98 protein-coding genes and 1 tRNA gene are annotated in these 111,429 nt (G+C 41.7%); 85 read left to right on the top strand and 14 right to left on the bottom strand.

The genetic code is table 11. From position 1 onward, the window contains the following. The first annotated feature begins 3 nt into the window (after window positions 1-3). Both G399_RS20445 and G399_RS0108975 read left to right on the top strand, forming a co-directional pair. Window positions 4-345 (top strand): RNA-guided endonuclease InsQ/TnpB family protein, encoded by a 342-nt coding sequence (locus G399_RS20445; protein ID WP_280512679.1) that lies wholly within the window; start codon window positions 4-6, stop codon window positions 343-345. Window positions 346-860: 515 nt separating this feature from the next. Further along, window positions 861-1,724, top strand: a complete 864-nt coding sequence (locus G399_RS0108975; protein WP_006008561.1) for a DMT family transporter — start codon at window positions 861-863, stop codon at window positions 1,722-1,724. Window positions 1,725-1,855: 131 nt separating this feature from the next. Here G399_RS0108975 and G399_RS20440 read toward each other — a convergent pair whose 3' ends face one another. Beyond that, window positions 1,856-2,569, bottom strand: a complete 714-nt coding sequence (locus tag G399_RS20440) for an HD domain-containing protein (protein ID WP_211229860.1) — start codon at window positions 2,567-2,569, stop codon at window positions 1,856-1,858. Window positions 2,570-2,659: 90 nt separating this feature from the next. On the opposite strand from G399_RS20440, the gene G399_RS0108965 reads away from it, so the two are divergent. From G399_RS0108965 to G399_RS0108955, 3 genes are all read left to right on the top strand, one after another. Further along, window positions 2,660-3,253: a TetR/AcrR family transcriptional regulator gene (locus tag G399_RS0108965; protein WP_006008558.1), complete on the top strand. Its 594-nt coding sequence runs from the start codon at window positions 2,660-2,662 to the stop codon at window positions 3,251-3,253. 289 nt (window positions 3,254-3,542) lie between these two features. Continuing rightward, window positions 3,543-5,300 carry a lipid A export permease/ATP-binding protein MsbA gene (gene msbA, locus G399_RS0108960; RefSeq protein WP_006008557.1) on the top strand — a complete coding sequence of 586 codons (1,758 nt, stop codon included), beginning with the start codon at window positions 3,543-3,545 and terminating at the stop codon, window positions 5,298-5,300. A gap of 93 nt (window positions 5,301-5,393) precedes the next feature. Next, window positions 5,394-6,272, top strand: a complete 879-nt coding sequence (locus G399_RS0108955; RefSeq protein WP_006008556.1) for a sterol desaturase family protein — start codon at window positions 5,394-5,396, stop codon at window positions 6,270-6,272. Window positions 6,273-6,594: 322 nt separating this feature from the next. Here G399_RS0108955 and G399_RS0108950 read toward each other — a convergent pair whose 3' ends face one another. Then, window positions 6,595-7,122, bottom strand: a complete 528-nt coding sequence (locus G399_RS0108950) for a hypothetical protein (protein WP_006008555.1) — start codon at window positions 7,120-7,122, stop codon at window positions 6,595-6,597. A gap of 273 nt (window positions 7,123-7,395) precedes the next feature. Between G399_RS0108950 and G399_RS0108945 the strand changes: the two genes are divergently transcribed. From G399_RS0108945 to G399_RS0108920, 6 genes are all read left to right on the top strand, one after another. Next, complete coding sequence (locus tag G399_RS0108945) at window positions 7,396-7,641, top strand: acyl carrier protein (protein ID WP_006008554.1); 246 nt, start codon at window positions 7,396-7,398, stop codon at window positions 7,639-7,641. Continuing rightward, a complete protein-coding gene (locus tag G399_RS20435) occupies window positions 7,638-8,486 on the top strand; it encodes a lysophospholipid acyltransferase family protein (protein ID WP_081585707.1) in 849 nt (282 codons plus the stop codon). Before G399_RS0108945 ends, G399_RS20435 begins: the two co-directional genes overlap by 4 nt. 81 nt (window positions 8,487-8,567) lie before the next feature. After that, window positions 8,568-10,169: an acyl-CoA ligase (AMP-forming), exosortase A system-associated gene (locus G399_RS0108935; RefSeq protein WP_006008551.1), complete on the top strand. Its 1,602-nt coding sequence runs from the start codon at window positions 8,568-8,570 to the stop codon at window positions 10,167-10,169. Further along, the gene (locus tag G399_RS0108930) at window positions 10,170-11,375 is read left to right on the top strand and encodes a pyridoxal-dependent decarboxylase, exosortase A system-associated (protein WP_006008550.1); all 1,206 of its coding nucleotides are present in this window, start codon (window positions 10,170-10,172) and stop codon (window positions 11,373-11,375) included. A 154-nt stretch (window positions 11,376-11,529) separates the two neighbouring features. Next, window positions 11,530-12,195: a response regulator transcription factor gene (locus G399_RS0108925; protein ID WP_006008548.1), complete on the top strand. Its 666-nt coding sequence runs from the start codon at window positions 11,530-11,532 to the stop codon at window positions 12,193-12,195. Window positions 12,196-12,328: 133 nt separating this feature from the next. Beyond that, the gene (locus G399_RS0108920) at window positions 12,329-13,447 is read left to right on the top strand and encodes a sensor histidine kinase (protein WP_006008547.1); all 1,119 of its coding nucleotides are present in this window, start codon (window positions 12,329-12,331) and stop codon (window positions 13,445-13,447) included. A 116-nt stretch (window positions 13,448-13,563) separates the two neighbouring features. Here G399_RS0108920 and G399_RS0108915 read toward each other — a convergent pair whose 3' ends face one another. Together G399_RS0108915 and G399_RS0108910 are read right to left on the bottom strand one after the other, a co-directional pair. Beyond that, window positions 13,564-14,388, bottom strand: coding sequence for a hypothetical protein (locus G399_RS0108915; protein WP_006008546.1), 825 nt, complete (start codon window positions 14,386-14,388; stop codon window positions 13,564-13,566). Window positions 14,389-14,499: 111 nt separating this feature from the next. Next, complete coding sequence (locus G399_RS0108910) at window positions 14,500-15,579, bottom strand: DUF418 domain-containing protein (protein ID WP_006008545.1); 1,080 nt, start codon at window positions 15,577-15,579, stop codon at window positions 14,500-14,502. 567 nt (window positions 15,580-16,146) lie between these two features. On the opposite strand from G399_RS0108910, the gene G399_RS21595 reads away from it, so the two are divergent. Beyond that, window positions 16,147-16,587, top strand: coding sequence for a winged helix-turn-helix domain-containing protein (locus G399_RS21595; protein WP_006008544.1), 441 nt, complete (start codon window positions 16,147-16,149; stop codon window positions 16,585-16,587). 355 nt (window positions 16,588-16,942) lie between these two features. Here the strand turns inward: G399_RS21595 and G399_RS0108900 are convergent, their stop codons facing one another. Both G399_RS0108900 and G399_RS0108895 read right to left on the bottom strand, forming a co-directional pair. Next, window positions 16,943-18,577: an acyl-CoA synthetase gene (locus tag G399_RS0108900; RefSeq protein WP_006008543.1), complete on the bottom strand. Its 1,635-nt coding sequence runs from the start codon at window positions 18,575-18,577 to the stop codon at window positions 16,943-16,945. A 127-nt stretch (window positions 18,578-18,704) separates the two neighbouring features. Next, the gene (locus G399_RS0108895) at window positions 18,705-19,751 is read right to left on the bottom strand and encodes a CaiB/BaiF CoA transferase family protein (protein ID WP_006008542.1); all 1,047 of its coding nucleotides are present in this window, start codon (window positions 19,749-19,751) and stop codon (window positions 18,705-18,707) included. A gap of 356 nt (window positions 19,752-20,107) precedes the next feature. On the opposite strand from G399_RS0108895, the gene G399_RS0108890 reads away from it, so the two are divergent. From G399_RS0108890 to G399_RS0108865, 6 genes are all read left to right on the top strand, one after another. Then, window positions 20,108-21,292: an iron-containing alcohol dehydrogenase gene (locus G399_RS0108890; protein ID WP_006008541.1), complete on the top strand. Its 1,185-nt coding sequence runs from the start codon at window positions 20,108-20,110 to the stop codon at window positions 21,290-21,292. A 5-nt stretch (window positions 21,293-21,297) separates the two neighbouring features. Continuing rightward, window positions 21,298-21,996 carry a TetR/AcrR family transcriptional regulator gene (locus G399_RS0108885; RefSeq protein WP_006008540.1) on the top strand — a complete coding sequence of 233 codons (699 nt, stop codon included), beginning with the start codon at window positions 21,298-21,300 and terminating at the stop codon, window positions 21,994-21,996. Between the two features lie 41 nt (window positions 21,997-22,037). Continuing rightward, window positions 22,038-23,663 (top strand): AMP-binding protein, encoded by a 1,626-nt coding sequence (locus G399_RS0108880; protein ID WP_006008539.1) that lies wholly within the window; start codon window positions 22,038-22,040, stop codon window positions 23,661-23,663. Between the two features lie 47 nt (window positions 23,664-23,710). Further along, the gene (locus G399_RS0108875) at window positions 23,711-25,951 is read left to right on the top strand and encodes a TonB-dependent receptor (protein ID WP_006008538.1); all 2,241 of its coding nucleotides are present in this window, start codon (window positions 23,711-23,713) and stop codon (window positions 25,949-25,951) included. Between the two features lie 68 nt (window positions 25,952-26,019). After that, complete coding sequence (locus tag G399_RS0108870) at window positions 26,020-27,969, top strand: flavin-containing monooxygenase (protein ID WP_006008537.1); 1,950 nt, start codon at window positions 26,020-26,022, stop codon at window positions 27,967-27,969. A gap of 251 nt (window positions 27,970-28,220) precedes the next feature. Next, the gene (locus tag G399_RS0108865; protein ID WP_006008536.1) at window positions 28,221-28,364 is read left to right on the top strand and encodes a transposase domain-containing protein; all 144 of its coding nucleotides are present in this window, start codon (window positions 28,221-28,223) and stop codon (window positions 28,362-28,364) included. A 209-nt stretch (window positions 28,365-28,573) separates the two neighbouring features. Here the strand turns inward: G399_RS0108865 and G399_RS0108860 are convergent, their stop codons facing one another. Both G399_RS0108860 and G399_RS20425 read right to left on the bottom strand, forming a co-directional pair. Next, window positions 28,574-29,377 (bottom strand): alpha/beta fold hydrolase, encoded by an 804-nt coding sequence (locus G399_RS0108860; RefSeq protein ID WP_006008535.1) that lies wholly within the window; start codon window positions 29,375-29,377, stop codon window positions 28,574-28,576. 124 nt (window positions 29,378-29,501) lie between these two features. After that, window positions 29,502-30,896, bottom strand: a complete 1,395-nt coding sequence (locus G399_RS20425) for an FAD-binding oxidoreductase (RefSeq protein ID WP_051288518.1) — start codon at window positions 30,894-30,896, stop codon at window positions 29,502-29,504. A 179-nt stretch (window positions 30,897-31,075) separates the two neighbouring features. Between G399_RS20425 and G399_RS0108850 the strand changes: the two genes are divergently transcribed. Then, window positions 31,076-31,975, top strand: a complete 900-nt coding sequence (locus tag G399_RS0108850; protein ID WP_026843599.1) for an MBL fold metallo-hydrolase — start codon at window positions 31,076-31,078, stop codon at window positions 31,973-31,975. Window positions 31,976-31,992: 17 nt separating this feature from the next. On the opposite strand, the gene G399_RS0108845 is transcribed toward G399_RS0108850, so the two are convergent. Together G399_RS0108845 and G399_RS0108840 are read right to left on the bottom strand one after the other, a co-directional pair. Beyond that, window positions 31,993-32,067: transfer RNA gene (locus G399_RS0108845), tRNA-Arg, on the bottom strand. 142 nt (window positions 32,068-32,209) lie between these two features. Further along, the gene (locus tag G399_RS0108840) at window positions 32,210-33,367 is read right to left on the bottom strand and encodes a flagellar assembly protein FlgT (protein ID WP_006008532.1); all 1,158 of its coding nucleotides are present in this window, start codon (window positions 33,365-33,367) and stop codon (window positions 32,210-32,212) included. A gap of 248 nt (window positions 33,368-33,615) precedes the next feature. Here G399_RS0108840 and G399_RS0108835 point away from each other — a divergent pair, with 248 nt between their 5' ends. Next, window positions 33,616-34,098: an LPP20 family lipoprotein gene (locus tag G399_RS0108835; RefSeq protein WP_006008530.1), complete on the top strand. Its 483-nt coding sequence runs from the start codon at window positions 33,616-33,618 to the stop codon at window positions 34,096-34,098. Between the two features lie 418 nt (window positions 34,099-34,516). Here G399_RS0108835 and G399_RS0108830 read toward each other — a convergent pair whose 3' ends face one another. From G399_RS0108830 to flgA, 3 genes are all read right to left on the bottom strand, one after another. Continuing rightward, window positions 34,517-34,948: a flagella synthesis protein FlgN gene (locus G399_RS0108830; protein WP_006008529.1), complete on the bottom strand. Its 432-nt coding sequence runs from the start codon at window positions 34,946-34,948 to the stop codon at window positions 34,517-34,519. Window positions 34,949-34,955: 7 nt separating this feature from the next. Then, a complete protein-coding gene (flgM, locus tag G399_RS0108825; RefSeq protein WP_006008528.1) occupies window positions 34,956-35,288 on the bottom strand; it encodes a flagellar biosynthesis anti-sigma factor FlgM in 333 nt (110 codons plus the stop codon). Between the two features lie 164 nt (window positions 35,289-35,452). Next, a complete protein-coding gene (gene flgA, locus G399_RS0108820) occupies window positions 35,453-36,160 on the bottom strand; it encodes a flagellar basal body P-ring formation chaperone FlgA (protein ID WP_006008527.1) in 708 nt (235 codons plus the stop codon). A 226-nt stretch (window positions 36,161-36,386) separates the two neighbouring features. On the opposite strand from flgA, the gene G399_RS0108815 reads away from it, so the two are divergent. The 13 genes from G399_RS0108815 to flgL all read left to right on the top strand — a co-directional run bounded on the left by G399_RS0108815 (window position 36,387) and on the right by flgL (window position 49,343). Continuing rightward, window positions 36,387-37,322 (top strand): chemotaxis protein CheV, encoded by a 936-nt coding sequence (locus G399_RS0108815; protein WP_006008526.1) that lies wholly within the window; start codon window positions 36,387-36,389, stop codon window positions 37,320-37,322. Between the two features lie 6 nt (window positions 37,323-37,328). Continuing rightward, window positions 37,329-38,156 carry a CheR family methyltransferase gene (locus tag G399_RS0108810; RefSeq protein ID WP_006008525.1) on the top strand — a complete coding sequence of 276 codons (828 nt, stop codon included), beginning with the start codon at window positions 37,329-37,331 and terminating at the stop codon, window positions 38,154-38,156. A gap of 103 nt (window positions 38,157-38,259) precedes the next feature. Beyond that, entirely contained in the window at window positions 38,260-38,658 is a 399-nt protein-coding gene (gene flgB / locus G399_RS0108805) for a flagellar basal body rod protein FlgB (RefSeq protein WP_006008524.1), read from the top strand. Next, window positions 38,658-39,080, top strand: a complete 423-nt coding sequence (flgC, locus tag G399_RS0108800) for a flagellar basal body rod protein FlgC (protein WP_026843596.1) — start codon at window positions 38,658-38,660, stop codon at window positions 39,078-39,080. The genes flgB and flgC overlap by 1 nt, the downstream gene beginning before the upstream one ends. Before the next feature lie 39 nt (window positions 39,081-39,119). Continuing rightward, window positions 39,120-39,812: a flagellar hook assembly protein FlgD gene (locus G399_RS0108795; protein WP_006008522.1), complete on the top strand. Its 693-nt coding sequence runs from the start codon at window positions 39,120-39,122 to the stop codon at window positions 39,810-39,812. Between the two features lie 15 nt (window positions 39,813-39,827). Further along, window positions 39,828-41,213 (top strand): flagellar hook protein FlgE, encoded by a 1,386-nt coding sequence (flgE, locus tag G399_RS0108790; RefSeq protein ID WP_006008521.1) that lies wholly within the window; start codon window positions 39,828-39,830, stop codon window positions 41,211-41,213. 383 nt (window positions 41,214-41,596) lie between these two features. Next, window positions 41,597-42,340 (top strand): flagellar basal-body rod protein FlgF, encoded by a 744-nt coding sequence (flgF, locus tag G399_RS0108780; protein ID WP_006008519.1) that lies wholly within the window; start codon window positions 41,597-41,599, stop codon window positions 42,338-42,340. 41 nt (window positions 42,341-42,381) lie between these two features. Then, window positions 42,382-43,170 carry a flagellar basal-body rod protein FlgG gene (gene flgG / locus G399_RS0108775; RefSeq protein WP_006008518.1) on the top strand — a complete coding sequence of 263 codons (789 nt, stop codon included), beginning with the start codon at window positions 42,382-42,384 and terminating at the stop codon, window positions 43,168-43,170. Between the two features lie 10 nt (window positions 43,171-43,180). Then, window positions 43,181-43,873: a flagellar basal body L-ring protein FlgH gene (gene flgH, locus G399_RS0108770; RefSeq protein WP_006008517.1), complete on the top strand. Its 693-nt coding sequence runs from the start codon at window positions 43,181-43,183 to the stop codon at window positions 43,871-43,873. 45 nt (window positions 43,874-43,918) lie between these two features. Then, window positions 43,919-45,007 (top strand): flagellar basal body P-ring protein FlgI, encoded by a 1,089-nt coding sequence (locus tag G399_RS0108765; protein WP_425304076.1) that lies wholly within the window; start codon window positions 43,919-43,921, stop codon window positions 45,005-45,007. Then, window positions 45,007-45,960, top strand: coding sequence for a flagellar assembly peptidoglycan hydrolase FlgJ (flgJ, locus tag G399_RS0108760; protein ID WP_006008515.1), 954 nt, complete (start codon window positions 45,007-45,009; stop codon window positions 45,958-45,960). The genes G399_RS0108765 and flgJ overlap by 1 nt, the downstream gene beginning before the upstream one ends. Further along, a complete protein-coding gene (flgK, locus tag G399_RS0108755; protein ID WP_006008514.1) occupies window positions 45,957-48,107 on the top strand; it encodes a flagellar hook-associated protein FlgK in 2,151 nt (716 codons plus the stop codon). Before flgJ ends, flgK begins: the two co-directional genes overlap by 4 nt. Window positions 48,108-48,113: 6 nt before the next feature. Continuing rightward, a complete protein-coding gene (gene flgL, locus G399_RS0108750) occupies window positions 48,114-49,343 on the top strand; it encodes a flagellar hook-associated protein FlgL (protein ID WP_006008511.1) in 1,230 nt (409 codons plus the stop codon). On the opposite strand, the gene G399_RS0108745 is transcribed toward flgL, so the two are convergent. Beyond that, window positions 49,336-50,088, bottom strand: a complete 753-nt coding sequence (locus G399_RS0108745; RefSeq protein ID WP_006008509.1) for a class II aldolase/adducin family protein — start codon at window positions 50,086-50,088, stop codon at window positions 49,336-49,338. The two genes, flgL and G399_RS0108745, sit on opposite strands and share 8 nt — an antisense overlap. A gap of 46 nt (window positions 50,089-50,134) precedes the next feature. Here G399_RS0108745 and G399_RS20420 point away from each other — a divergent pair, with 46 nt between their 5' ends. The 52 genes from G399_RS20420 (at window position 50,135) to G399_RS0108475 (ending at window position 111,203) form a co-directional block, all read left to right on the top strand. Further along, on the top strand, window positions 50,135-50,548 hold the full coding sequence (locus G399_RS20420) for a Crp/Fnr family transcriptional regulator (RefSeq protein ID WP_006008507.1): 414 nt from the start codon (window positions 50,135-50,137) through the stop codon (window positions 50,546-50,548). A gap of 657 nt (window positions 50,549-51,205) precedes the next feature. Beyond that, window positions 51,206-52,045, top strand: a complete 840-nt coding sequence (locus tag G399_RS0108735; protein ID WP_006008504.1) for a flagellin N-terminal helical domain-containing protein — start codon at window positions 51,206-51,208, stop codon at window positions 52,043-52,045. 1,149 nt (window positions 52,046-53,194) lie between these two features. Next, window positions 53,195-54,025 carry a flagellin N-terminal helical domain-containing protein gene (locus tag G399_RS0108730; RefSeq protein ID WP_006008502.1) on the top strand — a complete coding sequence of 277 codons (831 nt, stop codon included), beginning with the start codon at window positions 53,195-53,197 and terminating at the stop codon, window positions 54,023-54,025. Between the two features lie 1,201 nt (window positions 54,026-55,226). Beyond that, window positions 55,227-56,066, top strand: coding sequence for a flagellin N-terminal helical domain-containing protein (locus tag G399_RS0108720; protein ID WP_006008499.1), 840 nt, complete (start codon window positions 55,227-55,229; stop codon window positions 56,064-56,066). 121 nt (window positions 56,067-56,187) lie between these two features. Next, a complete protein-coding gene (locus G399_RS0108715; RefSeq protein WP_006008496.1) occupies window positions 56,188-56,667 on the top strand; it encodes a flagellar protein FlaG in 480 nt (159 codons plus the stop codon). Between the two features lie 15 nt (window positions 56,668-56,682). After that, entirely contained in the window at window positions 56,683-58,128 is a 1,446-nt protein-coding gene (gene fliD, locus G399_RS0108710; RefSeq protein ID WP_006008494.1) for a flagellar filament capping protein FliD, read from the top strand. Window positions 58,129-58,222: 94 nt separating this feature from the next. Beyond that, complete coding sequence (fliS, locus tag G399_RS0108705; protein ID WP_006008492.1) at window positions 58,223-58,651, top strand: flagellar export chaperone FliS; 429 nt, start codon at window positions 58,223-58,225, stop codon at window positions 58,649-58,651. After that, the gene (locus G399_RS0108700; protein ID WP_006008490.1) at window positions 58,648-58,959 is read left to right on the top strand and encodes a hypothetical protein; all 312 of its coding nucleotides are present in this window, start codon (window positions 58,648-58,650) and stop codon (window positions 58,957-58,959) included. Before fliS ends, G399_RS0108700 begins: the two co-directional genes overlap by 4 nt. Window positions 58,960-58,971: 12 nt before the next feature. Next, entirely contained in the window at window positions 58,972-62,886 is a 3,915-nt protein-coding gene (locus G399_RS0108695; protein ID WP_026843593.1) for a motility associated factor glycosyltransferase family protein, read from the top strand. A 2-nt stretch (window positions 62,887-62,888) separates the two neighbouring features. After that, complete coding sequence (gene pseB / locus G399_RS0108690; RefSeq protein ID WP_006008486.1) at window positions 62,889-63,887, top strand: UDP-N-acetylglucosamine 4,6-dehydratase (inverting); 999 nt, start codon at window positions 62,889-62,891, stop codon at window positions 63,885-63,887. After that, the gene (gene pseC, locus G399_RS0108685; RefSeq protein ID WP_006008484.1) at window positions 63,884-65,071 is read left to right on the top strand and encodes a UDP-4-amino-4,6-dideoxy-N-acetyl-beta-L-altrosamine transaminase; all 1,188 of its coding nucleotides are present in this window, start codon (window positions 63,884-63,886) and stop codon (window positions 65,069-65,071) included. Before pseB ends, pseC begins: the two co-directional genes overlap by 4 nt. Next, complete coding sequence (gene pseF, locus G399_RS0108680) at window positions 65,068-65,775, top strand: pseudaminic acid cytidylyltransferase (RefSeq protein ID WP_006008482.1); 708 nt, start codon at window positions 65,068-65,070, stop codon at window positions 65,773-65,775. The genes pseC and pseF overlap by 4 nt, the downstream gene beginning before the upstream one ends. A gap of 5 nt (window positions 65,776-65,780) precedes the next feature. Beyond that, the gene (locus G399_RS0108675; protein ID WP_006008481.1) at window positions 65,781-66,803 is read left to right on the top strand and encodes a glycosyltransferase family 9 protein; all 1,023 of its coding nucleotides are present in this window, start codon (window positions 65,781-65,783) and stop codon (window positions 66,801-66,803) included. Between the two features lie 61 nt (window positions 66,804-66,864). Further along, entirely contained in the window at window positions 66,865-67,947 is a 1,083-nt protein-coding gene (gene pseI / locus G399_RS0108670) for a pseudaminic acid synthase (protein ID WP_006008478.1), read from the top strand. 9 nt (window positions 67,948-67,956) lie between these two features. Beyond that, entirely contained in the window at window positions 67,957-69,102 is a 1,146-nt protein-coding gene (gene pseG / locus G399_RS0108665) for a UDP-2,4-diacetamido-2,4,6-trideoxy-beta-L-altropyranose hydrolase (RefSeq protein ID WP_006008476.1), read from the top strand. Window positions 69,103-69,215: 113 nt separating this feature from the next. Beyond that, window positions 69,216-69,683, top strand: coding sequence for a GNAT family N-acetyltransferase (locus G399_RS0108660; RefSeq protein ID WP_006008473.1), 468 nt, complete (start codon window positions 69,216-69,218; stop codon window positions 69,681-69,683). A gap of 381 nt (window positions 69,684-70,064) precedes the next feature. Beyond that, window positions 70,065-70,865 (top strand): flagellin, encoded by an 801-nt coding sequence (locus tag G399_RS0108655; RefSeq protein WP_006008471.1) that lies wholly within the window; start codon window positions 70,065-70,067, stop codon window positions 70,863-70,865. Between the two features lie 234 nt (window positions 70,866-71,099). Next, the gene (locus tag G399_RS0108650; RefSeq protein WP_006008469.1) at window positions 71,100-72,533 is read left to right on the top strand and encodes a sigma-54 dependent transcriptional regulator; all 1,434 of its coding nucleotides are present in this window, start codon (window positions 71,100-71,102) and stop codon (window positions 72,531-72,533) included. 148 nt (window positions 72,534-72,681) lie between these two features. Further along, entirely contained in the window at window positions 72,682-73,914 is a 1,233-nt protein-coding gene (locus G399_RS0108645; RefSeq protein WP_006008465.1) for a sensor histidine kinase, read from the top strand. Continuing rightward, complete coding sequence (locus G399_RS0108640; RefSeq protein WP_006008463.1) at window positions 73,911-75,302, top strand: sigma-54-dependent transcriptional regulator; 1,392 nt, start codon at window positions 73,911-73,913, stop codon at window positions 75,300-75,302. Before G399_RS0108645 ends, G399_RS0108640 begins: the two co-directional genes overlap by 4 nt. Window positions 75,303-75,625: 323 nt before the next feature. Further along, window positions 75,626-75,952, top strand: a complete 327-nt coding sequence (gene fliE / locus G399_RS0108635) for a flagellar hook-basal body complex protein FliE (RefSeq protein ID WP_006008460.1) — start codon at window positions 75,626-75,628, stop codon at window positions 75,950-75,952. 11 nt (window positions 75,953-75,963) lie between these two features. Continuing rightward, complete coding sequence (gene fliF / locus G399_RS0108630; protein ID WP_006008458.1) at window positions 75,964-77,658, top strand: flagellar basal-body MS-ring/collar protein FliF; 1,695 nt, start codon at window positions 75,964-75,966, stop codon at window positions 77,656-77,658. Between the two features lie 12 nt (window positions 77,659-77,670). After that, window positions 77,671-78,714 carry a flagellar motor switch protein FliG gene (fliG, locus tag G399_RS0108625; RefSeq protein WP_006008456.1) on the top strand — a complete coding sequence of 348 codons (1,044 nt, stop codon included), beginning with the start codon at window positions 77,671-77,673 and terminating at the stop codon, window positions 78,712-78,714. Next, window positions 78,714-79,526 carry a flagellar assembly protein FliH gene (gene fliH, locus G399_RS0108620; RefSeq protein ID WP_006008454.1) on the top strand — a complete coding sequence of 271 codons (813 nt, stop codon included), beginning with the start codon at window positions 78,714-78,716 and terminating at the stop codon, window positions 79,524-79,526. Before fliG ends, fliH begins: the two co-directional genes overlap by 1 nt. Further along, complete coding sequence (gene fliI, locus G399_RS0108615; RefSeq protein ID WP_006008452.1) at window positions 79,507-80,874, top strand: flagellar protein export ATPase FliI; 1,368 nt, start codon at window positions 79,507-79,509, stop codon at window positions 80,872-80,874. Before fliH ends, fliI begins: the two co-directional genes overlap by 20 nt. 25 nt (window positions 80,875-80,899) lie before the next feature. Beyond that, window positions 80,900-81,352 (top strand): flagellar export protein FliJ, encoded by a 453-nt coding sequence (gene fliJ, locus G399_RS0108610; protein WP_006008450.1) that lies wholly within the window; start codon window positions 80,900-80,902, stop codon window positions 81,350-81,352. Window positions 81,353-81,469: 117 nt separating this feature from the next. Continuing rightward, complete coding sequence (locus G399_RS0108605; RefSeq protein ID WP_006008448.1) at window positions 81,470-83,755, top strand: flagellar hook-length control protein FliK; 2,286 nt, start codon at window positions 81,470-81,472, stop codon at window positions 83,753-83,755. A 172-nt stretch (window positions 83,756-83,927) separates the two neighbouring features. Beyond that, a complete protein-coding gene (gene fliL, locus G399_RS0108600; RefSeq protein ID WP_006008445.1) occupies window positions 83,928-84,449 on the top strand; it encodes a flagellar basal body-associated protein FliL in 522 nt (173 codons plus the stop codon). A gap of 123 nt (window positions 84,450-84,572) precedes the next feature. Next, window positions 84,573-85,631: a flagellar motor switch protein FliM gene (fliM, locus tag G399_RS0108595; RefSeq protein ID WP_006008443.1), complete on the top strand. Its 1,059-nt coding sequence runs from the start codon at window positions 84,573-84,575 to the stop codon at window positions 85,629-85,631. 16 nt (window positions 85,632-85,647) lie between these two features. Next, entirely contained in the window at window positions 85,648-86,106 is a 459-nt protein-coding gene (gene fliN, locus G399_RS0108590; protein ID WP_006008441.1) for a flagellar motor switch protein FliN, read from the top strand. Further along, a complete protein-coding gene (gene fliO / locus G399_RS0108585) occupies window positions 86,066-86,569 on the top strand; it encodes a flagellar biosynthetic protein FliO (protein WP_006008438.1) in 504 nt (167 codons plus the stop codon). Before fliN ends, fliO begins: the two co-directional genes overlap by 41 nt. Further along, the gene (fliP, locus tag G399_RS0108580; RefSeq protein ID WP_006008436.1) at window positions 86,562-87,341 is read left to right on the top strand and encodes a flagellar type III secretion system pore protein FliP; all 780 of its coding nucleotides are present in this window, start codon (window positions 86,562-86,564) and stop codon (window positions 87,339-87,341) included. Before fliO ends, fliP begins: the two co-directional genes overlap by 8 nt. A gap of 4 nt (window positions 87,342-87,345) precedes the next feature. Next, entirely contained in the window at window positions 87,346-87,615 is a 270-nt protein-coding gene (gene fliQ / locus G399_RS0108575; RefSeq protein ID WP_006008434.1) for a flagellar biosynthesis protein FliQ, read from the top strand. Between the two features lie 4 nt (window positions 87,616-87,619). After that, complete coding sequence (gene fliR, locus G399_RS0108570; protein WP_026843590.1) at window positions 87,620-88,396, top strand: flagellar biosynthetic protein FliR; 777 nt, start codon at window positions 87,620-87,622, stop codon at window positions 88,394-88,396. A 21-nt stretch (window positions 88,397-88,417) separates the two neighbouring features. Beyond that, window positions 88,418-89,545 (top strand): flagellar biosynthesis protein FlhB, encoded by a 1,128-nt coding sequence (gene flhB, locus G399_RS0108565; RefSeq protein WP_006008428.1) that lies wholly within the window; start codon window positions 88,418-88,420, stop codon window positions 89,543-89,545. 210 nt (window positions 89,546-89,755) lie between these two features. Beyond that, window positions 89,756-92,746 (top strand): ligand-binding sensor domain-containing protein, encoded by a 2,991-nt coding sequence (locus G399_RS0108560; RefSeq protein WP_006008427.1) that lies wholly within the window; start codon window positions 89,756-89,758, stop codon window positions 92,744-92,746. A gap of 81 nt (window positions 92,747-92,827) precedes the next feature. Next, window positions 92,828-94,927: a flagellar biosynthesis protein FlhA gene (gene flhA, locus G399_RS0108555; protein ID WP_006008424.1), complete on the top strand. Its 2,100-nt coding sequence runs from the start codon at window positions 92,828-92,830 to the stop codon at window positions 94,925-94,927. A 32-nt stretch (window positions 94,928-94,959) separates the two neighbouring features. Then, on the top strand, window positions 94,960-96,459 hold the full coding sequence (flhF, locus tag G399_RS0108550) for a flagellar biosynthesis GTPase FlhF (RefSeq protein ID WP_006008422.1): 1,500 nt from the start codon (window positions 94,960-94,962) through the stop codon (window positions 96,457-96,459). Further along, on the top strand, window positions 96,456-97,307 hold the full coding sequence (locus G399_RS0108545; RefSeq protein WP_006008420.1) for a MinD/ParA family ATP-binding protein: 852 nt from the start codon (window positions 96,456-96,458) through the stop codon (window positions 97,305-97,307). Before flhF ends, G399_RS0108545 begins: the two co-directional genes overlap by 4 nt. A gap of 11 nt (window positions 97,308-97,318) precedes the next feature. Next, complete coding sequence (locus G399_RS0108540) at window positions 97,319-98,047, top strand: RNA polymerase sigma factor FliA (RefSeq protein WP_006008418.1); 729 nt, start codon at window positions 97,319-97,321, stop codon at window positions 98,045-98,047. Window positions 98,048-98,094: 47 nt separating this feature from the next. Continuing rightward, complete coding sequence (cheY, locus tag G399_RS0108535; RefSeq protein WP_006008416.1) at window positions 98,095-98,478, top strand: chemotaxis response regulator CheY; 384 nt, start codon at window positions 98,095-98,097, stop codon at window positions 98,476-98,478. A 30-nt stretch (window positions 98,479-98,508) separates the two neighbouring features. Beyond that, window positions 98,509-99,267, top strand: coding sequence for a protein phosphatase CheZ (locus tag G399_RS0108530; RefSeq protein ID WP_006008415.1), 759 nt, complete (start codon window positions 98,509-98,511; stop codon window positions 99,265-99,267). Between the two features lie 12 nt (window positions 99,268-99,279). After that, window positions 99,280-101,433 carry a chemotaxis protein CheA gene (locus G399_RS0108525; protein ID WP_006008413.1) on the top strand — a complete coding sequence of 718 codons (2,154 nt, stop codon included), beginning with the start codon at window positions 99,280-99,282 and terminating at the stop codon, window positions 101,431-101,433. Window positions 101,434-101,494: 61 nt separating this feature from the next. Beyond that, window positions 101,495-102,622 carry a protein-glutamate methylesterase/protein-glutamine glutaminase gene (locus G399_RS0108520; protein ID WP_006008411.1) on the top strand — a complete coding sequence of 376 codons (1,128 nt, stop codon included), beginning with the start codon at window positions 101,495-101,497 and terminating at the stop codon, window positions 102,620-102,622. Window positions 102,623-102,653: 31 nt separating this feature from the next. Then, complete coding sequence (locus tag G399_RS0108515; protein WP_026843589.1) at window positions 102,654-103,424, top strand: ParA family protein; 771 nt, start codon at window positions 102,654-102,656, stop codon at window positions 103,422-103,424. Continuing rightward, the gene (locus G399_RS0108510; RefSeq protein WP_006008407.1) at window positions 103,414-104,217 is read left to right on the top strand and encodes a chemotaxis protein CheW; all 804 of its coding nucleotides are present in this window, start codon (window positions 103,414-103,416) and stop codon (window positions 104,215-104,217) included. Before G399_RS0108515 ends, G399_RS0108510 begins: the two co-directional genes overlap by 11 nt. A gap of 44 nt (window positions 104,218-104,261) precedes the next feature. Then, window positions 104,262-104,753, top strand: coding sequence for a chemotaxis protein CheW (locus tag G399_RS0108505; protein ID WP_006008405.1), 492 nt, complete (start codon window positions 104,262-104,264; stop codon window positions 104,751-104,753). Window positions 104,754-104,896: 143 nt separating this feature from the next. Then, window positions 104,897-105,391 carry a DUF2802 domain-containing protein gene (locus G399_RS0108500; protein WP_006008401.1) on the top strand — a complete coding sequence of 165 codons (495 nt, stop codon included), beginning with the start codon at window positions 104,897-104,899 and terminating at the stop codon, window positions 105,389-105,391. 326 nt (window positions 105,392-105,717) lie between these two features. Continuing rightward, entirely contained in the window at window positions 105,718-106,647 is a 930-nt protein-coding gene (locus G399_RS0108490) for a homoserine O-succinyltransferase (protein WP_006008398.1), read from the top strand. Between the two features lie 61 nt (window positions 106,648-106,708). Further along, window positions 106,709-107,770 (top strand): homocysteine S-methyltransferase family protein, encoded by a 1,062-nt coding sequence (locus G399_RS0108485; protein WP_006008397.1) that lies wholly within the window; start codon window positions 106,709-106,711, stop codon window positions 107,768-107,770. Between the two features lie 8 nt (window positions 107,771-107,778). Beyond that, a complete protein-coding gene (metH, locus tag G399_RS0108480; RefSeq protein WP_006008396.1) occupies window positions 107,779-110,448 on the top strand; it encodes a methionine synthase in 2,670 nt (889 codons plus the stop codon). 149 nt (window positions 110,449-110,597) lie between these two features. Then, on the top strand, window positions 110,598-111,203 hold the full coding sequence (locus tag G399_RS0108475) for a DUF938 domain-containing protein (protein WP_006008395.1): 606 nt from the start codon (window positions 110,598-110,600) through the stop codon (window positions 111,201-111,203). The last annotated feature ends 226 nt before the right edge of the window (window positions 111,204-111,429 follow it).

The raw sequence follows: 111,429 nt of genomic DNA, 5'->3' as shown, positions 1-111,429 counted from the left end.
GCCATACTCGATCAGGGCTGGGGAGAATTCAGGCGGCAGCTGGACTACAAGGTGGCATGGAACGGTGGTATGCTGCTTGCGGTGCCGCCGCACCACACCAGCCAAACATGCCCGTGCTGCGGGCATGTCAGTAAAGACAATCGACTCACGCAAGCACAGTTCCTGTGCGTCGATTGTGGTTATGCAAATAATGCCGATGTGGTCGGCGCGATCAATGTTTTAGAGCGAGGATATCGCTTGTTAGCCTGTGGAGAGTCGGCGCAGTCAGGCCGCTCTGTGAAGCAGGAACCCACCGAAGGTAGGGCGCAGAAGTTGCGTTCACCCGCAGGGATCCCCGCCCTTTAGAGCGGGGAGGATGTCAAACTTCTATTCAGGCTTAGACATCGCAATATACCCAAAAGTTGGTTTCTAAACAATGACATTGATATCGAACCATTTAAGTTCGGGATCTATCAGCAAAGCCATCTGATTTGTGATAAAAAGAATCAAATGGTCTATAACTCTTGCTGCATGTCTCGGGTACTCTCTCATGCGCCCAAACTACTGACTTAAATATTTATGGCTAAGGGGCGGGTGATATGCCAATTATCAGTTGTCAAAGGATTAACCAAGGTTCAGCGAATTGTAGACATTGGTAACATGCCTTTTATCCTAGCCACAAAGTCGCCTGTTGAATAGAACAAGAACATCGTTTACTCTTCCAGCATTCTCGCTAATACTTCTATCGCGGATATATTTTGGAATGGCTTTGACTGTCAATTTGCAATGAAAATACAAGCGCATCAGGTGTACTGCATGGCGTCTCTATTAATCGAGAGTACCCACCCCTTTGTCTGCCAAAATAATATAGAACGTATGTCATGAATAAGACAATGCAAGCCGCTTTATGGATGCTTGGGGCGATATTCAGTTTTACCACTATGGCTATTGCAGGGCGTGAACTTGGTGCTGGTTTTGATACGTTCGAGATCATGTTATACCGTTCTGCTATAGGTTTAATGATCGTGCTGGTACTTGTTTATGCTACGGGAACGTTCCGCCAGATAGGTGTCCGCGAGTGGCGCACTCATCTCATTCGGAACGTGTTTCATTTCACTGGCCAGAATCTTTGGTTCTATGCGGTGACCGTGATCCCGTTGGCACAGGTTTTTGCGCTAGAATTTACCTCGCCATTATGGGTTATTTTGCTGTCGCCGTTTTTGTTGGGGGAACGCCTCACATTGATACGCGTCATCGCAGCGCTAATGGGATTCATCGGTATTCTGATTGTGGCTCGTCCTGATATAGGTAGTTTGCATCCTGGCATTCTAGCGGCGGCATCTTGTGCACTATTTTTTGCGCTTACGTACGTGTTCACTAAGCGCCTGACTCGGACCGAGAGCATTGCAGCTATCATGCTCTATCTGTCTGGGCTGCAACTGATTTTTGGTTTGATTTCAGCGGGATACGATGGGGATATCGCACTGCCCAATATTACCGATCTGCCTCTGTTAGGACTGGTTGCCGCTTGTGGATTACTGGCACATTTCTGTATCACCAAGGCGCTGACGATAGCGCCGGCAACAATTGTAGCGCCCCTTGATTTTGTGCGTTTACCGATCATCGCCATTGCCGCAATGATTATCTATAACGAGGCCATTGATATATGGGTTTTCGTTGGCGCCAGCATTATATTTGCGGGCAATTACCTGAATATTTGGGTCGAGACGCGCAAACGTGCATAAGCATACTCACGTTATAGTTTATGCTAACCTCGTCTTCTTGTTGGCAATGATGGGAGTGAAATAGACTTTTTCTCGCTGGACTCATTTGTAAAACCGCCATTAGCATTTTCCTTTTTGTCTCACCTTTTGGTTTAGAAAGGCACGTTTTCAATTTTTTTTAAAAAACCTAATTGCATCAGTGGTTTCATAAAATTTTGTGATTTTCTGCTGGCTTGGTCCAATAACAGCGTTGACATTCCTTGTTTGAAACCCAATCGCGGAAACGCAGTTAGTACTTCTGATAGTGTTTTCGTGTGAATATCATGAAGCCAAAGGCCTGCCACGTCTGCGCCTGCGCCAAAATGTAGCAGCGCAATTTCTGGATCTAATTTGTGAGCAACGCCAACAGAGTTATGATGAACAATCATTTCATGAACCAAGTCAGCTTTCTGAGTGCTTAACTCATGCCCTATACAAAATCTCCTTGCGGCCGTTGCACCATCTAGTTCAAATGTATTTCCTTTATCAAACGTGTGCAATAATCCAATGTCGTGCATTATTGCTCCTAGAAAAAATACTTCTTTATCAAATGGTTGTTTGACTCTATGTGCCATGGCTAAACCAAACGCGTAGCTTCGCAGGCAATGATTAACCAGATAATCGGGACTATGTTGAATCACCATGTCCAACGCTTTTTTGCAATTGCTAGAATCCGGTATCTGATAGATCTCTTTTGCAACGTACTGGATGTGATCACCCGAAACAAATCTGCGGACTCGCCGAAAAGCACTGTTGATATCCGATGATACAAAACTGCACAATAAGCAGGTTTTGGAAGGTAATGGTTTGATTTTTGTTAGTTTCATGAATAATACTCATATTTTTGTACTGGTTCGCATATTAATGTATGATTAATAATAATTGATGTCAATTATTTTTATGCGAATGAGTACAAAATGATAAAAAAACGTGGCCGCCCACAAAAATACAATTCCGATGAAGCCTTGGATAAAGCTATTTTGGTTTTTTGGTCAAAAGGATTTACAGCAACATCCTTAGATGATCTAGCTAATGCAATGAATATGAATAGGCCAAGTATCTACAATGCATTTGGCGATAAAGAGTCAGTTTATCGTCAGGCTTTTTCACGCTTTTTTACTCAGCTTGGTTCACAGTCGACCCTAATATTGTTCGATGAACCGGATATAAAAAGAGCAATGAAACTATTTTATAACACTGCCTTGGATACTTATTTTAGTGGCGACCAAGCGCTGGGTTGCTTTGTAACCTGCACAGCAACAGTGGAGGCAGCGACTCATTCTGAAATTAGAAAAGATTTAAATGTTGCTATAAATAGCATTGATGTGGTTATTGAGAAGCGGCTACTCAGAGCGCAGCAAGAGGGTAACTGGCCCCGAGATAGAGATCTAAAAACGGTTGCTAAATTATTGCATGCCACTTTGCAGAGCCTAGCGGTGAGAGCTCGAAGTGGTGAGGCGCGAGGATCATTAGATGCCATGTACACTGGCGTTGTAGATATGCTTTGTTAAAAACTGAATAGAGTATCCCGCGTTGAGCATTCTGCCCAACAACAAGAACACACCCCTCTGCGAATAGTTATATCAGTACTAGATCCTCCTTTAGTTAGCTTGAAATGCGCCTCACTGAGCGAACTAACATCATTTTTAGACTGCCGTTGACAATTAACTCATTGTTAACTTTCTGCTGTATATCATGCGTTCAGAATTTGACTCAAGGCGATTGATTAACAATAGCGTTGGATCAGCCAATGTCATTTTTGATGTTAACTACCATACATAGGTTCGAATTAGGGAAATTATGTTTTTTGAAAACTCAGCCAGTGAAAATCAAACCTTGCTTAGGCTAGTGACGTATTTTGCACCGCATAAGGCAATGCTATGTGTTGCTATTGTTGGTCTTATTTGTTTTAGCGTTGTTGATGCTGGAATGATTTATTTTATTCAACCGCTAATAGACGATGGATTAGCTAAATCTGACGGAAAAGTGCTTAAGATTGGGGCGCTATTGGTCATCGTTATTTTTATACTTCGCGGTGTTGCTAGTTTTTTATCTAACTATTGTATGGCTTATATCGGAAGTAAAATTACGTTTACTATTAGGCGAGAGGCATTTAGTCACCTGCAATATTTACCCTTGGATTTTTTCCAAAAACACAATGCTGGAAAGTTGATATCAAAAATAACCTATGACGCTGAGCAAATTTCCAAAGCGACGTCGGAAGTCTTCATTGTTTGCATTAGAGAAAGTTTAATCGTTCTGGTTTTACTGGGCATAATGTTGCACTCAAGCTGGCAATTATCATTGATATTTTTGATTGTTGGTCCGGTAATAGGATTAGTAATTAATTTTGTATCGAAGCGTTTTAAACACATCAGTTTAAATATGCAAAATGCAATGGGAGAAGTAACCCGTCATACGGAACGCGCCATAAGTAGTCATAGAGAAGTGTTAGCATTTGCTACACAGAGCCTTGAAAGTTCGCGATTTAGTCAAGCTAATAACATTAATCGCCGACAATATATGAAGCTTGCAACAACTTCAGCGATAAGTAATCCTGCTATTCAACTCATAGCATCTATAGCGATAGCTGGTGTGCTTTGGTTGGCAAGTCTTGATGGTGTAATTGGACAAATTAGTGCAGGAGAGTTCACCACTACCTTAGTCGCCATGGGTTCTTTGCTTAGACCGTTAAAGCAACTGACCAATATCAATCAATCTTTACAACGAGGTTTAGTCGCCGCTAGCAGTCTTTTTGGTGTGCTTGATGAGCCCGTTGAAATTGATTCTGCAAAGCAAGAGATTACGTCTTTCAGTAAACATATAAAAGTGCGCAATCTCAATTTTTGTTATCCAAGTAATAGCCAGTTAGTACTAAAAAATGTGAATTTCACTTTAATTAAAGGTCAAACAATCGCATTAGTAGGGGAGTCTGGCAGCGGAAAATCGAGTATAGCAAACCTACTGATGAGATTTTATATTGCTCAAGATCCGCAGATTAGCATTGACGATATTCCCTTAAATCAATTGTCATTGAATAATCTAAGGCAACAATTTTCGCTAGTGTCTCAGCAAGTTGTTTTGTTTAACGACACCATCGCTTCGAATATTGCATATGGATGTAATCGTGCGGTCACCACTGGCGAGATTGAAGAGGCAGCAAGAGTTTCAGATGTATGGGGTTTTGCTGAAAAGTTACCTGAAGGATTAGACAGTTACATCGGAGAGAATGGCGGCCAATTATCGGGTGGACAAAGACAACGGATCGCGATTGCCAGAGCGATCCTTAGGGATGCCCCAATACTCATCCTGGATGAAGCAACTTCAGCATTAGACACTAAGTCAGAACATATGATCCAACAAACACTTTCCAAATTACAGCAACACAAAACCACAATCGTGATTGCCCACCGGCTAAGCACGATAAAGAATGCGGACCAGATCCTAGTAATGGAGAATGGGTGTGTTTGTGAACAAGGAACTCATCGAGAATTATTATTAATGAAAGGCGCTTATTATCATTTATATCAGCGACAGTTTCATGACCAAGCTAGTTAGCAAAGCACTAAAACGATTAGCACTAAAACGATTAGCAGGAAAACTCATTAGCTCCTCTAACCATCAAATTAAATTATAGAACCGGAACCACTTATGAATGAAATTGACGCTCGAATATTACAATACAATGATTTTTTCACCGCTGTAGTCATCATCGGAATTATCTTTTACGTACTTACAATTATTGAAACAATCTTCGATATTTCAACAAAGCGGCGGCTAGGATGGAAGGAAACTATGGCGAATGTTGCCATCGAAATTGGTAATCGTATTCTAGACAGTACGGTGATTGGCGCCGTCTTCATCATCGGTTTTTTGTTTGTTGAGGAGTTTGCCGTCGCAAAGATTGCCGTGACTTGGTGGAGCTGGCTACTCGCAATTATCGCTGTCGATTTCACTTATTACTGGATGCATAGAATTGAACATGAACGACGGATCCTCTGGGCTGTCCATAGTGTCCACCATTCTTCTCAAGAGTATAATTTGACCACCGCACTTCGTCTATCTTGGCTTGAGAGTTTATATGAATGGCTGTTTTTTATTCCCTTGCTTCTTATCGGGTTCGACGCAGTACAAATTTTAGCATCATTATTCGCTGTGGTTCTCTATCAAACATGGATCCACACAGAAAAGGTAGGCAAGCTCGGTTGGCTCGACGGCATTCTTAACACGCCATCAGTGCATCGTGTTCACCATGCCACAAATGCGGACTATATCGACAAGAATTATGGCGGTATTTTAATAATCTGGGACAGGCTGTTTGGAACGTATCAAGCTGAAAATGAAAAACCCATTTATGGTCTCACCACTCAACTTGAATCCTCGAACCCCTTAACTATCAATTTTGGAGAATTACGAACAATATATAAGGACGTAATTCACGCTGAAAGTTTATCGCATAAAGCCAGTTATGCATTTGGGCGCACGGGTTGGCAGCCGCGCAAGTGTGCAAAACAAACTGTCGATGAATAGCATTACGGCTATACACAATCGCCGCAATATGCACTTGTACTTGTTTTGGCATCCATGAAGATGCCATTCGTCAAGGCCGAGTCAGTCCAATGTTGTAATGCCGAGATCTTGCGGGTCGATTAAAACACCCGCGATAAATGACTTAACAATTTTAACTTCATCAGTTTAAATGTTAAACGTTCATCTCTATCAAGGAAAACACACTTGGCTTGCACTACAACGCTATAAAATCATATATGGGCTTACCAATAACCACTAGGTCTGTGGCAAAGGTATGATCATGAAAGGTGTTTACAACTGTATTTGATAGGGGACGGGTAAGTTAGTTGGATGCTTTGGCATTAGCTGAGTTAGCTTTGTTGAGTAAAATGTGGGGGCTTACATTCCAAGGGCTATCTCTCAAAAAAGACTTAACATGGTAATGCGAACGTGTTTCAAATTTGTTCATGGGTGGATGAGCATTTTCTCTAGCTAACTGGAATAGCGCGCCTAATAGGGGTTGATCCTGTGCGAGATGGAGCTCAACGGGCAATCCGGCGGTATCTGTAAAACATGATACGGCCATGTGCGGTTCTTGCGTATTTTCAGTTGTATTATAAAAAGCTTTTGCAAATACGGAATACACTTTTTCATAACTAAAAGTGTTCTTGACCACCTTAATTCTAGCTAGGCCTGCGCCAAATCCATATGATCCGGAGCCATCATCATAGATGCTGACCCACCATCCTTCAGATGACTTTAAATGTATAGGTTCACAGTGTTTTATTAGAGACTTATCTTCTGATAATACCGGTAACGAAACACCCATTAAAAAAAACAGAAAAACAGGGACGAAAACTCTCTTTTGCATATTACGATCCTAACGCGCGGCTTAAGCGGTTTAATGTTATTGGCTTCATGAAATTGCTTTATTCTAAAAGTAAAGATACATAACAATCAGTTTGTAGAAGCCTACTTTGAAGTAGGTTAATGGGGGGTTAATGTTTTCATTTACTTGTATTTAGAATTGACCTGCCACTCAATTATTTCGATTAAAACAACTAGATTTAATTTTTATTGTTGTATTAACCAGTTATTAACTAACTCGTTTATAGAATGCAGTTAATCAAATAAGGAGTCCTCAGTGGAATATAATCAACAGTTAAAAAATGTGTTATCAGAAATTTTAAATATAGACACTTCAAATTTTATGCACAGTACGAAGTTATTGGGAGAATTAAGCGAGCTGGACTCAATGTCTATTGTTTTACTCTTAATAGAAATAGAAAAACGATTTTCATTAGAGATTGATATCGCAGATCTCGAAGCTAAACACTTTGAAACGTTTGGTAACTTAGCATCATTCATTAAAAACCCATTAACGGTATGAAAGGCTTAACCTTATCTCAACGAGTCGCAGCTAAGACGATATTAGTGATAATTTTCTTGTTCAAGTTACGAAATAGAGCAACAAGAAAGAAAATAGCGTTTGGCATTGCTCGAATAATTTTTGCTTTATCACCTAAAACAAGAAAACGTTCCATCAATAATCTGCGAATTGCGATGCCGGATCAAAAAAGTGATGACAGAATACGATATTTAGCAGTCACTGCTTATCAGTATATCGTTTTTGGCGTTTTAGAAAATTTTTGGTTTGAAGATATTGAATACACGTTCGAGATGGATGCAGCAACAAAAGCCTTAATCACATCAGGTGGTCCTCTTAGCATCGCGACTATGCATCTTAGTTGCTACGAAGCGGTTCCATTTGCATTGCAAAAGCTAACAGGAAGAGTTACTACCCTTTCCAGGGTCCCTAAATTCGCTGCTGGCCTGCATAGTGTTTATGCGAAAAACGGTGTCTGTTGTGTGGATAAATCTCAAGCGGGTGCATTCTTGGCTCTGGCAGGCAAAATGGGTTCAAACGGTGTTGTTTGTTTGCACTCAGACCACTTCGGAAGTGATACCGAGCTTGACTTCTTTCAGCTACAAACGGGTGCTCCCGCTGGCCCAGCTATGTTATCAGCCTATGCAAAAACGCCATTGCTTATTGCATACGCGGTGCTGCAAAAAGACAACACTTACATAATACATATTGAAACGGTTTCTGAATTTCCCATAGGACAATCACCAAAAGCCTTTCAGTTCGCAATGCAAGCAATATATCGACAGTTCGAAAGCATCATTCTGCAATACCCAGAACAATGGTGCTGGTTTTACAAAAGATGGCGATAGAGCTGCATACCTTTTGAGGTGGCAGCAACTCAAATTTATTCAATTACACACTTACAACACCATTAGTATATTAGGTTCTAAATGATAAAAACAATTCATCAGCTGGTAAAAGTTCAAGCCGAGATACGACCTTATTGCCCTGCAATAGGCGAGAAGAAACGATGGTTAACATATGCGCACTTAAATGAAGAAATAGAAACTCTCGCGCGTTCTTTCTTGTCGCTAGGTCTGAATCAATCAGAAAGAGTGGCTGTTTTCTTACCCAAATGCTTTGAAAGCGTGATCAGTATCTTTGCCACAAGCGCTGCTGGAGGAATATTTGTTCCTATCAACCCAGTGCTTAAATCACCGCAAGTAGGACATATTCTGTCTGATTGTTCAGCAACAATTCTTATAACAAGTAAGGCCCGATATGAAATCCTAAAGTCGGTTTTACCAGTAGCAATAAAATATATTGTGTTAACCGATGATACTGATGAATACGTCAGTTCCTCAACCGTTTTATCATGGTTCCAACTACACACACTCGCATTGCGTGATAGTTCTCTTCCAGACATTTTAGAAAGTGATACCGCTGCAATATTCTATACATCAGGAAGTTCAGGTCCAGCTAAAGGCGTTACCTTGACTCAGCGTAATTTAATTCTTGGTGCGCAAAGTGTTGCTCAATACCTAGATAGTTCTTCATCTGATCGCTTGTTACTTGCGCTACCAATTAGTTTTGACTATGGCTTTAGTCAATTGACTATTTCGTTTTTATCTGGCGGTAGCTGTTATTTATTTGACTATTTGTTTGCAGCAGAGTTGATTAGAGTCGTGCAACAAGAATTGATTACAGGGCTTGCTTTAGTGCCTACAGCGTGGAATCAACTTGCCAATCTGGAATGGCCTAAAGAAGCATCGCAAAATCTCCGATATATAACGAACTCTGGCGGCTCCTTATCAGAAGAAACTTTAAAAAAGCTTGTAAGGGAAATGCCAAACGTTAAGCCCTTTTTGATGTACGGGTTAACCGAATCTTTCCGTTCTTGTTTTCTTCCGCCAGAACAAGCATTGAAGCGTCCTAAGTCAATTGGTAAAGCAATACCAAATGCGAAAATTTTTATTATAAATGCCAATGGTGAAGAATGTGAGCCCTATGAGCAAGGAGAGTTAGTTCATGCTGGACCTCTCGTAGCCCAAGGATATTGGGCGAACCAAGAAATGACTGACTACAGATTTAAACCAAGCCCAAATAGAATCAATGAAGTACCTAGCGAGCAGTTAGCCGTGTGGTCAGGTGATATTGTTACCAAAGACAAAGAAGGCTTTATGTATTTTGTTGGACGTAATGACGACATGATCAAGACCACCGGGTATAGGGTGAGCCCGCAAGAAATTGAAAGCGTTATCGATAAACATGATTCGGTAGTAGATATCGTTGCATTTGGCGTACCACACACAAACTTAGGCCAGGGTATTGTTGCACTAATAGCAGTTAAACCTGGTTTGCAGGTTAACGATCTGTTGCTCTCTATTAGGCGTTTTTGCGGCTTACACTTACCTACTTATATGAGCCCACATTACATAGATTTTTGCATAGAAATACCCAGAAATCCTAATGGCAAACATAACAAGACAGCACTGAAAGAAAAGTATCAAAATATTTTTCAGGAGATATCTTCTAATTTGGAATTACAGTAAATGTTATCAATCGATAAAAAACACAATCAACTTATTTTTGCCGGTAAAACGCCCAGTGAACTAGAGCATATAGCGGGTGGTACTCCCTGCTATGTATATGATCGCAATAAAATTAAAAGTAATATTATAGCCCTAACAAACTTACTACCGAAAAAGATAAAGCTACATTATGCAATTAAAGCAAACCCGATGCCTAACTTAGTTGCACATGCCGCTAATTATCTCGATGGCTTAGATGTAGCCTCTCATCAAGAGTTGCTAACTGCACTAAGTACAGGCATAGATCCTCGTAAGATCAGCATTGCAGGGCCAGGGAAAACGCAAAAAAGTCTGCTGGCAGCAATTATTTCCGGCGCGGTTATAAACGTTGAATCAAAGACTGAATTGGTTCGGATCCAACAAATATGTACCTTACACAACAAAAAAGCAAACGTCGCATTCCGGATTAATCCTGATTTTGAACTTAAGGGAGCCGCCATGAAGATGTCTGGAGGCGCTAAACAATTTGGTATCGATGCTGAAGTATTTGCTGACGTTTTTTCGACGATGAATGAGCAATCAATAAATTTCGTCGGCTTTCATATTTTTAGTGGATCGCAAAATTTATCAGTTGATTCACTATTGGAGTCTTACCGAAAATCTTTGCAATTAGCCTTTGAATTATCTAAGCAAATAAACGTCATTCCCAAGCAAATTAATATAGGTGGTGGGATCGGCGTTAATTATCATAGTGGCCAAGTACCTGTGGATATTCAAAGTTTGTGCATGGGTTTACATAAAATAGTAGAGGAATTGGATGAACAGTTAATGGATACCGAGGTCCATTTGGAGTTAGGTCGGTTTTTAGTCGCAAATGCGGGTATGTATTTATGTAAAATAGTTGACATTAAAGAGTCAAGGGGCAAGACCTTTTGGGTATGTGACGGTGGAATGCATCATCATTTGGCCAACTCTGGTAACTTAGGACAGGTATTTAGAAAAAATTATCCAGTTCTGCTGGCCAATTGCATAGAATCAAAAGTAACCCACCATGTCGATATTGTGGGTCCTTTATGCACTCCACTAGATATTATTGCATCCAATATATCCCTCCCGATTGCTGAAATAGGAGGCTACGTGGCGGTCATGTTATCAGGGGCTTACGGCGCATCAGCAAGTCCGCAAGGATTTTTAAGCCAAGGAGAAGCATTGGAAGTGCTTCTCTAAAGCGCGTAAAAGTAGTATTAGTTGTATGTGGGTTAGTTTTACATTGCTGATGACAGAAAACAGAATAAGTAACAACAAAATCAAAGTGTCAGTCTTTTCTGTGATTCTTGCCAATACAGAGCAAGTAACATTAATATAAAAGGATGGTGATTATATGAATTTGAGAGTGCTTTTAGTTGAGGACAACATTGACTTAGCCAACAGTATTTTGGAGTTCTTTGCTCTCAAAAATATCATACATGACTTCGCTGGCAATGGTAATACCGGGCTTTCCTTGGCCAGCAGCAACGTGTACGACGTTTTGGTGTTAGATGTGAATTTACCGGGTATCAACGGTTTAAAGGTTTGTTCGCAATTAAGACTAAAGGGAATTGATGTACCCGTGCTCATGTTAACAGCAAGAGATACTCTGTCTGATAAACTGGACGGGTTTGATTCTGGCGCTGATGATTACTTAGTAAAACCATTCGCGTTAAGCGAATTATTAGCCAGAATATACTCGTTATCAAAACGAAAAAGTGGGCTAAGTAAGTTTTTCAAAGTTGATGATCTGGAAATGAACATCCAAAAAAAGACAGTTTCTCGAGGAGGTATAAAATTAGAACTGACGCCTATTTGTTGGACTATTTTAGAAGTATTAATGCGTAATTCACCGAACCTCGTTCCTAAAGAAGAATTGCTTTTTGCTATTTGGGGGGAAGAACAGCCCGATAGCGATAATTTAAAAGTTCATATGCATAAGCTTCGACATGTTTTAGGGCAGGGGCCAACGCTTATTCACACAATACGAGGGCATGGTTTTGCTATTAGAGAACAGTAACTGGAGTGTTAAAAATTACGTTTTATCCGTAAGCATAATAATCGTTTCGATATTATTGATTTTTTTTATTTGGAAAGGGGCTAAAATTTTCGATAAAGGCACCGACATTCCAATCATTTATATTATGGATTCAATGTCTGACCAATATCTTGCTGAATATCAGTTAGACCGCTCCAGTCCAATGCCCAAAGATGAAGATTTTTTGTTTTATGCTGACACCGAAAAAATGCCTCAAGACCTAGCTTTGTATATTAGCAAAAATAGTTCATGGACTGGTTTTAAGTCTATTGAGCTATCCAATCGTGTCTACTTAATTGGACGAAAAAAGCTAAACGCAGATGATTTTCTGACAATCGCTTATCTTAAAACCGATGATTCAGAACTGTCAATGTCAGTCAATTCCTATTTGAATGAGGCTTTTGAGCCCATTTTATGGGCGGTCATTGTCACGTTTATTCTATCTATTTTCATGATTGTCTATATGACGTTAAAATTCATTCGTCCTCTTAGAGATCTAAAAGAATGGACATCACAATTAAACGAAAATAATAAGATTATAAATATTCCGAATTTTAAATTTGAAGAGCTCAATGAACTTGCCAACACGTTAGCAGTGTCATTGAATGAAAATTTACGATTAATTGAGAAAGATAAGTTTTTTCTCAGAGCGGCTAGTCATGAATTAAGAACACCAATATCTGTTTCCTCAGTGAATGTTGAGCTAATGAATATGTATTTAGAAGTTCAACATGTTTCTCCAAAAATAACAGTACCACTTTTGAGAATAGAAAATGCAGTGAAGGACATGCAGCAGCTTTCAGAAACACTTCTGTGGTTAGATCACGATGGAGGCTCATCCATTGAAACAACGGAGTTTGATTTAAAGTCGACCATAAACTCAATTGTCTCTGATAGTCGTTATCTATTGACCAATAAAAATGTTGATATTGCGATCAATTGTGCTGATGCCAACATCACCTGCAACTTTCCCTCATTCAAGATAGTTTTGGGCAATATCGTACGAAATGCAATGCAGTACACAAACAATGGTCGAATTGAAATTAATTTGGATGAACGAGTGGCACTTATAAAAAATGTAGATATTAATGAAACTCCGATTAATGTGGATAATTCCGACTATGGTTATGGCTTAGGGTTAATACTGGTTGAAAAAATTTGTAATAAAGGAAGCTGGAAATATTCAACGAGCAACATTGTTGGCGGCAGAGAAGTTCAAATATTGTTTAAGTAAAATGTAAGGTCGAAGAAATTCGACCAAGTCATTCAGTTGTGGTTATAAGTGCGACGCTGGAGGCAAAAGGAATAATAACCAACAGTTGGTTTAGGTATTGCCTGATTATTTACTCATCATGGTTTACGTTTTATAATAAAGGGCCCTTTTTCATTATCTATTTGGAGTTCAAAAATATAAGGGACATCGTTTTCATCGACCGCAAGCCAGATATTAAGAGGAGCCCTGTTTTCTGAAGTTAGGGTGTAGTGATTGGTTGATACTTCATTGCCACCCAAAGTCTTGACTTTAAGCCCTAGGTATTCAGTTTTCATTTGAGTAATTGAGGTTGTTTCAATATCTAATAAGCGTATTTCGGCGGGCAACGTTTGTCGATGAATTGACCAGTATTTTGGTAAGTTGGCTAACGTGGTGTGATGTGAATTTTTAGGCAAGCGTATACTTGTTGGTACCGCTTTTGTATCGGCGAACAGAAGTTGCGAAAGTCCGAGAACTTCGCCTGCCTGGGGGATGAAATTACCTAAGACTGCAATGGAAAAACCAAGCAGTTCACTCTCTTCTTTTTCCGCGAAATTTTTTATTTCTGAAAAACTCATCCAAAGATCGGCACCAGAGCTATCTATTTTTGACCAGTAGGCTTTTGTGTGATCAAAGGTCTTTTTATCTGCGCTAATAAGTCTATTTTCAAGCGAATACAATTCATTTGCTGTTGATTTGAGGTTTATTTCATCCCAGTTACTGCTTTTTTGAATCGTGGTGCTCTCTAAAATTTGATACCCACCTTGTGGTTTTTTTATGATTTGAACCTGCATATCTCCGATGTTATCGCCTCCAGCAAAAATATCATAGCTAAATGTGGCGTGCGTTTTGTCTGCTGCTTCCAGCCCTTGGATTGATGTTGCAGCAATAAGTATTGCAGCAAAAATGGGTGGTCTAAACATGATGTATTCCTATTTGGTCATAATGTTTTTATTCAAACTGAATAAGAACTGGTTAAATTATAATGTTTTTTTTTGTTGCGACTACATCGCAGATTAAGATTACTATCTTTGTTATCTTGCCACCTTCCGAAAGATCCATTCTAATGGACCAACGTCAAAATATTTAAGCCAAACAACACTGAAAGCTATACCCCCTGTACAAAATATCAATGAGCTAAGCAGCGAGAAATCTATACTTTGATTTTCTAAGCGTCCAATAGACTCAAGGAAACCCATGCCAACAATAATGTGTGCAATATATAAGGTGAGAGATAGTTGCCCTGTTTGATAAAGATACTTGGTGATCTTTGTTTCACAGAATCGTTCTGATAAATACAGACATGCTATGAGCACTAAAACGGCAGAGCTACCAGCAGAAATAATATATTGGGGCATGGGAGGAATAATAGATGTGGAAAACAGGAATGTGATTTCTTCAGCCGTCATTATTGAGCCACCCGCGTCATTAAGTATGTTTCTTAAGTAATAAAAACTACATTCAGTGACAATTAACGTGATTAGAGCGCCCAAAAACAACTTTTTTCTTATCAACTTTAGGGAGAGGTCTTGTCTGCCCAGCCACATACCAAAAGTCAAAAAAGCGGCCCATGGAAAGACGGGATGAAAACCGTTAAAAAAGATATGCCTAATCATTCCATCAACAGACCAAAAGTTATTATACGTTAATGTGTCCCAATCCCAATTCTGTTCAAAATTAAACAGCAGCATCAACACTGGAAAAATCAACATGATAATTATCGATATCCACAATAAGGACTTTTCTTGGACCATAAAAATAGCTGCTGCAATTAAGAAATAAAACCCGTAAAAATGAAGAATGTCGGCTTCCCACATTGGGGTAAATATAAGGCCAATGACCACAAGTAATAAACCGCGTTTTACCAATGAGATCCGAGTTTTTAATACCAATGTTTTATCAACAGAATTTCTTGCTTTAGCGGTTAAAAATGTTACACCAACACCCGCAAGCACCACAAATAAAGCAGATGCTCGACCTTCAAGTAGCGTTGCAAAATTCATTAGAAATGCATGACCCGTTTCAGCACTCATTGCGACTTTAAAGTTAACAATAACCATGCCAAATAACGCTAAAGCTCTTGCGAGATCATATCCTGTCACTCTTTGCTTCATCGAAATACCTCTTAAATATAAAGTCTATTGATAGGGATAATAAATTAACTAGCTAACTAATCTTTGAAGCAGATAGAAAGTGGCTAACGAATTTGAAATTCCAAAGATGAAGAATAACTTCAATGCAAGCATGCTATATCGAGTCAAGTTAACAAGCGGTTAATTGGGTTTACAATTTTTACTGTAAGAAGAGTGACTTCAGTGATGCTGGCAAACAGCTTTTTAGTGTTAACCGATTATTAACCTTCTGTTAGGTATTCTCGCTTTGGTATTAGCGACAACAAAATTTGATTAAATTGTACGAATTGATATTCGACATGAAGGAGTAAAACTATCCGCTAAATTAGTGGAATTCGGGTAAGACCTAACATCTAGCATCTGCCCTATTTTTTAGACTACTAATTGTGACTATTCTAAATAAGCTAACCCGACATTAGCGAGTATAGAAAATCAGCAATTACAAAGGTTGATATTTTGCAATTTTGTACTAGGGTTAAGGGGACGACCAGCCTGGCAAAAAGGAATTAATGATAAGAACAGAGAAAAATATGAATAAAGGGAGAATAAATGTTCAATTCTGGCCCAGTGGCAGAATCTAAGAAATACAGTAAAAATCAGGTAATAAAACTTCATCAAACCACTAGAACCGTCGCAGCAAATGTGTGTGATGCGCACTGTGTCTTGTGCCCAAAGCAGCGCCATCCTATTTATATCGACAAAGGTGTGTTTATTGAACGACATGCGGTGTCAGTAAGAGGGACTAAATACAGAATATCCAATCCCATGTTCAGAATCCTTTGTGCTTTCCACGAGCATGAAGAAGAAGTAGTGAGCAGAGCGTTTTTATTAGCATATGGCTGGGGAAGACATAATAGAGTTAACAATAATGTCACTGTGGCGATTTCTGAACTACGCGCTTTATTGAAAAACAAATCTAATTTAGAAATAATCACAATCTATGGCAGAGGATATCAAATGTTTAATAAAAATAAAGGTATATTAAAGTGATAACAGTCTCTTCAATATCTATCAAAAAGCAAGATATATAATACCTCGTTTATCCCAGAGTTGAGTTGATGATGGTATTGATACACCATTGTCGACGGACTTGCAGTGATAACGAAAAAATAAAAAGCGCCGTAGACTACTCTTTATTACCCACGATTTATTACCCACGATTTATTACCCACGATTTATTACCCACGATTTATTACTCACGATTTATTACCCACGATTTATTACTCACGATTTATTACTCACGACGCAAGGCACTAGCGTATCAAGTCCACAAGATAAGCTACAATTTTGCTCAGCCAACAACTAATTTAATTGTCGTATTGATGTATCTTAGACCTTGGGGAACTCAGTCGTCATTATTGGCCATATCACGGAGTTCAAATTTTTTAATTTTACCAGTTGAGGTCTTTGGAAGCTCGGCAAACACCACCCTAGTAGGGGCCTTGAAACGCGGCATATGGTCGCGACAGAAATTAATAATTTCACGTGCAGTGGCCGATTGTCCCAGTTTTAACGTGACAAAGGCGCAGGGGGTTTCGCCCCATTTAACATGTTCCATGGCAACAACTGCAGCTTCCTGTATTGACGGATGGCGATAAAGTACATCTTCTATTTCGATACTGGAGATATTTTCCCCTCCAGATATGATGATATCTTTTGAACGGTCCTTAATCTCGATATAGCCATCCGCATGCCATACAGCCAAATCGCCAGAATGAAACCAACCTCCCTCAAATGCCTTGTTAGTGGTTGTAGGATTTTTCAGGTAACCCTTCATAACTAGGTTCCCCTGCATAAAAATTTCCCCCATAGTTAGGCCATCTTGGGGAACGGGTTTCAGGGTGACTGGATCGGCTACCATCAGGCCGTCGAGCATGGGTGCGCGCACCCCTTGACGTGATTTCAGCTGTGCTTGTTTTTCAAGTGGTAATTCGCTCCAATCATCATGCCATGCACAGACAACTGAGGGGCCGTAGGTTTCGGTCAAACCGTAAACATGAGTCACTTTAAACCCGAGACTTTCCATCCCCTGGATCACCGCGGCCGGCGGAGGCGCGCCAGCAGTCATGACGTTAACCTTGTGTTCGATACCTGATTTGACGGAATCATCCGCTAGTTTGAGCATATTCAATACGATTGGTGCGCCACAAAAATAACCTACCTTTTCCTGCTTGATTAAATCAAAGATGGTATCGGCTCGCACATGACGCAGGCAAACATTAACACCAGCCATTAGCGCAACGGTCCATGGAAAGCACCATCCGTTACAGTGAAACATCGGCAGCGTCCAGAGATAAATCGGGTGCTGATGCATCCCCCAAGACATTGCGTTGCTGATTGCATTGAGGTAAGCACCGCGATGATGGTAAACGACACCTTTGGGGTCACCGGTAGTGCCTGATGTATAATTCAGCGTAATTGCATCCCACTCATCCTGCGGTGGCTGCCAGTGATAACTGAGTTCACCGGTTGCTAAAAACGCTTCGTAATTGATGGAACCAATCAACTCGCCACCCTGCCAATAAAGATCGTCGATATCGATAACTAAATAATTATTGGGTATCATATCGAGCGCTTTTGCGACCATTTCACTGAACTCTCTATCGACAAACAGCACCTTGGCTTCGGCATGCTGCAGGATAAAGGCGAAGGTCTGCGAATCGAGTCGTGTATTGATAGAGTTGAGCACTGCGCCACACATAGGCACGGCAAAATGCAATTCAAAATGCTCTGGGATATTTGGGGCAATGAGCGATACAGTATGCCCCTTACCAATACCATATTTATTTAACGCACTAGCCATTTGCTGGCAGCGTTGGTAAGTTTGAGCCCAGTTTCTGCGAGTATCACCATGAACCACCGCGGTGCGATCCGGGTATACCTTAGCTGCTCGATCTATAAACGTCATCGGTGAAAGCGCCGTAAAATTTGCGCGTTGTTTGTCGAGATTTTCTTGGTAAGGGTTATTATTGTCGTTCATGGTGAAGCTCCTTTATGTATGTCCTACAACGAAATTTTCCTTTCTGAGTAGCCCTAGTTTGTGATGAACTTAACAAACTTTTTTCAACAAAAACACTTTTGAGTAAAGCGATCTTAAAACAAAATAATTAAAAAGGTTTGGGTTGTTTGGGCTTTTGTAATGGTGCATTTTGATATCTTGGCGATGGGGCCGGTTGCATAACTCCATTGACCGATATAAATGCACTTCTGGCCGAATTTTGCGGGTGTTCGACTGCCTGTTTGATGGAAAGAATGGGAGCAAAACAAGCGTCGATCCCTTCTAGACTTTTACACCATTCACTTTGAGTTTTAGTTCGGAAAATGTCAGTGAATAATTCGGATAATCTGGGCCAATGTTTTTGGTTTAGGTGATCATTCATGCATGGGTCATCAGCTAAGCCTAATTCTGTCATTAAGATGTGGAAAAACTCTTGTTCTAAAGCACCAATGGCAATATGTTCACCATCTAATGTTTCGTATGTGTCATAAAATGGCGCACCGGAATCTAGCAAATTTTTGCCTCTTTCCATTTCCCAGCCATATGTTTCTTGAAAGGCCCAAACCGTGCTCATCAAAAGAGAACTGCCTTCTACCATTGAGCAATCTATTATCTCTCCCGTACCGGTTTTTTCTGCCTTGAGCAGTGCAGCAGTCATTGCAAAAACTAACATCATTGCACCGCCCCCAAAATCACCAACGGTATTAACCGGAGGAGTGGGCTTTTCACCAGCTCTGCCAAATGCATGAAGTGCACCTGAAATAGCGATATAATTAATATCATGTCCTGCTGTTTGCGCTATAGGGCCATTTTGCCCCCAACCGGTCATTCGTCCAATGACCAGTTTCGGATTGCTTTGAATTAAATTACCGGGTGCTAAATCAAGGCGTTCAAGCACGCCAGGCCTAAACGCTTCAATTAAGCCATCCGCAGAATTAATGAGATCACGCACCATCTCTAAATCATCTTTATTTTTAAGATCTGCAGCCACGGTAAGGCGAGATCGATTTAAAGGGTCGCGCGGGTTCAGAGGTGCTCCTGGGCGGTGAACTGTAATCACTTCTGCGCCATGATCAGCGAACATCATAGCCGCAAAGGGTCCAGGCCCAATGCCGGCTAATTCCACTATACGTATTCCTTCTAATGGCCCTGACATGTTCTTTCCTTATTGAATAGTAAAATCGGAGCCTGTCGCTCATGCTATTAGCTTATATTGACGCGGCTGATCAGGATAATGTTAGTCGGCAGTGGAATTTGTCTATCCATAAATACTTAGGATCTCGCCTTAAACTTTTTTAGTTTATATGAAAGCATTTTTAAAGCCTCATATCAAAGTATATATATTTAAAAAATATACTCAATAGTATATTTAAATATTTCCGATATAATTTAATACCTTCAGTATAAAATAATAATAGCAGTATGTAAAAAATGGTAGTAGTATGTAAAAATTATGTTAGTAAAAAGAATGTATTTAGTAAATTTAAGTGATTTTTAATAGGGGAAATAGTTATGTCTGGATCGCATCAGGTAATTTTAGCTGCAACCGAACAGGTCATGTTCGGTCGCCCTGCTAGTGAATGTGTAAAAGAGTTAGTTCAGCAACATGATTTTAGGCGAGTTCTAATTTTGGCTAGTAGATCGCTCAAAAATAATACTTCTGCGATTGCTGATATAGAGTTAGCACTTGGAGAACGTCACGCAGTAACCATCGATGGCATAAAACCACACGCACCGAGAGTTGACGTTGTTAGGGTTGCAGATGCAGCCCGCAAAGTAAACGCTGACCTAATATTAACAGTTGGCGGCGGCTCGGTAACAGACGCAGGTAAAATTGCAGCCCTTTTGGTTAAGCATAATGTAACTGATATATCACAAATGGAGGCATTACGGATAAATGTCACCGATACGGGGGATTGGCTAAATCCACTTGATAATATGGCTGATGCGGGCCCTGATATTGCGACTATTTGTATTCCAACAACCTTGTCAGGCGGTGAGTTTAACCCATTATCTGGTGCCACTGATGAAGTAAGTGGCCATAAGCAAGCGTATATGCATCGAAATATGGCACCCAAAGCTATTATTCTGGATCCCGCGATAACTGTGCACACACCAGAGTGGCTATGGTTATCAACCGGAGTTCGGTCGGTTGACCATTGTGTTGAAACACTAGCTTCACATTTATCCAATGATTTTGCTGATGGCTTAGCATCAAATGCGCTGCAGATGCTGGCTAAGGGCTTGAAGCAAGTAAAAGAAAATCCTGAAGATCTTGATGCACGGTTAAAGTGTCAAATGGGCGCGTGGCAATCAATGGTGCCAATTATAGGAGGCGTACCAATGGGTGCTAGCCACGCTATTGGTCATATTTTGGGTGGCGCTTGTGATGTGCCTCATGGCTATACATCCTGTGTAATGTCCCCTTATGTATTGAAATGGAATGAGTCGCATAGTGCAAGCCGTCAGGTTCGAATATCAGAAGCTTTGGGCGCAGGAGAAAAAACGGCGTCACAGGCGCTTGATGAGCTAATCAGATTTCTTGGTATGCCTCGAACATTGGCTGAAGTTGGTGTTAGCGAGGATAAATTTGACATGGTTGCTAGTTTGACACTAGAAGATATTTGGGGACGAACAAACCCCCGACCTGTTGAAGGTGCACACAATATTAAAGAAATTCTTAGAATGGCGATGTAATAATTATGAGTTTAGAGACTGAAGTAAAATCAGGCAGTAGCAAGAAGCAAGGTGGCGACGCAAAAAATGTTAAGGGTCACCTTAAGCGTGAATTACTCACTCTTAAGCGAAACCGGATAATAGAAGAAGCGACGATACTTTTCTTTGATGAAGGATATGCGGGTACAACAATTGAGGCAATTGCGGATAAGCTGCAAGTAACCAAGCCCTTTATATATAGTTATTTCAAAAACAAAGAAGCAATATTGGCTGCTGTCTGTGAAACCGGTATCAGCGAAGCGTTAGAAGTGCTGCAAAGCGCATTATCAACTGATGGTACTTACCGCGATATTCTTATTCAGACTCTCTGGCAGGTAGGAGATATTGTTATAAAGCGCCAAGCATGTGTCGTGACTTACCTGCGAGAAATTAAAAAACTAAACCCTAAAGATGCTGCACGTATCTTGCAAAAACGTAAAGAATTTGACCATAAAATTGCTAAATTAATTGATGATGGTACGAGTGCTGGGGAGTTTGACCTTGGACCTCGTGCTATGGACGCTATCTGGATTGGGGGTCTTATAAGTTGGTTACCAGTTTGGTTTTCGGCAGCAGGAAAATTATCAAAAAATGATGTTCTATTTGGTTTAGTGAGTGCTGGATTAAAGTTAATTGGTGCAGCAAAAATGTCCGAAGTAGAGAAAAATAATATCACCGGACAATAGATCAAAATTAGACGTCGACTCAAAGCGGAGCTAAGAAGCAAATGAAAAAAAGTGACTTTTATGACCCAAGGATACCCGACCGCGATCAATGTGTAGTGCGGTATTTAATTAACCGCTGGGCACAGGAAACACCAGATAAAGTATATGTCCAATTTGAAGATGGCGATACTTGGACATATGCCGAATTAAAAGAGCGGGTTGTTAGGGCCGCTGTCGGTTTTCAGAAGCTGGGTGTGCAGCAAGGAGAAACTGTGGCTGTTTGGCTGCCTAATGGTCCGGATGCATTGCTTGCTTTTTATGCCCTAAATTATATTGGGGCTATATTTGTGCCTTTTAATACGGCGTTTTGCGGCAACATGTTGCATCACGTTATCGACAACTCTGACGCCAAGATTATTGTTGTCCACAAAGACTTGGTGCCACGACTGACCGAAATTGATTTGGCTAAGCTAAAGGTCCAGATACTTTGTGGTGGGACCTGTGATACCGATACTGGTTTAGAGAGCCATATTTTTGATGATTTAAAGACCTTCCCTGATGAGCTTATGCCACTCGTTCGGGCTATTGAGCCTTGGGATCCACAATCCATTATTTATACTTCAGGAACAACCGGTCCGTCAAAGGGAGTGCTGTCATCATATTTACACATGTACAGCAATGCGGGTCCCGAATCTTGGCCAATGGTTACTCGCGAAGACCGCTATTTAGTCGCCGCACCTTTTTTCCATATCGGTGGTATGGCGCCTCCATTTGTCATGTTAGTCAGAGGCGCATCATTTGCGCTGTTAAGTGGATTTTCCACTGATACGTTCTGGGCAGCGGCAAAACAATCACAAGCTACCGTTGTTTTCTTGTTGGGCGTAATGGCAACATTTTTAATGAAACAGCCACCAAGCTCAAACGATAAAGAGCACGGAGTAATGAAAGCATTTATGGTGCCATTGTCTGATGATGCACCTGCCTTTACTGAGCGTTTTGGCATCGATATTTATACGATTTTTAATATGACCGAAATTTCATCACCCATAGTTTCAGAGCCTAACCCGACCGTAAGAGGTACTTGCGGAAAGGTACGTCCTGGCGTTGACGTGCGATTGGTGGACGGCAATGACTGCGAAATTCCAGTAGGGCAGGTAGGTGAAATGATTATTCGCACCGATCGTCCATGGGGCATGAATAGTGGCTACTACAAAAATAGCGAAGCTACAGCCGAGGCTTGGCGAAATGGGTGGTTCCATACAGGAGATGCTTTCCGTCAGAACGAAGATGGATACTTTTATTTTGTTGATCGCATAAAAGATGCCATTCGTCGAAGAGGAGAGAATATCTCTTCGTTTGAAGTAGAAGTTGAGGTTTGTAGTCACCCCGCAATACGTGAAGCGGCTGCGATAGGCGTGCCTAGTGAGGCAACAGAAGACGATGTTATGGTCATAATTGCTCTTGTGGAACACGCAACTATCGAACTGACAGCACTGTGTGAATTTTTGGTCAAGCGGATGCCATATTATATGGTCCCGCGGTATATCAGGATAGTAGATGCATTGCCAAAAACACCAACCCAAAAAGTGCAGAAAGCTCAACTTCGGTCGGAAGGCGTGACAACGGATACCTGGGACCGAGACAAATCAGGTCTGAGGTTAAAGCGAGAAGTGTTGAAACAAAACTAAAAAGTATAAAAATTAAATATTTTGAGCAATATTAAAGGGGTTAAATCATGAAAATACAAAATAAATTTGTTGCGGGAGTCGCAATGGGTGCCGTCATATTGCCTTATCAAGTATGGGCGCAAGACAGTAGCGAAGAAGAGTTAAAGGACGTTGAGGTCATTATTGTTCAAGCAACAAGACGAAGCGCAGCCCTTGAGGATATAGCGGGATCATTAAACGTTATATCGGGTACTGAAATTGGCGCAGGAGGTATACAATCCTCGTCTGATCTAGCGCTTGAAATTCCTAATTTTTCGGTTGGTGAACAGTTTGGTGTAAACCGGGCTTTCATTCGAGGTATCGGCTTTAATAGCATCGACCTTGGTGCAGATGGAGCGGTTGCCTTTTTGCAAAATGGTGCGGTTATTACACGGCCTGCGGCCCAGCTAGCTGGCTTTTACGATCTATCTCAAGTGGAGGTACTTCGAGGTCCACAAGGCACATTATATGGACGCGGCGCAACAGCGGGTGTTGTCAATATGGTAACAACCCGACCTTCTGCTGAATTAGAAGGATATAGCCGCTTTACTTACGGAAACTACGATGCTCTGAGTTTTGAAGGCGCGGTGGGCGGTCCGATAAACGATAAATTGATGTTCCGTTTTGCTGGTGAGTACGAGAGCCGAGATGGCTATGGCGTTAACCGAGCGACAGGTAATCCTGTTGATGATCGGGATGCATACGCTGTGCGAGGGTCACTTTTATATGATGTGAGTGATAACTTGGAAGTATTAGTGGTTGCCGACTTTTTCCGTGAAGACGATTTCAACTATGCTTTCCATGATTTTGGCCCGTCTATTGTGCCTGCAGAATTAATGCCTGGCCCCGTTTTTGGAGGGAGTACGATCTTTGATCTGACAGATGATCCTGAAACACGCGACATTAACTCGGATCAAGATGCAGTCAATGACCGAAAGGGTTTGGGCTTACAAAGTATAATCACATGGCGCCCCGGCGATTTAACAGTTGAATCAACAACCTCTTATCGTCAGTTCGAGCGCTTTAATCGGAACGATCTTGATGTTACTGATGTTGATGCCTTTGGACAGAACAATTATACCGAGGATAGTGAAGCGTTCACACAGGATATTACCCTGAATTATGTTCAAGATGGATGGTCATTACTCGGCGGTGCTTCATATCTTTATGAAGAGCTCGATGGCGAAGTGCTGGTGGTCTTAAATAATCTCGGTCCTATCATTTTTGGTGCGCCTCCAGGGGTTATCCCAGACGGAATTTTCCGTCAAAATGGAACTGTAACAACCAATGCTTTGGGCCTATTTATTGAAGGCACATTAGAAATTTCGTCAGAATTTCGCGTGACTGCTGGTGCGCGTTACAATTATGAAAAACGCGAAGGGAAAGGTGATTTTACTTTCTCGGCGTTTGACACCTTTGTTAATACTGACAAGACAGAAAGTTGGAATGCCATTACCCCAAAAGTAATGTTGGAATACGATGTAAGCGACGACGTGATGCTTTATGCAGGCATTACGAGAGGCTTCAAGAGTGGTGTCATCAATATTGGTAGTGTCAATCCTATCATTGAACCAGAATTTATTTGGAGCTATGAAACAGGCTTTAACCTGCATGACAAAGCAAGCGGTTTCACCTTAAATGGCGCTGCGTTCTATTACGATTATTCTGACTTACAAGTCGGGTTCGTTAATGCGGCTAGCCTTGTCGAAACTATTAATGCGGCTTCAGCTAAAATATGGGGCATAGAACTTGATGCGTCTTATGATGTTACTGATCAATTTTCAATTCGTGCTTTTGCAACTTACCTCAATACGGAATTTACAGATTTTTGTAATGGCTATTATGCTAATGGACAAGCAGCAAGACGTCAGTTCCCGATATGCCCTTCGAACCCTGCAATTAGTGATCTGTCAGGTAATCAATTACCAAATGCGCCTGAATATACAGTAGCGATTTTTGCCGATTATTATGTAGACTTGGGTGATTCTGGTCAGATGGACTTTTCTATCGACGCCAATTATCAGGACGATGTGTATTTTACTGAGTTTAATAACCTCGACGCTTTTCAGGAAGGTTTTATTAATCTCAATGCAAATCTTACCTTTTCACCTAAAAGTGATGATTGGTCCATTTCTGTATGGGCACGTAATTTGACGGACGAATATATAGTGGCGAATAATATTACCGCAGCCCCGTTGTATAGCTTTGCGCGTGTAGGTTCGCTGCGCCCACCAAGAACATTCGGTATTACTTATAATATGACCTTTTAACTTTTCGCCTGCTGCGGACTTATCGTCTGCAGCACACTATTTTTAAGAAATTAGTACAGGAATCTGCCATGTCAGACTGGATAAATACTCAAATCGATCCCGCACTAGAGGTTCGACTTCGCAAAGCAATCTGCACAGCCAATATTCCTACTTTGCTGATGGTGCTGGTTCAATTAACCGGTGATAAAGCTTGGCTTGCTGCGCCGTATATGCCAAACCGGGCTCGTGGTTTAGATGATAACGACAGTGGTGGTTTGCCAGAAGATATTCAAAGTGAAATTCGGATGGTTGCAGCTGATGCGATTATTGCATGGAAAAAGGGAAAACCCGTTGCCATTCCCGATCCCTCAGCCGACTTATTAACGCACATGATTAGTGTATCGACTGGGGAAAAAGTTCCCGAAAACTATGGTGAGATTATTGCCGCCGAACTATCACCATCTGTTCCGCAAAAAAATGCTCGCTCTTTCTCAGGGCAAGTTCCTGAGGACTTCAAGGCTATCATTATTGGCGGGGGTGTTTCCGGCATATGCGCTGGGATACGACTGCAGGAATATGGTATCGATTTTACTATAATCGAAAAAAATGCTGGTTTTGGGGGAACATGGAAAGACAATAAATACCCTGCAGCAGGAGTAGATACGCCCAATCATTTGTATTCTTTCTCCTTTGCACCTAACGATTGGAGCCGTTATTTTGCCCTTAGAGGCGAGATCATTGCTTATATAGAAGCGGTAGCTTTGGACTATGAATTATCGAAAAATACACATTTTGAAACAACAGTGGTGGATGCAAAATTTGAAACCGGGTCCAAGCAGTGGCATGTGCGAACACTGGGCCCCAATGGTCAGCAAGAAACGTTGATTGGTAACGTAATATTAAGCGCTGTTGGATTATTGAGTGTCCCTTTTGTCCCAGATATTGCAGGGCTTGATACCTTTACAGGAACGACCTGTCATACGGCTCAATGGCCAAGTGATTTGGACTTAACGGGCAAGAAGGTGGCTATCGTCGGCAATGGAGCCAGTGCCATGCAGGTTGCACCGGCAATAGTTGATAAAGTGGAAAGCTTGACGATTTTTGCGCGTTCAAAGCAATGGGCCGCACCTTTCCCTCAATTCCAGCAACAGGTTCCTGAACATATACGCTTTCTACTAAAAGAGGTGCCGCTCTATCAAAGCTGGTATCGTCAGCGTCTTGCCTGGACATTTAACGACCGCTTACATGGTGCTTTGCAGCGAGATCCAGAGTGGCCAGATAAAGCACGTTCCATTAATGCTACAAATGACCGTCATCGTAAAATTTTTCTCAGCTACATTGAAAGCGAATTGGGTGACAGACAAGACCTGCTTGAAGATCTTGTCCCCGATTATCCTCCTTATGGGAAAAGGATACTGCTTGATAATGGTTGGTATCGGACCGTAGCAAAGCCACATGTCAGGTTAGTTCCGGAGCGATTAAAAGAAGTTAAAGGGCCTACACTCGTCGCCGATAGTGGGAAGCGTTTTGATGCAGATATACTAATAATGGCGACAGGTTTTAAAAGTACGGAGATATTGTCTTCTCTTGATGTCATTGGATCTGGTGGCCAGCATTTGAAAGATGTATGGGATACGGATAATCCCAAAGCGTATATGGGCACATTGGTACCAGATTTCCCCAATATGTTCGTTTTACTTGGACCAAATACAGGTCTTGGTCATGGGGGCAGCATTATTCCGGTGGTGGAACGACAAATCAATTATGTATTATTGTTGCTTGAGAAAATGTTTGAAAATAAGAGCCGTACAATCGAAGTTCGCAAGGATATCTTCGAAGATTACAATGAAAAGGTAGATAGTGCGCACGCTAAAATGATCTGGACGCACGAAGGTACAACCAATTGGTACCGTAATAAAAGAGGTCGCGTCGTTGCAATTACACCGTGGCGTAATGATGATTTTTGGCGAATGACAAGGAAAATAGACGCGAAAGACTATATTTTCGAAGGTGAGACCTGCGCAACAAAATCAAGCTAAATTAAACAATGAAATAAAAGCTTCATGAGGCATTCCATATCTTCATTAAATAGTCACAGGTAGCTGCAAAGGTCTTGGTTAAGCCAGACCTTTGCAAGCACTGGTCAATGCAGGTTGGTAAGTGTGTGTATACGATCTGACCTGACCTGACCAAAGACAATAGCCAGAGACTTAGTATCGGTAGGTATTCACGTGAGTACAATTGCGCCAGAGGTGTCGGTACCCTTAGTGATGCAGGTCCAAACGCCGCGTTGAAATACTTGAAGCTTACTTATGCTTATCTCAACCATGTCATCAAAGCGCTGCCTTATGCGGAAACGCTTGAAGATATTGAAGCATTATTGCCTTGGAATGTTAAAGTGAATGAGGTGCTAGTTACCTCCGAGGTTAATTAGCCACTTACTTTGGAATGAAAATTGCTAAATAGTGGAAAACTACGTGTATTAGAAAAGTATAATGGAAATAATCAGAACTCCCTTTGCAGTTTGCGCTGTTATCGCAGCACCCTCGTATTAATTTTGCTGCTTTCGAGTTTACTTTCTTTCGTAGAATACAAATTTAGTCTCAATTCTGCCTTTATTTAAGCGACTTTTTAGCTCGATTATTATTTGATTTGTTGTATTGTTTTATTAAGAAAATTACTTATCGCATTGCTTGTGCCATTAGGATCAAGATAGGCTTCAAAATTAGACCCTCTTAATTCCACTGCACAAGCAGCAGGTCTCGCCTCTTTTGCTCGCAAATAACCTTGGTATAAGACGTCATCAGGTGCTGACATAAGCAGCATAGGACATTTTAATAATTCAAAAAAACCCTCAAACGGATAGTCCCAAACGCAACCATAAACCATACCTCGAGCTCTCCAAGAGCGCAATGATTGCCAGAATTCATCATGGAACATCTCCAAATTTACACCGGCCCCGTTAGTTTCCAAGTACTCCCATGTGGCTCTTAAATACTGCGCATCCTTGTCAGGTTTGGCAGAGCCTTTAAAATTGTCACGATACCACTGTTTTTCTTCGTTCGTTAACAGGAGAGGTCCGATCATCATTACTGAGCGCACACGTTCTGGTAAAAGCACACCAATTTCTGCGGCCATACCAGCACCAGTATGTTGCCCACATAAGTGAAATTCATCTATTTCTAGGGCATTAATGGCCTCTATGATCGGCAGTGTGAGCTGACTGATGGAGTCGAAATCAGGTGGATCATAACTCTCGCCAAACCCCGGCAAGTCAAAAGCGATAACATGGTGAATATTGCATAATTTTTCCATAGTGCGCTCGAACATTTTTGAAGAACTGGTGTTCTGATGCAAAAAAATTATAGGAATAGCGTCAGTAGGTCCGCCGTAACGAAAATGTATCTGCCCCAATAAGGTATCAACATATGCTTTTTTGATTGTCATAAAATTTTCCTTAGTTAAGTAAGTAAACTATTCCAAACCCAGAGAGCCAGGATTTACTTTTCTTTCTGGGTCTACAGCATCTTTGATTTTATTTAACAAGCTCCACAATGGTGTTCCCCGTCCCTCAAGCGCTTCTTTGTAAGGGTAGTATTTTCCACTTTTCCTGATATTCTTCTTCAAGAAATTCGGCACGAAAGTCACCAATTTTATCAGGCCAGTACATGGATGGCTCGATGAGAAACTCATGAGCTGAAGTACACATAAGATAAGAATACCTGATTTCATGTTTATCCATCCGTTCCTTGTTTTTAGCGTAATACTCTTCGATTTCCAGCGATACCTCTATTGCTTTCGATAAAGGGAACATTCCATGGATCGGAAACCAGCAAGCGCCGTCTGAACCTAAAATGTATTGTCTTACAGGCTGAAACGGCACGGCACGAATAAGAACAGGAATGCTGGGTGTCAATGACTTACCTTGGTATTTTCTGCAAATTTTTCTGGCAATTTTGAGCGATGCTGACGCTCCCTGTTTTGTATTGCTATCGATCGTAAGATGAATTGAGTATTTAACTCGCGCCAAAAATCCTTGTCCCCCGATGCCCACCTTTATGGCATTCCACAATCCAGCTTCCTTAATGATCTGTTTTCCAACTTCTTTTTTCTGGGATGGTGAAACCTCCATCTTGGAAAAGTTCATATTATAATATGGGTCGAAGCCGTAACACTCTCCAGCAATTCGCTGACGAGCTATCTCTTTCTGTGCACCGAGCATATCCTCTAGCTTTTCAAAACCATAAGAAGCAAATCCTGTTGCCTTTGGAAACGGAATTAAGCGAAGCGTCGCAGTAGCTTTGAACCCCATTGATCCGGTATCTGAAGTAAATATGCCGGTTAAATCTGGGCCAAAGTGTCGTGCAAAAGGCACTCCGTTCTGATGAGCTTCAGATCCTGTAACTAGAACGCTGCCGTCCGCCAATATAACATGCAAACCAATGACGCTATCTGCAGCACTGCCGTATAAGCCCGATCCCATAAAAACACTATTTTGCGATAGAGCTCCGCCAACGGTCGAGTATAGTCCGGATAAGGGCCCATAAAATGGAGTTCTGAGGCCCAACTTTTTAAGTGCTTCATAAATTACAGACCAGTTACAGCCGCACTCTACAGTCATATACATATCTTCTTCATTGATTTCAAGAATACGATTCATCCGACGCATATCAATAGTAATCGTGCGTTTGTGAGCAGGGGTGTAACCGAGCGAATAGGACATTCCGGCACCGCGAGGTACACAGTTAAAGCCGCCAGCTATTGCTGTCTTAACAACGGAAACTAATTCTTCACTCGAATTAGGGGCAACTGCCATTTCACATATCTCTACAGAAAGCCAGCTTAGGTCAGTCGAAACTAGCGTGCGGGGCTCCTCATTAATAGAAACATTGCCATTGCCAACAATTTTAAGGAGTGCCTCAATCATCGACTCCACGCTTTCTTTTTTTAAATTAAATTCTGTCATATTCCTTCCCCCCAAGTGTAGACTCTGCTTTGCGGTTAAATAATATTAATATACTGTTAAGTATATTAATATTATTTAACATTTATTTTATACTCTGTTAACATTATCTATACCATACATATTTTATATTGTATAGCGAGTATGTGATGGTTTTTAATTAATTAGTTCTTGAGGTGTTTATGGACAAATTTCAAATTGGAAATATTAGTGTAAGACGAATTGAAGAATGGCAAGGCGATTTTATGAGGCCAGCAGATTTTTTTGTTGGTTATGAAAAAGCGTTATTCGACACATATAGTGATGATTTTCCAGCGGATGTATATGATAAGGAAAGCGGTATGTTTTACGCTTTTTTGCAGAGCTGGCTCATCGAAATAGGTGATAAAAAAATAATTTACGACACAGGTGCAGGAAATAATAAAGAAAGGCCCGGTATACCTGTATTCGGTGGCTTACAAACTGACTTTATAGAGAGGCTTAAAGCGATTGGCATCGAGCCAGAAGACATCGATATTGTTATTTGTTCTCACCTGCACATTGATCATGTTGGCTGGAATACAACACTACAAGAACAACATTGGGTACCCACGTTTCCAAATGCACGATATCTATTTTCAGCTTCTGATATTGAATATTGGGACCCAGCAAACATCAAAAAATTTCCTAATAAAATTGGTGGAGAGGTCAATCAGGGGGTCTTTGAAGATAGTGTGCAGCCTATTATTGATGCCGGAAAGGTTGAGTCGATAACGGGCCGTTTCGAGGTTTTACCAGGAATAGTGCTTGAACCAGCTCCAGGACATACCCCTGGACATATGGTGCTGAAGGTAGAATCGTGTGGTGAACATGCAGTATTCGTAGGTGATATATTGCATCACCTCATTCAAATCTATTGCCCAAACTGGAACAGTATCTTTTGTGAAATGGCAGAGGATGCGCGCAATACGAGGCGAAATGTTCTGTCTTACGCAGCACAAAACAGTGCATTAATTTTTCCTGCACACTTCGGGGGTCAGCACGCAGTTTGGGTGACCGAAAAAGACAACCGTTTTGATATCGCCTATACCAAGCCGATATAATGTTTGATATGACGTTATGGTGTCCCCAGCTGGAATCGAACCAACATCTAAGCCTTAGGAGGGCCTCGTTTTATCCATTAAACTATGGGGACAACTTTAAATTTTAGTGCGCACTTAAAATGACACTTCTTAAGTGGCCCTGCTTGAAATTAAGGTCTGCAGGACGAGCGGTAGTGTGCGCGAAAATAAGAAGTAAAACAACAGTGACTTTTGCTGAAGTTAGCAAATTCAACCTTATTGTCGCGCAACATAGTCATTTGCTTGAATATTCCCCAGTAAACTGCGATCGCGGCTAGTCACCGTTGCTGTTTCGGCAAATACTTGAGTAACCACAAGTGCAGTAGGGTGCAATACAAATTGCTTATACTCTTGACCAAAAGAATCTCTAATTTGTTTTACGTTGAACAGGGTTAATGTATCGCCAGCTTTGACTTTTTGATTTTTGCCTAGGTTTATCTGTAATTGATTATCGGCGACCGCCAAAATTCTGCCCATTGTGGGTTCACAAATGGCAAACTCTTCTAAATCTATTGCTGAGGTTTGCATGCTTTTAAGTATAGCTCTGCCATAACGACTTCGCCAAAATTGGTCTGAATTAACGTCAATTTTACGCGTCATATCAAATTCCCAAGCCTCCGACACACGATATTGTTTAGTCATTAGCTCTTCGCCTGACGCGCCATTCAATAAGGTTAATGTGTAAGCAAAGTTGCGAATAGCTTGTTCACCTTGCCAAAATTTAAATGCATTTGCTCGATTACGTTCAACGCTAATATCATCTATAGTGACGGCAAGTACATATTGTACATCTGTTTTTTGAGCTAATTTAGTGGCTTGAATTTGTTGGTCAGTATTGTGCCAGTTAAGCGTGTAGGGCTCGACTTCACTGAGCGTTAATCCGGTGCTTATTTGCGAAAATATTTCTTGCAATTTTAGTGCTGCCGCAGCGCCTAATTTATGTATTTGTCCATCTGCTGCTTGCGAACCATAGCGAATAGGGAAATAGGTTGTAGCCAATCTTTTTGTATAGTCAGCGGCTGAACATTGAGTCTCTTGTGAAAAAATATCGGCGCGAATAGATACCGTAACATAGCCATCCGAATAGACCTCGTCTATGAGTTCTAGAGTGTTCACTTCTCCGCTTGAGCGAATTTCTAAATGATCATCCAATAACAAACCGTTAGTCATTTGTTGCACACTTCTCACTGATGCGCCTGCAAAAAGTAATGCTTGCTTGATAGCCTCTTCGGTAGCTTGTTGTTTTGCTGCTGTCTTATCACCATTTAAAATGGCAGCTTGACCTGTTGCTGAAAACCACGCCGCACTGGCTGATTGGCCCAACGTTAATGTGGTTAATAATAATGTGTAAGTTATATAGTGTACAAATTTCATTGGGCAATTCACTTTTTGGCTTGTATGGTACTAACTAGTGGCGCGCATCAACAACTCGTGTTTAGCGCGCAGGTGCTTTCTATACATAAAGCTATACAAGTTATGTGCCAGACTATTCAGTTTTCAGTACTGTTAAAAATGGTGCATATTTTGCATTGATCCTGCTATCGACAAACGTTGAGTAAACGCCCTGATTTATGGGGCACTTAACTAGCCGCATAATCAATAAAAATATGGATAGGTAGAAAATGCCAAAGATGAACAAAATACGCATCATTGTAGCTACTGTAGGAGCTATCACTTGTTTAGGCCTATCAGGCTGTAGTTCAATGTTTACTAAACATGTAGAATGGGAAACCATTGAGCCGGCAAGTTATCCTGTGCTAAGCGCCGTAGGATATGCGCCAATTTCAGCACAACTCGGCAGTGATGAGTCTACAAAAACACTAATGGCGATAAAAGCATCAAAATTAGATGCTTATCGAGAACTGGCTGAACAGGTTTTTGGCCAAAAAGTTGACGGTGAACAGGAGTTAGCAAACCTAATTTTAACCAACAACCAATTGAAAAGCTCAGTCGAAGGTGTAATACGCGGTGCAAGAGTGCTAAAAAGTTACCCCGTAGGTGAAGACACCTATGCAACTGAACTTGAGCTGGATATGTCTCGTGTTTTCGATATTTACCTGTCGACAGCAAAACCTAAGAAAATTAGAAAGGTGACCTATTATTAATACATACTAATTATAACAGTATGTGCAGCGCTAAAATTAGTTAACGTTATTAAGCCAGCATCGTTCGCTGGCTTTTTTATGCGTAAAAAATCTTGTTACTTGAATCTAAGCTTTGAAATAGCCGCAATAATATTGAGAAGTGGGCATGGTAGCGGGTAGCGGGCATAAAGGTGAGAAGCGGGCATAGTAGTGAGAAGCGGGCATAGTAGTGAGAAGTGGGCATAGTAGTGAGAAGTGGGCATAGTAGTGAGAAGTGGGCATAGTAGTGAGAAGTGGGCATAGTAGTGAGAAGTGGGCATAGTAGTGAGAAGCGGGCATAGTAGTGAGAAGCGAAAGTCAAAGTCAGGGCGTTAGATGGCTTTCTGATTATGCGATATGGCTATTCGCAGCAATTATTTATTACTGCTATTTACTACTGCTATGCAGTATATCCTTTCGACCCATTATCACCTGTTGTTTTGCCGCTTCGGTCATAAGTCATAGATTCGCGAGCGCGAAGTTCCATCATAAGGTTGCGAAGATGCGTCAGGCGCAATTGGCCTTGCTCAACCGACTTTGCATTTATTTGGGTTAGATATTTACATTCATGAATGATTTTGTTGCAACTGTCCATAGCTGCAAAGGCTTCTTCGATACTTTCACCACTCGCCCTTGCTTTCTCGAATAACGAAGATATCGAGTTATCTTGCTCTTCAATCAAGGTGAGCATTTCTTCTTTGTCTTTCAATAACCCCATCAAAGTTTCGGGCTCTCTTGAGCTGATCAAGTGAAGCTCATTTTCCAACAATGCCTTCAAAGCAGTTAATTGCTCGGTTTGTTTATCAATTGCACTTAATAAACTCGTCATCATTTAGACCCTAAGCTCCATTCCCGAAAATTTGAGATTCCAATTTGGCGATCTTCTGCGCCAATACGTCAGGGTTTATTTTATAATCACCATCAGTGATGGCTTTTTTAAGCTTATCAACTTTTTCTTGATTTACTGGCGCCTCAACGTCCTTTTTCTGCGCCTGTGAAAGCTGTTGTGCAGACGGCGTTAATGACACAGAGTCTTGACGTAACACAGATGACTGTGTAGCGACTTGTGCTGTTTTTGAATCCGCCGATTGACCCTGCATCTGCTGTTGTGCCAGTTTTTGCCCATCAATTTGCGGTTTATTTATATTGTTGTTTATATTATTAATAGTCATAATTTTTTCCAGAACCGATAACACCTCATTAGTGTTATCGACTTCTCATTGTCTAACTTTAGCAAAAAAGTGAAATAAAATCACATTTTCTGCAGCTTTTGCTCAAAATACTACGTCTAATTTTTATTCATAACGCCAAAGCGTCAAAATTTTATCTCTTTTTATTAGATTTGGATACTAACTTCGCTCGTACTAGACACCGTTGCAGATACTATTTTTTTAGATGAGGCGTTCTGCACTCTTATTGTGTCACCTAAGTTTCCGTCTTGTTGCGCAATACCTGATACTTTCAGACTTAAGCCAACAGAAACCGCCATTATCGTCACCTTATCACCTTTACAAACGAAACAAAGCATACCGTCGTTGATAATCTGACCTGGTCTCACTCGGCGCTTAAGTCTTGCTCCTACTAAGTTTTCGGTGCTGCTGTATGTCGACCCTCTGAGTCTATTAGTCGGTATATCGGCAATGTATAGATTTTTTTTAGTTAAAAGTGAGCCTGGACTCATTGTTTCTGATGTAACTACCACCGGTTTTGTTTGTTCTACCTGTACCGACGTAAAAAGATACCAATTTGTATTAGGGCAGGTCACTTTTACCGATACGTTTGATTGTTTAAGACTCGCAGCAGAGGATTCAAATTCAAATGGTGCCTTGCAGGCGGGTATGCGTATTCGACTGTCTACCTCGGCTGCTTGGATATTCACATCAGCACTATTGTCAATAATTGCATTTTGTTCGACATACAGCGCTGCTTGTTGCTGTATACTCTGATGCATAGATGCATTTGCGGCAGTCGCAAATATGATTAAAAAATAGGTCAAGCCAACGCCCAACGCTGTCGATAACGAGTTACTTGTGTTTGTTTGCATTTGTCTTTTACCTGTTTTTCTCTTGTTGGGATGAATAAAATTGCACGGCATAGATTGCACGGCACAGATTGCAATGCACAGATCGCAATGCACAGATTGCAATGCACAGATTGCAATGCACAGAGAGTGTCAAAAGTTCGGCACATTTAACGCTTAAACGTGCTTCTTTAATACGGTATATTAGATAAGGCAACAATCATGCCTAAACTGAAATTGGAGGTAATGAATGTCCAGTATTATGGATTCGGTTAATCAACGAACGCAGTTAGTGGGTCAAAACCGACTGGAACTTCTGTTGTTCAGACTCAATGGTAAACAGCGCTTTGGCATCAACGTATTTAAAGTGCGTGAAGTCTTGCAATGCCCCCCGTTAACGCAAATACCAAGACTTAACGCCTTGGTTCGCGGTATTGCGCACATCCGTGGCCAAACCATCTCTATTATTGATTTGAGCTTGGCAACTGGCGGTCGTAAGATTGAAAATTTGGAAAATGGGTTTATTATCATCGCGGAATATAACCGTTCCGTGCAAGGCTTTTTAGTCGGCTCAGTTGAACGCATTATCAATACTAATTGGGATGCTATTCTGCCACCACCGAAAGGAACGGGGAAAGCAAGCTACTTGACGGCAGTTACCGAAGTGGAAGATGAGCTTATCGAAATTCTTGACGTTGAAAAGATTTTAAATGAGATTTCGCCATTAAAAACTGATATTAGCCAGGACCTAGCGGCCACCTTAGATGTGAAGTCAAGTGCAGGCAAAATTATTTTCATTGCTGATGATTCTTCAGTAGCGAGAAATCAAGTCAAAAAAGCATTAACGGCATTAGGCTTAGAAATTGAAACGGCAAAAAATGGGCAAGAGGCGCTGACTCGGCTTAAAGAGCTCGCCAGTGAAACCGGCGATGTTACTGATAAAGTGGGTATTCTTGTGTCGGATATTGAAATGCCAGTAATGGATGGCTATACACTAACAGCCGAAATTAAAAATAACCCTGAATTAGCTAGATTGCGCGTTGTATTGCATACTTCATTGAGTGGTGTGTTTAATCAGGCAATGGTGAAGAAGGTGGGTGCAGACGATTTTATTGCAAAATTCCATCCAGATGAACTCGCCACTGCTGTTGAAAAATGGTTGGGCTCAGACTCAAAAGAGAAATAACACTGCGTGAATAAACAATTATCTCCGGTTTCTTATGAACGATTCGGTCACTTTTTACATTCAAAAAGTGGCATCGTATTAGGCGCAGCTAAACAGTATTTAGTGAGAAGCAGAATGGTGCCATTGATGCATCGTTTTGCCAGTGCTGACATCGACTCTCTCATTCAAAAAGTCATATCGCAACAAGACCCTGTGTTAACTCAAGCAGCCCTTGAGGCAATGACAACTAATGAAACTCTGTGGTTTAGAGACAAGTACCCTTTTGAAATTCTGTTCAGTAAGTTATTGCCGGAGCTGGCAAAAAAACAAGATAGAATAAGAATTTGGAGTGCGGCAAGTTCCACCGGGCAAGAAGCATATTCTATTGCTATGACGATTGCTGATTTTTTAAGGGTTAATAGAGGCGCTTTTAATCGGGGTATCGACATCATTGGTACTGACTTATCAAGCAAAGTAATAAAAACTGCTAGCGCTGGCACGTATGACACGTTGTCATTGAATCGGGGGTTAACTGACGACGTTAAACGTCGCTACTTTACCTTAAATCCAGATCAGAGCATGACCATAAACGCCGATATTAGACAGTGGGTTTCGTTCCGCCAGTTTAACTTAACCTCAAATTTTTCTACCCTTGGTAAATTTGATATCGTATTCTGCCGCAACGTACTCATTTATTTTGATGCGGAAAGAAAAACGGTAATACTGCAAGATATTTCCGCTTGTTTGCAGTCAGAAGGTACTTTACTACTTGGTGCATCCGAATCGTTAGGTAATGCTAGTAATAAATTTAAAATGATAACCCAGCCTACAGGCCTCTACTACCTTAAGGTCTAGTCTTTACACTTCGCAATAAAACCATTTCTTTTAGTTTCATTCTCTATATTGGCACATGACTTGCTCAACACTTGCAAGTAGGTTTGTAATTGAGCAAAAACACATGGCCATTAGTTTAGACCGATTAGTTGGATTTCATCAAAAAGCATTGTCTGTTCGCAGTGACAGGATGGAAGTGATCTCTGGTAATTTGGCGAACTCAAATACCCCAGGATACAAAGCGCGAGACATCGACTTTAATAAGGCGATGAAAAGTGCTCAGTATGACCAAGGAGGTTTAGTTAAAACTCACGATAAGCACCTTTCAGGTCGCTCACAAATGCAAGCAGAAATTGAATTTAGAGTACCTGATCAGGCGGATACCGGCGATGGCAACACCGTTGATGCTCAGGTCGAAAGAAACAACTTTCTAGAAAATGGTATGCGTTATCAAGCCGGCTTAATGATATTGACTGGCAAGATAAAAGGCATGAAAAAGGCACTAGGCGGAGGTCAAGGCTAATGAGCTTATTTAATATTATGAAGATAGCGAGTACTGGAATGGGCGCAGAAAGTGTCCGTTTGAACACGACGGCAAGTAATATAGCCAACGCGAACTCGGTTAGCAGTAGCTATGAAGAAACATACAAAGCGCGCCACCCAGTATTTGCCGCAGCGTTAGATCAAGCTAGCTCTGATATGACCAAAGGCGCTGGTGTCAAAGTACTCGGGATCGTCGAAAGCACCAAACCCTTGATGGTTGAATATGCTCCAGGCAATCCACTTGCCGACGCGAATGGTTACATATATAAGCCGAACGTAAATATTGTAGAGGAAATGGCAGATATGCTGTCCGCTTCCAAAGGTTATGAAACGAATGTACAAATTGCAGACACAACAAAACGTATCTTTAGACGAGTGTTGCAGTTAGGTCAAGGTCAATAGAGTTAGGTTAACGTTGTTAGTTATAGCGGAGATAATCAAGTGAATACATTAGACAGCAAACAAATTGGTTTAAATACAGACCTCTATTGGAAACCAGAGGCAGTAAAGATAGCGGATGGTACAGAGCAAAGCTTGAAACAAGAAGACTTCTTTGCCTTGCTAACCGAGCAGTTGGCTAATCAAGATCCAACAAAACCGGTTAACAATGACCAACTTGTTGCACAGATGACGTCATTTACAATGGCAGATGGCATTTCGCAGTTGAATACCAAATTTGGTGACTTTGCGGCTTCAATGACATCTAGCCAAGCGTTGCAAGCATCTAGTCTGATTGGGCAAAATGTACTGGTAACCGGCAACATCGGCCATATGTCCGAGCCTGGTCAAGGTGTGACTGGCGTTATTATTAACGAGGAAACATCGCAAGATACTAAAATTGCGATTCAAAATAGCCAAGGTGAAGTGGTACGTACGATGAATATCGGCACACTTGCAGCGGGCAATGTGCAGTTTAATTGGGATGGCACAGACCAAGACGGCAATCCATTGCCGGCAGGTGACTACGCCATTCAAGTTCAAGGCGATGTGCTTGGAGAACCAACATCTTTGCCAACAGCCATAAATCGACATGTTGATAGCGTTAGTCTTACTGGTGCTGGCCAAGGTGTTATTCTTAATTTAGATGGTGACGTTAGCATTAAGCTTGATGACGTTATCCAAATCGGTAATTAACAGGAGTTTTTCCCCATGTCATTTAATATTGCACTCAGTGGTGTCTCGGCCTCTCAAAAAGACTTAGACACAACAGCCAATAATATTGCAAACGTTAATACAGTTGGTTTTAAGGAGTCTCGTGCAGAATTCGGCGACGTTTATGCTGCCTCTTTGTTAGCGTCAGGTAAAACTAAAGTAGGTGACGGTGCTTTGACGCAAGAAGTTGCGCAGCAATTTTCTCAGGGTAGTTTAAGTTTCACCAACAACTCATTAGATTTAGCTATTACGGGCAACGGATTTTTCGCCACTATCCCAGAAATTACATCGCGTGACTTTTCCTTCACTCGCGCCGGTCAATTCAAATTAGACTCGAATAATTTTGTGGTTAACTCTTCTGGTGACAACTTGCTTGGTTTCCCTGTAAACAATGACGGAACATCTGCGTCTGTCGCCTTAAGTACAACGGTGCCTGTGCGCATTCCTGATTCATCGGGGTCACCACAGCAAACAACTGAAGTTGACGTTCGCTTTAACTTACCAGCAGGTGACCAAGCCAAAGTAGCCGCTGACTTTGACCCAACTGATCCATTAACATACAACGCGGCAACGTCGGTGACTATTTATGACTCGCTGGGCGATAGCCATGTTATGACTTACTACTTTATTAAGGACAACGATCCTGCGGTAGTCAACGAATGGTATGTTGCTACTGCAGTTGATGATCAATTGGTAGATGCAACAAACTCGGATGGTTCTGACTCTGACCCTACAACGGCGACAAATGCTGTTGGCGCGAATACGGGTAATGGTGTGTCAGCGGCTAAAATCTCATTTAGTGAAGGCGGTGACTTTATCGGTATTGAATCTGCGGATGGTTTAGCACAATTAAATTCTAAGTTTCAAACTGAAGCCTTAGGCGCAAACATCCTGAGCAACGGTTCTTCGCCGCTGCAACAGATTACGATCGATTTTAACCTCGATCGAAACAATGCAACACCCAATGAACCAACACAATTTGCGTCTGCATTTGAAGTAACGTCACTTGAGCAAGATGGTTTGCCAGTAGGGCGACTGACCGGCATCGATATTGGTGCTGATGGTTTAGTTCGTGCCACTTTCTCCAACGGAACATCAGAGCCTATTGTGCGTGTGGCACTGGTGCGCTTTTCAAATGAACAAGGCTTAACTCAACAAAGTGGAACGCAATGGAAAGAAAGTATTCTTTCTGGTGAAGCCCTAGCAGGTGAAGCAACAACGGGCACATTTGGTGACATTAACTCGTCGGCACTCGAACAAGCCAACGTTAACTTAACCACAGAACTGATTGACATGATCATCGCTCAGCGTAACTTCCAAGCCAACTCAAGAGCGCTTGAAGTCAACAACCAGCTCAACCAGACAATACTGAATATTCGATAAGCGCTAAACAAAACACCCAGCCGACATTACAGTCGGCTTTTTTGTGCGTGCGCGCAGCACGAGGCGCTTGGCTTGTGCATGTCGAGTTATTTTACAACTTTTAAGGTGAATTAGTGTTACATCAGACGGTACCTACACAGGCAGTTTTGGCTCAGGACTTATGTGGTCAGGCAAAGGAACATTTACATTTTCGAAAACGGCACCCTTAATTGATGTCCCGGTCCCGGCTACGATGTTCTTGTTCGCACCGGCACTACCAGGTCTATTCGCTTTACGTCGCAAAGCCCAAATAAACCTGTAATAAGTCACAAAAAAACCTTGGCATTGTCCTTGCAAACAAATTTGTATTCACATCTATTTACGTCAAAAAAGAGTCGAATACAATGGATAAAATGCTCTATATCGCTGCCAGTGGTGCCAAGCAAGACCTGCTAGCTACCGCGGTGCGCGCCAACAATTTGGCTAATGCCCAAACGAATGGCTTTAAAGCGCAGTTAGAACAAGCGCGAGCCATGCCTGCATACGGCGCTGGTTTGCCGTCTCGTGTGTTTAGCATGACCGAAAGCCCGACTAATAACTACGAAAGTGGACCGCTAATTACGACGGGTCGAGAACTTGACGTTGCCATCCAAGGCGAAGGTTGGTTTTCAGTGCAAACACCTAAGGGTGAAGAAGCTTATACGCGCAGTGGTAGTTTGACAATGACTGTCGATGGCGCGCTTCAAGACTCCAAAGGCAATTTGATTATGGGCGAAAACGGCCCCCTGTTTTTGCCGACGCCCGTGAGCAATATTACGGTCGGTAACGATGGTCGTATTACCGCTCGATTGCAAGGCGCGCCTGAAAATCAGATAGATGAAGTAGGGCGACTTAAACTCGTCAACCCGCCTATTGAAACAATGAAACAGCGCACAGACGGTTTGTTTGACCTTAAGGACGGCGGTATTGCGCCGCAAGATATTAGAGTGGGTGTGGGTTCTGGCATGGTCGAGGGCTCAAACGTAAATGCGGTAGAAGAGATGGTTAGTATGATCAGTTTGCAACGTCATTACGAAATGCAAGTCAAGTTGATGAAGAAAGCAGATCAAATGGTCACTAGCTCTAACACCTTACTCAGAATTCTTTAATAAATTAGTCAATAGGCGAAATATTTTTCGCGGAGATTTTTATGCACCCAGCACTATGGATAGCAAAGACAGGTTTAGATGCAGCACAAACTGATGTGTCTGTGGTTTCGAACAATTTGGCAAACGCCAGTACAATAGGCTTTAAGAAAGACCGTGCGGTTTTTGAAAGTTTGCTTTATCAAAACATTAATCAACCGGGCGGTCGCTCGTCAGCGGATACCGAATTACCTTCGGGTCTAATGTTAGGCGCAGGTTCAAAAGTAGTGGCTACCCAAAAAGCACATACTCAAGGTAATTTGCTGACCACCGAAAATGCATTGGACCTGTCTATTCAGGGTCGTGGTTTTTTTGAAATTCAACAACCTGACGGTAGCTTGGCTTATACACGTAATGGTCAATTTACCTTAAATGATCAGGGTAATATTGTGACGCCTGGTGCCGGTTTCGTGCTACAGCCTGTTATCACGCTTCCACAAGATGCACAGCAAGTGACTATTTCACAAGACGGTGAAGTGTCAGCGCAACTGCGGGGGCAAGCAACGCCACAAGTCTTAGGTCAGTTAAATCTTGCCGACTTTATCAACCCAGTGGGTTTGCAGCCCATCGGTCAAAACCTATATGTTGAAACCGCAGTTTCTGGGGCCCCTGTGCAAGGTGTACCTGGCTTAGAAGGGCTGGGTACATTGTCTCAAGGCACACTTGAAACCTCCAATGTGAATGTGACTGAAGAGCTTGTGAATCTAATTGAAAGCCAACGTTTGTATGAGATGAACTCAAAAGTTATTTCGTCAGTTGACCAAATGCTTGGTCAAGTCATACAGCAACTTTAGGAATATATTCATGAGATTATTTTCATCAATCGCACTCTGTATTACTGCCATTGTCAGCCTCACGGGTTGTGAGTCAACGGCGGTTAAACCGGTTACCGCGAATGACCCATATTATGCGCCGGCAGTGCCGACCATGACGCGAGATGAAATAGTTGAAGATGGCAGCTTATTCAATAAAGCCATGGCAAGTAGTTTGTATTCAGACGTCAAAGCGCGTCGTGTTGGCGACATTATTACCGTGCGATTAAGTGAAAACACCAATGCCTCAAAGTCAGCTGGAACAACCTCGAGTAAAGAATCGACGGTTGATATAAACCCGATTATTGGTTTAGGTGGCAACGTCATCAACATAGGTAAAGATAGTATCCAATTGGGCGTCGATTCTAGCAGTGACTTTTCAGGTGACGCACAAGCGAATCAGAGCAACAGTCTCACGGGTAATATTTCGGTGACAGTGGTTGAAGTGCTACCTAATCAAAATTTGATTATTCGTGGCGAAAAGTGGTTAACCCTTAATAACGGTGACGAATATATTCGCCTCACTGGTGTTATTCGCGCTGCTGATATATCGCCTACTAACCAAATTCAGTCAACCAAAATTGCTAATGCTCGCATTCAATATAGCGCCAAAGGCTCATTCTCTCAGTCTCAAGAAAAAGGCTGGTTAACTAAATTTTTCTCTTCAACGTGGTGGCCACTCTAGGATTTTATAATGAAGTTATTGTCTGTTTTTGTATCTGTTACAGTCATGCTAAGCCTGTTGTTGACGCCATTTAAATTGCAGGCGCAACGCATTAAAGATCTGGCGACCATTCAAGGCGTTCGCGCTAACCAATTGGTTGGCTATGGCTTAGTTGTTGGTCTTCCAGGAACGGGCGAAACGAGCCCTTTTACTGAGCAAAGTTTTAGAACCATGTTAGCTAATTTCGGTATTTCACTTGATGCGAATGTGAAACCCAAAATTAAGAACGTAGCGGCGGTAGTCGTGCATGCAACCTTGCCAGCATTCACAAAACCAGGGCAAACGATCGATGTGACCGTGTCCTCAGTTGGTGAAGCGTCGAGTTTGAATGGAGGCACTTTATTACGCACCTTTTTACGCGGCTTAGATGGCGAAATTTACTCCGTAGCTCAAGGCAGTTTGGTGGTCAGTGGGTTTGGAGCACAAGGTAATGATGGCTCAAGAATAGTGTCCAATACACCTACCGTAGGTCGTATAGCTAATGGTGCGATTGTGGAAAGAGCAATTCCCTCTGGCTTGATGCAAAATGATTACTTAACGCTTAATTTAAACACACCAGATTTCAGCACAGCTCAAGCATTAGCCGACGTTATTAATAGCCGCTTAGGTGCGGACGCATCAAGCGGCACAGCTATCGCGAAGCCAATGGATGCGGCATCTGTAAAAGTCATGGCTCCGCGTGACCGCAGTCAGCGAGTTGGTTTTTTAGCCACAATTGAAAATTTTGAGTTTCAACCGGCAGCTGCGCCAGCAAGAGTGGTTATTAACAGCCGAACAGGCACCATAGTTATTGGTCAAGACGTAAGGCTTTTGCCTGCTGCGATTACGCATGGCGGTCTGACGGTGACTATTTCTGAAAACATACAAGTCATTCAGCCCAATGCACTGGCAACTGGCAATACGGTCATTATCCCGCGATCTATCGTTGACGTGCAACTTGATGATAGTCGCATGTTTTTGTTTGACCCCGGCGTGAGTTTGGAAGAATTGGTGCGCGCAGTTAACGAAATTGGTGCTGCACCAGGTGACTTAATGGCAATACTTGAAGCGCTCCGACAAGCGGGTGCGTTACAAGGTGAATTGGTGATCATCTAATGGACTTAAGCTCTGTAACCAAGACTAAATTAGAGATGTCGCGCAACTATCATGATATGGGTAGTGTTAACAAATTGCGAGAAGCAGCTCAATCCGGCGATGAAGGCGCTTTGGAAGAGGCTGCCAAGCAGTTTGAGGCGATATTCGTACAAATGATGTTGAAGTCTATGCGTAAAGCACAAGATGCGCTGGCAGATAAAGACAGCCCTTTTAGCACGGAACAAGTTAAATTTTATCGTGAAATGCATGATAAACAAATCGCAACGGACTTAAGTGCGAATGGCAGCATAGGGCTTGCAGAAGTGATTATGCAACAGATGAATCCGGGTAACGGGGTTATGCCGGCAGGCGTGGTTCGCGCAGACGGCGATTTATCGGTACTCAATAGGCACAATGTTGCCGCAATTCAAAATGCACAAAACAGAGTCATGGGAAATAACAACGACAATGTCTCCCAAGGCGCATTCAAATCTGCTGCATTTGCCTCTCCAAAAGAATTTGTAGACGCCTTATATCCGCACGCGATTGAAGCAGCCAAAGCGCTCAATTTGGATCCTAAGGCGATGATTGCACAAGCAGCGGTTGAAACCGGATGGGGTAAAAGCCTGATCCATAAAAATGACGGTGAAAACAGTCACAACTTGTTTGGTATTAAAGCGGATAAACGTTGGGACGGAGAAAAAGCCACGGTTGATACCTTGGAGTTCGTTAACAACGTACCAGAAAAACAGCAGGCATCGTTTAGAAGCTATGGCTCGTTTACACACTCTATGGAGGATTATGTAGACTTTATTAAGTCAAACCCTCGTTACGAACAAGCGATCCAAAAAACCGAATCACCCAAAGACTATTTTAACGCTTTGCAGGAAGCGGGCTATGCAACCGATCCGCACTATGCTGAAAAAGTTATGGCGGTTCTCGATGGTAATATGTTGGGTGAGTTAATACCATGATCAAAACAGCAGACTTATTTTCAATAGCTAAAACGGGGGTTAATGCAAGTAGTCGCTTGCTAAACACAACCAGTAATAATATTGCCAATATCAATACCGAAGGCTATGTTCGCGAGCGCACGGAATTTAAAACCATGTCGACTGGCGGTGTTGATCAAGGCTTTACCGATCGCGTATTGAGCCAGTTTGCCATGAATCAGTTGCGCCGAGACACTACCAGTGTGGGCGAAGCTCAGGCGTTTTTTGAGGGTGCACGAAGTCTCGATAACGCATTAGCGAGTGAAGCCAACTCGATTTCGGGGGCGATCACGCGATTTTTCGCGTCAATTCAAACTGCAGCAGATGATCCGACCAATATAACCTCTCGCAGTTCTGTGTTAGGCCAAGCACAAGGTTTAGTTAATCGGGTTAATACCCTTGGTGATTTTATCTCGGTAAAAGAGAGTGAAGTTGAGCAGCAAATTAAAGACAGCGTGAACACATCAAATGCTTTAATTAAACAAATTGGTAACTTAAACAAAGCGATTCAAATTGTGGGTAACTCGAGTGATGTTGATACGCCATCAGCACTAATGAACGAGAGAGACTTAGCGATCCGTAAATTAGCTGAATATATGTCAGTTGAAACACGTCCAAGCCCAAATAGTGATTTAGGTCTAGTCGTAAATTTAACTTCTGGGGAATCGTTAGTATTAGCCGACGGCACATTTAACGTACTAGCAATTGGCGGCGAGCCTGATTTTACCAATTCCCAACTGAGATTGTCGACAAACTACGCACCACCAAAAAACAACACTACCTTGAATGTTCAAGAACAGAAACTAGGTGGCGCCTTAGGTGGCTTGTTTAGATATCGCGAAGAAATTTTAGAGCCTGCACAACGTGATTTAGGGAAACTGTCAGTTGCGTTAGCAGACTCGTTTAATGCCCAAAATCGACAAGGCATGGATCTTGATCAGCAATTGGGCGGTGATATTTTCAAAATCCCTGAATTTAGAGGTATTAATTACCCCGATAATGCTGATTTAAGTTTGGGTATTAAAGGGCGCTTCACGCCCGGTGCCGGTGGAGAAATAACAAATACTGACTATCGAGTTGAAGTGTTGAGCAGTCCATCCGGCTCACCACCAACATTCGATTTACAAGTGTCGGCATTAAATTCCGATGGCACGGCTCAGCTCGATGAAAGCGGTAATCCAATTATACAAACAACCACCGTTACAGCTGAGCAGGGAACTTATAATAAAATTATGGGTGGTATTGAAATTGAACTTTCTAGCGGCGCAGGTTACGCAGTCGGCGATGAATTTTTGTTTCAACCGTTGCGAACGGCAGCAAATGATCTACAACTTACCACCACGAGAGGTGAAGATTTAGCTTTCGCCAAGCCGCTGAGAGTTGACACTAATGCAGGTAATTTAGGTGATGCCACCATTCGTGCTGTCACGGTTAGCAATACCAATATTGATAATACATTGTCCAATTCGCAAGCGTCTGGGTTTAATGGTTCGGGCAATATCCAAAGTGCATCAGAATTACCTACAAGCGTTGGCGCTCCAGCCTCTGTTTTGTTTACCAGTGCTTCAGAATTTCAAGTACTAGATAACGCAGTGCCACCGAATATCATTTCTACGGTGACTGGGGTAACTGATTTAAATAATTTATTGCAGCAAGCAAAAGACAATGGCGCGGCGCCACCTTGGCCTGCCGACTTTGCTGCGCTGGATGATTATCCAGGCTACGATTTTAGCTTGGAAGGCATTCCCAAAGCGGGTGATTCTTTTGACATTAGTTTTAATACTAACGGCATAGCTGATAACAGAAATGCCGTTGATCTTGCGGGTTTACAACAAGAAGATGCCGTACGACAAAGCATTGGTAGTAGTGGTAACAAGGCCACGTTTAATGAAGCATATGCCAACATTGTTGGCAGTATTGGTGCGTTAACTGCCAATGGACAAATTGAATTAGAGGCATCCAAAATCTTAAAAACACAGTCTTCAGATTGGTTTGAATCTACTTCTGGGGTGAGCTTAGATGAAGAGGCTGCGAATCTTATTCAATTTCAACAATCATATGCAGCAGCAGCCAGAATATTGAGTACAGCACAAGAGTTGTTCGACACCATATTGAATGCAGTAAGGTAATAAATTATGCGTATAACAACAAATTTAATTTACAATCAAAACTTAAGAAGTATTGATACGAACCAAGGTAATTTGGTCGATATTCAGCAACAGTTGGCAACTGGTAAAAAATTACTACGCCCAAGTGATGACCCAGTGGGTGCAGCTCAAGTTATTCGCTTGACCGAAGAGTTGGACAAAATCACCCAATATCAACGCAATAATGATTTAACTTCAAGTGCACTTGAACAACAAGAAACTGCCCTTCGAAGTATCAATGATGTGGTTAATAGAGCACGCGTGCTCACTGTACAATCGGGAAACGGTATTTTAGCGGGACAAGATAGAAAAGCCATTGGTGCTGAAATTGAACAAATTCGTGATCAGGTTTTAGACTTAATGAATACCCGTAATGCCAGTGGTGATTATGTTTTCTCTGGCTATCAATCATCAAATCAAGCCTTTGAATTTAACCCCAGTGCGAGTGGCGATAAAGTCTCATTTTTAGGTGATGATGGTGAGAACCAAATACAAATTTCAGATAGCGTAACACTGCAAAGCACCTCGTCGGGTAAGTCTATTTTCCAAGAAGTATTTGCACGCCTCAACTTTGAAGTGACCGCGCAAAGTGCAGGAGTCTCAATTGAAACAGCAAAAATAGATGAGCAAGGCTCGTTTGATAATTTCCATAAGCAGAATTTTGATCCTGTGAATGCGGCTAATAATCAATATCGTTTTGACGTGCTGGCGGGTGATCAGGTCTCAGTCACTAACGTTGGGACTGGGAATATTGTGTCTACCCAAGCATTTCAGTCAGGGCAACCAGTGCGCTTTGCCGGTATGGAATTTAATTTCAGCGGCAGTACCGGCGATTCTTTAGAAATTAGTTTAAACAGACCAGAAAAGAAAAATTTAGCGGAAACGCTAAACGACCTGTTTATTGCACTGACGTCTGATTCAATATCTGAATCGGATTTTGTAAATACAATAGACAATACGCTGGTGGGTTTAGATAACGGTTTGGAAAAAATGTCGCTTGAAGTTTCGTCTATTGGTGCGCGATTGAATATTGCTCAGTCGATTAAAGAAGCCAATTTAGACAGCGAACTTTCGTTGCAGTCCGCACGTTCTAGCATTCAAGATGTCGATTTTGCAAAGGCTTCTACTGAGTTTGCAAAGCAAGAAACAGCTCTGGAAGCCGCATTTAAATCATTTCCCAGAGTCGTCAATTTGTCACTGTTTAATTATATTAATTAGCGTATCCAGGATTAACACGATCCAATTTACGTAATATACCAGGCCAAGCTAAGGAGCCGCCAGCAGAGCGGGTTACTTGTTTAGCTTGCGCTTGTATTCCAGCCAGAATTTGATCCGAAATTTTAATCATAGCTTGTCCCGTTGCTTGTGCTTTTAATTGGATCTCACATGCACGCTGCAGCAAAAACATCGCGGTAAATGCTTCGGCAACCGACGAGCCACAAGTAAGCAAACCATGATTGCGCAAAATCATAAACGAAGTATCACCTAAATCGGCAACCAGACGCACTTTTTCCTCAGGGTTTAACGCAATCCCTTCATATTCATGATAAGAGAGTGACGATAACGCAAAGAGTGATTGTTGACTGTAAGCTTGCAGTCCATCTTTGAGTGTCGATACAGCGATACCTTCGATAGTATGTAGGTGCATTACACATCTTGCATCATCGCGAGACTCATGCACGGCGCTATGAATAATAAAGCCTGCGGGATTAGTCTCATAGTCTGATTGCATGACCTTTTCGCCATTAATATCAACCTTTACCAGACTCGATGCGGTTACTTCGTCGAACATCATGCCATAAGGATTAATTAAAAAGTGATGTTCAGGGCCAGGAACGCGGGCTGAAATATGCGTAAAAACTAAATCATCCCAGCCGTAATAAGCTACGATCCTATATGCCGCTGCTAAGTCGACGCGAGCTTGCCATTCTTCTGCACTTACGTTTTGTTGCACTGAACTCATGATTTAACGCCTTTTAGTGTCATTTTTATCAACATCAGCTTAACAGTTGTTAGTTGAGTATCCAGAATTATATCCTCACTTTATTCGTCAACTATGCCAACGTATTCGCACACTATTTTCATTATTAGACGAAACCACTGGATTAGGGCTTAAAGAAAGACTAGCGAAACGCTTAACCATGCTATCAAACAACTGGGTTGAAATGGCTAACAGCCAAATTAATGACGTCGCAATTGAGCAGAATAAAGCGGTATCGTTTGATACCTTGCCGAATTACGCTGAATCTATACAAGAAGAGATCAAGATTTCGCAAGAGTCGCTGGCGAGTATGTTGAATGTTTCTAGGCAAACAATTAATAAGCTATTGCAAGAAATGAAAAATGAGCAATTGATTACTCTTCGGTATGGAAAAATCATGCTGACTAATCCGCGTGCTCTGCAACAGTTAGGGGAGCTTTGAAAACCTAACTATCGTTTTCAATTCCCCGTTACTGTAATTTTGTTTTTCATTACCACTACCAAAGTACTGAATAGCTTGTTTTTTGCTGCCGTGTTAGTGAAGTCAATTCAGTGTGCTGATATCGAGCCGCAATCATAAAGGAAGTTGCAGTGAGGGCCACTAAGCACGGACTAGCCAAATACACGGGTAGATCTTGCCATTGCCAATGCTCAAATGGAGCAACACTTTTGCCTAATTAAACGCCAACACCAATGAAGCGGGGTGGTCTGTAGCGCGACGAAAGCATAAAAGCAGATGATTATTTAAACGACTTAAGTCAGTGAAAGCATCATGATACTTTTTATTAGATATTTTTATTAGATATTTTTTTTAGCCAATTTATATTCATTTTAAATGCTCTTATCTCATTGTTTTTATTTGCTATTCTTGTCTTTTTTTATTGCTTTTGATTGTAGGGGCGGCAATTATTTGCCGCTAACATAGAAAAAAAGCATTTTTTAGCTAAAGGGAATTCAACGTTTGTCGATAAACCTTTACGAGAGAGCCAGTACATTAACTTATCATTTGGATGGTTATTGTTCTACAAGTAGTTATTAAACCACCGGAGTCACGTCCGGGGACCAGCAAGCCGCTGGACTGAGAGTGCAGGAGAGACATATGTCCTTGTTCGTAAATACAAATGCGTCGGCGTTGAATGCTCAACGTTCATTAATGAATTCATCAAACAGTTTGAACACCTCGTTCGAACGTTTATCTTCGGGTTTCCGTATTAACCGCGCTTCAGATGATGCTGCAGGTTTGCAAATTTCGGATCGTATGACTACGCAAATCAACGGCTTAAACCAAGCCGTTCGAAATGCGAACGATGCGATTTCATTGACGCAAACTGCTGAAGGTGCATTATCTGAAACCACAAGTTCTTTACAGAGGATCCGCCAGTTAGCAGTTCAATCACAGAATGGTATTAACTCTTCTGCTGATAGAACAGCGCTTCAAAAAGAAGTTTCTGCTCTAAAACTAGAGATATCAAGAATTTCGACCGACACCCAATTTAACAGTGTGAACTTGTTGGATAGTAACTTCTCTGCTGCTTTTTTAATAGGCGCCAACAGTGGACAAACAATTTCAGTTAACTTGTCAGGTGGTAACCTGGGTGGTATCAGCGGTTTCTCTACAGCGGGTCTAGGCATCGATGACTTATCGGTTTCAAGTTTCGGTGGCGCTTCTGCAGCTCTAGTGGCAATTGATGCGGCAATCTCTGGAATAGGTGGCGCAAGAGCCGACCTAGGTGCATTAACAAATCGGTTCCAATCAACAATCCGCAACTTGACTAATATTTCTGAGAACGTACAGGGTGCAAGATCCCAAATCCGTGACACAGATTTCGCAGCTGAGACGGCTGAGTTGACACGTAACCAGATTATTCAGCAGGCTAGTACAACCATACTATCACAGGCTAATCAGCGTCCTCAGGCCGCTCTTCAGCTTCTTGGTTAAGTCTAACTGACCCTACTGTTTGGGGAATGAAGCCAGGAGGTAGTATCTAGCGTCACCATCCAGACAGAAGAGAGTCCGCTCACTCTCGACACACAAAGAGCGATAGGCCAGGCATTGCCTGGCCGCTTATTTTTCTGCACTTTTATTTTTATATTTTATTTCACTAACCATTTGATATAATTAATAATTATCATTATCTATGTTACAAACTCCCCATTCTTTCAATATTATTTAGTTTTATTATTAAAGCTTTTTGCGTATCTGCACGATAAGTATTGTAAGCATGGAGATAACAACAATAAATACTCTGGCTAGGTATACAGTTCTTTATAAACGCAGCACTTAATAAACGCAGCACTTAATAAACAGCACTTAATAAACAGCACTTAATAAATGACGCGAAGCAACATGATGTTAAACGCCAAAGAGCGACAACACATGATTCAATGAAAGTCGAAAGACACGAAAACAATAATAATCATTGAGGCTGAAATATCGTCATGCTGAATGAGCAACAACCCAAAGAGGTTGGCCGTTCAACATGCATCAACCGTTAGGAGAAATATCATGAGTCTATTCGTTAATACGCATACGACTGCTGCTCATTCTGCAGGCATTAATATTCTCAGCGGCAATTTTTAGTTTATATTTTTAGTTAGCGAAAATTCAGGGCAATACATTGCCTCTGTAGCTCTAGGCTTTATGCATATAGCAATCTCAAAGGCTAAATAGAACTGCTAAATAGAACTGCTAAAAAGAACAGCTAAAAAGAACGGCTAAAAAGAACTGCAAATAAAAGACATTAAAAAAGATTGATAGGCACATTTGTGAAGAATAAGTGTGGGTGATAAACGCCAAAATACTGACTTACCTGAGAAATTAGGAATTTGCTGACTGACAGGAATGATGCCAGGAGGTAGTGAGAGGTATAGAGGTCTGGAACACCATATACCTGTCAGTCAGCAAGAGCTTTCGCTCTGTTACAGCAATTGCATCATCAGGCGAGTGACTGCTTGATGAAATAAGTCAGTCCATGACTTGATTTATGTAATGCACCAAGTGTGCCAAAAATGAAAAATGCGTATAAAAATAATAATAAATGCGCTTAATTATTAAAATTTACTATTTGAAAATCGTTAGGAGATTATCATGAGCTTATTCGTCAATACTAATGTGTCTGCATTGAATGCACAAAGACAATTACAAAGTACATCAACCAGTCTAAATACTTCTTTTGAAAGATTGTCTTCGGGCTTTCGGATCAATAGTGCAAAAGATGATGCTGCCGGTTTACAAATCGTAGACCGAATGACATCGCAAATTCAAGGTCTCGATCAGGCTGTGCGAAATGCCAACGATGGTATTTCATTATCACAGACCATTGAGGGAGCCTTACAGGAAACAACGAATGCTTTACAACGTATTCGTGTTTTGGCCATTCAGTCACAAAACGGTATTAACTCATCGGCTGACCGCGGAGCCCTACAAAAAGAGGTGTCAGCGCTAAAAGTCGAGATGAGCCGCGTTTCCACAACGACTCAGTTTGGTGGTGTTAACGTCCTTGATGGCAGCTTTTCATCCGCTTTTCTGGTCGGAGCAAATGCAGGGCAGACGATTAACGTTAATGTATCTCGACCTAATGGATTTGGTACTTTAGGTTTATTCGGAAGTGCTACGCTTAGTGTTGCAACGCCTGGTGATGCCTCAAGAGCACTAGCTCAGATTGATACTGCAATTGAGATTATTAATGGTAAGCGAGCTGATTTAGGTGCCGTGCAAAACCGTTTTCAGTCGACTATTCGTAATTTGTCCAATGTTTCTGAGAATGTGTCAGCAGCAAGGTCTCAAATAAGAGACACAGACTTTGCCAAGGAAACGTCTGAATTAACTCGCGCACAAATAATTCAGCAGGCAAGTACCACTATCTTAAGCCAGGCAAATCAGCGCCCTCAAGCGGCTTTAAGTTTACTTCAGGGTTAACAGAATTATCGACTAGAAGGTGATGCAGATGTTTGAATTACTTTGTTTACTGATGGTAAGTCGTTTGTTAGTTAGATTCGCATTGCGAGGCACTGCAATTTAAAGTAAAGCGGCAATCAATAGCCGAAACGGCAAATTAATGTCATTCAACGTTAACAAGTCAGATATTTATAAGAATTTAGTTAATTGGAAAGCGTTGAGAGGCTTATATTGCCACGGATGGCGGCCGACAGGCTAACTAGGAATTTGATAGAAGGACGCATCGATAAGCGCTAAGAGGGTAATAGACTTGCCAACCTGAAATAGAGAGCCTGAATTAGAAATTGCGACACGTATCAATTAAAATGCCGACTTACAAGACTGAGAGTATAGAAGTTTAGGTTGAGAGGCCAGTAACTTGTTCTACAATCCTGCAAGCCGACGAAACTGCTTTGCTCCACTCCTAACGTGAGCAAGTTGGTCGGGCCGCCCTATGGCTCGACCTTTTTTCCTTTCCTAATAGTTCAGTGCTGCAAGCTATTAGTTTTTACCTCGACAAGCTATATTAAGCATGTACCGTGCCAATGGCATAAAAAATCCACACAGATACTGTTGAGCACTCTTGCTAAAGTCTGTCTTTGTATCGTTTTTTATATTTAGTAAAGATGAAAAACGAGACATATGTACCTATAAACACGGGGATTTTAGTCAGTAGAAAGGCATTATCCCACTCTTTTGTAATGACGCTAAAGATAGCGACTAGCACGAAAACACCACTGAAAATCCCAAAAAGTGTCGATACCACTCCCCAAGTGACAGCCATATGAAAATACTTTTGTTTCGTGACCGTTTCATTTTTCAGCACATAATATGAATACAAACACAGACAACAAAAACCAACAATACTGAGTGAAATGAAATATTCCAATGAAATTTTATTCCTTAAGATAGTGCTTCTTGTGTGAAACTTGGGCTTTTAAACATTGAAAAGTAGTTATCTTTCAAGGGTTAAGTCAGTAATGATATTTTTTTAAAATAAACAGCTAAAGGTTCTACAGATTTTGCCGATACAGTCAGTAGAGGGGTAATCTACCGTTTTTTTGGTTTTGTGTCGAACCAGTTAAGCGACGAGGTTGCTAATTTGGCCTAGTGAACCAAGTTAGCATGAAAATAGTTTTGAAAAAGAGAGTCTAGCACTCACTCTTTTTTGATCGGAGGTATCATGTCAATTTTTGTAAACACCAATGTACCATCGCTTAATGCGCAAAGACAGCTAAGTGAAACAGAGCAAGCACTGAATAAGTCCTTTGAGCGATTGGCATCAGGATTTAGAATTAATAGCGCCGCAGATGATGCTGCGGGCTTACAAATTTCAGATCGTATGACAAGTCAAATACAAGGATTGAATCAAGCCGTAAGAAATTCTAACGACGCTATTTCTATGACCCAAACGGCTGAAGGTGCGTTAGCAGAAACCACAATGTCGTTGCAGCGGATCCGTCAATTAGCAGTGCAATCACAAAACGGTATTAATTCATCCTCTGACCGCGCGGCCTTACAAAAGGAAGTGTCAGCTTTAAAAACAGAAATTTCTCGAATTGCGACGGATACCAAATTTAATGATCTGAGTATTTTGGATGCGTCTTATTCTGCGGCGTTTTTAGTTGGTGCAAATAGTGGGCAAACGATCAGCGTCAATTTGTCCGCATCAAACATTGTTGGCGGCACTGGTTTTAGTGCCACAGGTTTGGGTATTGGCGCGTTGTCGGTCGCTACTTTTGATGATGCTTCTGCAGCATTGGTAAGTATTGATACCGCTATTTCTGCGGTAGGAGGCGTGCGATCGGACTTAGGTGCTGTGCAAAATCGTTTTCAATCAACTATCCGAAATTTGAGCAACATTGCTGAGAATTTAGCTGGCGCGAGAAGTCAAATTCGTGACACTGACTTCGCATCAGAAACCGCAGAGCTCACGCGAAATCAGATCATTCAGCAGGCATCAATTCTGGTGCTGACTCAGGCGAATCAAAGACCGCAAGCAGCGTTGTCTTTACTAGGTTAATTAAGAGGTTAATCACGAGGTTAATCAAGACGCTAATTAAGCGTCTTGTAAGTTGCGTTTACTGCCGGTTCACCCAGATATTGGTGTAACTGTTTTTCTCATTTGATATAAGGAATTAAAAATGGACACAATAATCCCGCAAGCTGGCAACAATGTTGCAAGTCAGTTAGTAAAGCCGTCAGGGTTGGCGGTGTTTGAACGTATTGATAAAGTCGAAGCAACGGATGAAATAAAGTCTCAGAATGCTAAAACTGATGCTAATATTGAGGCCAATGCAGAGCAAAATATAGCAGAAAAAATAGCTCAAACTACTCAAGCAAACGCTAGCGAGGCCGATAGATATCAACGAGAGGGAAGCGTTGTTGAACTTAATCAAGCGCTTTTAGACATTAGCGAGTTTCTGCAAAGTAGAAATACGAAACTAGCATTTTCAATAGATGAAGCGTCGGAAAGACCCGTAGTGACGGTCAAGGATACGGCATCTGGAGATGTTATACGGCAAATTCCTTCCGAGGAAGTGCTAAAATTTGCAGGGCGAATAAACGAATTACAGTCTGAATTTGGCAGTAGTGTTGGTATTCTACTAAAAGGGCAGGCTTAATTAATGAGGTAAAACATGGGTATTTCATCGTTAGGGGTCGGTTCAGGTTTAGATCTCGAAGGTCTGGTAACACAATTACTAGCGGCTGAGCGTGGACCAAAATCCGCTCGATTAGATGCTCGAGACGAAAGAATTGAGTCCGAGATTTCAAGTCTCGGACAAATAAAATCAAAACTATCTGAATTTAAAGATTCAGTAGACGAACTGCGCAAAGACCAAGCCCTTACTGGGCGCGAGCCTACCATACGCAATCCTTCTGAAGATACCGAACCATTCACAGCCAAAGCATCGAACAGTGCGTTAACAGGCGAGTATGCAATTACTGTTGAACGTTTGGCGAGCGGCAGTAGAATTGAATCCGCAGCAGCTGCCAATGGTGGTTTCGCTGCGTCAACTGACTCAGTGACAGGCACTGCTGGTTCACTTACCTTCAAGATTGGCGGCACAGGCGATACATTTTCAATTAATGTAACGGCGGGTGCAACGTTAGCTGAGCTTCGTGAACAAATTAATAATGCGCAAGATAATTTTGGTATTACCGCAAACATTATTAACACCGGTACCGCTGATGGTGGCGCTAAATTGATTTTTAGTTCAAAAATAACCGGCGAAGGTAACGACCTTTCTATAGTAAATGACAACGATATTACTGATCTTAATCGCATTGCCACAACTGATTCAGCTGAGACTGCCAGTTATTTAGTGCCCACGAAAACGGCACAAAACTCACAAGCTATTATTGACGGTATTACGGTACAGAGTGATAGCAATGAATTCAAAAATACAATTCAAAATGTGACGTTTACGGCAAAAGCGGTTTCAGAAAAAGATGCAAATGATGAGTTTCAGCCTTCAACATTGGTTATCGGTTTTGATGAGGAAGGCCTAGATGAAAAAATCAAAGAATTTGTCGAAAGCTATAATTCGCTTAACGATGAAATCCGCTCTTTGACAAAATACGGTGAATCAGACTTGGAAGACGATGGTGCATTAGCTGGCGACTTTACCGTTAGAGGTATTCAAGCAGGTTTAGGTAGTATTTTAAGTAGTTCTGTTTCTGCATCTGCATTGGGCGGCTTGTTTCAAATTGGTATCGAATTAACCAGTGAAGGCAAACTAGAAATTGGTAATAGTGACTTTGGCTTAGGTACTGGCGCGAGTCGTTTGAGCGATGCGCTTGAAAACAATTTTGACGAAGTATCAAAACTGTTTACCGCTGAAGATGGTATTGCCAATAAGCTATATGACTTTATCGACCAATACACTAAATCTAGCGGTATCTTAGCAGGGCGAGAGACCGCAGCGAAGGACCAGCGTGAACAGTTGTTGGACGACAGAGCGGCGTTTGAACTGCGCTTAGTCAGTTTTGAACAGACACTGCGTGGACGATATTTGAACTTAGACCAAACCGTAGCAAGATTACAACAATCAAGTTCAGCGTTATTAGCAAGCTTGTTTTAGCGCTTCAATTAAGACGTTTATTGCTATAAACAATTATTCTTAGCTGTGTTTCCATATTGAACAGCTTTACTATTTTATTCGGAGACAATACTGCATGGCGCTCAAAGGTATAAACGCATATAAAAAAGACAGCCTGAAACAGGATATTGCAAGCGCGGATCCGCATCGTTTAACGCTGATGTTGATGCAAGGAGCACTCGACCGCATGGCATATTCGAAGGGGTGTATGGAACGTAAAGACTTTGCTGGAAAGGCAGAACACCTGTCAAGAGTAAACGCGATTTTACTTAACTTAAGAGATACCTTGGATTTGGATGTTGGCGGTGATGTTGCACAAAATCTGTATGCACTATATGAGTTTATGATACGCCAGTTACAGGATGCTAACGTGCAAAACAACTTGCAGACAATAGATGAAGTGATTAATCTGCTACTACCAATAAAAAAGGCTTGGGCTAGTATTCCAGATGATGCAAAACAAGAGGCATACGAAATTCAACGTCGAAAAAGCCAATCAGTGTGATTAAAGACGACTATTTATCCCATGCGCTAACTCCTGAGGAGCTTAGCGCTATAAACCAATCAATTTGTGCGGTGCTTGCGACTGACCACGTCGATGATGAAGCACTGCGCAGGCTTGTGACTCAGCGTGACGAATTGATCCAGCGTCATCTCAATAACCTAAATGAAGCTGGGCGTGATCAATTCGCCAAAGCTGAATTGCCGATTAATATTAAACTCCATGCGACCGTGCAGTCGCTTTTTGCTGACTCACTATCTGAATTGAGTGGGTTGGTGCGTGGGCTAAAAGCAGTTAAAAAATATAAGTGATTAAGTCTAATTATGTTGAATGATATCCGTGTTCATATTCACTCAAACGAAGAAGTGCAGGAAGCAATTGAAGTACGATCTGCTGTTCATATAGAAAAAACGCACAAGCAAAATAAATCCGCTTTCTCTAAGCACATTCCAAGTTTAATTAATGAATTACATTCAATAAGCAGCAGTAATATTTCTATATTTTGTAATCAGAATGAAGAATACAATATTGTTGATTTTGGGCTTGGTAGAACACTTTATGGAGAGTCTCCACTAGCTGAAATTACGGAGCAGTGTCAGCAAATGCCGCAACACTCTGCTTACCTTTCTTTGGCCGGTACTTTATCACTAGCGCCTAATACTCGAGGAGACTGGGAGAGTGATGAGTTAGAAGATGTTTTGCAGGCGCATCAAGCGAATGCTAAATTTGTTGAGATCAAAGCCAAAAGGGCTGACGTGCTGGTTGTTCTAGGTTTAGGCTTGGGTCACCATATTGATTGGTTGATTGAGAATTGCTCAGCTAAGCACGTAATTATTTATGAACCTGAAGGACAATATTTTAAAAGTTCATGTTTGGTCAAAGACTGGCAAAGTGTGCTTGAAAAGGCAATGCAAACTGGAACCAGTTTGTACTTTCAAATAGGTCAAAATAGCGAAAAGGTAATTCAAGACTTATCTGAACTATCAGCTCAGGTTGAGGTGAAAGATGTAATGCTATTTCAACATTATTATGAGCCTACCTTTGACGCCGTTCTGCACGCGTTTCGAACGAAGTCGTGGCAAGAAATAAAAGACTCAAATTCGCCATTCGTTATTCAAGGTAAGTTCACTCAATATACGCCGCCTTGGTTGGATAGCCCAAATATTCACTCACTATCAGTAGTTTCTAAAGAGCAGTCACGATTTCAAACTAATTTAGCGGCTTTTCAAAAATACTATCCTAATATTCATAAAGAGTTTGCCAACTACAAACCACAAACATGGGCTGTAGTTGAAAATCAAATCAGTGAGATAAATTTATTTAACCGAGATAATGGCGCCTGCTTATATAGCAATAAACCAGCTGAAGATGGTCAAAACCACTACAAAAGCTTTGAGAAATTCCCAAACAAAGATGGACTTATTCTTGGCTATAAAGGTGAGAAGTTAAAACATTACTATCACTATCGATTGGTTAAAAAAACCGAACAATTGTTACTAAAAGCTGAAGATGAAGCTGGCTTCTTGCCTGATACGATTAAATCTCTAATCCTTTTTGGACTCGGTGCAGGCTATCAGTTAGAAAGTTTGTTTGAACATAAAGAGCTTGAGAAGCTGTTTATTTGCGAGCCCAATAGAGATTTTTTCTATGCATCTTTGTTCGCTATAGATTGGGCTAATATATTAGAGAAAGTAGACGAGTCGGGCGCTAATTTATATATTAATATTGGTGATGATGGTACTCATTTATTTCGCGATCTATTAAGTCAGTTTTATAATATTGGTCCTTATGTTCTCAGCCAAACTTTCTTTTACCAGGGCTATTACAACGCCTCTTTAAACGCATCTATTATGCAGTTGCGAGAGCAACTACAGATAGTGGTTGCGATGGGCGAGTATTTTGATCACGCTTGTTATGCGATTGAACATACCAAAGAAGCATTACGTAACAATATTCCGTTTTTGCGTGCCAAACCAAGTCAATATCTCAGCGACCAACAACGCGAATTGCCTATTATTTTTGTCGGCAATGGGCCATCGTTAGACTACAGCCTTGACACTATTCGAGAGCTGAAAGAGCGCGCTATTATTGTGTCTTGCGGTACGTCATTGCAAGCACTGCAGCGGAATAATATCATCCCCGACTTTCATGCCGAAATAGAGCTCAACCGTGCAACTTATGATTGGGCGTATCGAGTTGATGACCTTGAGTTCCTCAAGAAAATAACCTTATTAAGTTGCAATGGTATCCACCCCGATACGTGTAACTTATATAAAAACGTAAAGTTTGCGTTTAAAGAGGGAGAATCTGCGACGGTCTCGGCGCTTAACGTCATCGGTGCAGATAAGGCAGAGTCACTTGAATTTTCTTTTCCCACGGTTAGCAACTTCGCCATAAATTTGTTTTTAAAACTCGGTTTTAATCAGTTTTATTTGTTTGGCGTTGATATGGGGTTTGTGGATAACCAAAAACACCATTCATCGCAGTCAGGTTACTATACTCAGCAGGGTAAAGAGCTTTATAAATATACAGAAGAGAATAATACAGGGCTGCTAGTACCCGGCAATTTTCGTCCGGTGGTAAGCACAAAATACGAATTTAAACTGGCTAAAACGATCATTGAGCAAGCCTTAGCAGCGCATAAAATTGATTGCTACAATACAAGTGATGGTGCTCGAATAGAGGGGGCTACTGCGCTCAGTATTGATAATATTTTATTGATGAGTACACCTGAACAAAAGCAAGGTGTTTTGCAAAATATTGAGTCGTGTTTTTGTACATTACCTGCTGATAAATTCATTGATGACTTTGAAAGTAAATATGATAGCCAGTTAATTCTGGATGAAATTAGTCAACTACAAAACATGTTGCAGACCACAATTAGCAATCAAGATGATGTGTTCCTTATTATTGAGAAACAAAAGCAATTTTTATTTTATTCTTATAAAAAAGGCAACTCTTTGTTCTTCTATTATTTCTATGGGACCATGAATTACGTCAATTCCGTGCTAAGTAAAGCGGCGATGCACCAAGACGTCAATATTGCCGTGGACGTTGCGCAGCAGACTATAGTAACTTGGGATGACACCCTAAATGATGTCAAATTGTTATTGCAAAATACTAACAAATTGTTTGATACCTCTTCTAGTTTTCCAGTTATACGCGAGCGCCTCGTGTTAAGGAAACGAGATATTTGTCAAATATCCGTGAATACCTTTGAGCCACAGTTAAGTGACTTGGTGAGTGAATGTTTAAGCACGCTTGCTACTATTTACCCTATTACTTATTCGGTTCATACGGTCGGGCAAAGCCCCGCGAAATATTCAATAAGCTCAGCGAATAAAGAGCCCTCAGCGGGTAAAGAGCCCTCAGCGGGTAAAGAGCCCTCAGCGGGTAAAGAGCCCTCAGCGAATAAAGAGCCCTCAGCGAATAAAGAGCCCTCAGCGGGTCCAGATGCATCACCGAATAAAACAGGATCAGTTATATTATCAGTACGATCGAAACAGGACTGGCAAAGCGCAGCCGCATGTCTTGAGAAACACGATGAGCAAGCGCAGCAGCACAATTACGTTGGCAATGTACTTATTTGTTTGATGGGAGAATACCAATCTATCTGGTTTGAGCAAGTCGCGACCTATACGCATTTAGTGATTTCATTTCAGGTTTTACCACAAGTATTAGAGTTAAGTAGTACGGCAGATTATAAGCAAGGAAGGATCCCTTTCTCGCCTCTAAGCCTGCATCTTGAATCAGCAATAAAACATCTAAATGATACCGCAGACTACTCAATTTTTATTGAAAAATTGGATTTTTCAGATATTGGCTTAAAAAATGCATTGAAAATCAATGAAGCAGCTGAATTAAACAAGACGGACAATTTAGCCGGTCTTCAATATGAAGATGACGCATCTGAAAAGTCATCTAGTCAAGACACCAAGGTAAGTGATGCATTGACATCCTCGTTGAAAGTTTTATCAGAGGATGCAACAGCAGCGCATAAATATATTGAACGTAACATTGTAGAGCGTATCTCTGCACCCGCGTTCATTGATTACAAAACGTATATTGGAATACCTAGAAAGGGGCCACAGCTCAAGGCTAATACCACTGTTTGTGACTCTGCTAATTCTCGTGGTCTTAAGGTTAATAGACAATTTGACGCAGTAGAATTATTCCAAATCTGGCAAACACAAAGCGTTGTAGAATCTAATATTAGTGTCTACACAAAGGCAAAGTAATAATGTTTGATAACAAAACTATATTAATAACGGGTGGCACGGGGTCTTTCGGGCATCGTTATGTATCGCATATTTTAGCAAGCTACAAACCTAAAAAAGTGATTATTTACAGCCGGGATGAACTCAAGCAATATGAAATGCAGCAACTATTTTCTGACTCTTGTATGCGTTATTTTATTGGCGATGTTCGAGATGCGAGTCGCCTGCTTACTGCTATGCGAGGTGTAGACTACGTTATTCATGCTGCAGCGCTAAAGCAAGTTCCCGCGGCAGAGTACAATCCAAACGAATGCATTAAAACTAATATCAATGGTGCGCAAAACGTCATTGAAGCGTGTATTGAAGCTAAGGTACATCGCGTTATTGCGTTGTCTACTGACAAAGCTGCTAACCCTGTTAATTTGTATGGCGCCACAAAGTTGGCGTCAGATAAACTGTTTGTAGCCGCGAATAATATAGCTGGCGCCGATGGGCCAAGGTTTGCGGTAGTAAGATACGGCAATGTGGTTGCCTCAAGAGGCTCAGTTGTGCCGTTTTATCGCAATTTACTTACGCAGGGCAAAACAATCCTGCCGGTAACGCATCAAGAGATGACACGCTTTTGGATCACCCTAGATGAAGGCGTAGAATTCGTCCTCACCAATTTTAAAAGAATGCAGGGCGGAGAAATTTTTGTTCCTAAAATACCTTCCGTGCATATTTTAGATTTAGTCGAAGCAATGAGCGGTACTCGAGAATGTGAGCTTATCGGCATTAGACCAGGCGAAAAATTACACGAAGTAATGGTACCTGAAGAAATGGCACATCATTCCTTAGAGTTTGATGACCATTTTGTGATTACACCTTCTATCAAATTTTTCGATAAGACCATTGATTACTCAAAAAATAAATTGGGTGAAATAGGTAACAAGGTAAGTGAAAAATTTGAGTATCATTCTGGTACAAATCAACACTTTCTCAGCGTCGATGACTTAAAAGCGATGGATAAACAGACGCTATGATCCCCTATGGTAAACATGACATCAGCGGTGACGACATCGACGCAGTTGTTGATGTGTTGGAAAACCACTTCTTGACCCAGGGAAGTAAAGTGCCTGAGTTTGAACAAGCGCTTTGTGACTATACCAGTGCGCAATTTTGTACAGCGGTAAATAGTGCGACTTCCGGTTTACATGTTGCTTGTTTAGCTGCGGGCGTGACTCATGGGGATATTGTTTGGACGACTCCTAATTCCTTTGTGGCTTCCGCAAATTGTGCCCTTTACTGTTCTGCACAAATTGATTTTGTGGATATGGATGAGCACACTCGCAACATTGATATAATAAAACTAGGCACAAAACTAGCGCTTGCTAAACAAGCAGGCCAGTTGCCTAAAGCACTCGTGGTTGTTCATTTCGCCGGTTTTAGTTGTGACATGCAAGCAATTGCCAATTTACTCAGTGGTCTGGGCATCGTGTTAATTGAAGATGCCGCACATGGTTTAGGCGGCTCATATAAGGGCCGTAAAATTGGTAGCTGTGAATACTCTGATATAACGGTGTTGAGCTTTCACCCCGTAAAATCTATAACAACCGCCGAAGGTGGCGCAGTGTTAACTAATAATCCTGAACTAGCACAAGAGATCGTGTTGTTCGCTAAGCATGGAATTACCCGCGATCACGGTTTGTTTGATGCTGAGACAACAAAAATATCCTTAGCCGGCGATTGGTATTACCAACAACTTACATTAGGCTACAATTACCGATTAAGCGATATGCAAGCGGCACTGGGTATATCGCAGTTAAAGAAACTAGATGATTTCATCCTAGCTAGGCAACAAAAAGCGACTTTTTATATTCAAGCACTTGCTAATTTACCTCTTATTTTGCCACAGCGAACCAGCATTGATAATCAAAGTGCTTGGCATATATTCGTAGTTGAGCTAAAACCGCAAGGTGGCGATACTAATCGAGGGCAAACAAGAAAAGCCGTTTACCAGCAGTTAGTTGAGAAAGGTATTGGCGTAAACGTACATTATATTCCGATTCATTTGCATCCGTTTTATCAGCAGTTAGGCTTTGTGTACGGTGATTTCCCTTATGCTGAACGCTATTATGAACGCGCAATTACACTGCCCCTATATCCGAGCCTAACGGAGCAGCAGCAACAAGCTGTGGTTGATGCATTGACTGAGATATTAGTATGAACGTCGCTATTATTCCCGCTCGCGGCGGAAGTAAGCGCATCCCCAAAAAAAACATTAAAGAATTTGCAGGACGGCCACTTATCGCGTACTCAATTGAGGTGGCTAAGAAGTCGGGCGTCTTTGATCATATTATCGTTTCTACTGACGATACTGCGATTGCAAATATAGCCAAAGCATATGGCGCGCAAGTGCCATTTATGCGTCCCGAACACTTATCAGACGATACAACGGGCACGCGAGATGTGACTAATCATGCTATTGAATGGGTTAAAAAAAACATTGGCGATCCAACGTTTTGTTGCGCCATTTATGCCACCGCTCCCTTTTTGCAAGCTGAATATCTGCAACAAGGTTTGCAAGCACTGATTGATCAATCGGATAAAAGCTTTGCATATTCTGTCACCAGTTTTGCGTTTCCAATTCAAAGAGCGTTGTTGATGAAAGAAGATTATGCACTGCCAGCTTTTGAGCAAGATATTGCGAAGCGCTCGCAAGACCTGCCAGAAGCATATCATGATGCCGGACAGTTTTATTGGGGTAGAACCGACGATTATCTCTCCGCGAAGGCGATTTTTTCTGAATACGGTATTCCCATCATATTGCCGCGACACTTAGTACAAGATATTGATACCCCCGAGGATTGGTATCGAGCCGAACTGATGTATCAAGCTTATATGGCTAGACAACAAGATAATTCGAGGTAAGTGATATGCTTGTGACTAATGAAGCCGACTCTCGCAAAGAGAAAATATTGCTTATTCGCATGCTAGGGTTAGGTGATGTCACGTGCATTGGAGTGCCAAGTGTACGACATATAAAACGTAAACACCCGGGTGCTGAAGTGCATTTTTTAACCTACGCCGCCGGGTTTGAAGTGATGGCATTAGCTGAGCCGCAAGTGAAAACCTTTGGATTGAAAAAGGGTGAATGGCCAGAAGATATAATAAAGGCAATGGAAGTATTTTTAGGTCTTGCTGAAATCATTGTTGGTGAAGCTTATAGCAAAATAATTAATCTTGACACCTGGTTTATGCCTAGCTTTTTATCGCGTTTCTTAAAAGATGCAGGTGAGCCTGTTGAGGGTAATTATATTGGTATGTCAATTGCTGAGTTAATTACCCAATTTCAAAACCAAACATTGCCTGCTAGTTTTGTAAATGACCCTAGTCAATACCTGCAGAGTACCTGGTTTAGCATGATGAGATGGCATACTACGTGGTGGCAATCTGACTACTTGCCAGAGCGCGGTTATCCTGAATTTTATTTACGGACCTGCTGCGGGTGGCAAGATATCGATTTAGATATGCAAATACAAATCACGCAGGACAAGCAGATCGCCAAAAAGGGCAAACACAAAAAGGTGATAGCACTGGCAACTCAAGCGCGCACAGCAGAGCGCAGCTACACGCTAACAGAGCAATTAGAAAAAGCGCTTGAAGAGGCCGGATTCGAGGTTTGGTCAAAATTTGACGGTACTCAATCGATGCGTCAAACTTTAGCTATGTTGAAATCGAGTGATTTACTTATTTCTGTTCCATCAGCACCACAATGGCTGGCGATGGCGGTTGGCTGCCCTGTGATGATCATCAGCGGTAATGTTGATCCCCGTACCTTAATGCCAGACTATGCAACTGATATGTCAGATCAACCGGCAGAAGTACAAAGTTTAATTGAAGGTGTACAGAGTATTTTTGATGGCAGCGTCGATGCGAGTAACGAAAATAGCTTTTAGCGCGGGTTCGCACAAATCATATTTTATTAATGCATTTTAAAAAGCTCATAAGGTCAAATATATGTCCAGTAACACTACAATTCGAATAGGCAATGATGACCTTTTCTTCGATGTCGGTCCGAATCAAAAGCCGTTTATTATTGCTGAACTTAGCGGTAATCATGGGCAAAGCTTAACCCTAGCTAAAACAATGGTTGCAGAAGCAGCTAAAGCTGGGGCACATGCTATTAAGTTGCAAACTTACACCGCCGACAGTATGACACTTGATGTTGATTCTCCCGATTTTGTGATTAAGGAAAATGACAATTTGTGGGCAGGTGAAAAGCTTTTCAATTTATACGCCAAAGCATCAACTCCATATGAATGGCATGCTGAATTGTTCACCCTTGCTAATAGTCTTGGCATGCTCGCATTTAGTTCACCATTTGATGAAGATGCGGTTGATTTTTTGGCACAATTAAATGTGCCATGCTATAAAATTGCGTCATTTGAACTGACCGATATTCCTTTGATCAGAAAAGCTGCTGCGCAAGGTAAACCGCTTATTATGTCAACCGGTATGGCCAGTATTAGCGATATTGAAGAAGCACTAACGGCGGCGAAAAATGCAGGTTGTGAGGATATTATATTGCTTAAATGCACAAGCACTTATCCAGCGCTACCTGAAAATACAAACCTGGTGACCATTCCCAATATGCGCGCTACATTTAATTGCCAAGTTGGTTTATCAGATCACACTGCGGGTATTGGTGCGTCAGTTGCCAGTGTGGTTTACGGGGCTAGTGTGATTGAAAAACATTTTGTTTTATGCAGAGATGACGGTGGTGTCGATGCTGCTTTTTCACTTGAACCGAGCGAACTAGCTCAGTTAGTTATCGAGACAGCAAGAGCATCACAAGCCATTGGTAGCGTAACTTATGGCGGCAGCCAAGCTGAGGAAAAATCAAAACAGTATCGTCGTTCAATATACATTTGCAAAGATATAAAAGCGGGGGAAATATTGACTACTGAACATGTGAAAATTGTGCGACCAGCGCATGGCTTAGCGCCCAAACATTTAACCGCGGTTTTGGGCAGTGTTGCCTCCGTCTCGATGCCAAAAGGCACGCCATTGAGTTGGGCGAAAATTAATTCAGTGCAGTAAACAATCCTAATGCAGCTATTTTTCAGAGTAGAGGGTAATGAGCATATTGGGTTAGGGCACTTAATGCGTTGTTTTGCGCTGTCAAAAGCTGCGCAACAGGCTCAAATTGATGTTGTGTTTATATGCAACCAAACCAGTAAAAACTTTCTATTAAGTCGACATCAATGGCACGGTGACATTGTGGTTATTGATGACAGCCATTGGCATAAAAGTGTCACAGCTGATGCTATAATTGAGCGCAATAAGCGTGATGTTGAGTTTATTGCAACGTGCATGTCTCGCACTACCTCAGAACCATTATCTAATTATCAACAGATCCTTGTGCTTGATGGCTATCAATTTGATCATTCCTATCAACAGGCGTTAGCAACAGCCGGTATTTGCTTTGCCTACCTTGATGATATTAACTCGTTTGCACAAGCAAATCAGAAGCACGTAGCTGATATAGTAATTAATGGCGCAGCAGTAGCGCGGCAACTAGTTTATGAAAAGAATGCGCCAAATAGCCGACTGTGTTTAGGACCTCAGTACCTTTTATTACGCCCTGAATTTATTAACTTGCCGTTAATACCCATAGCAAATAGGCATTCATTACTACTTTGTTTTGGTGGCGGTGATGCCCAAAATCATACCCTGAGAATGCTTGGTGCATTGAGTCAGTTGAAGTTTCAGTATCCAGTTAAAGTGATCACTGGTGCAGCCTACAAATGCCAAAAGCAGCTGATAGAAAATATTCAAAAGGGTTGGCTAAATTACGATAATGTGAAGTATAAAATAAGTATGCCTATCCAATATATGCACGATGCTCAAGATATGGCTGAGATTATGTTGCACAGTCGTTTAAGTATCAGTGCGGCGGGTGGAACGCAATTCGAATTAATGCGCTGTTATACGCCGAGTGTCCTTGTGGTGGTCGCCGATAACCAAATGCCTGCGGCCACGCTGTCGGCGCAGCAAGGTTGGTGCAGTGCGGTCGATTGGCGACAGCAAGTTGATTATATCGGATTAGCAAAACAAGTCATTGCTAATTATGATGATACCGCGTGCTTAACGGTGAAGCAGAATAAAGCCTATGAATGCGTGCAAAAAGAAGCTTACTCGGGTGCTGATAATGTGTTAAATGTATTTAGTGATATGCTTAGATCACGAGCTTAATTATATACTGTACTAGGCTGTCACGCTCAATCACTTGAACAAAGTGCTAGCTAAGATAGAAAACTACGGTTCACGTTAACAGACTATTTATTCGATGACAGGAGGGACATAATTTGGCCAATCAACTACATTTAAGAGAGGCGAAATTAACCGATGTCGATCTGATTTTTGAGTGGTCTAATGATCAACTGGTTCGAGAACAATCATTTAACGCTGATATTATCGTTTATGAACCTCATTGCGACTGGTTCACGCATAAGTTGAATGATAAAAATTCTTTACTTTATATTCTTGAATCTGATAACAGGCCTGCCTCCTTTCTGCGTATTGATGTAAAAACGGATAATGCAACAATAGGTGTTTTAATCGCGCAACAATTTAGAGGGAAAGGGTTGGCAAGTGTGTCTATTAGCAAAGGTGTTGCTGACTATTTCAAGTTTAACAGCTTGCCCATCTTAGCATCTATAAAAAAACAAAATATAGCATCAATAAAATCATTTGAAAAAGCCGGTTTTAGCTATTTAAGAGATGCAGAAATCAATCAAATAGATAGTGTCGTATACCAAATTATTAAAGAATGAGATTCTTTTTAGGTATGGGCGATTTTTATACTATTACTTTTAACGCATCATGACGGCATTATCAATATTGAAACAACGATGTAACTAATCTAAGAAGCCCCACAAGCTTATCTATGGCTAAATTTAAATAAAATTAAAAAAAGTTAAAGATCTCCACTAAACTGCCGATACTAAGACAACGCTAACTGCGTTTTGATTTTGCAGAGTAGCCATTGTGAATATTAATTCTGTAGTTTTGCGTTTATTTCCCACTGTTTATCTCCCGCCGTTGATCGATCACTGTTTATCGTTCAATGTTTATACGTCACGGGTGGTAAATTGTAAAAACATGCCAAATACTATTAGTGAGCCGTAACAGAACGAGCAGCAACAGAGGCAATGATGATTAAGGTTGATAATAACAATACAGGTAGCCTGTTACAGCAAGTCCAGCAGAAACAGTCCAATTTGTTGGAAAAGCTTGCCGCAGGCAAACAAGTTAATAGCGCAGCTGATGACCCCGCAGCACAACTGATAATTGATCGATTAACGTCGCAAACCCAAGGTAGCCGTCAAGCAGTGTCTAATGCTTATGATGGGATCGCACTTGCGCAAGTTGCAGAATCAGGCTTAGCTAACATTTCTGATGATGCCAATCGCATTAGAGAACTTACAGTGCAAGCAGGTAACGGCGCCCTAAATGATGCAGATCGTCAAACTCTGCAAAGCGAAATTAGTGGACTACAAGAAAATATCAGTCTAACGGTCGAGCAAACTAACTTTGCTGGGAAGCCGCTATTGTCCGGCGGTCAAGATATCAGTTTCTTAGTAGGTAGCTCTTCAGGCAATAATATCGATGTTGAAACCAATAGCGTAACTGAATCGATAAACGACTTATTGAGTATTAATGTTACAAGTGAAGAATCACGCCAACAAGCCCTTGATATAGTTGATGCATCCTTAGAAACTATCGGCGGCTTTCGTGGTGATTTAGGGGCAACGCAAAATCAATTTGCAACTGCAGCTAGGGTGTTGTCTGAATCGACCATAAATACTCAAGCGGCTAGGAGTCGTATTCAGGACTTGGACTACGCCCGCGGAACCAGCGACTTAGCTGCTGCCCAAGTGCAAGGACAGGCATCTTTAACAGTGCAAGTTCAGGCCAATCAACAACAAAGCCAAGTGCAGGCGTTGTTAGGGTAAATATATAGTATGCTGATGTGTGTTTTGCGACATGTGATGGCGTTGTTTATTTGCCTATTTATTTACCTATTTATTAAGTTGTATCGTTAGTTAGGGTTATAAAATCGGCTGGGTCGCTTTTTTTTATGGCTTTACTTTATTTATCAGATACCATGTATGAAAATATAGTATAAATTAGACTCTCGTAATACCATTTTTATACCTATCAAGAAACAACCCCGCACTGAGGTAGCAATGAAGGAAATTCTGATTATCAGCGATAATGAACTTCGTAAAAATAATCTGAATGTAATACTGACTTTTATGGGTGAGGCTTCTAGCCATAGCGATTATAGTCAATGCATTAAGACGATTGAGGTACAAAACGATCTATTTGCTGTTCTTATCGATGGTGAACTTCCGGAGTTGGCGGAAGACGTAATTGAAAAATTTCCTTTGATCCCATTTATTAATATTGGCTTTCAATTAAGCAGCGACAAAAACTATCAGAATATGATGGGGTCATTATTTGAACCTATTACTCAGCCCACAATGCTCGAATTACTTAAAAAGTGTCAAGATTTTCGGCGTTTGAATATCCCTTCTTTGGGCGCGACTTCCGGTAAAACTCGCTTATTTAGAAGCTTGGTTGGCAACAGCGGCGGAATTAAAGAGGTTCGCGCTCTTATAGAGCAAGTGGCTCCTTCCGATGCGAACGTGCTTATATTAGGCGAATCAGGAACGGGCAAAGAGGTTATCGCTCGTAACATTCACTATATGTCGAATCGTCAAAAAGGCCCGTTTATTCCCATAAACTGTGGTGCGATCCCAGGCGAGCTATTAGAAAGTGAACTATTTGGTCATGAAAAAGGCGCATTTACGGGGGCTATAGGTTCGCGTAAAGGACGTTTCGAATTAGCCGAAGGCGGCACCTTATTTTTAGATGAAATTGGTGACATGCCACTGCAAATGCAAGTAAAATTGCTTCGTGTACTCCAAGAACGCATCTTTGAAAGAGTCGGTGGCACAAAAACAATTAACTGCGATGTCCGTATCGTTGCAGCAACGCATCGTAACTTGGAAGATATGATAGTCGAAAGCACTTTCAGAGAAGACTTATACTATCGCCTAAACGTTTTTCCTATTGAGAGCCCAGCATTGCGCGAACGCGCAGCAGACATTCCATTATTGTTACAAGAATTGGCGCACCGTTTAGAAAACAACAACGAAAACATGGTTAAATTTAACGATGACGCGATGCGATCGTTAATGTCACATGCATGGCCAGGCAATGTTAGAGAGTTATCAAATTTAGTTGAACGCTTGGCAATATTGTATCCTAAGAAATTAGTCGGAATTAAAGAACTGCCAATAAAGTATCAATATGGCAGTGCACCTATTGCCTTAAGTTCGCTATCTGAAGAACAGCAAGAGCGTGAAGTATTAACTGAACTTTTTACAAACCAAGGTGAAGAAACATCAGAAGCAAGCCAAGTCGGTGTATTAAGTACGGCATTACCCTCTGATGGTGTAAACCTAAAAGAATATTTATCTGACTTAGAAATTAACTTAATTTCACAAGCGTTAGAGCAGCAAGAATGGGTCGTTGCAAGAGCGGCCGATCAATTAGGCATGCGCAGAACAACCTTGGTTGAAAAAATGCGTAAATACGAAATAAGCCGTCAATAAGTCCTCAGAATTTACTGCCTTAGTCATTTTATTGACAGTGATTGAGGTGTTAAAGATCATAAAAAAACCATAAAAATCAATTATATAAATATTGGCATGCCTCGTGCATTACTTCAGTACACCCAGTAGTTTAGGTAGTCAGAGGATTATGTCGCAGTTAACTAACAATTTTTTCGTTATTGATCCACAAAATCAATTTTCATTTGGTTCACGTCAACGTGCAGTTTGTCAGCCTGTTAATTTAGAAAAACCGGTATCGATTAATAAAGTATGCGCACAAGCCATCGCAGAACCGCAAATAGTGGAAAGTGATGATACGGTTGAAGAACTGAAGAACAAAGCCAAACGACTTAATCATTTATTGGAGGTAATGCCAGCAGGCGTTATTGTACTGGACCAAAGAGGGCACATAAAGCAAGCTAATCAACAAGCCGTTGAATTACTCGGAGCGCCGCTTGAAAAAGAACTTTGGCGTGAAATTATTTTACGTTCATTTAAACCCCAAGCCGATGATGGCCATGAGGTCTCATTGCGTGATGGGCGTAAAGTAAAAATCTCCATTACGCCTTTAGTTGAAGAAAAAGGTCAACTTATTGTACTTACTGACCTCACCGAAACTCGCGAACTACAGAGTCGGATAAGCCATTTACAGCGTTTGTCATCTTTAGGCAAAATGGTCGCATCTTTAGCTCATCAAGTAAGAACGCCTTTATCCTCAGCGATGCTATATGCAGCCAATTTGCGTTCATTGAATTTGAAAAATGAGATGGCAAACCGCTTCACCACAAATTTACAAAATCGTTTAAAAGATCTAGAGAGCCAAGTAAATGACATGTTGTTGTTTGCGAAAAGTGGTGAGCAACAGATTGTGGCGCCACTAACCGTAACGCAAGTTTTGGTAAATAGTACCGAAGCCGTCGATGCGTTATTAGCGACTAAGTCAATTCATTTAGAAATCGACAATAAACCGTCACATCATCAGTTAATGGGAAATCAAACCGCATTAACCGGTGCGATTAGCAATTTACTTCACAATGCGATTGAAGTATCGCAAGAAGGTGATGTGATTGAAGTGATTACCGACATAGTTGAAGAAAACGGTGCACCATTTATTAGTATACAAATTAAGGATCAGGGTTGTGGTTTATCGGTCGCTCAAATAGACAGTATCTTTGAACCCTTCTTCACCACAAAAACACAAGGCACAGGATTAGGATTAGCTGTTGTTAAGTCGGTTGCAAAATCACATCAGGGTTTTGTTAGCGCAATTAATAACCCAGAAGGTAAGGGGGCTTGTTTTACATTACTATTGCCATGCATCGATCCTAAAATTCATTTTCAAACATACTCAACTGACTTACATCAAGGGGTAGCAATATGAGTAAGACCAAAATTCTAATAGTCGAAGACGATGACGGGCTTAGAGAAGCGCTTGTCGACACCCTACTATTGGGTGGTTATCAAGTTACTCCGGTCGATTGTGCTGAAAATGCGATGATCAAACTTGCCGATAATAATCAATTTGATTTGGTCGTAAGCGATATTCAAATGGGCGCAATGAGCGGACTCTCTTTACTCAAAAGTGTGAAAGCCAAATACCCCAAGCTCCCAGTATTGTTAATGACGGCATTTGCCAATATTGATGATGCTATCCAAGCCATGCGTGATGGAGCAACTGATTATTTATCAAAACCGTTTGCACCAGAGGTATTATTAAATTTAGTTGGGCGCTATGCACCATCACAAAAGGTAGAGTCAAAAACCCCCATTGTTGCTGACCCCTCAAGTATTCGTATGCTTGAATTGGCTAGAAAAGTAGCTAAATCAGAAGCGACGGTCATGGTATTAGGCCCGAGCGGTTCTGGTAAGGAAGTGTTGTCACGTTACATTCATGATCAGAGTTCACGCAGCCAATCGGTATTTGTTGCTATTAACTGTGCAGCGATCCCTGAAAATATGTTGGAAGCGACGTTATTCGGTTACGAGAAAGGCGCGTTTACCGGCGCAGTTCAAGCTTGTCCGGGTAAATTTGAACAAGCCCAAGGTGGCACGTTATTGCTAGACGAAATAACCGAAATGGATTTGGCGTTACAAGCTAAGATCTTGCGTGTATTGCAAGAAAGAGAAGTTGAAAGACTGGGTGGGCGTAAAACTATTTCGCTAAATGTCAGAGTAATTGCGACAAGCAATCGTGACTTAAAGCTAGCTGTTGACGATGGTAAATTTAGAGAAGATTTATATTATAGACTCAATGTGTTTCCAATTACATGGCAGCCACTGGCGCATCGCATTGGCGATATAATTCCATTGGCTAAACATATGGTTCAGCGTCATGCAGTTGCACAGGGCATCCCTGTGCCTGATATTACGATAGCAGCGCAGCATAAACTAATGCAACACACTTGGCCGGGGAATGTTAGAGAATTAGAGAACGTGATCCAACGGGCATTAATTTTGAGTGATAATGGCGAAATCGGTAATGAAGATTTAATGATTGAAGCTGCGCATAATGTTGAAAGAACAACATCGACTATGTTTACTTTAACGTCCCCTGATATTTCAAAAGATACTTCAGATTTTGATAATAACGTCGATAACAATTTATTAGGATCGGAACTTCGATTCCAAGAACATCAGATTATTTTGGACGCGTTACAAGCTTTTAATGGCAAGCGCAAAGACGTTGCTGAGAAGCTTGGGATAAGCCCCAGAACATTGCGTTACAAACTGGCTCGCATGCGTGAATCTGGTATTGAAGTGCCCAGCTAAATAAAGTGCCCAGCTAAATAAAGTGCCCAGCTAAATAAAGTGCTCAGCTAAATGAAGTGCTCAGCTAAATGAAGTGCTCAGCTAAATAAAGTGCTCAGCTAAATGAAGTGCCCAATATGCTTATTCATAAGCAGTACCGACAGGATGTCGATCCCTATTTGCCGCTATCCGTTAGCGGCATTTTTTTGTCACCTAAAAAGTAAGTTCCTCAAATAAATATATAACACATTGAATTTATTGAATTAAATAAACTGGCATTGTATTTGCTAAATTTAGTTTAGACGAAGTAATTTATTCAAAATAATGACACTAGAGGTTGTGTGATGGACATCAAAGCGAATTCTATCTACCAAGAAATGCAAGCGATGGTTGGTGATATAAAGCCAATCAAAATGGATGTGCCGGCAATTCAAGGTAATACATCTGCCAGCGACTTTTCCGACTTGCTTAGCCAAGCGGTTAACAATGTCAACGGCTTGCAAAAACAATCACGTGAGATGCAAACTGCATTTGACATGGGCGATCCCAATTTAAGTTTGGCGGACGTGATGATAGCTAAAGAAAAATCCGGTATTGCTTTTGAAGCAACAATGCAAGTGCGCAATAAAGTGCTTGAAGCCTACAAAACTATAATGAACATGCCTGTTTAAGGAAGTAACTCGTGGCTGAAGCAGCAAGTACAGAATTAGCACTCTCCAGTAGCCTTGATGGAATTGATGATTCGGTTGATAGCAGACCGACTCTCATGGATCAGTTAGGTACGACTGAAATGGTGCGTCAAATTACCTTAGTAGTCACGTTGGTTATTTGTATCGTTATTGCCATTTTTGTTTTTCTCTGGTCAAAAGAACCGTCTTTTCGTCCATTGGCACAAATGCCAACACAAGAATTAATTGAAACCCTCGATTTTTTTGATCAAAATGCAATTGAATACAAGTTAGAAGGGAATACGGTTTACGTTGTTGAATCGCAGTTTAATGACGCAAAATTTGGTATGGCGCGCCAAGGTATCAGTAGTGAAGCTTCACAGGGCACTGACATCATAATGCAAGACATGGGTTTTGGCGTAAGCCAACGTGTTGAAATGGAACGTTTGAAACACGCTCGCGAACAACAAATTGCACGCACTATTGAAGACATGAACTCAATAGCTAAAGCACGTGTGCTGCTGGCCTTGCCTAAAGAGAATGTATTCTCACGGCGTGAAAAGAAAGGCAGTGCAACGGTTGTTGTTACCGCTAGACGAGGTAATGTTGTTTCCGCTGAAGAAGTAAACTCTATTGTCGATATCGTTGCTTCTGCAGTACAAGGTATGGAGCCTAGTAAAGTCACTGTAACAGATAATAATGGTCGCCTATTAAATTCAGGTTCACAAGATGCAGGGACCTCGGCAGCGCGCAAAGAATACGAATTAGAGAAGAAACGAGAATCCGAATACATGGAAAAAATTGACTCCATTTTAATTCCCGTTTTAGGTTTAGGAAACTACACGGCACAAACCGATGTAACTATGGATTTTACGTTTGTTGAGCAAACTCAACGCCGCTTTAACCCGGATCTTCCTGCCATTCGAAGTGAAATGATTTCAGAACAAAATAATGTGGGCAATGTCATTGCCGGTATACCAGGAGCGCTATCAAATCAACCGCCTATGGATGCGACCATTCCTGAAAATGCTACTGGCGGGGGTAATGGTTCTCCTATACCTGGCAGCAACAGCAAAGAACAAACTCGTAACTATGAATTAGATACAACGATTAGTCATACTAAGCAGCAAACCGGTGTTATTCGTCGTTTGAGTGTGTCAGTCGCAGTGGACTATACATCGACTACAGCAGCTGATGGCACAGTTTCAAGTACGCCAGTGAGTCAAGAACAATTGCTAAGCATCCGTCGCTTGTTGCAAGGCGGCATCGGTTTTAACGTGACACGAGGTGATTCACTTGAAGTCGTCAGTATTCCATTCAACAAAGTCGAGATAGGTGAAATTCGAGAAACGCCGCTCTGGGAACAAGAGCGTTTTATGCCTATACTGAAGCTGATACTTGGCGCGCTGGTGATTATTATTTTAATATTCTTTGTCGTTCGCCCTATGCTTATGAAGCTTATTTTCCCAGAGAATAGTCTTTCAGATGACGAGTTTGACGAGTCAGATTTAGATTTGGGTGAGGATCCGTTGGCAATGCTAAACGATGAATTTGACGAAACGCAGATTGGCTTTGCCGCTGACGGTTCTCTAATGTTGCCCAATTTACGTAAAGACGAAGATGTGCTAAAAGCCGTACGTGCTCTCGTAGCTAACGAGCCTGAATTATCAGCGCAAGTAGTTCGCGGTTGGCTATTACAGGACGAATAAGGAGTAAAAATTATGGCTGAAGATGATAATGCAAAACCAGCAATGCCAAAGTACGACGTCAATAAATTAGACGGCGTAGAAAAAGCCTCTATATTACTATTGAGCTTATCGGAAGATGACGCTGCACAAATTCTAAAGTTTATGGAGCCGAAGCAAGTCCAGAAATTAGGCGCCGCTATGGCTGCCATGGATGACATGACACAGGACAAAATTACGTCTGTGCATACGCATTTTATTGAGGAAATTCAAAACTACTCAACGATTGGATTCAAGAGTCAAGACTTCGTGCGTGGCGCATTAATCTCAGCACTAGGCGAAGACAAAGCAGCTCACTTGCTAGATCAGATACTAACCGGTAGCAGTGCAAAAGGCCTAGAATCACTTAAATGGATGGATTCAAAGCAAGTTGCAACGATCATTCGTAACGAACACCCACAAATTCAAACCATTGTTATGTCTTATCTTGAGCCAGAGCAATCAGCCGAAATTTTGGCACAGTTTCCTGAAAAAGTAAGACTAGATTTATTAATGCGGGTCGCTAACCTTGAAGAAGTGCAACCAGCAGCATTACAAGAACTAAATGAAATTATGGAGAAACAGTTTGCTGGCCAAGCTGGTGCGCAAGCTGCGAAAATGGGTGGACTGAAGTCGGCCGCGAATATCATGAATTACCTCGATACTAATATTGAAGGCCAGTTAATGGATGCTATCCGCGAAACTGATGAAGAAATGAGTCAACAAATTCAAGATCTCATGTTCGTATTCGACAATCTTATTGATGTTGATGATAGAGGTATTCAAGCTATATTGCGTGAAAGTCAGCAAGAGACATTGATGAAAGCCATCAAAGGCGCAGATGAAGAATTGCGTAACAAAATTACGGGCAATATGTCTAAACGAGCCGCTGAAATGTTACTTGATGATATCGAAGCCATGGGACCTGTTCGATTAAGCGAAGTTGAAACGGCACAAAAAGAAATCTTGTCTATTGCACGTCGTTTGGCTGATGCCGGCGAAATCAATCTAGGCGGCGGCGGTGGTGAAGAATTCGTCTAATGAGTATTTCTAGTAGTAAGCCACCATCACAGTCAGTCAAAGTGACATCGGTCGACTCTTTTGACGATGCCAAAACTTGGGATTTACCGAGTATTAACTCTGACGTGCAAAGCAATGGAACCAATGCGTTTAACAAAGCACGTACTTGGAAATATGAACCACCAGAAATTGAAGAAGACTTAGTGCCGCTCACCGCAGAAGTTATCGAATCGATTCGCGCTGCGGCATACGATGAAGGTTTCGCGTTGGGTAAACAAGAAGGCTATGACACTGGTTTAGAGCAAGGCAAGCAAGCAGGTTTGGAACAGGGCACTGACGAAGGCAAAAAGCAAGGTTTAGCGGATGGCATGCTGGCGGGTCAAGAGCAAATGGACGAGTTAGCGCGGAGTTGGCAATCTATCATCGATCAAACTGCCAATCCTTTGGCTCAAGTTAATCAAGAACTTGAAAATGAACTGGTTATCCTTGCTGTTAACTTAGCTAAAGCGGTTATTAATGTAGAAGTAATCACGCAAAATGATGTGCTTTTGAGTGCGATAAGCGAAGGTATAAAAGTGCTTCCAATACAAGAAAGTCAGTATCAATTTCAAATGAATCCTGTCGATGTTGCTATGGTTAAGGGACACTTTGGCGATCAAGTAATCGCCGAAAACAACTGGAGACTAATCGAAAACCCGGCCATTGAGCGCGGCGGTTGTGAACTCAGCACACAAAGTAATGCGGTTGATATGTCAATTCAGCGCAGAACTGCCGACGTATTTACCCAATTTTTAAATGTCCAAGGATTACAGCATGACCCTCGCAATAGCTGATAAAATTAAGCAGTTGCAAGCGAAGATCCCAAAAGCGCCTGCGATCTCCTCAGGCAAGCTGATCAGAGGTGTTGGCTTAACCCTTGAGGCTGTTGGTTGCCAAGTACCCGTCGGCGGACGTTGTTTAGTACAAACAAGCCACGGACAAATTGAAGCTGAAGTGGTCGGTTTCTCTGGTGATGTTACCTATTTAATGCCCACTCAATCAGTCAAAGGAATTGTGCCCGGGTCGCGTGTACAACCTTTATCACATGAAAACGGCCTCGCTGTTGGTGATGAGTTATTAGGTCGCGTTATTGATGCAAATGGCGAACCCCTGGATGGCAAAGGCCCGATAAAATGTAAACAAAAAGCATCGTTAACACCGCCGCCAATAAATCCTTTAACACGCAAACCAGTTAATCAACCGCTTGATGTTGGCGTTAGGGCGATTAATACTATATTAACGGTGGGCAAAGGTCAGCGCATGGGTCTGTTTGCCGGCAGTGGCGTGGGTAAAAGTGTCTTAATGGGTATGATGACACGAGGCACAACAGCGGATGTTGTTGTGGTTGGCCTTATTGGTGAACGTGGCCGCGAAGTAAAAGAATTTATTCAAGATATTTTGACTGCAGAAGAACGAGAAAAAGCCGTGGTCGTTGCTGCACCCGCCGACACATCACCTCTAATGCGTCTTAAAGGATGCGAGGCTGCCGTGACCATTGCAGAATACTTTAGAGACCAAGGTAAAGATGTGTTGCTATTAGTTGATTCGCTTACAAGATACGCAATGGCACAACGTGAAATAGCCTTAGCAATAGGCGAACCGCCAGCAACTAAAGGCTACCCACCTTCGGTTTTTGCAAAATTACCGGCATTGGTGGAACGAGCTGGAAACGGCACAGAACAACAAGGCTCGATTACCGCATTTTATACGGTATTGACCGAAGGAGATGACTTGCAAGATCCGATCGCAGATGCAGCGCGCGCAATCTTAGATGGTCATATTGTATTGTCGCGTCGCTTAGCTGAATCGGGGCATTACCCTGCTATTGATATTGAAGCATCGATTAGCCGTGTTATGCCTCAAGTTGTTACTGAAGAACATTTACTTCAAGCGCGTAATATTAAACAAGTTTATTCAAACTATCAACAAAATAAAGACCTAATTAGTATTGGCGCATACGCGCGAGGCACCGACAACAGAATTGATTTATCGATAGCCGCTGAGCCCGCAATTAACGCATTTTTACAACAAAAAATGGGTCAAGTTATTTCGTTCGAACAGTGTGTTGAGTCAATGGGTACGCTAAGTGGTGGTTTAAATGCAGCCTCAGCACATGGACAAAACGCCCAGCAACCTCGGTAACGGGCAGAATCGATGAAGGATCACAATGAGTAACCTTAAACAATTACATATGGTTTCTGAAGTTGAAACTAAGAAAGAACAAAAATTGGCGCAAAACTACCAGTATGCTGCAAAGAACCTACAAGATAATCAGCAAAAATTGACTGGGCTTGAGCAATATCGCCTTGAGTACTTGCAACTCATTCAGCAAAAAGGACAACTTGGCGTTGAAGCTAAAAAACTGCATCAGCACCAATCTTTTGTTGCAAAGCTCGATCGAGCCTGTGAGCAACAAATCCAATTTGTAAGCCAAGCTGTTTTAGTTGCAGACCAACGTAAACGGCAGTGGCTTGAGCAACAAAAGCGTCGTAAAGCGATTGAAATGTTGATTGCTGGTAAAACAAAAGAAGCAATTGCGGTTGAAGCGCGCCAAGAACAACAGTTGTTTGACGAAATTGCGATTCAAAAATATGTCCGCCGTCCGCCTGTTCTACGCTAGTTGGTACAACCTTTGCAAACCATCCTATAACCACTTATTTTAATAATCTCAAGTTATTGTAATTGTTGATTAAATTTTAATAAAATCGAATTAAACGGTCAGGATGAAATTAGTATTATGCAACAATTTGCCACTACTCAAACAAGTATTGCCGCTAACAAACTGCCATTTGAAGATGTAAAACTGTCTTCATCGGTGCCTCGTGATACAAGTAGTTCATCATTCGACCGCAGCGCCCAAAACCGCAGCGCTCAAAACGGCAGCGCTCAAAACGGCAGCGCTCAAAACGGCAGCGCTCAAAAGAGTGCATTTGAAGAAGCCCTTGCGAGACAGGAACAATCGAGTAGTACTGCGGCACAAAATGTTCGCAATGACAAAAATAATGTTTCTCAGCGAGTAGCAGACGATGCCAGAAAGAATGAAGCCAAAGAGGCGAGGCAAGATAGTGTAGCGAGGGCAAGTGAACAAAACAGCACAAACCAACGCAATAGAGATGTGGCAGAAACGCGAGCTGCAACTAATGATGCCCAGCAAAATGAGTATGCCCAGCAAAAGGAGTATGCTCAGCAAAACAATAAAATTGCTAATGTAAATGCCAAACCGACTAACGATGAAGTAAAAGAACAACAGCAAGTTGATAGCAGTGGATCCAAGGATGACACTGAAATTACATTAAGTGCGATATCGGATGAAAAAATACCGGCTAAAAAGATTACTGATGACTTCGACTGGGTTGCGTTCGTGAACCAAGTTAAGGATCTATCTGCTTCTTCCGACTCTATTCCCAATGATTTATATATTGAAGATAAATCCTCAGCAATCGACATTTTTGCACAAACTATGGCTTCATTAAATTCAGACAATAACGCCGTGGTTACAACTAAACCAGTCGATGCAGATATTCTAAATGCAGGAGCTGATCCTGAGTTTTTAGAAATCAATTTGACGCAAGAAGAACTCGCTACATTAATCAATGCAGCGGGTGGCGACCCTGATGATCCGGCCAGCCTTAACAGTGAAGAGATGGCTGCGCTCGACGATGCAATCGCAAAATTATTAAATCAATTAGTCAAAAGCGAGGACAGCGACACTAGCGTAAAAGCAGAGCCTGAAGCTGCGGGTATCGCAAATGACGCTGACTTGTTAAAGGATTTACTGCAAGCGGCAACGATTGATACGTCGGACGAGCAAAAAGTACCGACAAAATCTGAGGTTGAGCTTGAACAAGCTAACAAGCCAATGGATAAGGTTATATTGACACAGGGTATTAAAGAAGCAGAAATAGCTGAAGTTGATTTTACAACAGAAAAAAGTGATGAGTATCTCGTACCAAAACCACTTGAATCGATTGATAGTAAAGCTGGATTTTTGGCTGACGTCGACGCTGAAGTTGTTAATGCGACATTATCTCAAGCGGCAAAGCCGGTGGTTGATAACAGCAACAAACCGGATGAATCATCTTTGTTTGTGCCAGTCGATAAAGTATCAACTAAAAAGCAAGCAAAGTTATTGGCAAAACTAAGCCCTGAAGCACAAAGCAGTGCGATTGATAACATCGCAACGCGAGTTGAATCAGCCATTTCGGAATTAAAAACAGAAGGCAAATCAACTGAATTTATTGCAGCCTTGCAGTCGGGCGTCAAAGAAATGAAAGAGCAGTTAAAGCAAGGCAGAGAGCCTGGTATTGATTTAAAAAGTTTAGTTACAGATGCGCTTGCTGCAGTTGACGTAAAAGTGAGCGGCAATACTGAAGTTGCATTGGATAAACAGCTCAATCAAGTCACCAATATGCTGGCAGCAGCTGCGTCGTTGAGTCAAAGCAATCAACAGCAAAATTATTTGAATACAGGGTTGAGCGAAGTTCAGGGTATTAAAGAGGTCGCGCAACAACAAATAGAAAGTACCCGACTTGTGCAGCAAACCACGACTAACGATAAAGGGATCAACATGTTTAAGCCTGAGGGCCAGCAACAGTTGACTGAAAAAGTACGTTGGATGGTTAATAGTCGAAATATAAGTGCTGAAATTAGGTTAGATCCGCCTGATTTAGGTGGTATGAATATCAAGGTTAATTTGTCAGGAGATTCGGCCTCAGTGAGTTTTGTTGTGCAGTCACAACATGCTCGTGATGCACTTGACCAAGCCGTCCCTAGATTACGAGAAATGCTCGAAGAACATGGTATTGAGTTAGGTCAGTCATCGGTTCAGCAAGAAAGTTCAGGCACTGATGGGCAAGCTGAGCAAGGCAGTTTAGCAAATAGTTCAAATGATTCGGACAATTTGGCACAACAATCGCAAGATGGAATTCAAGATACAAATAAAGATGGTTTTGCTGATGATAACGGCGCGATTGAACAGCATATTAGTGGCGGTAGAATAGGCGGCATTGATTATTATGCGTAGTAATAGCGCTAAATTGTATGAAAATGGCGTAAAAGAGATATAAAAGAGGCGTATAATAAGGGCAGGTTTTATTGACTACCAATTGTCACAATTCTGACAACAGCGTCAGTAACTTGTTGAATAGCCTGATTTACGGACAAGTACATCAGTATGAATATAAGAGAATAATGGCATGGCTGATAAAGAGTTAGAAATTGAAGAAGGCGGCAAAAAGAAAAGCAAATTAATGTTGATAATTATTATAGCCGTTGTTGTCTTACTTGGCGGTGGCGCAGGTGCTTATTTCTTTTTATTTAGTGGGGATGATAGCAACCCTACCGAGGCAGAAGGTGGTGCTGCAGATGCCGTAATTGAGAATGTTGCTGCATCTTCAGGGCAAGCCTTATATGTTGCGATGCCCCGACCTTTTACTTTCAATGCACCGGGCGTGGCTCGCGAACGTATTGTGCAGATTGAAGTACAACTTATGGTCAGAGGCGCAGCAAATGAGGACTTAGCAAAACGTCATATTCCAATGATTGAAGGCGCTTTGTTACAAGTATTCAGTGCATCTAATGCTGATGATCTGGTTACCGATGTTGGTAAAATCGAGTTGAAAGAACGCGCTACCGCACAAGTTCGCCAAGTGATGACAGAGCTAGAAAGCTCACCTGTAGTCGAGCAAGTTTTATTTACAGGTTTTGTTATTCAGTAGACGCAGACCAAGCTGCAAAAACCGTTGTAGTAATGGGGTAATTGCAGCATTAAGTGCAAGCGCTGTATCGACGGTTAGTTAATTAAGTTACTCGTTGTCGAGTAACCCAAAACGAGAATTAATGTGAGCGACTTATTATCACAAGACGAAATTGACGCGTTACTCCATGGCGTTGACGATGTTGAAGAAGAAGAAATCGAGGAGGTCGAAGATGATGGATCGGCCATGGAGTACGATTTTTCTTCTCAAGACCGCATTGTCCGTGGACGTATGCCAACACTGGAAATCGTGAATGAACGGTTTGCACGACACATGCGCGTAAGTTTATTTAATATGATGCGCCGTTCTGCAGAAGTGTCCATTAACGGCATCCAAATGATTAAGTTCGGTGAGTATATTCACACCTTGTTTGTTCCTACTAGCTTGAATATGGTGCGTTTTCGTCCACTCAAGGGAACGGGCTTAATTACAATGGAAGCGAGACTAGTTTTCATTATGGTTGACAACTTCTTTGGTGGAGACGGACGTTATCATGCAAAAATTGAAGGTAGAGAATTTACGCCAACGGAGCGACGTATCATTCAGATGCTACTTAAACTGATTTTTGAGGATTATAAAGAAGCGTGGGGACCCGTCATGGATGTGTCCTTTGAGTATCTAGATTCAGAAGTAAACCCGGCGATGGCGAATATTGTCAGTCCAACTGAGGTTGTGGTAATTAGCTCGTTTCACATTGAGCTCGATGGCGGTGGCGGCGATTTCCATATTTCATTGCCATATTCAATGCTTGAGCCTATTCGTGAATTGCTAGATGCAGGCGTTCAAAACGATAAAGAAGATACTGATTTCAGATGGAGTAAAGCGCTGCGTGATGAAATTATGGATGTTCAAGTAGGCTTAACAACCCATTTACTTGATATGACTCTAACACTAGAGCGCATCATGAATTTTGAGAAAGGTGACATTATTCCAATTGAGATGCCTGAGACAGTGACCGTGTTGATTGAAGATTTACCCACATTCAGGGCTAAATTGGGTAAGTCTCGAGATAATATTGCATTAAAAATTACAGAAAAAATTCCAAGGCCAACGTCGGTGAAATCTGAACTCCAGCTATTGACTCGAAATGGCAAAGTAATAGACAACGACGCTGAATTACAAGTGTTAGAAGAAGATTTATAAAAGATAGGAAAATATTATGAGTGAAGATGGCGAAGGCTTAGATGATTGGGAAGCAGCAATGGCTGAACAAGCAGATGCGGAAGCAGGCGAGGGTGAGGGCGGTGATCCGCAAGATGACATCGATGCCATTATGAACGAACAATCTGCGGGTGGCGGCGCTCAGCCTGCAGAATTTGACGAGTTAAAAGAAGATGCACCTATTTCAGTTGCAGAAAAGAAAAAACTCGACACCATATTAGATATCCCTGTCACGATTTCAATGGAAGTTGGACGCAGTGTCATAAGTATCCGAAATTTACTGCAATTGAACCAAGGTTCAGTGGTCGAATTAGACCGAGTTGCAGGCGAACCTCTAGATGTTTTAGTAAATGGCACGTTGATTGCTCATGGAGAAGTAGTAGTCATCAACGATAAATTTGGGATTCGGTTAACGGATGTTATTAGTCAAGTCGAGAGAATTAAAAAACTTAGATAGAAACCTATATAAAACAAGTGGTTACACTCTGTTCTTGTTTTTATTTAGTAGCGTGATAAACGCGGAGGCTTCGGCCTCCAGCCCTCAAACACTGCAGAACCCCTCATCTATACTGTCAATTTTTCTGAGCCTTTTACTGGTAGTCGCCATTATTTTTGCGCTCGCATTCATTGCGCGTCGGTTTAATGTCACTCAAGCAGGAAATGGTCAATTAAAAGTGATTGCGTCGATGGCAGCGGGAGCCAAAGAAAAAATCATGGTTGTCGATGTCGGCGGCGAACAGTTTTTAATTGGCGTTACAGCGCACAACATTAATCAGTTGGGTAAGCTAGATAATCCTATTGCAACGCCAAGCACCAGCAGAATTGCCGGACAACCAGCAAGCTTGGCATTCAAAGATAAGTTGGTAAAAGCGATGGCTGAAACCATGATCGGCGCAAAAAAGGAAAAAGCACATGATTAATAATATGTTTTCCTTATCATTTATTGCCAAACTTACTCTGTTGATAACACTCAGTATTGTTTTTAGTGCCAGTGCTATCGCTGAGCAGGGTATTCAAGCGATTACAGTAACCACTACCGATGCGGGTAATCAAGAATATTCGATGACTTTGCAAGCATTGTTCATCATGACCGCATTGAGTTTAATTCCAGCCTTTATCATGATGATGACGTCTTTTACACGAATTATTGTTGTACTGTCAATTTTACGTCAAGCAATTGGTCTTCAACAATCTCCCTCAAATCAAATTTTGATTGGTGTTAGTTTATTTTTGTCAATGTTCATTATGGCGCCTGTATTTGACGAGATTAATGTAAAAGCGTTGGAGCCTTATTTAAGCGAAGAATTGACGTCAAAAGAAGCGTTTAATATTGCAAAGGAACCGATGCGTGCCTTTATGTTGTCACAAACGAGGGTAAAAGACTTAGAGACATTTGTTCAAATCGGTGGTTACGAGGGCCTGTATGACGATCCTGCTGATGTACCGTTGACGGTTTTAATTCCTGCATTTGTTACCAGTGAGCTAAAAACCGCATTCCAAATTGGCTTTATGTTATTTATTCCCTTTTTGATCCTTGATTTGGTAGTGGCATCAATATTGATGGCTATGGGTATGATGATGTTATCGCCGATGATTGTGTCATTGCCATTTAAGTTAATGCTATTTGTTTTGGTTGACGGTTGGAACCTGATATTTGGTACCTTAGCCACTAGTTTCGGCATGGGAGTTTGACCTAATGAGTCCTGAGGTTTTTGTTGAAATTTTACGTGAAGCTATGCTGGTTGTCATTATGCTGGTAACAGCAGTCATTTTGCCCGGTTTGATCATTGGTTTGGTCGTCGCTGTTTTCCAAGCAGCGACTTCCATCAACGAGCAAACCATGAGTTTTCTTCCGCGCTTGGTGGTCACCTTATTGGCAGTGAGTTGGCTTGGCAGTTGGCTGGTGCAAAAGATGATGGATTTCTTCTTTGAGATTGTTTATCGCATTCCGATGGCAGTAGGCTAGATAGATGGAAATACTAGAGTCAACAATTACTAATTTTTTAGCAGACTACCTGTTGCCATTTATGCGCATATCGGGTTTGTTTTCTGCAATGGTAGGAATAAGTGCGAAAACCATACCTACGCCAATTAGAACATTGTTGGCGGTGTTGTTGACCTTCATGATTGTGCCTAATGTCCCCCCTGTTCCTGTTGATGACTTGGTGAATTTACAGACTTTTTTGTTGGGTATTAAGCAATTAATTATTGGCATTGTGATTGGCTTTATTTCTATGATGGTGTTGAATACGTTTGTCCTGGCAGGCCAAATTATTGCGATGCAAACCGGTTTAGGTTTTGCTTCTATTGTCGATCCAATTAATGGTATTAGCGTGCCAGCAGTCGGCCAGTTTTATCTTATTTTGGCAACGCTTTTGTTTTGGACTTTCGATGGTCACTTAGCCATGATCCAGATGATTGTGATGAGCTTTAAAGCCTTTCCTATTGACTCACCTTGGTGGACAGGAGAACAGTTCCGTTTAGTTGCACACTGGGCTGGATGGATGTTTATTTCAGCGGTTACCATGTCACTAGCGCCTATCGTTTCGCTCTTAATTGTAAACTTAGCATTTGGTGTTATGACCAAAGCGGCACCGCAGTTAAATATATTCAGTTTGGGTTTTTCAATCGCTCAAATTACCGGCTTGGTTATTATTTACATTACCTTGAGTAACCAAGTCTATCACTTTGAGCAACAATGGCAGCGAGCGCAAGAGTTTATGTGCAAGCTATTATTGACCTGTTAACGCTATTTAGGATGATAAGAAATGGCTGATGACTCGTACGAAAAAACCGAGGAACCCACACCCAAAAAACTCGAAGATGCCAGAGAAAAAGGGCAGGTTGCTCGATCCAAGGAATTGTCCACCGCGTTGGTCTTAATTTCCAGTGCCATCGCTTTCTTTTTTGTTGGAAGCTATATCGCAAAAGCGATGTTTGATGTTATGAAACGCTCTTTTACGCTCTCGCGTGATGAAACGTATGACACAGTGCATATGTTTCAAATATTAGAGATGTCAGTATCAGAATCCAGTTTGCCAGTGTTGATGTTCATGATTATTTCAATGATAGGCGGCATCTACGGAAGTATTGCTCTGGGCGGATACAACTTTTCATGGAAATCTGCAGGACCTAAAGCTAACCGGTTAAGCCCGTTAGAGGGCTTTAAGAGAATGTTCGGGGTGAATGCGTTGGTCGAGTTAATTAAAGGTGTTGCTAAAGTCGTCGTGATTGGGTTTATGGCTTACATGGCGTTATATATTTTTAGAGATGAAGCTCTACATCTTGACATGGAGTTGTATCCGTTAAATTTATTCCATGCTCTGAATATGATTGAATGGGCATTTTTACTATTATGCTGCGGTATGATCCCCATCGCCTTAATTGACGTTCCATATCAGAGCTTCAAGCATAATAAAGAAATGAAAATGACGATGCAGGAAGTTAAAGACGAACGTAAGAATTCTGAAGGTGACCCGCAAGTCAAAGGTCGTATTAGAAGGCTACAGTATCAAGCATCAGCTAATCGTATGATGCAAGCAGTGCCAGAGGCTGATGTTATTGTTACCAACCCGACGCACTTTTCGGTGGCAATAAAATACGAGCAAAATGGTGATCGTGCACCGGTGATGGTAGCGAAAGGGGCTGATGAACTCGCCATGCATATTCGTAAAATCGCAAATGCGCATGATATTCCTATTATTGAATCTCCTATGTTGGCGCGTGCTATTTTCTACAGTACTGAACCGGATAATGAAATTCCGGCGAAACTTTTTATGGCAGTCGCTCAAGTACTTGCCTATGTGTATCAAATGAAAGCATATAGGAAAGGCAAAGCAACGCGACCGAAGGCTCTGAAGAAGAACCTACCGATACCACCAGAACTGCGTCGGTAATCTGCAGGGTCGGCGTCGATATGGTGTTTTTTATTTTTTAAAGCTATTGGATCGACAACTTGCTTAAAAAACGAAAGGCAATATACTTGGTACCAATAAATATAAAAAAACTCAAGTATTGACGGTTGATATACTTATCACGGATGCAAGCTTTCGACGCTGCTTGCTAATTATATATTTAATTTTGAAACTGAATTAGGTATGCATTTAATGTTATTAACAACAAAGAGTTTGCGTTGTTGCCTTGTAGCTATGTTGTTTTTTGGATTTATTTCTAGCTTTTCAGTTGCGGGTAGTAACCCAGCAAAATTTCACTTACCTACAATCAAGAAGTATAGTGTCAGTGATGGCCTTTCTCAGACCACCGTCTATGACATAGCGCAAGACAATAATGGCTATATCTGGTTGGCAACACAATCAGGTATCGATAAATTTGACGGTTACACGTTTACCCATTTCGGACCCAGTAGAGGCTTAAAAAAAGGTCTCTCCAGTTCACTTGTTCACTCCCTTGAAATACATCCAAACACTGGCGATCTTTGGATAGGCACAATTAATGGTCTCGATGTTTTGCGTGCAAGCGACCAAATATTTGAAAGTATCGAACTGCGTAATCACCAAGGAGAATTGGATAAAGACATACGAACTATTTTGGTTGACCAACAAGATAATGTATTTGTTGGCACTGTAAAAGCATTGTATTTGCAAAAGAGCGGTCAAGCCGGATTTTTACCTATTTCAATGCCAAATCAATCAAATACTATCTACGACATTATTTCCCAGAAGAATCAAAGGTTATTAGTCGCCACTAGTAACGGCATCTTAAGCTACGATATACAAACGGGACTTTGGCGAGATGAGCTGCTACCCCGCATTGAAGCCACCGCGATTAAAATCGATAGCGCTGGATACTTGTGGGTAGGGACGGCTGGTCAGGGCGTTTTTCGGGCTGAGACTCGCGGCAATAGTTTTTTGAATGTTATTAATATAGCGGCAAAAGATGGCTTATCTGATAACGTTGTTAACGACATTGAGCAAATGGCAGATGGCTCAGTCTGGGTTGCAACAACCAACGGAGCGTCAATATTCTCCGATCCCAATGAGCTAACCTTTACTAATATATCAAGTTCGTCAACCCCCCATAATTCAATAATTTCAGATGCCATAATTACCTTGTTCAACACTGCATCTGGCTTGATATTATTTGGCACCAGTACGGAAGGGTTTGGGGTTCTCGATACTAATTCTACTATGTTTACAAATCTTGGATTGGAGCAAGGACAGTTTTACTATTTCGTTGCTAAACAAGCAGATGATACCTTGTGGTTATCAACCAAATCGGGTGTGCTAAAGTTGAATACGGATTATTCTGTTGAAGGTCCTTGGAAATATGAAAAAGACAGTCAGTCTGCGACAAAAATGCGTTCGTTGGTTTTTGATGAAAAAAATCAAAGTGTGTGGGTAGCATCAAAGCTAGGGCTTGGGAGAATAGCACCTGAAAGTAAGGTCATTGAAGATGTTGCCTTGCGCGACACTGCCATTTACTCAATTAAAATCGGGCCGAATGGAAATCTTTGGCTTGGGTCCGAATTTCAGGGCTTGCTGGTATTGGACGTCAACACTCACAAAATAATACAAAACTATGACATGCCGATGGCCACTTACATTCTACCAATTTCGACGGATGAACTCTGGGCCGCTACTGTTGATGGTCTTTTTCTGATTAATCCTGAGACTAATGAGGTCAGGAAATTTGTCAACCAAGCTAATAATCAAGGCAGTCTTGTGCACAACGTCGTTACTTGGATTTCAAAGCGTGATGAAACCAGCTTTTATGTGGGTACCCTAGGGCATGGTTTGTCGCTGTTGGAGTTAGGTGTCGGTAATACTGATCCAAAATTTACGCGCTTATTTTCGAATGAAAAACTATCTAATTCATCTATAGGGAGTGTGGTAAACGACAATCTGGGTTACCTTTGGATAGCAACAGAGAAATACATTTTTAGGGCTAATATTGAGTCTGGTAATGTTGATATGTTTGATGAGAATGAAGGGGTCAACTCCACTGGATATTACATTGGTGCTACTGCGACAAAAGACGATGGAACTATCGTCTTTGTCGGTGATGAGGGCGTGACATACTTCCAGCCTAAAGATATTAAAAAGTCAGATTCAATGCCTGCTCTTCAATTTACCAGCGTTTCCATTCTAAATGGAAAAGACAGCCATGGCATTAAAGAAAAGTATGGCAAATTTATAAGTCTAGCTGATTCGGTTATTAAGGTGGTTTTGTCACCCGATGATATTTTACTGAAAATTGAATTTGCAGCGCTTGAGTTTGCTAGCCCTCAAAGTATCGAATATGCCTATCGACTCATTGGTTTTGATGATCGTTGGCAATATTTAGATAGCAAAAATAGAGCGGTGACTTACACTAACTTAGACTCAGGTAGCTATATATTAGAGGTTAAATCCACTAACCGTTATGGTTTATGGAATGACAAACCGCAACGCATGCCCATTTTAGTGACACCACCCTGGTGGCAAACCATATGGGCTATCATTGTCTTTGGTATTGTCGCTCTACTGACTGTTTTTTCGGTATTTAGATGGCGTACTTATGCATTGCATAAACGCTCCGTGATGCTGTATCAAAACGTACAAGAAAAAACCCTTGAATTGCAGCTCGCTAACGAGCAACTAAGATTGCTGACTACGTTAGACCCTCTCACTCAAGTGTATAACCGTCGTGGCTTTACCGATGCGGTTGGGAAAGAATTCTCAAAGTATAAGAGAAACAACGAATTGTTTTCCATCATTTTGATAGATATTGATTTTTTCAAACGGATTAATGATGAGCATGGTCATGAAGCCGGTGATCAGGTTCTGAGCAAATTTGCTGATATCCTTTCACAATGTACCCGAGATTACGATATCTTGGCGCGTTGGGGTGGTGAAGAGTTCATTGTGTTGCTGCCTAATACTCAACTCAAAGATGCGATTAATATTGCGAACAAGTATCGCCAAATTATTCGCAAGGAAAAATTCATGGTTGCTAACACGTCAATTAGAGTGTCATTGACCGCGGGTGTGGCGAATATTCAAGACTATGCATCTATTGATGAATGTATAAAGCGCGCGGATAATCTTTTATATGAGGGTAAAAACTTAGGTAGAGACCAAGTATTGCCGATGCTTTAACTTTTTTAAGGCATCTGAGCGAATTGGCACAATAGTTGTAGTACGTCCAGTATTATTACTTAGCTGTCAAAAGTCTGTTGTATGCAATTAACTTCCGCTTTTCAAAGTATAGATAAATCACAATTAAAGAATATCGCCGGTGGTATGGGCGCGCCAATCGTGGTTTTAGCTATTATGGGCATGGTTATCCTGCCCATGCCGGCAATCTTATTGGATGTGCTTTTCAGTTTCAATATTGCGTTGTCACTGGTTATTATTTTGGTCTCAGTATTAACTAAACGGCCTATCGATTTTGGCATATTTCCACTGGTTCTGTTAATCGCTACCGTTCTGCGTTTGGCGCTTAACGTGGCCTCTACGCGAATTGTGCTGTTGGACGGGCATGAAGGTGGAGACGCGGCAGGCAAAGTAATACAATCGTTTGGTGAAGTTGTTATTGGTGGCAATTACGTTGTCGGTGTCGTCGTATTTGCGATCTTGCTTATCATCAACTTTAAAGTGGTTACAGCAGGAGCAGGTCGTATTTCTGAAGTAAGCGCCAGATTTACGTTGGACGCAATGCCCGGTAAGCAAATGGCGATTGATGCTGATTTGAATGCAGGCTACATCGACTCAGACCAAGCTCGAACGCGAAGAGAAGAAATCACCGCTGAAGCTGATTTCTATGGTTCGATGGACGGTGCATCAAAATTTGTAAAAGGGGACGCGATCGCGGGCCTTTTCATTATGCTAATCAATATTGTTGGTGGTCTTTTTGTTGGCATGTATCAACATGATTTAGATTTTTCTACTGCCATGGAAGTTTATATTATTCTTACCATTGGTGACGGTTTGGTGGCGCAAATCCCATCGTTACTACTGTCTGTCGCCACCGCAATTATCGTGACTCGCGAAAATGATTCGCAAGAAATGGGTCATGAAATTCGAGAGCAATTAGCCAATCGCAAAGCACTTTATATTACTTCAGGAATATTATTTATAATGGGTGTTGTACCAGGAATGCCCCACGTGGCCTTCCTAGGTTTTTCGACTGCTGTTTTCGCATACGCTTTCTTTAGAGACAAAATGAAAGCCAAGGAAGCGCAAGAAAAATCACTGGTGGAAGCAATGCCAGATGTGAACAAAGGACCAAGTGAAATGAAAGAACTTGGTTGGGATGATGTTCAACATGTTGACACTATTGGTTTAGAAGTTGGCTACCGTCTCATTCCACTTGTGGATAAGTCGCAGGGTGGTGAACTATTGACGCGAATTAAAGGTGTGCGTAAAAAACTGTCGCAAGAACTCGGCTTTCTTATCCCCCCTGTACATATTCGCGATAATTTAGACTTTTCACCAAATGCGTACTCTATTTCAATGATGGGTGTGTCAATCGGTGATGCTGAGATCAGTCACGATAACGAGCTTGCGATTAATCCGGGCCAAGTATTCGGCGAGCTTTCAGGCACTAAGACAAAGGATCCTGCTTTTGGGCTAGATGCGGTGTGGATCAAAGCTAATCAACGCGAACACGCGCAAACGTTGGGTTATACGGTTGTTGATTCAGCTACTGTCGTGGCGACACACTTGAGTCAGTTATTGACAACCAATGCTTATCAATTATTGGGACATGAAGAAGTGCAGCAACTTCTCGATATGCTTGAGAAGACTAATCCGAAGTTAGTTGAGGGACTGGTGCCTGATATTTTGTCACTAAGTACCATGGTTAAAGTATTACAAACCTTATTATATGAAGGTGTACCGATTAGGGATATGCGGACTATTTGTCAAACACTCTGTGAGTATGGACCGAAGAGCCAAGACCCCGATGTATTGGTGTCTGCATTGCGTATTGCGTTGAAGCGTTTGATTGTGCAAGACATTACCTCGGGCGGTGATGAAATACCCGTTATTACATTAGCTCCAGACTTGGAACAAATGTTGCATAAGTCATTACAGGCAGGTGGTGAAGATGGCGCTGGAATAGAGCCAGGCCTTGCAGAAAAGATTCAGCAATCATTAACTGAGGCAAGTCAGCAACAAGAACTCGCTGGCGAACCATCAGTGTTATTAACATCAGGGATGCTACGTCCGGTGTTATCAAGATTCTTAAAACACGCTGTTGTAGGTTTACATGTGTTGTCTTATCAAGAGATACCAGACGACAAACAAATAAAAATAGTGTCATCAGTCGGTCAATAAACTGACGCATTACATACACTAACGAGGGCATCATGAAAATTAGACGTTTTTTTGGCAAAGATATGCGTGAAGCGCTCAAGCAAGTTAAAGACGAGCTTGGCGGCGATGCAGTTATTATGTCTAATAAAAAAGTAGCAGATGGCGTCGAGCTGGTCGCAGCAGTTGATAAAGAGACCGAGATGACAAAACCAGCACCAACCATTAGCTTGGGTAAAAAAGCAAAAAATACGCCCACGTTAAGTGAAATAATCGGTGATGATGGACCTGATAGTCTCAAAGCACTGTTGGAAAAACAGCATGCGGGTCAACTTGGTGAAGAAGGTAGTGTTGGTTTTACTAGTGTGCAACATGCAAATGCAGCGCATACACAACAACGAAATAATGGTTCGAGTCAATATGTACCAGCTCCAAGTCAACATCATCCTCGTGTTAGTCAGGCATATGCTGATTCGCAGCAAGCAGAAAAACGTCTTCGTGAAGCTGAGCTAAGCCACCAATATGTCAGAACGCCGGTGCATAAACCGATTGACGATTTTCCAATAAAACAAGATTTTTCTGATAGTCAAGCATCTGATTTATTCAGTCAAGACAATAAGTTACCTTCCAGTGACGGGCTTGAATTAATTAAATCAGAACTTGCTTCGATTCGTAATGTTTTACAATATCAAGTCAATGGCTTAAGTGACGAAAAAAATAAACGTAAAAACCCAACGCATTATTTTCTGGGTAATAAGTTGTTAGGTATGGGCATTAGTGAAAAGCTCTGTGCACAACTAATAAGCTTTCTTCCACCCCAAGCATCTGAGACAGAAGGCTGGGATTATTTACTTAATCTCATCTCAAACCGTTTGCATATAGGTGGTAATGATATATTACAGCAATCAGGTATTGTTGCACTAGTTGGCGCAACGGGCACAGGTAAAACCACAACAGTGGCTAAACTAGCGGCTAAATATGCGCAAAAATTTGGTGCAAATGAAGTTGCTATGATCACCGTTGATACATATCGAATTGCGGCTTTTGAGCAATTGGCGACATATGGGAAAATTATTGGCTGTACTGTGAAAAAAGCGCAGACTTCTGAAGAGTTAGCCCATATACTTTATCAATTAAGACATAAAAAATTAGTCTTGATTGATACGGCTGGTTTCAGTCAGCGTGATGCTCGTTTAGTGACGCAGCTCAATGACTACGAGAAAGAAACGACTGCTAATATTAAAAAATATTTAGTGTTACCTGCAGGTGCGCAGTATCAAGTGTTACATCAAACCATACAGGCGTATAAGAATATAAACCTAACGGGTTGTATTTTTAGTAAATTAGATGAGTGTTATAGCCTTGGCGAAGCACTTAGCGTAGTGATTGAAAACGACCTTAGACTAAGCTACGTAACGGATGGACAGAGAGTGCCAGAAGACATAAAACTTGCAGATGCAAAAAATTTAATAATGGTCGCGTCAAAACTTTATAAAAAGTATGCTTTGGCGCATACTAATGCAACAAGCTTTGACGCGGGTGTCAGAGCCGTATGATAGAAGATCAAGCGAGTAGCTTAAGAAAAATGAATCAGTCCAAATTAATTAAGGTCATGGCAGTCACTGGCGGTAAGGGTGGCGTAGGTAAAACTAATGTGTCTTTAAATTTAGCTATATCCTTGGCCAAACAAGGAAAACGTGTGTTGGTACTTGATGCTGATTTAGGCCTAGCAAATTGTGACGTTTTACTTGGATTGCGTGTAGATAAAAATTTATCACATGTGCTTCGAGGTGAATGCACCTTGGACGACATTTTAGTCACCGGTCCGCATGGCGTTAAAATTGCGCCAGCCACATCAGGCTCGCAGTCAATGGCCGAACTAGGCTCAACAGAACATGCAGGCCTGATAAGAGCCTTTAGCGAGTTGCGCACTGATATTGAAGTGCTGATTGTTGATACGGCAGCGGGTATCTCCGACATGGTCATGAGTTTTTCTCGCGCAGCGCAAGACGTGCTTGTGGTTGTGTGTGATGAACCTACATCGTTGACCGATGCTTATGCATTGATAAAAATTCTGAACCGTGAACATGGCGTTTTTAAGTTTAAGATTATCGCTAATATGGTTCGCAGTGAAAAAGAAGGGAAAGAACTCTTTAGTAAGCTTTCCAAGGTGACAGGGCGATTTTTGGATGTTGCATTAGAGTTGGTGGGTATTATTCCATTTGACGAAAACATTCGTAAATCAGTACGCAAACAAGCTGCGATCGTTGATGCATATCCATCATCGCCTGCGGCATTGGCGATCACTAGCTTAGCTCAAAAATCCATGACATGGCCTATTCCGGAGCAACCGGGCGGACATTTGGAATTTTTTATTGAGCAGTTAGTATCGAGAAACGAGTAGGTAACTAATTAGTGAGTAACAAAGTGGCTGTCTATCAACAACAAATTGATAAAAACCAATTGGTCGAGCGACATGCTCCTTTGGTTAAAAGAATCGCTCACCATCTTATAGCAAGGTTGCCAGCAAGTGTCCTCGTGGACGACTTGATTCAAGCAGGGATGATTGGTTTGCTTGAAGCAGCAAAAAACTTTGATGGTTCTAAGGGCGCAAGTTTTGAGACCTTTGCTGGTATTCGCATTCGCGGTTCTATGCTCGATGAAATTCGAAAAGGTGACTGGACTCCGCGTTCGGTGCATAAGAATAGTCGCGCAATAACGCAAGCTATTTCTCAAGTAGAAAAAGCCACAGGCCGCGACGCACGAGATATAGATGTAGCTGAAAGGCTACAAGTATCAGTGCAAGAATACCACCAAATGTTAAATGAAGTGAACGCGGGTAAGCTTGTTGGAATTGAGGATCTTGGCGTAAGCGAAGACGTTCTTACAACAGACGCAACAAAAGGTGAAAACAGTCCTTTTGAAAATATGGTGCAAGGATCATTTCAGAAAGCGCTAGCACGGGCGATAACAACATTACCAGAGCGAGAGGCGATAGTGCTCTCACTCTATTATGATGAAGAACTAAATTTGCGCGAAATTGGCGAAGTGCTCGAGGTAAGTGAATCTCGAGTGAGTCAAATTCATAGTCAAGCGATGTTAAAGTTAAAGTCGAAAATGCAGTCTTGGCGAACAGCCGACTGAGTTTTTTGCTTTTTTTATAGTTAATTTGTACCTCAGCGGAGGCAGTTTTGAATAAAAATATGAAAATCCTAGTTGTTGATGATTTTTCAACCATGAGGCGTATCATTAAGAATTTGTTAAAAGACCTCGGCTTTACTAGCATTCAAGAGGCTGACGACGGCAATACTGCGTTGCCGATGCTTTTGCAAGGTGATTTCGATTTTGTTGTGACAGATTGGAATATGCCTGGCATGCAAGGCATTGACCTCTTACGTGCTATTCGGGCCAATGATAACTTAAAGCACTTGCCTGTTTTAATGGTAACAGCGGAAGCGAAAAAAGAGCAAATCGTTGCCGCGGCTCAAGCCGGCGTGAATGGTTATGTCGTTAAACCGTTCACAGCAGCGACACTGCAAGAAAAACTTGAAAAGATTTTTCAGCGTCTCGGTTAACAGCGATATTTCTTAATGGGGTAACGTTGGATGACAACGACAGAGAGAGACTTAGTTTCGCTAGATGAAGCGAAGCTACTAGTAGAATATCTAGAAAAAGGTGATCGCGAGCAAGCGAATGCGCTTGTCGATACAATCACGATGAGAGAGTCAACTGAGCTTTTTTCTGAAGTAGGAAAATTGACCCGCCAGTTACATGACTCACTTAATAACTTCCAAGTGGATGAGCGGATTGCGAATTTAATGCAAGATGAGATCCCCGACGCTCGAGCACGACTTATATACGTTATAGAAGAAACAGAAAAAGCAGCGAACACCACCATGGACGCTGTCGAAGCAAGTATGCCTATTGCTGAAGGTTTGAATCAGCGGATCACTAGCATTATGCCCGAATGGCAGAAATTAATGGGCCGCCAAATTGAATTAGGTGAGTTTAAGGACCTGTGTCACAAACTCGATAAACTGCTATCCGATGCAGCCATTGATGCTGATGCACTAAATACCTTGCTTACTGAAATATTGATGGCCCAGGGCTATCAGGATTTAACTGGGCAGGTAATTCGTCGCGTCATTGAGTTGGTTAAAGAAGTTGAAGATAGCCTTGTTTCGATGCTAACAGCATTTGGCGATGTTGCAGAATTGACACTAATTGAAGATAATCCTCAAACTTCTAAGAAAAAGACCGATATAGTAAAGGCCGAAGGGCCAATTATCGATGCAGATACTCGCGACGACGTAGTTAGTGGACAAGACGACGTTGATGATTTGCTGTCAAGTTTAGGGTTTTAGGGGAGCCGACGAATGTCGTTTGAGTTTGACGAGGAAATAATGCAAGATTTCCTGGTGGAAGCCGGAGAAATACTTGAACAACTCCAAGAACAACTTGTTGATCTAGAAAATAGGCCTGAAGATACTGAGTTACTTAACGCAATATTTCGGGGTTATCACACGGTCAAAGGGGGTGCGGGGTTTTTAGCATTAACCGAGCTCGTTAATATCTGCCATGGTGCAGAAAACGTCTTTGATGCTATGCGCAATGGTCAGCGCACACTAACGCCAGAACTAATGGATGTTATTCTGCAAGCAACTGATGTTGTGGTTGATATGTTTGAAAAGGTGAAACTAAGAGAGCCTCTCGAAGCGGCACCAGCCGACCTTATTGCTGTTTTGCATAAATTAAGTAAGCCAGAGACTGCCGACGAACACATTTTCTCACTAGAGCCGGTGTCACCCGCTCTAGTGGGAGCAACCGAAGTGACTATTGATGGGGGTGACGAACTCATTATAGAAAATAATGCGTCTGATGGCATTGATGAGATTTCAGAAGACGAATTCGAAGCCTTGCTAGATGAATTACATGGTAGTGGAGGACCAACTAAAGCCTCAGCACCGGTTCCTGCAGTATCTGATGCGGGTGATATTAGCGACGACGAATTTGAAGCATTGCTAGATGACTTACATGGCAAAGGCCAATTTAAGGTTGAAGAGCGCGCGGCAGACTCAAGTGCAGCGCCAACAGTGAGCAATAATTCAGACGAAATTACCGATGATGAGTTTGAAGCCTTACTCGATCAATTGCATGGTGAAGGTAAATCGCCGATTGAAGCCACGGATAATAAATCTGCTGTAAAAGTAGTAGATGAGCCAGTGATTGAAAAACCAAGCACTGCTGCAAAAGCTGAAGATAAACCAATTACCGAAGTACCTTCTAATCCGCAGCCAACAGCAAAAGCAGTGCCACAAACAGCTCCACCGCTCGTGAAAAAAGATGATAAGAAGCCAAGTGGATCTCCGCAAGCTGAAACAACGGTCCGTGTAGATACTAAAAGACTCGATCAAATTATGAACATGGTTGGTGAACTCGTGCTAGTGCGCAACCGTTTATTGAGCTTAGGCATAAATAATCCTGATGAGAGCATGGCAAAAGCAATCGCTAATTTAGACGTGGTAACCGGCGATTTGCAAGGTGCGGTGATGAAAACCCGCATGCAACCAATCAAGAAAGTGTTTGGCCGTTTTCCTCGTGTTGTTCGCGATTTAGCCAGAACACTTAAAAAAGAAATCACACTTGAATTAGTTGGCGAAGAAACAGATTTAGATAAAAACCTCGTGGAAGCGCTTGCTGATCCGCTGGTGCATTTGGTCAGAAACTCGGTTGACCATGGTATTGAAATGCCAGAAGAGCGTGAAGCTCAAGGCAAGCCTAGAATGGGTATCGTGAAATTATCAGCGTCGCAAGAAGGTGATCATATTCTTCTCACCATCGATGATGATGGTAAAGGAATGGACCCTGAAAAGCTGAAAGAAATTGCGATTAGTCGCGGTGTTTTGGATGCTGATTCAGCAGCCAGAATGTCAGATGTTGAAGCGTTCAATTTAATCTTCGCCCCCGGTTTTTCGACCAAAGTCGAAATTAGTGAAGTCTCTGGTCGCGGTGTTGGTATGGATGTGGTCAAAACTAAAATAAACCAACTTAACGGTTCGGTGAGTATTACTTCCGAGCTTGGCAAAGGCACTAGATTAGCAATTAAAGTGCCATTAACGCTGGCGATATTACCAACATTAATGATCATTGTAGGTGCTCAAACATTTGCGCTACCGCTGGGTTCGGTTAGTGAAATTATCAATATGGATATTAGTAAAACGCATAAAGTTGATGGTCAATTAACGATGATTGTCAGGTCTAAAGCTATTCCGCTATTCTACCTTGGTGATTGGTTAAACCGTATTCCGGTAGATGTTGATCGCTCGCGAGGTCACGTTGTTGTGATGCAAATGGGGACTCAACAGGTCGGGTTTGTGGTTGATTCACTCATTGGCCAAGAAGAGGTTGTGATTAAGCCTCTGGATGCCTTGTTACAAGGTACGCCTGGAATGGCCGGAGCAACGATTACCTCCGACGGTGGCATAGCATTAATATTAGACGTTCCAAGTCTACTGAAAAGGTACGTTTAGATTAACATTCTGATAAACTAAACGTAGATTTCAAATCAGCAAAAAGGGCTTTACAAAAACGATGCGATATCGAGTGTTGATTGTTGATGATTCGACGTTTTATAGAAGACGTTTAACATCTGTTTTAGAAAAAGACCCAAGTATACAAGTAGTTGGTCAGGCTGTTAATGGTTTAGAAGCTGTTCAAAAAGCCATTGAATTAAAACCTGATGTGATCATGATGGATGTTGAGATGCCGATTATGGGTGGTATCGAAGCTGTTGGCAAAATTATGCGGGCTTCGCCTACGGCTATTCTAATGTTTTCTTCGTTGACGCAAGCGGGGGCACAAGAAACATTTGATGCCTTAGACGCAGGTGCGATAGACTTTATTCCCAAAAAATTTGATGACATCAGCACTGAACGACCCGAAGCTATATTGTTTATTCAACGCCGTGTGAAAGCGCTTGCTCGCGGCGGCGTAGACACGCCTAATGACCTTGCAAAAGTTGACGTTTCCCCTTCTTCTGCGGTGATAGGAAATTTCCAATCAAGCACTCATTTGACGTTGCAACAGCGAACATCTGCGAAACTTGAAACTTCATTGACGCCGCTGCCAGCTTCTGGAAAACGTTATAAATTATTGTTTATTGGTGCAAGCACCGGCGGTCCTGTTGCTCTGCAAAAAGTAATTAGTGACCTGCCCAGTGACTTTCCTTATCCTGTTATTTTGGTTCAGCATATGCCAGGCACGTTTACATCGGCTTTTGCACAACGCCTTGATAAACATTCTCAAATGAGAGTAAAGCTGGCTCAGGACAATGATAGGCTTGAAAAAGGCACCGTATATTTGGCCGAAGGTGGAAAGCAAATGCAGATTGTCGGTGTCGGTGCATTTGCTAAAATAAGTATTATAGATACGCCAAAAAATAGTACGATTGTCTACCATCCTAGTATCGATTTCACAATGGAGTCGTTAGTGTCTGCATTTGCTGGTGATATATTGAGTGTTATATTAACCGGAATGGGAGCTGAAGGAGCCATTGGTGGGCAGTTGCTGAAAGCCAAAGGGGCGACAATCTGGGCACAAGATGAAAAGTCCTGCGTGGTCTATGGTATGCCCAGAGCGGTCGCCGAATCTGGAAGTTGTGATAGAGTAATTCCATTAGATAATATTGCACAGCACATCATTACTGAAATGAGCGTGTGAACTAATAAAGCATACATGAGTTTGTAGCAAATTGAATATTTGGACAGTCGCAAATCAGAAAGGTGGCGTGGGTAAAACTACCACAGCCGTAACACTTGGTGGGCTTTTAGCTCAGCAGGGAGAGCGCGTTTTACTTGTTGATACCGACCCGCACGCTAGCCTTAGTTATTATTTTGGTATTGATTCAGAAATGCTTGATATCAGTATCTACGACGTTTTTGCGCAACCAGAAAAATATATGGGACAAGCGTTGCTTGACTCGCTTTGTCTCACAAAAGTGAAGGGCCTGATGGTGTTACCTGCGACTATGGCATTAGCCACGCTGGACCGTAAAATGGGCATGGAAAGTGGCAAAGGGTTGATATTGAAAAAGGCACTCGCTTCTATTCAGCGTCAATTTGATTACGTGATAATTGATTGCCCTCCTATATTGGGGGTATCCATGGTCAATGCGCTAGCATGCAGTAACAGGATAATAGTGCCGGTGCAAACGGAGCATTTAGCACTGAAAGGGTTGGACAGAATGATGCGCACTCTCAAAATAATGCGTAGAACGATGCCAGATAGTATTCCTATTAGTATTATTGCCACCATGTTTGATAGACGCGTAAATGCAACAATTCGAGCCTATACAAGACTTACTGAGGATTATCCTGAACAATTGTGGCGCGGATTTATTCCTGTCGACACCAAGTTTAGAGACGCCAGCGCAGCGCAAGTTCCAGCGTCTCTTTTTGCACCAAAATGCAGAGGTGTTTTTGCATACCAGAAGTTTTTAAAGGATATAGCGAGTGAAGGATAAGAATGAATTTGCCAAGGAAAGCATCGTAGAGGACTATTTGACTGATTTGCTCACCGAATCACGAGCCGAATCGACTTTTGACAAAGCCATGACGCAAAAACTGTTAGATCAAGCAGATGAAGACAGCCAAAAGTTACAAATAAGCATAAATAAACACAGTGAAATTAATGCAGAAGCGATTGCAGAACTGCCTGTTAATGATTTTTTGACGCCATTGCTTGAGCCAAAAACCAGTAATTTGGATACGCAGCCGCAGATAATTCAACAAGATAATAAAGAAAATCAAATTCAGGTCGAAACAGAGACAAGCCGTACGGAAGTTTCTGCGCCAATCAGCTTACAAGATTCGCTCAATGACCGTTTTCAAGCGCTGTTTTTTGAAGTGGCTGGATTAACTTTAGCAGTTCCACTAATTGAGTTGGGTGGGATACATGAAATAAGCAAAATAGCGCCCATAATAGGAAAGCCGGAGTGGTTCATGGGTGTTATGCTAAAGGATCAAGAAAGCTTCAACGTCATAGATTCAGCGCGTTGGGTAATGCCAGAGAAGTACGATGATGAAATGGCAGAAAATCTGAATTATCGATTTTTAATCAACTTGGGTAAAACGCCTTGGGGCCTTACTTGCGAAAAGTTGATTAATACAGTTGAACTGAATAAATCAGATGTAAAATGGCGGAATAATTCAAGTAAGCGCCCATGGTTAGCAGGCATGGTTAAAGACAGGATGTGTGCTTTAATTAATGTTGCGGAACTTGTTGTAATGCTCAAAGCAGGCTTAAACAGCAAGTGACAGTTAACAAATAGCAAATTATGTTGTGTGACGGAGTAAAGTAAATGAGCCAAGATAGAACAAGGGTTACCGCGAGCGACCCAAATGACGAGGTGTTGCAATGGGTGACTTATCGCTTAGATGAGGAAACTTATGGGATCAATGTTATGCAAGTTCAGGAAGTCCTGCGCTACACAGAGATAGCGCCGGTTCCAGGAGCACCAGAATACGTGCTTGGCATTATCAACTTACGCGGTAACGTTGTGACTGTTATTGATACTAGGTCGCGCTTTGGTTTGCCACCAACCGATATTACTGACAATTCACGTATTGTTATTATCGAGTCTGACGAGCAAGTGGTCGGTATTTTAGTCGACAGCGTCGCCGAAGTTGTCTATTTGCGTTCATCCGAAATTGACAGTGCTCCCAACGTAGGTACCGAAGAAAGCGCTAAATTTATTCAAGGCGTTAGTAACAGAAGCGGTGAATTACTTATTTTAGTCGACCTCAATAAATTATTGAGCGATGATGAATGGGACGAAATGAGCAGTCTATAGCAACGGTTTATCGGCTAAAGCATTTTTTGCAGTCCGAGTTGAATGAAAAAAATACCGTGCCTTGTCACGGTATTTTTGTATTTATTCAGGTGAATGCGTTACATTTGAATATACTCATAAAAAAATAATAAGTAAGTTTACCAATGCAAGAAATTTCTGTGACAAATATGCTGCTTCTGTGTATTTCCTTTCTTGGCTTAGGCCTCGCCATTATTGCCATTCAGGCGAATAGAAAGCTTAGCTTGCGACTTAATAAAGCCTTGGAGTTAATGAATAGCCTGCACAAATTCAATGAAACCCATCAAGCTAAATTCAATACGCTTGAGCAAAAGCATGAGAAATTGCATGAAAAATACAAACAATCACTAACCTCTGAGCTGGAAGATATGCTGTATAACTTGAAAACGAGTACGTCCAAAGCGCATGCTTCTGAGATAGAGATGATCAAAGTAGATGTTGACAAACTAATGGCCAAAATCGATGAGCTGTCACAACAAGATCCGACGGCTAAAATGTACGCGAAGGCACACAGCCTAGTCGCGTCTGGTGCCAGGATAGATGAAATCATGGATGCCTGTGACTTACCGCAAGCCGAAGTTGAAGTGTTGATTGGATTTCAGAAAAAGGCACGCAAATAAAAGAAGAGCACCTATTCACGCTCTTGCCTGACCTTGATGTGCTGCCTAGTTTTTGATGTTACGGGGCTTTCTGACGCAGCCTACTGGGCAACGATACTTTGTGATAGCCCTTTTGATGTGCAAGTGTTGGAAGGTATACGCTTTCCTGAGTTGGCAGACAAAGCTGCGGTTACTAGTGCGCTGAGACACAAAAAACCAAGTTTACTTAATTTAGACGTCTAGACGTAAATATATTGACTTTTTGCTTGATATAGCCACAATGATACCTTCATTGAAAGAGAAACATGCATTTGCAATTCGTATGTATTTATAGATAGGTGGTATCCATGCCCATTAAAATTCCTTCCGATCTGCCAGCATTGGATGTGTTGCTGCAAGAAAACATCTTTGCCATGGACAGTAATCGCGCCGCGAGCCAGAATATTCGTCCGCTAGAAGTGGGGATATTGAATTTAATGCCAAATAAAATTGAAACTGAAATTCAGATTTTGAGATTATTGTCTAATACACCCATTCAAATTAACGTCGACTTAATTCGCTTTGATGAAGCGACGCCAAAAAATACATCTAAGTCACATATGGATGCGTTCTACCACGAGTTTAGTGAAGTGTCCGATAAAAACTATGATGGCTGGATTGTGACTGGTGCACCCTTAGGTATGTTGGAATATGAAGACGTTAAATACTGGGACAAAATGACCGAATTGTTAGATTGGGCCGAAGAAAACGTGCAATCAACTATTTTTCTCTGCTGGGCAGCCCATGCCGCGATGTATCATTTTTATGGCGTTCAACGTCAATTACGAACAAACAAGTTATCTGGGGTATTCGAACACGATGTTTTGCATCCGAATGACGAACTAATGCGTGGTTTTGATCCTCGCTTTTGGGCTCCTCACAGTCGCGTTGGTGAAATTCTTAAACAGGATTATGAGAAGGTGCCGGGATTAAGTATATTAGCTCAATCAGCCGAAGCGGGGACATATATCAGCGCAACAGATGATCGCCGCTTGGTTTTTATTACAGGCCATCCAGAATATGACTCCAATACACTAGCGCAAGAGTATGAGCGTGATGTTGAAGCCGGCTTTGAACCTGTTGTTCCTGAGAACTACTTTACTGATAATGACCCCACTAAAGAGCCTATTGTGCGCTGGAAATCGCATGGTAATTTACTACTGACTAACTGGCTTAATCATTACGTATATCAAAATACGCCATATGATTTAAGTACACTAAGACGACGTGAATGCTAGATTTATTCGACACCGTTCAAGCAACGCTCAGTTTAAAATTGCAAAATAAAAGAGAGACACAGTGAGTAAGACCTTAAATAGCTTGAATCGCCTAACTAGCATTGCAAAGCAGCGCATATTGATACTAGATGGTGCGATGGGAACAATGATCCAACAGCAGCAATTGGATGAAGCTGATTATCGGGGCGAACAATATAAAAATTGGCATTGCGATGTGAAAGGCAATAATGATTTATTAGCCATTACTCAACCTGACATTATCAAGAATATTCATCGTCAATATCTCGCGGCAGGTGCCGATATTATTGAAACCAATACATTCAATGCGACCACCATTTCGATGTCAGATTACGACATGCAAGATGAGGCTCGTCAAATTAACTTAAGCGCAGCCAAATTAGCGCGTGAAGCGGCTGACGAATTTAGCGCTAAAACGCCAGATAAACCGCGTTTTGTTGCTGGCGTTATTGGCCCAACGAGTCGGACAGCGTCTATTTCACCGGATGTTAATGATCCCGGTAAGCGCAATGTACATTTTGATGAGCTTGTTGAAGCTTACAAAGAATCAACACATGCGCTTATTGAAGGTAAAGTAGATTTAATATTAATCGAGACGATTTTTGATACCTTAAATGCCAAAGCCGCTATTTATGCAGTGGAAGAGGTGTTTGAAGAATCGGGTATCACTTTACCAGTGATGATTTCAGGCACCATTACTGACGCATCGGGGCGTACATTGTCAGGTCAGACGTCGGAAGCTTTTTATTATTCAATGCGCCATGTTAAACCATTCTCGGTTGGTTTAAATTGCGCCTTAGGGCCTGACCTGTTGCGTCAGTACGTAGCTGAAATTTCGCGCATTGCGCAGTGCAATGTGTCCGCTCATCCGAATGCCGGTTTACCTAATGAGTTTGGTGAATATGACATGGAAGCTGAAGAGCTTTCTGAGCACTTAAAAGAATGGGCTGAATCGGGCTTAGTCAATATTCTAGGTGGTTGCTGTGGCAGCACGCCTGAGCATATTCGACAAGTTGCCCAGGCTGTTTCTGGGATATCTCCTCGTCAATTACCTGACATTGAAATTAAAATGCGTTTATCGGGCTTAGAGCCCTTCGTTCATTAGGATTTTTTGTGACTACTGATTTTTCTAGATTTATCAATGTAGGTGAACGAACCAACGTAACAGGTTCAGCTATGTTCAAGCGCTTGATTTTGGAAGATGATTTCGAAGCAGCCCTCGACGTTGCTCGTCATCAGGTCGCCAATGGTGCGCAAATTATCGATATCAACATGGATGAAGCCATGTTGGACTCCGAAGCTGCAATGGTACGTTTTCTTAATCTAATTGCATCTGAACCAGACATTTCTCGTGTTCCAATTATGATTGACTCATCTAAATGGTCAATTATTGAAGCGGGGTTAAAATGCGTTCAAGGCAAAGCGATCGTTAACTCAATTAGCTTAAAAGAGGGCGAAGCACTGTTTTTAGCGCAAGCGAAAAAAATTAAACGCTACGGTGCTGCTGCGGTCGTTATGGCATTTGATGAGAGCGGTCAAGCCGATACGCAAGTGCGTAAGTTCGAAATATGTAAACGTAGCTATAAACTGTTAGTTGAAAAACTCGATTTTCCGCCTGAAGACATTATTTTCGATCCCAATATATTTGCCGTTGCCACCGGTATTGAGGAGCACAATAATTATGCGGTGGACTTCATTGAGGCAACACGTCAAATTCGTGAACATTTGCCGCATTGTCATGTGTCAGGTGGTTTATCCAACATATCGTTCTCATTTCGTGGTAACAATCCTGTGCGTGAAGCTATGCACAGCGTATTTCTGTATTATGCAATTCGCGCCGGCATGGACATGGGAATTGTCAATGCGGGGCAATTAGAAGTTTACGATCAGATCCCCCCCGAGCTAAGAGATGCAGTCGAAGATGTCATACTCAACCGTCATTCTGGCGCCACTGATAAATTACTTGAACTAGCTCCTAAATATCAAGGCGATGGTAAAGCGGCGGCAAAAGAAGATTTAACGTGGCGCGAGTGGCCGGTTAGCAAACGCTTAGAACATGCATTAGTCAAAGGTATTACCGATTACATCATTGCTGACACCGAGGAAGCTCGGCTCGCCGCTGAGCGTCCATTGCACGTCATAGAAGGTCCGTTAATGGACGGTATGAATGTGGTCGGTGATTTATTTGGTGAAGGTAAAATGTTTTTACCGCAAGTGGTGAAGTCCGCGCGTGTGATGAAAAAAGCGGTGGCTCACTTACAGCCTTATATTGAAGCCGAAAAGTCTGGTGTGCGCAGTTCAAACGGCAAAATCATAATGGCAACAGTGAAAGGCGACGTACATGATATTGGCAAAAATATCGTGGGTGTTGTATTGCAATGCAATAATTTTGAAGTAATTGACTTAGGCGTAATGGTTCCAGCAGCCAAAATTTTGCAGGTGGCTAAAGACGAAAATGCTGACATGATTGGACTGTCAGGACTAATAACGCCATCGCTCGATGAAATGGTGCAAGTTGCCAAAGAAATGCAGCGTCTAAAAATGGATTTGCCGCTGCTAATTGGTGGTGCGACAACATCAAAAGCGCATACAGCAGTAAAAATAGAACAGAATTATGACCATCCGGTTATTTATGTTGCCAATGCAAGTCGCGCTGTTGGCGTATGTCAGAAGCTAATTTCACTGGAACATCGCGGTGCTTATGCTGCCGAAATTTCCGCAGAATACGAAAAGGTTCGTATCGCGCATGCGAAGAAAACGCCACGCACCAAAGCAATTAATTTTAGCGATGCAAAGACTAATAAATTTAGCTGTGACTGGTCAAATTATGAGCCGGTTAAACCCAATTTCCTTGGTGTTAAAACCGTTGAGGTGGATTTAAATACACTAAGAAAGTACATTGATTGGACGCCCTTTTTCTTAACCTGGTCGCTTGCGGGTAAATACCCTCGCATTCTTAATGATGAGGTTGTTGGGGATGAAGCAAAGAGCGTGTTTAAAGACGCAAATGACATGCTAGATAGTCTTTGCGCCAGCAAAAAACTCAAAGCGAAGGGCCGCGTGGGTATTTTCCGTGCTAATTCTCAAGGTGAAGATGTCTTGGTCTTTAGTCCAAACACACATGGTGATGACAACGGCCATAACAATAATATTCAGAATTTAACTGGGTCTCATATTGGCGTTGCACGTCATTTACGTCAACAAACACATAAGCCAAAAGGTCCAAATTACTGTTTAAGTGATTTTGTTATGCCTTTATCGCAACGTCGTACTGATTACATGGGGGCTTTTGCTGTCACCGCTGGCATCGGTGAGGAGCAGATAGCTAATGCGTATGAAGATGACGGTGATGACTACAACTCTATCATGAGTAAAGCGATTGCAGACAGACTGGCGGAAGCCTTTGCTGAATACCTGCATGAGCAGGTGCGGACAGATTTGTGGGGTTACAGCAAAGATGAACAGTTGGATAACGAGGCCCTGATTGGTGAAAAATATCAAGGTATTCGTCCTGCTCCTGGCTACTCTGCTTGCCCGGAACACACTGAAAAGCAACTGATTTGGGACCTGTTGGATGTTGAAGCCAGTATTGGTATGCAGTTAACATCTAGTTACGCTATGTGGCCCGGCGCATCGGTCTCAGGCTGGTATTTTGCACATCCAGAGTCGCGTTTTTTTGCGGTCGCAAAAATTCAACAAGATCAGCTTAAAGATTATGCTCAGCGCAAAGGTTGGTCAATAGCAGAAGCTGAAAAGTGGTTAACGCCGAATTTGAACAACTAAGCCATTTCGCCTTGAATAAGCTGTAAATAGACAGTTACTTTTATGCTGATGAGTTTTGTACTAGGGAGTTTTGATCATGACTACCTGTATTAGGTCAGTTGAAAAAAAACACTATCGACGAGACTGTTTGCTATTAAATAGGATAAAAGATGCAACCGAAACCGTTTAGTCAAGCTTGTGAAAACAATAAAAAACCGATCCTAAAACAGCTTAAGAAAGCATTTTCTAAGGTTCATAATGTACTTGAAGTTGGCTCAGGTACAGGCCAACACGCGGCGTACTTTGCAGCTAAGTTACCGCACGTGCAATGGCACTGTTCGGATGTTGAAGAATACCATGATGGTATTAATCAGTGGATTGATGAGTTTCCAAGCGAGAATCTGAATCGACCATTGGTTCTAAAACTAGCGAGAGATGAGTGGCTTAGTCATTGTATAGTGTCGAATGAGCCGTTTGATGGCATATATACTGCGAATACAGCCCATATAATGCTCGAGCAGGAGATTAAATTATTAATGCAATCAGTAGCTGCCAACTTACCTAAAAATGGCGTATTTTGCCAATACGGGCCTTTTATCATAGATGGTCAGTTTAGCAGTCAAAGCAATCAAGAATTCCATGAGAAACTAATTTCAAGTGGATATGGAGGTTATCGTGATATTGAAGAGCTTGCTTGTTGGGCCCCGCAACTCACATTGAAAGAAAAAATTGAGATGCCGGCTAACAATATGATGTTGGTATGGCGATCTAAATAAGCGTTATTAAATATAAAGCACTATGAATGACTCATCAGTTATGAACCTTATTTTCCCTATTCAGATGTTGCGCCAGTTAATACACGCGTTAAAATGCAAAAAGCCCTACATTTTAATGTAGGGCTTTTTTGTTTGCCCAGCGAAGCTGGCAAACCCGTCAGGTTGAAAGAAACCTGAGTCACCCTGATTAAGGGGAAGACAATCCGAATGGCAAGTGCGTCACTGG

This window comes from Brumicola pallidula DSM 14239 = ACAM 615 (assembly GCF_000428905.1).
GTDB lineage: Bacteria > Pseudomonadota > Gammaproteobacteria > Enterobacterales > Alteromonadaceae > Glaciecola > Glaciecola pallidula.
The sequence above is the reverse complement of the archived record's forward strand: the minus strand, read 5'-3'. Positions and strand labels throughout refer to the sequence as shown.

Bases quoted from the DNA above. Each gene is read 5' to 3' on its own strand.
- G399_RS0108975 (WP_006008561.1), top strand. From the start codon at position 861: ATGAATAAGACAATGCAAGCCGCTTTATGGATGCTTGGGGCGATATTC.
- G399_RS20440 (WP_211229860.1), bottom strand. From the start codon at position 2,569: ATGAAACTAACAAAAATCAAACCATTACCTTCCAAAACCTGCTTATTG.
- G399_RS0108965 (WP_006008558.1), top strand. From the start codon at position 2,660: ATGATAAAAAAACGTGGCCGCCCACAAAAATACAATTCCGATGAAGCC.
- msbA (WP_006008557.1), top strand. From the start codon at position 3,543: ATGTTTTTTGAAAACTCAGCCAGTGAAAATCAAACCTTGCTTAGGCTA.
- G399_RS0108955 (WP_006008556.1), top strand. From the start codon at position 5,394: ATGAATGAAATTGACGCTCGAATATTACAATACAATGATTTTTTCACC.
- G399_RS0108950 (WP_006008555.1), bottom strand. From the start codon at position 7,122: ATGCAAAAGAGAGTTTTCGTCCCTGTTTTTCTGTTTTTTTTAATGGGT.
- G399_RS20435 (WP_081585707.1), top strand. From the start codon at position 7,638: ATGAAAGGCTTAACCTTATCTCAACGAGTCGCAGCTAAGACGATATTA.
- G399_RS0108935 (WP_006008551.1), top strand. From the start codon at position 8,568: ATGATAAAAACAATTCATCAGCTGGTAAAAGTTCAAGCCGAGATACGA.
- G399_RS0108930 (WP_006008550.1), top strand. From the start codon at position 10,170: ATGTTATCAATCGATAAAAAACACAATCAACTTATTTTTGCCGGTAAA.
- G399_RS0108925 (WP_006008548.1), top strand. From the start codon at position 11,530: ATGAATTTGAGAGTGCTTTTAGTTGAGGACAACATTGACTTAGCCAAC.
- G399_RS0108920 (WP_006008547.1), top strand. From the start codon at position 12,329: ATGTCTGACCAATATCTTGCTGAATATCAGTTAGACCGCTCCAGTCCA.
- G399_RS0108915 (WP_006008546.1), bottom strand. From the start codon at position 14,388: ATGTTTAGACCACCCATTTTTGCTGCAATACTTATTGCTGCAACATCA.
- G399_RS0108910 (WP_006008545.1), bottom strand. From the start codon at position 15,579: ATGAAGCAAAGAGTGACAGGATATGATCTCGCAAGAGCTTTAGCGTTA.
- G399_RS21595 (WP_006008544.1), top strand. From the start codon at position 16,147: ATGTTCAATTCTGGCCCAGTGGCAGAATCTAAGAAATACAGTAAAAAT.
- G399_RS0108900 (WP_006008543.1), bottom strand. From the start codon at position 18,577: ATGAACGACAATAATAACCCTTACCAAGAAAATCTCGACAAACAACGC.
- G399_RS0108895 (WP_006008542.1), bottom strand. From the start codon at position 19,751: ATGTCAGGGCCATTAGAAGGAATACGTATAGTGGAATTAGCCGGCATT.
- G399_RS0108890 (WP_006008541.1), top strand. From the start codon at position 20,108: ATGTCTGGATCGCATCAGGTAATTTTAGCTGCAACCGAACAGGTCATG.
- G399_RS0108885 (WP_006008540.1), top strand. From the start codon at position 21,298: ATGAGTTTAGAGACTGAAGTAAAATCAGGCAGTAGCAAGAAGCAAGGT.
- G399_RS0108880 (WP_006008539.1), top strand. From the start codon at position 22,038: ATGAAAAAAAGTGACTTTTATGACCCAAGGATACCCGACCGCGATCAA.
- G399_RS0108875 (WP_006008538.1), top strand. From the start codon at position 23,711: ATGAAAATACAAAATAAATTTGTTGCGGGAGTCGCAATGGGTGCCGTC.
- G399_RS0108870 (WP_006008537.1), top strand. From the start codon at position 26,020: ATGTCAGACTGGATAAATACTCAAATCGATCCCGCACTAGAGGTTCGA.
- G399_RS0108860 (WP_006008535.1), bottom strand. From the start codon at position 29,377: ATGACAATCAAAAAAGCATATGTTGATACCTTATTGGGGCAGATACAT.
- G399_RS20425 (WP_051288518.1), bottom strand. From the start codon at position 30,896: ATGACAGAATTTAATTTAAAAAAAGAAAGCGTGGAGTCGATGATTGAG.
- G399_RS0108850 (WP_026843599.1), top strand. From the start codon at position 31,076: ATGGACAAATTTCAAATTGGAAATATTAGTGTAAGACGAATTGAAGAA.
- G399_RS0108840 (WP_006008532.1), bottom strand. From the start codon at position 33,367: ATGAAATTTGTACACTATATAACTTACACATTATTATTAACCACATTA.
- G399_RS0108835 (WP_006008530.1), top strand. From the start codon at position 33,616: ATGCCAAAGATGAACAAAATACGCATCATTGTAGCTACTGTAGGAGCT.
- G399_RS0108830 (WP_006008529.1), bottom strand. From the start codon at position 34,948: ATGATGACGAGTTTATTAAGTGCAATTGATAAACAAACCGAGCAATTA.
- flgM (WP_006008528.1), bottom strand. From the start codon at position 35,288: ATGACTATTAATAATATAAACAACAATATAAATAAACCGCAAATTGAT.
- flgA (WP_006008527.1), bottom strand. From the start codon at position 36,160: ATGCAAACAAACACAAGTAACTCGTTATCGACAGCGTTGGGCGTTGGC.
- G399_RS0108815 (WP_006008526.1), top strand. From the start codon at position 36,387: ATGTCCAGTATTATGGATTCGGTTAATCAACGAACGCAGTTAGTGGGT.
- flgB (WP_006008524.1), top strand. From the start codon at position 38,260: ATGGCCATTAGTTTAGACCGATTAGTTGGATTTCATCAAAAAGCATTG.
- flgC (WP_026843596.1), top strand. From the start codon at position 38,658: ATGAGCTTATTTAATATTATGAAGATAGCGAGTACTGGAATGGGCGCA.
- flgE (WP_006008521.1), top strand. From the start codon at position 39,828: ATGTCATTTAATATTGCACTCAGTGGTGTCTCGGCCTCTCAAAAAGAC.
- flgF (WP_006008519.1), top strand. From the start codon at position 41,597: ATGGATAAAATGCTCTATATCGCTGCCAGTGGTGCCAAGCAAGACCTG.
- flgG (WP_006008518.1), top strand. From the start codon at position 42,382: ATGCACCCAGCACTATGGATAGCAAAGACAGGTTTAGATGCAGCACAA.
- flgH (WP_006008517.1), top strand. From the start codon at position 43,181: ATGAGATTATTTTCATCAATCGCACTCTGTATTACTGCCATTGTCAGC.
- G399_RS0108765 (WP_425304076.1), top strand. From the start codon at position 43,919: ATGCTAAGCCTGTTGTTGACGCCATTTAAATTGCAGGCGCAACGCATT.
- flgJ (WP_006008515.1), top strand. From the start codon at position 45,007: ATGGACTTAAGCTCTGTAACCAAGACTAAATTAGAGATGTCGCGCAAC.
- flgK (WP_006008514.1), top strand. From the start codon at position 45,957: ATGATCAAAACAGCAGACTTATTTTCAATAGCTAAAACGGGGGTTAAT.
- flgL (WP_006008511.1), top strand. From the start codon at position 48,114: ATGCGTATAACAACAAATTTAATTTACAATCAAAACTTAAGAAGTATT.
- G399_RS0108745 (WP_006008509.1), bottom strand. From the start codon at position 50,088: ATGAGTTCAGTGCAACAAAACGTAAGTGCAGAAGAATGGCAAGCTCGC.
- G399_RS0108735 (WP_006008504.1), top strand. From the start codon at position 51,206: ATGTCCTTGTTCGTAAATACAAATGCGTCGGCGTTGAATGCTCAACGT.
- G399_RS0108730 (WP_006008502.1), top strand. From the start codon at position 53,195: ATGAGCTTATTCGTCAATACTAATGTGTCTGCATTGAATGCACAAAGA.
- G399_RS0108720 (WP_006008499.1), top strand. From the start codon at position 55,227: ATGTCAATTTTTGTAAACACCAATGTACCATCGCTTAATGCGCAAAGA.
- G399_RS0108715 (WP_006008496.1), top strand. From the start codon at position 56,188: ATGGACACAATAATCCCGCAAGCTGGCAACAATGTTGCAAGTCAGTTA.
- fliD (WP_006008494.1), top strand. From the start codon at position 56,683: ATGGGTATTTCATCGTTAGGGGTCGGTTCAGGTTTAGATCTCGAAGGT.
- fliS (WP_006008492.1), top strand. From the start codon at position 58,223: ATGGCGCTCAAAGGTATAAACGCATATAAAAAAGACAGCCTGAAACAG.
- G399_RS0108695 (WP_026843593.1), top strand. From the start codon at position 58,972: ATGTTGAATGATATCCGTGTTCATATTCACTCAAACGAAGAAGTGCAG.
- pseB (WP_006008486.1), top strand. From the start codon at position 62,889: ATGTTTGATAACAAAACTATATTAATAACGGGTGGCACGGGGTCTTTC.
- pseC (WP_006008484.1), top strand. From the start codon at position 63,884: ATGATCCCCTATGGTAAACATGACATCAGCGGTGACGACATCGACGCA.
- pseF (WP_006008482.1), top strand. From the start codon at position 65,068: ATGAACGTCGCTATTATTCCCGCTCGCGGCGGAAGTAAGCGCATCCCC.
- G399_RS0108675 (WP_006008481.1), top strand. From the start codon at position 65,781: ATGCTTGTGACTAATGAAGCCGACTCTCGCAAAGAGAAAATATTGCTT.
- pseI (WP_006008478.1), top strand. From the start codon at position 66,865: ATGTCCAGTAACACTACAATTCGAATAGGCAATGATGACCTTTTCTTC.
- pseG (WP_006008476.1), top strand. From the start codon at position 67,957: ATGCAGCTATTTTTCAGAGTAGAGGGTAATGAGCATATTGGGTTAGGG.
- G399_RS0108655 (WP_006008471.1), top strand. From the start codon at position 70,065: ATGATTAAGGTTGATAATAACAATACAGGTAGCCTGTTACAGCAAGTC.
- G399_RS0108650 (WP_006008469.1), top strand. From the start codon at position 71,100: ATGAAGGAAATTCTGATTATCAGCGATAATGAACTTCGTAAAAATAAT.
- G399_RS0108645 (WP_006008465.1), top strand. From the start codon at position 72,682: ATGTCGCAGTTAACTAACAATTTTTTCGTTATTGATCCACAAAATCAA.
- G399_RS0108640 (WP_006008463.1), top strand. From the start codon at position 73,911: ATGAGTAAGACCAAAATTCTAATAGTCGAAGACGATGACGGGCTTAGA.
- fliE (WP_006008460.1), top strand. From the start codon at position 75,626: ATGGACATCAAAGCGAATTCTATCTACCAAGAAATGCAAGCGATGGTT.
- fliG (WP_006008456.1), top strand. From the start codon at position 77,671: ATGGCTGAAGATGATAATGCAAAACCAGCAATGCCAAAGTACGACGTC.
- fliH (WP_006008454.1), top strand. From the start codon at position 78,714: ATGAGTATTTCTAGTAGTAAGCCACCATCACAGTCAGTCAAAGTGACA.
- fliI (WP_006008452.1), top strand. From the start codon at position 79,507: ATGACCCTCGCAATAGCTGATAAAATTAAGCAGTTGCAAGCGAAGATC.
- fliJ (WP_006008450.1), top strand. From the start codon at position 80,900: ATGAGTAACCTTAAACAATTACATATGGTTTCTGAAGTTGAAACTAAG.
- G399_RS0108605 (WP_006008448.1), top strand. From the start codon at position 81,470: ATGCAACAATTTGCCACTACTCAAACAAGTATTGCCGCTAACAAACTG.
- fliL (WP_006008445.1), top strand. From the start codon at position 83,928: ATGGCTGATAAAGAGTTAGAAATTGAAGAAGGCGGCAAAAAGAAAAGC.
- fliN (WP_006008441.1), top strand. From the start codon at position 85,648: ATGAGTGAAGATGGCGAAGGCTTAGATGATTGGGAAGCAGCAATGGCT.
- fliO (WP_006008438.1), top strand. From the start codon at position 86,066: ATGTTATTAGTCAAGTCGAGAGAATTAAAAAACTTAGATAGAAACCTA.
- fliP (WP_006008436.1), top strand. From the start codon at position 86,562: ATGATTAATAATATGTTTTCCTTATCATTTATTGCCAAACTTACTCTG.
- fliQ (WP_006008434.1), top strand. From the start codon at position 87,346: ATGAGTCCTGAGGTTTTTGTTGAAATTTTACGTGAAGCTATGCTGGTT.
- fliR (WP_026843590.1), top strand. From the start codon at position 87,620: ATGGAAATACTAGAGTCAACAATTACTAATTTTTTAGCAGACTACCTG.
- flhB (WP_006008428.1), top strand. From the start codon at position 88,418: ATGGCTGATGACTCGTACGAAAAAACCGAGGAACCCACACCCAAAAAA.
- G399_RS0108560 (WP_006008427.1), top strand. From the start codon at position 89,756: ATGTTATTAACAACAAAGAGTTTGCGTTGTTGCCTTGTAGCTATGTTG.
- flhA (WP_006008424.1), top strand. From the start codon at position 92,828: ATGCAATTAACTTCCGCTTTTCAAAGTATAGATAAATCACAATTAAAG.
- flhF (WP_006008422.1), top strand. From the start codon at position 94,960: ATGAAAATTAGACGTTTTTTTGGCAAAGATATGCGTGAAGCGCTCAAG.
- G399_RS0108545 (WP_006008420.1), top strand. From the start codon at position 96,456: ATGATAGAAGATCAAGCGAGTAGCTTAAGAAAAATGAATCAGTCCAAA.
- G399_RS0108530 (WP_006008415.1), top strand. From the start codon at position 98,509: ATGACAACGACAGAGAGAGACTTAGTTTCGCTAGATGAAGCGAAGCTA.
- G399_RS0108525 (WP_006008413.1), top strand. From the start codon at position 99,280: ATGTCGTTTGAGTTTGACGAGGAAATAATGCAAGATTTCCTGGTGGAA.
- G399_RS0108520 (WP_006008411.1), top strand. From the start codon at position 101,495: ATGCGATATCGAGTGTTGATTGTTGATGATTCGACGTTTTATAGAAGA.
- G399_RS0108505 (WP_006008405.1), top strand. From the start codon at position 104,262: ATGAGCCAAGATAGAACAAGGGTTACCGCGAGCGACCCAAATGACGAG.
- G399_RS0108500 (WP_006008401.1), top strand. From the start codon at position 104,897: ATGCAAGAAATTTCTGTGACAAATATGCTGCTTCTGTGTATTTCCTTT.
- G399_RS0108490 (WP_006008398.1), top strand. From the start codon at position 105,718: ATGCCCATTAAAATTCCTTCCGATCTGCCAGCATTGGATGTGTTGCTG.
- G399_RS0108475 (WP_006008395.1), top strand. From the start codon at position 110,598: ATGCAACCGAAACCGTTTAGTCAAGCTTGTGAAAACAATAAAAAACCG.